Annotated in this window: 116 protein-coding genes and 2 pseudogenes (1 of these 118 running past the window's edge); 58 read left to right on the top strand and 60 right to left on the bottom strand. The window is 59.0% G+C overall.

What is annotated here, in order from left to right; translation table 11 throughout:
- The 3 genes and pseudogenes from AC3WVQ_RS34325 to AC3WVQ_RS34315 form a co-directional block, all read right to left on the bottom strand.
- A pseudogene (locus AC3WVQ_RS34325) lies at nucleotides 1–140 on the bottom strand (quinone oxidoreductase family protein); it reaches 837 nt to the left of the window's first position.
- 55 nt (nucleotides 141–195) lie between these two features.
- A complete protein-coding gene (locus AC3WVQ_RS34320; RefSeq protein ID WP_192358713.1) occupies nucleotides 196–762 on the bottom strand; it encodes a TetR/AcrR family transcriptional regulator in 567 nt (188 codons plus the stop codon).
- Nucleotides 763–1,561: 799 nt separating this feature from the next.
- Nucleotides 1,562–2,050: a GNAT family N-acetyltransferase gene (locus AC3WVQ_RS34315; RefSeq protein ID WP_034800331.1), complete on the bottom strand. Its 489-nt coding sequence runs from the start codon at nucleotides 2,048–2,050 to the stop codon at nucleotides 1,562–1,564.
- 686 nt (nucleotides 2,051–2,736) lie between these two features.
- On the opposite strand from AC3WVQ_RS34315, the gene AC3WVQ_RS34310 reads away from it, so the two are divergent.
- The 3 genes from AC3WVQ_RS34310 (at nucleotide 2,737) to AC3WVQ_RS34300 (ending at nucleotide 4,539) form a co-directional block, all read left to right on the top strand.
- Nucleotides 2,737–3,051 (top strand): hypothetical protein, encoded by a 315-nt coding sequence (locus AC3WVQ_RS34310; RefSeq protein WP_492383533.1) that lies wholly within the window; start codon nucleotides 2,737–2,739, stop codon nucleotides 3,049–3,051.
- An 8-nt stretch (nucleotides 3,052–3,059) separates the two neighbouring features.
- Complete coding sequence (locus AC3WVQ_RS34305; RefSeq protein ID WP_192358684.1) at nucleotides 3,060–3,470, top strand: PAS domain-containing protein; 411 nt, start codon at nucleotides 3,060–3,062, stop codon at nucleotides 3,468–3,470.
- 178 nt (nucleotides 3,471–3,648) lie between these two features.
- On the top strand, nucleotides 3,649–4,539 hold the full coding sequence (locus AC3WVQ_RS34300) for a hypothetical protein (RefSeq protein ID WP_192358687.1): 891 nt from the start codon (nucleotides 3,649–3,651) through the stop codon (nucleotides 4,537–4,539).
- On the opposite strand, the gene AC3WVQ_RS34295 is transcribed toward AC3WVQ_RS34300, so the two are convergent.
- The 4 genes from AC3WVQ_RS34295 to AC3WVQ_RS34280 form a co-directional block, all read right to left on the bottom strand.
- On the bottom strand, nucleotides 4,485–4,769 hold the full coding sequence (locus AC3WVQ_RS34295) for a hypothetical protein (RefSeq protein ID WP_192358690.1): 285 nt from the start codon (nucleotides 4,767–4,769) through the stop codon (nucleotides 4,485–4,487). The genes AC3WVQ_RS34300 and AC3WVQ_RS34295 overlap by 55 nt on opposite strands.
- 48 nt (nucleotides 4,770–4,817) lie before the next feature.
- Nucleotides 4,818–5,252, bottom strand: a complete 435-nt coding sequence (locus tag AC3WVQ_RS34290; protein ID WP_192358715.1) for a hypothetical protein — start codon at nucleotides 5,250–5,252, stop codon at nucleotides 4,818–4,820.
- A gap of 144 nt (nucleotides 5,253–5,396) precedes the next feature.
- Nucleotides 5,397–5,630 (bottom strand): DUF982 domain-containing protein, encoded by a 234-nt coding sequence (locus tag AC3WVQ_RS34285; RefSeq protein ID WP_034800350.1) that lies wholly within the window; start codon nucleotides 5,628–5,630, stop codon nucleotides 5,397–5,399.
- A 253-nt stretch (nucleotides 5,631–5,883) separates the two neighbouring features.
- Nucleotides 5,884–6,132, bottom strand: coding sequence for a DUF982 domain-containing protein (locus AC3WVQ_RS34280; protein ID WP_034800356.1), 249 nt, complete (start codon nucleotides 6,130–6,132; stop codon nucleotides 5,884–5,886).
- A gap of 436 nt (nucleotides 6,133–6,568) precedes the next feature.
- Here AC3WVQ_RS34280 and AC3WVQ_RS34275 point away from each other — a divergent pair, with 436 nt between their 5' ends.
- Nucleotides 6,569–6,853 carry a hypothetical protein gene (locus AC3WVQ_RS34275; RefSeq protein ID WP_192358699.1) on the top strand — a complete coding sequence of 95 codons (285 nt, stop codon included), beginning with the start codon at nucleotides 6,569–6,571 and terminating at the stop codon, nucleotides 6,851–6,853.
- Nucleotides 6,854–7,456: 603 nt separating this feature from the next.
- Here the strand turns inward: AC3WVQ_RS34275 and AC3WVQ_RS34270 are convergent.
- The 10 genes from AC3WVQ_RS34270 to AC3WVQ_RS34225 all read right to left on the bottom strand — a co-directional run bounded on the left by AC3WVQ_RS34270 (nucleotide 7,457) and on the right by AC3WVQ_RS34225 (nucleotide 13,245).
- A complete protein-coding gene (locus AC3WVQ_RS34270; RefSeq protein ID WP_090300806.1) occupies nucleotides 7,457–7,717 on the bottom strand; it encodes an acyl carrier protein in 261 nt (86 codons plus the stop codon).
- 35 nt (nucleotides 7,718–7,752) lie between these two features.
- Nucleotides 7,753–7,938, bottom strand: a complete 186-nt coding sequence (locus AC3WVQ_RS34265) for a DUF3606 domain-containing protein (protein WP_192358703.1) — start codon at nucleotides 7,936–7,938, stop codon at nucleotides 7,753–7,755.
- Between the two features lie 398 nt (nucleotides 7,939–8,336).
- Nucleotides 8,337–8,462 carry a hypothetical protein gene (locus AC3WVQ_RS34260; protein ID WP_255381443.1) on the bottom strand — a complete coding sequence of 42 codons (126 nt, stop codon included), beginning with the start codon at nucleotides 8,460–8,462 and terminating at the stop codon, nucleotides 8,337–8,339.
- A gap of 514 nt (nucleotides 8,463–8,976) precedes the next feature.
- Complete coding sequence (locus AC3WVQ_RS34255) at nucleotides 8,977–9,108, bottom strand: hypothetical protein (RefSeq protein ID WP_255381441.1); 132 nt, start codon at nucleotides 9,106–9,108, stop codon at nucleotides 8,977–8,979.
- Between the two features lie 67 nt (nucleotides 9,109–9,175).
- Nucleotides 9,176–9,361 (bottom strand): hypothetical protein, encoded by a 186-nt coding sequence (locus tag AC3WVQ_RS34250; protein ID WP_090300846.1) that lies wholly within the window; start codon nucleotides 9,359–9,361, stop codon nucleotides 9,176–9,178.
- Nucleotides 9,362–9,745: 384 nt separating this feature from the next.
- Nucleotides 9,746–9,871: a hypothetical protein gene (locus AC3WVQ_RS34245; RefSeq protein WP_256386711.1), complete on the bottom strand. Its 126-nt coding sequence runs from the start codon at nucleotides 9,869–9,871 to the stop codon at nucleotides 9,746–9,748.
- A 197-nt stretch (nucleotides 9,872–10,068) separates the two neighbouring features.
- Complete coding sequence (locus AC3WVQ_RS34240; RefSeq protein ID WP_256386710.1) at nucleotides 10,069–10,191, bottom strand: hypothetical protein; 123 nt, start codon at nucleotides 10,189–10,191, stop codon at nucleotides 10,069–10,071.
- Between the two features lie 289 nt (nucleotides 10,192–10,480).
- Nucleotides 10,481–10,858 (bottom strand): hypothetical protein, encoded by a 378-nt coding sequence (locus AC3WVQ_RS34235; RefSeq protein ID WP_060634941.1) that lies wholly within the window; start codon nucleotides 10,856–10,858, stop codon nucleotides 10,481–10,483.
- Nucleotides 10,859–11,373: 515 nt separating this feature from the next.
- Nucleotides 11,374–11,607 carry a hypothetical protein gene (locus AC3WVQ_RS34230; protein WP_034800367.1) on the bottom strand — a complete coding sequence of 78 codons (234 nt, stop codon included), beginning with the start codon at nucleotides 11,605–11,607 and terminating at the stop codon, nucleotides 11,374–11,376.
- Nucleotides 11,608–12,963: 1,356 nt separating this feature from the next.
- Nucleotides 12,964–13,245 (bottom strand): Y4lK-related protein, encoded by a 282-nt coding sequence (locus tag AC3WVQ_RS34225; protein ID WP_112977347.1) that lies wholly within the window; start codon nucleotides 13,243–13,245, stop codon nucleotides 12,964–12,966.
- A 1,381-nt stretch (nucleotides 13,246–14,626) separates the two neighbouring features.
- Here AC3WVQ_RS34225 and AC3WVQ_RS34220 point away from each other — a divergent pair.
- The 3 genes from AC3WVQ_RS34220 to ligD are packed head-to-tail and all read left to right on the top strand — an operon-like array spanning nucleotide 14,627 to nucleotide 16,146.
- Nucleotides 14,627–14,956, top strand: coding sequence for a hypothetical protein (locus AC3WVQ_RS34220; RefSeq protein ID WP_113553319.1), 330 nt, complete (start codon nucleotides 14,627–14,629; stop codon nucleotides 14,954–14,956).
- Nucleotides 14,953–15,171, top strand: coding sequence for a hypothetical protein (locus AC3WVQ_RS34215; protein ID WP_051659543.1), 219 nt, complete (start codon nucleotides 14,953–14,955; stop codon nucleotides 15,169–15,171). The genes AC3WVQ_RS34220 and AC3WVQ_RS34215 overlap by 4 nt, the downstream gene beginning before the upstream one ends.
- Nucleotides 15,172–16,146 carry a non-homologous end-joining DNA ligase gene (gene ligD, locus AC3WVQ_RS34210; RefSeq protein WP_192445720.1) on the top strand — a complete coding sequence of 325 codons (975 nt, stop codon included), beginning with the start codon at nucleotides 15,172–15,174 and terminating at the stop codon, nucleotides 16,144–16,146.
- Here the strand turns inward: ligD and AC3WVQ_RS34205 are convergent.
- Complete coding sequence (locus AC3WVQ_RS34205; protein WP_034800375.1) at nucleotides 16,143–16,472, bottom strand: hypothetical protein; 330 nt, start codon at nucleotides 16,470–16,472, stop codon at nucleotides 16,143–16,145. The genes ligD and AC3WVQ_RS34205 overlap by 4 nt on opposite strands.
- Before the next feature lie 891 nt (nucleotides 16,473–17,363).
- Here AC3WVQ_RS34205 and panD point away from each other — a divergent pair.
- Nucleotides 17,364–17,816, top strand: coding sequence for an aspartate 1-decarboxylase (gene panD / locus AC3WVQ_RS34200; protein ID WP_060606845.1), 453 nt, complete (start codon nucleotides 17,364–17,366; stop codon nucleotides 17,814–17,816).
- A gap of 414 nt (nucleotides 17,817–18,230) precedes the next feature.
- Here the strand turns inward: panD and AC3WVQ_RS34195 are convergent, their stop codons facing one another.
- The 5 genes from AC3WVQ_RS34195 to AC3WVQ_RS34175 all read right to left on the bottom strand — a co-directional run bounded on the left by AC3WVQ_RS34195 (nucleotide 18,231) and on the right by AC3WVQ_RS34175 (nucleotide 21,150).
- A complete protein-coding gene (locus AC3WVQ_RS34195; protein WP_034800379.1) occupies nucleotides 18,231–18,422 on the bottom strand; it encodes a hypothetical protein in 192 nt (63 codons plus the stop codon).
- A 30-nt stretch (nucleotides 18,423–18,452) separates the two neighbouring features.
- Nucleotides 18,453–18,731 (bottom strand): hypothetical protein, encoded by a 279-nt coding sequence (locus tag AC3WVQ_RS34190; protein ID WP_192445719.1) that lies wholly within the window; start codon nucleotides 18,729–18,731, stop codon nucleotides 18,453–18,455.
- 91 nt (nucleotides 18,732–18,822) lie between these two features.
- Complete coding sequence (locus tag AC3WVQ_RS34185; RefSeq protein WP_256385321.1) at nucleotides 18,823–18,945, bottom strand: hypothetical protein; 123 nt, start codon at nucleotides 18,943–18,945, stop codon at nucleotides 18,823–18,825.
- A gap of 424 nt (nucleotides 18,946–19,369) precedes the next feature.
- Entirely contained in the window at nucleotides 19,370–20,452 is a 1,083-nt protein-coding gene (gene dinB / locus AC3WVQ_RS34180; protein ID WP_192359094.1) for a DNA polymerase IV, read from the bottom strand.
- Nucleotides 20,453–20,478: 26 nt separating this feature from the next.
- A complete protein-coding gene (locus tag AC3WVQ_RS34175) occupies nucleotides 20,479–21,150 on the bottom strand; it encodes an SOS response-associated peptidase (protein ID WP_060520190.1) in 672 nt (223 codons plus the stop codon).
- Nucleotides 21,151–21,383: 233 nt separating this feature from the next.
- On the opposite strand from AC3WVQ_RS34175, the gene AC3WVQ_RS34170 reads away from it, so the two are divergent.
- Genes AC3WVQ_RS34170 through AC3WVQ_RS34160 form a run of 3 tightly spaced genes read left to right on the top strand, consistent with a single transcriptional unit; the run spans nucleotide 21,384 to nucleotide 26,846 of the window.
- On the top strand, nucleotides 21,384–22,145 hold the full coding sequence (locus tag AC3WVQ_RS34170) for an ImuA family protein (RefSeq protein ID WP_060581441.1): 762 nt from the start codon (nucleotides 21,384–21,386) through the stop codon (nucleotides 22,143–22,145).
- Complete coding sequence (locus AC3WVQ_RS34165; protein WP_192445718.1) at nucleotides 22,060–23,583, top strand: Y-family DNA polymerase; 1,524 nt, start codon at nucleotides 22,060–22,062, stop codon at nucleotides 23,581–23,583. Before AC3WVQ_RS34170 ends, AC3WVQ_RS34165 begins: the two co-directional genes overlap by 86 nt.
- Nucleotides 23,580–26,846: an error-prone DNA polymerase gene (locus tag AC3WVQ_RS34160; protein ID WP_192445717.1), complete on the top strand. Its 3,267-nt coding sequence runs from the start codon at nucleotides 23,580–23,582 to the stop codon at nucleotides 26,844–26,846. The genes AC3WVQ_RS34165 and AC3WVQ_RS34160 overlap by 4 nt, the downstream gene beginning before the upstream one ends.
- Nucleotides 26,847–26,894: 48 nt before the next feature.
- Here the strand turns inward: AC3WVQ_RS34160 and AC3WVQ_RS34155 are convergent, their stop codons facing one another.
- Nucleotides 26,895–27,839, bottom strand: a complete 945-nt coding sequence (locus AC3WVQ_RS34155; RefSeq protein ID WP_192445716.1) for a hypothetical protein — start codon at nucleotides 27,837–27,839, stop codon at nucleotides 26,895–26,897.
- Complete coding sequence (locus AC3WVQ_RS34150) at nucleotides 27,811–28,149, bottom strand: AlbA family DNA-binding domain-containing protein (protein WP_492383577.1); 339 nt, start codon at nucleotides 28,147–28,149, stop codon at nucleotides 27,811–27,813. The genes AC3WVQ_RS34155 and AC3WVQ_RS34150 overlap by 29 nt, the downstream gene beginning before the upstream one ends.
- 112 nt (nucleotides 28,150–28,261) lie before the next feature.
- Here AC3WVQ_RS34150 and AC3WVQ_RS34145 point away from each other — a divergent pair, with 112 nt between their 5' ends.
- Nucleotides 28,262–28,702, top strand: a complete 441-nt coding sequence (locus AC3WVQ_RS34145; RefSeq protein WP_192445714.1) for a universal stress protein — start codon at nucleotides 28,262–28,264, stop codon at nucleotides 28,700–28,702.
- A 264-nt stretch (nucleotides 28,703–28,966) separates the two neighbouring features.
- Complete coding sequence (locus AC3WVQ_RS34140; protein WP_192445713.1) at nucleotides 28,967–29,296, top strand: c-type cytochrome; 330 nt, start codon at nucleotides 28,967–28,969, stop codon at nucleotides 29,294–29,296.
- A gap of 646 nt (nucleotides 29,297–29,942) precedes the next feature.
- Here AC3WVQ_RS34140 and AC3WVQ_RS34135 read toward each other — a convergent pair.
- Both AC3WVQ_RS34135 and AC3WVQ_RS34130 read right to left on the bottom strand, forming a co-directional pair.
- Entirely contained in the window at nucleotides 29,943–30,284 is a 342-nt protein-coding gene (locus AC3WVQ_RS34135; RefSeq protein WP_281436412.1) for a GNAT family N-acetyltransferase, read from the bottom strand.
- A 243-nt stretch (nucleotides 30,285–30,527) separates the two neighbouring features.
- Nucleotides 30,528–31,559, bottom strand: a pseudogene (locus tag AC3WVQ_RS34130) (zinc-dependent alcohol dehydrogenase family protein); the annotation flags it as partial.
- A gap of 346 nt (nucleotides 31,560–31,905) precedes the next feature.
- Here AC3WVQ_RS34130 and AC3WVQ_RS34125 point away from each other — a divergent pair.
- The 4 genes from AC3WVQ_RS34125 (at nucleotide 31,906) to AC3WVQ_RS34110 (ending at nucleotide 36,191) form a co-directional block, all read left to right on the top strand.
- Entirely contained in the window at nucleotides 31,906–33,846 is a 1,941-nt protein-coding gene (locus AC3WVQ_RS34125; RefSeq protein ID WP_192445711.1) for a DUF3604 domain-containing protein, read from the top strand.
- A gap of 80 nt (nucleotides 33,847–33,926) precedes the next feature.
- Entirely contained in the window at nucleotides 33,927–34,778 is an 852-nt protein-coding gene (locus AC3WVQ_RS34120; RefSeq protein WP_246810486.1) for a peptidyl-prolyl cis-trans isomerase, read from the top strand.
- Nucleotides 34,775–35,770, top strand: a complete 996-nt coding sequence (locus AC3WVQ_RS34115; RefSeq protein WP_192445710.1) for a HupE/UreJ family protein — start codon at nucleotides 34,775–34,777, stop codon at nucleotides 35,768–35,770. The genes AC3WVQ_RS34120 and AC3WVQ_RS34115 overlap by 4 nt, the downstream gene beginning before the upstream one ends.
- Before the next feature lie 97 nt (nucleotides 35,771–35,867).
- Nucleotides 35,868–36,191, top strand: a complete 324-nt coding sequence (locus AC3WVQ_RS34110) for a hypothetical protein (RefSeq protein WP_192445709.1) — start codon at nucleotides 35,868–35,870, stop codon at nucleotides 36,189–36,191.
- Between the two features lie 145 nt (nucleotides 36,192–36,336).
- On the opposite strand, the gene AC3WVQ_RS34105 is transcribed toward AC3WVQ_RS34110, so the two are convergent.
- The 3 genes from AC3WVQ_RS34105 to AC3WVQ_RS34095 all read right to left on the bottom strand — a co-directional run bounded on the left by AC3WVQ_RS34105 (nucleotide 36,337) and on the right by AC3WVQ_RS34095 (nucleotide 40,389).
- On the bottom strand, nucleotides 36,337–37,371 hold the full coding sequence (locus AC3WVQ_RS34105; RefSeq protein ID WP_192445708.1) for an ABC transporter transmembrane domain-containing protein: 1,035 nt from the start codon (nucleotides 37,369–37,371) through the stop codon (nucleotides 36,337–36,339).
- A gap of 111 nt (nucleotides 37,372–37,482) precedes the next feature.
- Nucleotides 37,483–39,723 (bottom strand): heavy metal translocating P-type ATPase, encoded by a 2,241-nt coding sequence (locus tag AC3WVQ_RS34100; RefSeq protein WP_192445732.1) that lies wholly within the window; start codon nucleotides 39,721–39,723, stop codon nucleotides 37,483–37,485.
- A gap of 165 nt (nucleotides 39,724–39,888) precedes the next feature.
- On the bottom strand, nucleotides 39,889–40,389 hold the full coding sequence (locus AC3WVQ_RS34095) for a universal stress protein (RefSeq protein ID WP_192445707.1): 501 nt from the start codon (nucleotides 40,387–40,389) through the stop codon (nucleotides 39,889–39,891).
- 136 nt (nucleotides 40,390–40,525) lie between these two features.
- On the opposite strand from AC3WVQ_RS34095, the gene AC3WVQ_RS34090 reads away from it, so the two are divergent.
- Nucleotides 40,526–41,776: an MgtC/SapB family protein gene (locus AC3WVQ_RS34090; RefSeq protein ID WP_404526962.1), complete on the top strand. Its 1,251-nt coding sequence runs from the start codon at nucleotides 40,526–40,528 to the stop codon at nucleotides 41,774–41,776.
- On the opposite strand, the gene AC3WVQ_RS34085 is transcribed toward AC3WVQ_RS34090, so the two are convergent.
- Together AC3WVQ_RS34085 and AC3WVQ_RS34080 are read right to left on the bottom strand one after the other, a co-directional pair.
- Nucleotides 41,766–44,441, bottom strand: a complete 2,676-nt coding sequence (locus AC3WVQ_RS34085; protein ID WP_404526995.1) for a cation-translocating P-type ATPase — start codon at nucleotides 44,439–44,441, stop codon at nucleotides 41,766–41,768. The genes AC3WVQ_RS34090 and AC3WVQ_RS34085 overlap by 11 nt on opposite strands.
- Before the next feature lie 34 nt (nucleotides 44,442–44,475).
- On the bottom strand, nucleotides 44,476–45,132 hold the full coding sequence (locus tag AC3WVQ_RS34080; protein WP_192445704.1) for a BON domain-containing protein: 657 nt from the start codon (nucleotides 45,130–45,132) through the stop codon (nucleotides 44,476–44,478).
- Between the two features lie 139 nt (nucleotides 45,133–45,271).
- Here AC3WVQ_RS34080 and AC3WVQ_RS34075 point away from each other — a divergent pair, with 139 nt between their 5' ends.
- Nucleotides 45,272–45,724 (top strand): pyridoxamine 5'-phosphate oxidase family protein, encoded by a 453-nt coding sequence (locus AC3WVQ_RS34075; RefSeq protein ID WP_192445703.1) that lies wholly within the window; start codon nucleotides 45,272–45,274, stop codon nucleotides 45,722–45,724.
- A gap of 56 nt (nucleotides 45,725–45,780) precedes the next feature.
- Here the strand turns inward: AC3WVQ_RS34075 and AC3WVQ_RS34070 are convergent, their stop codons facing one another.
- From AC3WVQ_RS34070 to AC3WVQ_RS34060, 3 genes are all read right to left on the bottom strand, one after another.
- Entirely contained in the window at nucleotides 45,781–46,614 is an 834-nt protein-coding gene (locus AC3WVQ_RS34070) for a universal stress protein (protein WP_192445702.1), read from the bottom strand.
- Between the two features lie 225 nt (nucleotides 46,615–46,839).
- Complete coding sequence (locus AC3WVQ_RS34065; protein WP_246810485.1) at nucleotides 46,840–48,729, bottom strand: hybrid sensor histidine kinase/response regulator; 1,890 nt, start codon at nucleotides 48,727–48,729, stop codon at nucleotides 46,840–46,842.
- Between the two features lie 17 nt (nucleotides 48,730–48,746).
- Entirely contained in the window at nucleotides 48,747–49,487 is a 741-nt protein-coding gene (locus AC3WVQ_RS34060) for a helix-turn-helix domain-containing protein (protein WP_192445700.1), read from the bottom strand.
- Nucleotides 49,488–49,627: 140 nt separating this feature from the next.
- Between AC3WVQ_RS34060 and AC3WVQ_RS34055 the strand changes: the two genes are divergently transcribed.
- Nucleotides 49,628–50,368, top strand: a complete 741-nt coding sequence (locus tag AC3WVQ_RS34055) for a response regulator (RefSeq protein WP_192445699.1) — start codon at nucleotides 49,628–49,630, stop codon at nucleotides 50,366–50,368.
- Between the two features lie 32 nt (nucleotides 50,369–50,400).
- Here the strand turns inward: AC3WVQ_RS34055 and AC3WVQ_RS34050 are convergent, their stop codons facing one another.
- The gene (locus AC3WVQ_RS34050) at nucleotides 50,401–50,832 is read right to left on the bottom strand and encodes a hypothetical protein (protein ID WP_192445698.1); all 432 of its coding nucleotides are present in this window, start codon (nucleotides 50,830–50,832) and stop codon (nucleotides 50,401–50,403) included.
- Between the two features lie 216 nt (nucleotides 50,833–51,048).
- On the opposite strand from AC3WVQ_RS34050, the gene AC3WVQ_RS34045 reads away from it, so the two are divergent.
- From AC3WVQ_RS34045 to AC3WVQ_RS34025, 5 genes are all read left to right on the top strand, one after another.
- Nucleotides 51,049–52,071 (top strand): Rossmann-fold NAD(P)-binding domain-containing protein, encoded by a 1,023-nt coding sequence (locus AC3WVQ_RS34045; protein ID WP_192445697.1) that lies wholly within the window; start codon nucleotides 51,049–51,051, stop codon nucleotides 52,069–52,071.
- A 73-nt stretch (nucleotides 52,072–52,144) separates the two neighbouring features.
- On the top strand, nucleotides 52,145–53,740 hold the full coding sequence (locus AC3WVQ_RS34040; RefSeq protein ID WP_192445696.1) for an MBL fold metallo-hydrolase: 1,596 nt from the start codon (nucleotides 52,145–52,147) through the stop codon (nucleotides 53,738–53,740).
- 49 nt (nucleotides 53,741–53,789) lie between these two features.
- Nucleotides 53,790–54,341 (top strand): hypothetical protein, encoded by a 552-nt coding sequence (locus tag AC3WVQ_RS34035; RefSeq protein WP_210339543.1) that lies wholly within the window; start codon nucleotides 53,790–53,792, stop codon nucleotides 54,339–54,341.
- A gap of 79 nt (nucleotides 54,342–54,420) precedes the next feature.
- The gene (locus tag AC3WVQ_RS34030; protein ID WP_192445695.1) at nucleotides 54,421–55,746 is read left to right on the top strand and encodes a trypsin-like peptidase domain-containing protein; all 1,326 of its coding nucleotides are present in this window, start codon (nucleotides 54,421–54,423) and stop codon (nucleotides 55,744–55,746) included.
- A gap of 53 nt (nucleotides 55,747–55,799) precedes the next feature.
- Nucleotides 55,800–56,912 carry a site-2 protease family protein gene (locus tag AC3WVQ_RS34025; RefSeq protein WP_492383532.1) on the top strand — a complete coding sequence of 371 codons (1,113 nt, stop codon included), beginning with the start codon at nucleotides 55,800–55,802 and terminating at the stop codon, nucleotides 56,910–56,912.
- A gap of 16 nt (nucleotides 56,913–56,928) precedes the next feature.
- Here AC3WVQ_RS34025 and AC3WVQ_RS34020 read toward each other — a convergent pair whose 3' ends face one another.
- From AC3WVQ_RS34020 to AC3WVQ_RS33985, 8 genes are all read right to left on the bottom strand, one after another.
- Nucleotides 56,929–58,128: an efflux RND transporter periplasmic adaptor subunit gene (locus AC3WVQ_RS34020; protein WP_192445693.1), complete on the bottom strand. Its 1,200-nt coding sequence runs from the start codon at nucleotides 58,126–58,128 to the stop codon at nucleotides 56,929–56,931.
- Nucleotides 58,129–58,131: 3 nt separating this feature from the next.
- Nucleotides 58,132–60,495: an ABC transporter permease gene (locus tag AC3WVQ_RS34015; protein ID WP_192445692.1), complete on the bottom strand. Its 2,364-nt coding sequence runs from the start codon at nucleotides 60,493–60,495 to the stop codon at nucleotides 58,132–58,134.
- Nucleotides 60,496–60,504: 9 nt separating this feature from the next.
- Nucleotides 60,505–61,164 (bottom strand): ABC transporter ATP-binding protein, encoded by a 660-nt coding sequence (locus tag AC3WVQ_RS34010; protein ID WP_210339545.1) that lies wholly within the window; start codon nucleotides 61,162–61,164, stop codon nucleotides 60,505–60,507.
- Nucleotides 61,165–61,272: 108 nt separating this feature from the next.
- Complete coding sequence (locus tag AC3WVQ_RS34005; RefSeq protein ID WP_192445690.1) at nucleotides 61,273–61,716, bottom strand: baeRF12 domain-containing protein; 444 nt, start codon at nucleotides 61,714–61,716, stop codon at nucleotides 61,273–61,275.
- 36 nt (nucleotides 61,717–61,752) lie between these two features.
- The gene (locus AC3WVQ_RS34000; protein ID WP_192445689.1) at nucleotides 61,753–62,583 is read right to left on the bottom strand and encodes a universal stress protein; all 831 of its coding nucleotides are present in this window, start codon (nucleotides 62,581–62,583) and stop codon (nucleotides 61,753–61,755) included.
- A gap of 70 nt (nucleotides 62,584–62,653) precedes the next feature.
- The gene (locus AC3WVQ_RS33995) at nucleotides 62,654–63,178 is read right to left on the bottom strand and encodes an Hsp20/alpha crystallin family protein (RefSeq protein ID WP_192445688.1); all 525 of its coding nucleotides are present in this window, start codon (nucleotides 63,176–63,178) and stop codon (nucleotides 62,654–62,656) included.
- Between the two features lie 152 nt (nucleotides 63,179–63,330).
- Complete coding sequence (locus tag AC3WVQ_RS33990) at nucleotides 63,331–63,582, bottom strand: hypothetical protein (RefSeq protein WP_192445687.1); 252 nt, start codon at nucleotides 63,580–63,582, stop codon at nucleotides 63,331–63,333.
- Between the two features lie 91 nt (nucleotides 63,583–63,673).
- Nucleotides 63,674–64,624, bottom strand: a complete 951-nt coding sequence (locus tag AC3WVQ_RS33985) for a glucokinase (protein WP_192445686.1) — start codon at nucleotides 64,622–64,624, stop codon at nucleotides 63,674–63,676.
- Between the two features lie 134 nt (nucleotides 64,625–64,758).
- On the opposite strand from AC3WVQ_RS33985, the gene ppsA reads away from it, so the two are divergent.
- Nucleotides 64,759–67,137 (top strand): phosphoenolpyruvate synthase, encoded by a 2,379-nt coding sequence (gene ppsA / locus AC3WVQ_RS33980; protein ID WP_492383531.1) that lies wholly within the window; start codon nucleotides 64,759–64,761, stop codon nucleotides 67,135–67,137.
- Between the two features lie 29 nt (nucleotides 67,138–67,166).
- On the opposite strand, the gene AC3WVQ_RS33975 is transcribed toward ppsA, so the two are convergent.
- Together AC3WVQ_RS33975 and groL are read right to left on the bottom strand one after the other, a co-directional pair.
- A complete protein-coding gene (locus AC3WVQ_RS33975) occupies nucleotides 67,167–67,484 on the bottom strand; it encodes an ATPase inhibitor subunit zeta (protein WP_404526970.1) in 318 nt (105 codons plus the stop codon).
- Nucleotides 67,485–67,509: 25 nt separating this feature from the next.
- The gene (groL, locus tag AC3WVQ_RS33970; RefSeq protein ID WP_492383530.1) at nucleotides 67,510–69,132 is read right to left on the bottom strand and encodes a chaperonin GroEL; all 1,623 of its coding nucleotides are present in this window, start codon (nucleotides 69,130–69,132) and stop codon (nucleotides 67,510–67,512) included.
- Between the two features lie 328 nt (nucleotides 69,133–69,460).
- On the opposite strand from groL, the gene AC3WVQ_RS33965 reads away from it, so the two are divergent.
- Both AC3WVQ_RS33965 and AC3WVQ_RS33960 read left to right on the top strand, forming a co-directional pair.
- Entirely contained in the window at nucleotides 69,461–70,090 is a 630-nt protein-coding gene (locus AC3WVQ_RS33965) for a universal stress protein (RefSeq protein WP_492383529.1), read from the top strand.
- Nucleotides 70,091–70,149: 59 nt separating this feature from the next.
- Nucleotides 70,150–71,151: a hypothetical protein gene (locus AC3WVQ_RS33960; RefSeq protein ID WP_492383528.1), complete on the top strand. Its 1,002-nt coding sequence runs from the start codon at nucleotides 70,150–70,152 to the stop codon at nucleotides 71,149–71,151.
- On the opposite strand, the gene AC3WVQ_RS33955 is transcribed toward AC3WVQ_RS33960, so the two are convergent.
- The 3 genes from AC3WVQ_RS33955 to AC3WVQ_RS33945 form a co-directional block, all read right to left on the bottom strand.
- The gene (locus AC3WVQ_RS33955; protein ID WP_492383527.1) at nucleotides 71,134–72,123 is read right to left on the bottom strand and encodes a ribose-phosphate diphosphokinase; all 990 of its coding nucleotides are present in this window, start codon (nucleotides 72,121–72,123) and stop codon (nucleotides 71,134–71,136) included. The two genes, AC3WVQ_RS33960 and AC3WVQ_RS33955, sit on opposite strands and share 18 nt — an antisense overlap.
- 71 nt (nucleotides 72,124–72,194) lie before the next feature.
- Nucleotides 72,195–72,713 (bottom strand): hypothetical protein, encoded by a 519-nt coding sequence (locus AC3WVQ_RS33950; RefSeq protein WP_492383526.1) that lies wholly within the window; start codon nucleotides 72,711–72,713, stop codon nucleotides 72,195–72,197.
- A gap of 120 nt (nucleotides 72,714–72,833) precedes the next feature.
- Nucleotides 72,834–73,253 carry a DUF3775 domain-containing protein gene (locus AC3WVQ_RS33945; RefSeq protein ID WP_492383525.1) on the bottom strand — a complete coding sequence of 140 codons (420 nt, stop codon included), beginning with the start codon at nucleotides 73,251–73,253 and terminating at the stop codon, nucleotides 72,834–72,836.
- Between the two features lie 297 nt (nucleotides 73,254–73,550).
- On the opposite strand from AC3WVQ_RS33945, the gene AC3WVQ_RS33940 reads away from it, so the two are divergent.
- The 4 genes from AC3WVQ_RS33940 to AC3WVQ_RS33925 all read left to right on the top strand — a co-directional run bounded on the left by AC3WVQ_RS33940 (nucleotide 73,551) and on the right by AC3WVQ_RS33925 (nucleotide 79,458).
- On the top strand, nucleotides 73,551–75,068 hold the full coding sequence (locus tag AC3WVQ_RS33940) for a bifunctional aminoglycoside phosphotransferase/ATP-binding protein (protein WP_492383576.1): 1,518 nt from the start codon (nucleotides 73,551–73,553) through the stop codon (nucleotides 75,066–75,068).
- A 72-nt stretch (nucleotides 75,069–75,140) separates the two neighbouring features.
- Nucleotides 75,141–77,765, top strand: coding sequence for a magnesium-translocating P-type ATPase (gene mgtA, locus AC3WVQ_RS33935; protein WP_492383524.1), 2,625 nt, complete (start codon nucleotides 75,141–75,143; stop codon nucleotides 77,763–77,765).
- A 61-nt stretch (nucleotides 77,766–77,826) separates the two neighbouring features.
- Entirely contained in the window at nucleotides 77,827–78,588 is a 762-nt protein-coding gene (locus AC3WVQ_RS33930; protein ID WP_492383523.1) for a diacylglycerol kinase catalytic domain-containing protein, read from the top strand.
- Between the two features lie 216 nt (nucleotides 78,589–78,804).
- Nucleotides 78,805–79,458 (top strand): BON domain-containing protein, encoded by a 654-nt coding sequence (locus AC3WVQ_RS33925; RefSeq protein WP_492383522.1) that lies wholly within the window; start codon nucleotides 78,805–78,807, stop codon nucleotides 79,456–79,458.
- 64 nt (nucleotides 79,459–79,522) lie between these two features.
- On the opposite strand, the gene AC3WVQ_RS33920 is transcribed toward AC3WVQ_RS33925, so the two are convergent.
- Nucleotides 79,523–79,858 (bottom strand): c-type cytochrome, encoded by a 336-nt coding sequence (locus AC3WVQ_RS33920; protein WP_492383521.1) that lies wholly within the window; start codon nucleotides 79,856–79,858, stop codon nucleotides 79,523–79,525.
- Complete coding sequence (locus AC3WVQ_RS33915) at nucleotides 79,859–80,257, bottom strand: hypothetical protein (protein ID WP_492383520.1); 399 nt, start codon at nucleotides 80,255–80,257, stop codon at nucleotides 79,859–79,861.
- 235 nt (nucleotides 80,258–80,492) lie between these two features.
- On the opposite strand from AC3WVQ_RS33915, the gene AC3WVQ_RS33910 reads away from it, so the two are divergent.
- From AC3WVQ_RS33910 to AC3WVQ_RS33885, 6 genes are all read left to right on the top strand, one after another.
- Nucleotides 80,493–81,182 (top strand): CBS domain-containing protein, encoded by a 690-nt coding sequence (locus tag AC3WVQ_RS33910; RefSeq protein WP_492383519.1) that lies wholly within the window; start codon nucleotides 80,493–80,495, stop codon nucleotides 81,180–81,182.
- Nucleotides 81,127–82,122, top strand: coding sequence for a 1-phosphofructokinase family hexose kinase (locus tag AC3WVQ_RS33905; protein ID WP_492383518.1), 996 nt, complete (start codon nucleotides 81,127–81,129; stop codon nucleotides 82,120–82,122). The genes AC3WVQ_RS33910 and AC3WVQ_RS33905 overlap by 56 nt, the downstream gene beginning before the upstream one ends.
- Nucleotides 82,123–82,283: 161 nt before the next feature.
- Complete coding sequence (locus AC3WVQ_RS33900) at nucleotides 82,284–82,520, top strand: ChaB family protein (protein ID WP_492383517.1); 237 nt, start codon at nucleotides 82,284–82,286, stop codon at nucleotides 82,518–82,520.
- Nucleotides 82,521–82,525: 5 nt separating this feature from the next.
- Nucleotides 82,526–82,867: a DUF5335 family protein gene (locus tag AC3WVQ_RS33895; protein ID WP_492383516.1), complete on the top strand. Its 342-nt coding sequence runs from the start codon at nucleotides 82,526–82,528 to the stop codon at nucleotides 82,865–82,867.
- Between the two features lie 73 nt (nucleotides 82,868–82,940).
- The gene (locus AC3WVQ_RS33890; protein ID WP_492383515.1) at nucleotides 82,941–83,924 is read left to right on the top strand and encodes a zinc-dependent alcohol dehydrogenase family protein; all 984 of its coding nucleotides are present in this window, start codon (nucleotides 82,941–82,943) and stop codon (nucleotides 83,922–83,924) included.
- A gap of 30 nt (nucleotides 83,925–83,954) precedes the next feature.
- Nucleotides 83,955–84,599: a phosphoribosyltransferase gene (locus AC3WVQ_RS33885; RefSeq protein ID WP_492383514.1), complete on the top strand. Its 645-nt coding sequence runs from the start codon at nucleotides 83,955–83,957 to the stop codon at nucleotides 84,597–84,599.
- On the opposite strand, the gene AC3WVQ_RS33880 is transcribed toward AC3WVQ_RS33885, so the two are convergent.
- The gene (locus AC3WVQ_RS33880) at nucleotides 84,568–85,224 is read right to left on the bottom strand and encodes a PAS domain-containing protein (protein ID WP_492383513.1); all 657 of its coding nucleotides are present in this window, start codon (nucleotides 85,222–85,224) and stop codon (nucleotides 84,568–84,570) included. The two genes, AC3WVQ_RS33885 and AC3WVQ_RS33880, sit on opposite strands and share 32 nt — an antisense overlap.
- Nucleotides 85,225–85,744: 520 nt before the next feature.
- On the opposite strand from AC3WVQ_RS33880, the gene AC3WVQ_RS33875 reads away from it, so the two are divergent.
- The 3 genes from AC3WVQ_RS33875 to AC3WVQ_RS33865 are packed head-to-tail and all read left to right on the top strand — an operon-like array spanning nucleotide 85,745 to nucleotide 88,280.
- On the top strand, nucleotides 85,745–86,695 hold the full coding sequence (locus AC3WVQ_RS33875) for an ABC transporter substrate-binding protein (protein WP_492383512.1): 951 nt from the start codon (nucleotides 85,745–85,747) through the stop codon (nucleotides 86,693–86,695).
- A complete protein-coding gene (locus AC3WVQ_RS33870; protein WP_492383511.1) occupies nucleotides 86,692–87,516 on the top strand; it encodes an ABC transporter ATP-binding protein in 825 nt (274 codons plus the stop codon). The genes AC3WVQ_RS33875 and AC3WVQ_RS33870 overlap by 4 nt, the downstream gene beginning before the upstream one ends.
- 8 nt (nucleotides 87,517–87,524) lie before the next feature.
- A complete protein-coding gene (locus tag AC3WVQ_RS33865) occupies nucleotides 87,525–88,280 on the top strand; it encodes an ABC transporter permease (protein WP_492383510.1) in 756 nt (251 codons plus the stop codon).
- A gap of 53 nt (nucleotides 88,281–88,333) precedes the next feature.
- On the opposite strand, the gene AC3WVQ_RS33860 is transcribed toward AC3WVQ_RS33865, so the two are convergent.
- The 5 genes from AC3WVQ_RS33860 to AC3WVQ_RS33840 all read right to left on the bottom strand — a co-directional run bounded on the left by AC3WVQ_RS33860 (nucleotide 88,334) and on the right by AC3WVQ_RS33840 (nucleotide 92,933).
- Nucleotides 88,334–90,058, bottom strand: a complete 1,725-nt coding sequence (locus AC3WVQ_RS33860) for a chloride channel protein (protein WP_492383575.1) — start codon at nucleotides 90,056–90,058, stop codon at nucleotides 88,334–88,336.
- A gap of 196 nt (nucleotides 90,059–90,254) precedes the next feature.
- Complete coding sequence (locus tag AC3WVQ_RS33855; RefSeq protein WP_492383509.1) at nucleotides 90,255–91,046, bottom strand: sulfite exporter TauE/SafE family protein; 792 nt, start codon at nucleotides 91,044–91,046, stop codon at nucleotides 90,255–90,257.
- 80 nt (nucleotides 91,047–91,126) lie between these two features.
- Entirely contained in the window at nucleotides 91,127–91,561 is a 435-nt protein-coding gene (locus AC3WVQ_RS33850) for a DUF6691 family protein (RefSeq protein ID WP_492383508.1), read from the bottom strand.
- Entirely contained in the window at nucleotides 91,561–91,989 is a 429-nt protein-coding gene (locus AC3WVQ_RS33845) for a YeeE/YedE family protein (RefSeq protein WP_492383507.1), read from the bottom strand. Before AC3WVQ_RS33845 ends, AC3WVQ_RS33850 begins: the two co-directional genes overlap by 1 nt.
- A 5-nt stretch (nucleotides 91,990–91,994) precedes the next feature.
- Complete coding sequence (locus AC3WVQ_RS33840) at nucleotides 91,995–92,933, bottom strand: MBL fold metallo-hydrolase (protein WP_492383506.1); 939 nt, start codon at nucleotides 92,931–92,933, stop codon at nucleotides 91,995–91,997.
- A 113-nt stretch (nucleotides 92,934–93,046) separates the two neighbouring features.
- On the opposite strand from AC3WVQ_RS33840, the gene AC3WVQ_RS33835 reads away from it, so the two are divergent.
- From AC3WVQ_RS33835 to AC3WVQ_RS33805, 7 genes are all read left to right on the top strand, one after another.
- Nucleotides 93,047–93,685, top strand: a complete 639-nt coding sequence (locus AC3WVQ_RS33835; RefSeq protein WP_492383505.1) for a peroxiredoxin — start codon at nucleotides 93,047–93,049, stop codon at nucleotides 93,683–93,685.
- A complete protein-coding gene (locus tag AC3WVQ_RS33830) occupies nucleotides 93,682–94,110 on the top strand; it encodes an ArsR/SmtB family transcription factor (RefSeq protein ID WP_492383504.1) in 429 nt (142 codons plus the stop codon). Before AC3WVQ_RS33835 ends, AC3WVQ_RS33830 begins: the two co-directional genes overlap by 4 nt.
- A 130-nt stretch (nucleotides 94,111–94,240) precedes the next feature.
- Nucleotides 94,241–95,248, top strand: coding sequence for an LOG family protein (locus AC3WVQ_RS33825; RefSeq protein ID WP_492383503.1), 1,008 nt, complete (start codon nucleotides 94,241–94,243; stop codon nucleotides 95,246–95,248).
- Between the two features lie 603 nt (nucleotides 95,249–95,851).
- A complete protein-coding gene (locus AC3WVQ_RS33820) occupies nucleotides 95,852–96,214 on the top strand; it encodes an EF-hand domain-containing protein (RefSeq protein WP_492383502.1) in 363 nt (120 codons plus the stop codon).
- A 487-nt stretch (nucleotides 96,215–96,701) separates the two neighbouring features.
- Nucleotides 96,702–96,962 (top strand): PepSY domain-containing protein, encoded by a 261-nt coding sequence (locus AC3WVQ_RS33815; RefSeq protein WP_192445672.1) that lies wholly within the window; start codon nucleotides 96,702–96,704, stop codon nucleotides 96,960–96,962.
- A gap of 2 nt (nucleotides 96,963–96,964) precedes the next feature.
- Nucleotides 96,965–97,615: a cytochrome b/b6 domain-containing protein gene (locus AC3WVQ_RS33810; RefSeq protein WP_492383501.1), complete on the top strand. Its 651-nt coding sequence runs from the start codon at nucleotides 96,965–96,967 to the stop codon at nucleotides 97,613–97,615.
- A gap of 56 nt (nucleotides 97,616–97,671) precedes the next feature.
- On the top strand, nucleotides 97,672–98,136 hold the full coding sequence (locus AC3WVQ_RS33805; protein WP_492383500.1) for a helix-turn-helix transcriptional regulator: 465 nt from the start codon (nucleotides 97,672–97,674) through the stop codon (nucleotides 98,134–98,136).
- A gap of 245 nt (nucleotides 98,137–98,381) precedes the next feature.
- Here AC3WVQ_RS33805 and AC3WVQ_RS33800 read toward each other — a convergent pair whose 3' ends face one another.
- On the bottom strand, nucleotides 98,382–98,684 hold the full coding sequence (locus AC3WVQ_RS33800; RefSeq protein WP_492383499.1) for a DUF982 domain-containing protein: 303 nt from the start codon (nucleotides 98,682–98,684) through the stop codon (nucleotides 98,382–98,384).
- Between the two features lie 18 nt (nucleotides 98,685–98,702).
- Here AC3WVQ_RS33800 and AC3WVQ_RS33795 point away from each other — a divergent pair, with 18 nt between their 5' ends.
- Entirely contained in the window at nucleotides 98,703–99,341 is a 639-nt protein-coding gene (locus AC3WVQ_RS33795) for an NAD(P)H-binding protein (protein WP_492383574.1), read from the top strand.
- Nucleotides 99,342–99,768: 427 nt separating this feature from the next.
- Here the strand turns inward: AC3WVQ_RS33795 and AC3WVQ_RS33790 are convergent, their stop codons facing one another.
- Both AC3WVQ_RS33790 and AC3WVQ_RS33785 read right to left on the bottom strand, forming a co-directional pair.
- Nucleotides 99,769–101,085, bottom strand: a complete 1,317-nt coding sequence (locus AC3WVQ_RS33790) for an aspartate aminotransferase family protein (protein ID WP_492383498.1) — start codon at nucleotides 101,083–101,085, stop codon at nucleotides 99,769–99,771.
- A gap of 2 nt (nucleotides 101,086–101,087) precedes the next feature.
- Nucleotides 101,088–102,137, bottom strand: coding sequence for a phosphotransferase (locus tag AC3WVQ_RS33785; protein ID WP_492383497.1), 1,050 nt, complete (start codon nucleotides 102,135–102,137; stop codon nucleotides 101,088–101,090).
- 181 nt (nucleotides 102,138–102,318) lie between these two features.
- Between AC3WVQ_RS33785 and AC3WVQ_RS33780 the strand changes: the two genes are divergently transcribed.
- From AC3WVQ_RS33780 to AC3WVQ_RS33740, 9 genes are all read left to right on the top strand, one after another.
- Nucleotides 102,319–102,999, top strand: a complete 681-nt coding sequence (locus tag AC3WVQ_RS33780) for a GntR family transcriptional regulator (RefSeq protein WP_492383496.1) — start codon at nucleotides 102,319–102,321, stop codon at nucleotides 102,997–102,999.
- Nucleotides 103,000–103,075: 76 nt separating this feature from the next.
- Nucleotides 103,076–103,816 carry an SDR family NAD(P)-dependent oxidoreductase gene (locus tag AC3WVQ_RS33775; protein WP_492383495.1) on the top strand — a complete coding sequence of 247 codons (741 nt, stop codon included), beginning with the start codon at nucleotides 103,076–103,078 and terminating at the stop codon, nucleotides 103,814–103,816.
- A 197-nt stretch (nucleotides 103,817–104,013) separates the two neighbouring features.
- Nucleotides 104,014–105,066, top strand: coding sequence for an ABC transporter substrate-binding protein (locus AC3WVQ_RS33770; RefSeq protein WP_082566398.1), 1,053 nt, complete (start codon nucleotides 104,014–104,016; stop codon nucleotides 105,064–105,066).
- Nucleotides 105,067–105,156: 90 nt separating this feature from the next.
- Entirely contained in the window at nucleotides 105,157–106,236 is a 1,080-nt protein-coding gene (locus AC3WVQ_RS33765) for an ABC transporter ATP-binding protein (protein ID WP_112772929.1), read from the top strand.
- Complete coding sequence (locus tag AC3WVQ_RS33760; protein WP_113080429.1) at nucleotides 106,233–107,411, top strand: ABC transporter permease; 1,179 nt, start codon at nucleotides 106,233–106,235, stop codon at nucleotides 107,409–107,411. The genes AC3WVQ_RS33765 and AC3WVQ_RS33760 overlap by 4 nt, the downstream gene beginning before the upstream one ends.
- Nucleotides 107,412–107,413: 2 nt before the next feature.
- Nucleotides 107,414–108,196, top strand: a complete 783-nt coding sequence (locus AC3WVQ_RS33755; RefSeq protein WP_492383494.1) for an ABC transporter permease — start codon at nucleotides 107,414–107,416, stop codon at nucleotides 108,194–108,196.
- A gap of 41 nt (nucleotides 108,197–108,237) precedes the next feature.
- On the top strand, nucleotides 108,238–108,468 hold the full coding sequence (locus tag AC3WVQ_RS33750; protein WP_442780596.1) for a helix-turn-helix domain-containing protein: 231 nt from the start codon (nucleotides 108,238–108,240) through the stop codon (nucleotides 108,466–108,468).
- Nucleotides 108,469–108,794: 326 nt separating this feature from the next.
- On the top strand, nucleotides 108,795–109,115 hold the full coding sequence (locus tag AC3WVQ_RS33745) for an SIS domain-containing protein (RefSeq protein WP_268091000.1): 321 nt from the start codon (nucleotides 108,795–108,797) through the stop codon (nucleotides 109,113–109,115).
- Between the two features lie 22 nt (nucleotides 109,116–109,137).
- Nucleotides 109,138–109,671 (top strand): tyrosine phosphatase family protein, encoded by a 534-nt coding sequence (locus tag AC3WVQ_RS33740; protein WP_492383493.1) that lies wholly within the window; start codon nucleotides 109,138–109,140, stop codon nucleotides 109,669–109,671.
- Nucleotides 109,672–110,378 lie beyond the last annotated feature (707 nt).

The following is a 110,378-nucleotide window of genomic DNA, read 5'->3' as shown; positions in this document are numbered from 1 at the left end:
CGAACGCCGATATCCATGAAATTCACACCTGCCACGCGGACCTCAACGATAACGTGTCCGGGCGTTGCCACAGGCTCTGGGCGCTCAACGAATTCCATAACGTCGCTATCGCCCACGCCGTTCATGACCACAGCTTTCATAGTCAGTTCCTTTCTTGACTGATTGTTCCAGAATTGTGCAAATTTTTTTGGGGTGCTACCGGATTGCACGGATTGCCAGTTCTCCGAGGGATTCCAATTCCGAGCGAGGGCTACCTCCACGGGCCGCGATACGAATGCCAGCGATGCTGGTAATGAGGAAAGAGGCAACAGCCTCTGCCGACAGCGATTTTTCGACATCGTTTTCGGTTTGGGCTTGCTTGATGCATTCCACTGCCGCTTTCCTCAAGCGATTGTCGGCAGCATGATGGAGCGCGTTAAGTTCCGACCGGCTCTGGCCAAATTCACAAATCGAATTGACGCCGAGGCAGGCGCAATGGGCGCGCTCCACCACTCGTTCTATCATTGCCGCGATCCCGTCGACGGCCCGTCGCTGGCTGCGCAACATCGTCACGTGGGCTTCAGTTTCTTCGAATGCATAACGTTCCACTGCTAATCGGTAGAGCGCCCATTTGTCTCCAAAGGTGTCGTAGAGGCTTTGTCGTCCGATCTTCATCGCGCGCACCAGCATCTCAGTCGATGTGCCCTCGAAGCCGTGTTCGCGAAACACGTCGATTGCGGCACCCACCGCCTTGTCTTTGTCGAATTCCTTTTTTCGCGCCATCGCCGTGAAATAGCTATTCTGGAACGATCTGTCAAGAAATGACATTGTGATCTGTAGTCTATGCGGCAACGCACAGGCGATCTTGATTTCGAGGAGTCGAGCGCGTCGCGGGACAACGTCATCGATATCGCTCGACGGCGAGGCCCCTAGTAGGTGAGGGGCGGGCCTTTCTCGTTGGCGATCGGCGGAATGCCACGGCCAAGATACCTCGCCTTTGCCCCGCCTTTGGCTATGATCCTTTGGCTTGGGGGGCAAATTTTCTGAGCGAGGTCTAGGTCACCTCTTATCGCCGTCGCATCGACCAGATCTTGCGTGAAGGGCAGCCTGCCGCCTGGCAGCGCCAGCCCTCACGGACATGCGCCAGAAGATCGACCGTTATGGTCCCCTCGCGCGGCTCGGCGCCGAATTCGTTCATCAACCCGATTGCCGAAAACCAGAGAGCGTTGACTGCCGCGCGCCATCTTTGGCGTAGTGCCCGCCGGCGACGCTTCAGCCAGAGAGACTTCAAAATCCTTGGTTGCTGCTGATGGTGATACCGGTCGCGGTCGGCCAGATGTCGACCGAAAGGCTGCCGACGAGCGGACCCAGCTCCAATCAGCCGGCAACGTCTTCTGGCGACTAAAGTTCAATCCTTCACGGTCACCGACGGCGACAGGGTTCGCATCAGCATGGTACGAGCGTTCGGCTTGTCGGCTTCAACACTCCGGAAAAGTTCGAGCCCAGATGTTCGCGCATCGCCGACATGTCCGGTCGCTGGTGGCTGGCCAGGTGAGGTGTCGGCGCCCTGGATGCCGAGAAATTAAGCTTTCACGTCGAGTGTCATCTCGACCATCGTCGGGCGAAAGCCCGCTGCGGCAAAGAGTCGTTGAGCAGCTTCGTTTCTGTGCGCCGTGGAAAGCACGATAAGGTTTGCTCCTCGCTCTTTAAGCGCTGCAACAGCTGCCTCGAGCAGCATCCGGCCGATGCCTTGGCTGCGCTTTTCGGGCTCGACGAAAAGATCGTGAATGACGCCCGCCGGTCCTCGGAGCGCCATGTAGTCATGGCCCTCAACAGATGCATAGGCGTAACCGACGATCATTTCATCTTGCTCAGCGGCGAGGACCACGACCTCGGACTTTTCAAGCTGACTTCCCAACCATCTGGCATAAGATGCCTCCGTGCCGGTTCCCGTCGGGATGAAGCGCTCGGGGTCCCATTGATGATGAAGCGCCATCAGGTCAGCCCCGTACTTTCCGAGTACAGGCACATCTTCATCGCGGGCGGCTTTAATCGTGATGGTTGATAGCATTTTACGGCATGATCCGTCGTTGGTGTTATCCGGCCATCACCTTCGATATGCCCGGCCGAAGAACCTTGCATCGTAAATGAACTTCGTCGTGGCTCAACGGCTCGGAGGCAAACAAAAGGCGCTCTATCTTTGCCGCCAGGCTCTGTTCGCCAAATTTAACGGCGCGGTCGCAGACACGCCGCGCCGCTTGCCTTCGGACTTCGGGAATTGGGCGGTTTAGCGTAGAGAGTTTGCGGGGACAGCGTCCGGTCAATCCGCAATAGCAGCAATGTTTCCAAGTTATTCTATTGCCGCTTTCCGCGACCGCTCGCTGCTTTCGTCGAGATCGATAGCGTCGCCGAGCGGGGTAGCCGCGATTGATTTGATTTGTTGCGCGAGAGCCGAAAGCTTGCTCGCTATATCCTGCAGCTCCGACGCTGAGTTTGAGCCCGGGCGGAAGCCGTTACCTTGACGCACAACCGGCCATTTGGATCTGAGTGCCGGTCCAAGCGGGGCCTCACCTGGAGTTGGATTGCGAAACAATGCTGCTTATCGGCCACGCTCGCGCGCCGTTCGTTACAAGAAATGCTGCGCGCGCGAAAGAATCTGACGTGGCGGGTAGCGGTGCGGGTAGTCGTGTCTGTTAGTGCGTGCTAATGAGAATTCAACGATCTGACACGAACACCGCTACGAGCGTCGCAGACCTCGTGATCCAACTTAAAACGGCCCAGTGCCAACTGGATGAGACGGTTTACGGGTATGATATTGAGCGCTTCCGCTCACTCGAAGAGACGATTAAGCAGTTGTTTCAATCGATCGAACGACGCGTGCCGCGCGACGCAGCCGAATTCGGTACGATCGCGACATTCTATCTCGATCTGCTCGAGGACTGTGATGGCGGCTTCAACAAACGGCTTCATGATGGCTTGCGCCAGCTGTTCGATCGGCACACCCCGCGTGGGCACCCGAAGGGAATTGGGTTTGCGACGAGTGGCCAACGGCAATTGATGGCAGGGGGTTAGGCGGAGCAATGAAGGAGGACGGAGAGCGCACGATTATTGTCGAACTCACAGATGCGGATGCGACGGACTCCGGGATCTTCACCTGGGATATCGTTCGCGACCTTGTCTATGGAGATTCGGCCCTGGCTGCGCTCTTCGGTCTCGCCGCGAGCGAGACGAGACAGGGACTGCCGCTGAAACTTTATCTCGACCGGGTCCATCCGGAGGATCGACCAGGGTTGGCAAAGACAATTACGGAAAAGATCGTGAGCGGACGAGCTCAGCAGTCGTTCTACCGCGTCAGGACGCGGGCTGGCTTGTATGTCTCGGTCGTTGCTTTTGGTCGGTGTTTCCAGGATCGCGATGGAACACCGGTCCTCTATTCCGGCATCGTTGTCCTGGAAAGCGCAACATCGACCAACGACAACCGGCGGCATTAGCGCCGGAGCGGGATTTTCCCGGCGATGTTGGTGGGCCTGGCCGGACCTTCGCCGGATCGTTGCCGGTTGACCGGTGGACCTCGAGCTCCGATCTAAGGCTCCTGACGCTGTACAACCTGGCGCAACAACTGGTCGGCGGAATTCCTGCTCTAAGCGGAAGAAACGAGAGAGCCAAACAGTGAGACTGATCATCCGCCCGAACGACCGGTATCCGCATCTCGGATTGGACCGTCGTCCTTTGGCGATTGCGTGCGGCGAAGGTTGGCTGGGCATCCTGCACGCATTCTTCACCGAGGCCGACAAAGTGATGGCTGTAGGAGGCTCGTTCACGGTGCTCGAGGTGATGGAGAAGAAGGGCGTTCTGCACATGCATCATGCCATCGCACAGATCGCACCTGATGCTCGCCGCGCGATCGACGATGCCTGCCGCCTAGCCGCCGCGCGATCCTTTCACATCTGCGAGGTCTGCGGACGCCGTGGGCGTCTGCACACCTTCGGCGACCTCCGTAAGGTCGTCTGCAGCGAGCACGCTGACGGCGAACTCGGCAAGGGCGTACCATTCGAAGACCCTCTCAATGCTCCCGATCCCTATTTCCCTGACGTGGATCCGTTCATAGCAGCTCGGCCGACCGTTACGGAGTTCGATTCTGCTCCGATCATTGAAGGGTGGCTTATCGAGGAGGACAGCGAAGGCGGCCGGCGCCCGTGGCTATACGGCTGGTTCTTCAGCGATCCTGTGACCCGCGACGGGGAGCATGGGCACACGTCTCCCATCGTCCAAATGGACGATATGGTGCCCCCACGATGGGTTCGAACAGACACTCGGCTTTACCGCCTCGGCATGTGTTACCCGCCGGCCGAGCGCGAGATCCGTTACTGGGCGCAGAAGCTGTCTCGACGCCCTGTGCCCTACGGCGAGCGTCCCGGTGGCAGCGATGACATGGAGGCGATGCTGGCCTTCCTCCGTTCCAGCGGCCGCCTGCGATCAACGAAGATTGACCGCCTGGAACAAGCCTACCGCGAAGAGCAGGGACACGGAAACGAAGTCGGAAAAGTTCGCACGACGTAAGGCTGTGCTGATCGTGGTGCATCGGCTCCAACGCCGGAGTTCCGCTGACTTGGAGCCCGGCTTTCCTGCTCGTCGGTGTGTTGCGGTTTTCGTGCGCAGCGAGTCATTCCAAGTATGGGCGCCGGTGCGCTGACGCGCGCGGTTGCCCCATTGTACCTTGTGTAACCGTTGTCCATCAGCGCTTCGGCGTAGCAGCCGTCGCATGCCGGACTGACCTTGGTGCAGCTCATCCATGGGTTCCAAGTGTGGGTAATACGGGAGATCGGAATTCTCGGCCATCATTCGGCGCTACCTGCGTTTCGGTGCGCGTTGCCGCGCTCAACCCCGATCAGGTCGTCGAAGAAGTCGAGCATCGCCACCTTGCTCTGTTGGAATTCCCGCTTGTCCATCTCGCCACGTACCGGGTGACGGTCGCCTCTTGTCGGGCGAAATGAAAAACTGATCCCCTGGAGGTGCGGACGAATTCTTGGACTGCTTATGCTGCAATTCCTCAGTTCGCTTGACACCTCTTTGAAATCGACGATGGAAAAGCCGTCGATCGGCCGGATGCAGGCCGCCAAGGGCGAACCCAGAAGCAATGGACGGAATGCCCTCTCAAAGCTTGGTGGAACAACGAAACCGACGTCGTTCGCTACTCGGAGATGAAGGAAGCCAACGCGGCTGAGAAAGCCGCGACCTCCGCGAAGAGATCTCGAAGCCCAGATCTTCCGCATCAAAAATCCATCAACAGCGCCGACAACGGCGTGCGAGACTATAAACTCGCAGTGATCACCCGTCTTCGTGATGGTGCCATCGGTCTCTCGCTGCCCTTGAAGAGCGCGCGGCGGCAGCCTACCTCGGGCCGGGCGACACCAACGTTATCGGAGAATGCCGGCTTCTTTCGCAGCAGCTTCAAAGGCGGCCCTGGCTTCCGCGCCAGGAATCGTTCCCTCGGCAGCATCCAGGCAAGCTTTCCGGGCCGCTGCGTAACTCGCGCTCTTCGTCTCTGGCCAGGACTTCATAAGGAATGCGACCGCCTCTCGGGCATTCCTGATGACGTGAAAATGATTATCAAACGTCACTTCAACGTTCGCATCCCAGATGTTTATCATCGCGGCCTCCGTAGGGTTGGCCTTTCCGAAACGTCTGGCGCCTCTTCCGGGACGTCGTCCGGTCCGGGCTCCTCAATGGGGCGATCCGGATTGTCTGGCATGGGATCGGGTGTCTCGCCGGGCGGGACCTCCACGGGCTTTCTCGGCTCTTTGGGGTCGTCGGTCATATCGGTCTCCCTTCTTGCAGGCCTAATGGAGCCGCATAAATTTTGTTCCGCGAACCGGGAGGTGCGGCAGCATAAGACGAATGGATTCAGCGCAGCCTTGTGACCTTTGCCTCGGCGATCGCTTCAATGAACGCGGCGCGAGCTTGCTCCCATGGATACGTGCCCATCGCCGCGTCGGTGCATTTGTAAAGCGCGTCCGAGTACGCGACGCCAAAGTCTATGGGCCAGTTCTCGCTCAGGAGCTTAGCCGCTCGACCCGGGGTCCATACGATTTGCACCCCGTCGAGCTCCGGAAGCTGGATGATCACGCATTTGCTCCAACTCTGGATTTCCACCGGCCTCTCCTTATCTTGCGGTCGCGCCTACATTTTCGGAGGAATAATTGCGCCGGGCACAGGGCTAATAGGAGGTACGTCGGGACCGACGTCGGGCTCCGGCTCCTCGATCGGGGGCTCCGGCAGATCTGGTGGAGCATCCGGCGGCAGGTCCGGCGGAAATTCGGGATCTGGAATGGTCGGGATTGGGGACTTGGGCATGGAGGCCTCCTCTTTAGTGGTGCAACCGCGACCGAGCGGTGTTTGTTCCAAGAGCTCGGGCCGGGGCGCCCCGGCGAGGTGGCGGCATGACCGAGCACGTGTCCGCGAAACAGTACCAGGCCGCCATCGCCATGCCGAAGCGTGGGAACAAGTACCAGGCGCAGCGCACCGCCTCTCGACGGCATTTGGCGTCGACGAGGTCGGCAAATGCATCGCCTCACTGATGGACGCCGGCATGATGATCCCCGCATCGATCCAGTCCCAAGATCCGACCGAGGAATATCGGATCGCTCTCACGGGCATGCTGATCCACGGTCGGCGCACCGTGTTCGTCGGCCTGAAGCGTGGCGAATACAAACTGCAGAACAGGTCCTTCCTGCCGATCTCATCAGAAATGGCGGCTATGGCCGCCCTCGAATGCCGAAGCCTCCGCGAAGAGCGGATGCGCCTCGGAGATGATCAAGGCTGGCCGCCAAAACGCTGCGCTCGGTGGCCCGCGCAGGTCCCGCTACGGGCTTAAGGACCTGCGCATCACGCAGGAGAAGAGGCGAGTTCGCCGCCCAGGGCTTCGTCGTCGTCGCCGAATGCCAATCGCACGACGAGTTCGCCAACGGCTGCAAGGAGCGCCGGTGGCGTCTCGGCGCAAAGCATCTTTGGGCAATCAATCAGGTATAGGCTCCTGGCGCCGCAAAGCAGGTCCTACCGGAGGCGCAAGCCTCTGCTGCATAAGCATCGGCTCGGCCCAGACACCAACCGATCACGTCATCGCCGTCCGCGTCCACCAGCTGCGCACGCTCGCCTAGCTGACGCCCACCGACTATGTCCGGCTTCGGAGCCTCGAACTGCGGATTCTGTCAAAGGTCATGCTCGGCCCGTCGCACTTCATATTGCTCGCGAAGGCTGTCCTCTATCTCTTAACGGACCCCCGGCGAGAGGAGGACATTGCGACAGTTCGAAGACGTTCTCGCGGCTCTCGAATTCGCCTCGTAGGTCACCCAAGAACGCGGACCGTGTTTCGTCCCTGCCGCCCCAATGTCAGGTGGAAGTGCCAACTATAAGTAAATTTATAGTTGGCAGTGGCCGTCGAGGCGAATGTATAATGTCGGTTTTTTACTCGGCTTTTTTATTGGCCATACAAGCGTTTGGATCCCCAAACGAAATCGATAACATCCCCAACTGTCACGAGTTGCTCCATCGACTCCTCGGCGATGAAAATCCCAAACTCCTCTTCGATCAACATCGATAACTGGGATATTTTCAGCGGGTCAGTTCCAAGATCGTCCACGATTGCAGCGGTGTCGGCAAGGTCCGCGGCTTTGACGCCGAGTATTTCGATGAAAATCATCTTAACGCGGGCGGAGATACCGGCTCGTGTGGTAGCCATACGTCGCTCCCGTTTTTGTGTTCGCGACGCCGACTTTAGCCCTTATTTCGTTTCTCGGCTAATGCGTTCGCCTTCTCTCGCGAGTTGCCTGCTTCTTTGATGATCTTGCGGGCCTGGTCATCGGTGAGGCCGTGCTTCCGCTTGAAGTAATTGAGTTCGTAAGCCTGTCCGGCGGCAACTCGTCCGCGATCGCGACCAACGTTCTTCTTGTCGTCTGCCATAGGGTTCCTCCCGGGTTGTGACTGTTCACAACCGTGGAAGCCGCAGGAATGTTCCGCGACAAACTGAAATCCCATAATCTAGTGGGGGTTAGTTGTTCCGCTTTGCCACATAAGTTGTTCCCGGATCGTTCTGGTGCGTATTAGTGGCCGAACCAAGCAAATGTTCTACGTGAAAGATATCAACCACCGAGCTACCAACAGGCCGACGCGGTGGTGGCAGCTGAGGGATCCGGCAACAAATCGATGGAGGCTGGCTAGCGGCGAAAACCGAATTGGATTCGCGTTACTGTCGCTCGTCTTTATCGCCGCGTCAGTTCTACTTTTTTGGCCTTGACGACGAACCAGTGCGTAAGGCGCAGTGTCCGCTAACGCAGCCCGCTCGAATGTCGGCGTTGGCGTTACTTCTTATTGGTGTCCTTCACCTGAGATCCGAACGTCGGCGCAGCGGGTTTCGCGGCAGCCTTGTCCTTGTCCTTTTTGGGCTTTCTGGCTTCCTTGTTGCTTCGTACTTGACCCTTGGCCATTGGCGCGTCTCCTGTTGACGAAAAAAGCTAGCCGCTAACGGCGGGAGATAGCAACCGAATTCGGTCATCTTGAATGCATTCCCACTCTCCAAGGTTGGATCAATACCAGTCCTGAAAAGCGCGCGATACGAGAGGTTCGCGCAGGCACTCGCCAAAGGCAAGACAGCAGATGACGCATATGCGGCTCGATCAGAGGGAACACTCGCTGGATCTTAGCGAGGACTTCACCGCCTCACGCCTGCGTCTATCACTGCTAATATTTCAGAAATCCGGCCGCCGCTGGTAACCGATTGGGCAACGTGGCGCGGCGCCTGTTAGTCTTCAGCTAGTTGCTCCGCAGTCGCGACGACCTCGGAGTGCCGAACGTCCCGTCGACATACTTGAAAAAAGTATGCTCATGATCCAGGCGACGATTGCGATGACGACTATCTTCATGAGGCACTTCCGGTTCGTCACGATCTACAGCAACACCCCGGACGCCCCATTATTCCGTCGCAGAGCAATCGGGGGGTCCCTAATTGGTGGGGACCATCGCCGGCGGCTCCGGTGGTGCCGTCTCGACCCCCGGTTCGAACATTAGGATGCTCAATACCAGGGCAACGAGAATGCAGATGAGCACCAGGAAGGCGACGCCGGCTTTATCCATGCCCCACTTCAGCCCTCGAATGTGGGCATAAGGAGGCAGACAAGCGCGACGACCCAAGGACCGCGGTTTATGCGGTAGGGGCGGCAAGCAAGAGAACAATCGCGATAGCGATCAGCAGCGGCCCCATCCATCGAAAGTGCCTCGTGAGTTGAGCGAGCCATGGTACCTGAGTGTTGGTCTGAACGTAGCCAAACCCTGCTGCCGTCATCCAGAGGCCGGCGCAAAGCATGATGATCTGATCAACATAGGCCAACACTTCCAATTCCTTTGCCTACAGCCGGAGAGGTGGATGACGCGGGTAGCCAAATCGGGATACGGGGGAAATCGCAGCGGCCTTCAGTTTACCGAATGATGAACCATTCCATGGGATCGGCGCCTCGCTTGTAGCTCAGCCCCGCTTTCTCCAAGCTCTGCTTTAGGTCAACCGGACACAAGCAGAGGTCCATTCGGCGCCAGTCCTCGCCGGGAGGCCATTTGGAAAACGGGTTGTGATCCTGCCACACAAAGTTTCGGCGCCGCTGAAGTCAACGAGTTCGCCAGGAGGTTGGATCATCGCCTACGGCCCGATTTGAGCACGGATCCTGGAATCGCGGCGTCATTGATGTCCACATTAATGCAGCCCGCGCGACCGTCGGCGTTACTTCTTATTGGTGTCCTTCACCTGAGATCCTAACGTCGGCGCAGCGGGTTTCGCGGCAGCCTTGTCCTTGTCCTTCTTGGGCTTTCTGGCTTCCTTATTGCTTCGTACCTGACCTTTGGCCATTTGCGCGTCTCCTGTTGACGAAAGAGCTAGCCGCCAACGGCGAGGGAATAGCAAGCGAATTCGGTCATCTTGAATGCCATCCCCACTCTCCGAGGTGGGATCGATGCCAGTCCTAAAAAACGCCCGCCATGAGAAGTTCGCGCAGGCACTCGCCGACAAAGGCAAGACAGCCGATGTTTTAGGGAGGACGGCGCCTGTTAGTCTTCAGATAGTTGCTCCGCAGTCGCGACCACCTCGGAAGTCCCGAACGTCCCGTCGACATACTTGAAAACAAGTATGCTCATGATCGAGGCGACAATTGCGATGACGACTATCTTCATGAGGCGCTCCCGGTTCGTTGCGATCTACAGCAACACCCCGGACGCCCCGTTGTTCCGTCGCAGACCAAGCGGAGGGCCCTAATTGGCGAGGACCATCGCCGGCAGATCTGGTTGTGCCGTCTCGACCCCGGGTCGAACATTAGGATCCTTAATACCAGGGCAAGGAGAATGCAGATGAGCCGAGGAAGGCGACGCCGGCTTTGTCCACAACCAACTTCAGGCTTCGAATGTGGGCAGAAGTAGGCGGGCGAGCACGCGAAGAACGCCGGTGGTCGCTTCCAGCACTATGTTAACCGCCGCAATAGAGTTTCAGTGAGGCTGCGCGCTTGCCAATCTCAACAGATCTCGCAACGGCGGAAGGGCTTTGCGTTGGGAGCTTGCCGCCGCTTGATTGCATCATGACTTCGAGGGCTTGCTCGAATTCTGTCAGATCAACGGTCTTCTTCTGCGCAAGAAACCAATCTGACGTTTTTTGCCGTATCATATTGCGAAATCCTGCCTCTACGGCGCCCTTGTACTTAAGTGGGGCAACCACGCGCATACGCGCCGGTTTCCCGTCGGACGTGCAACCGTAGACGAAAATGCCGTTCTTCGCGGCGATCGCGTTCTCGCTACAAAACGAGAGCACCCCGGCTATTAGCAATGTAGCAGTCAGCGTTGGTTTCACAATTGCCCCTCGAAATTTCCCCAAGCATAACGTTCACTCAACGGCGCAACAAATGCAAGTTGTGCCCCTGGAATGCGCGACCTTGCAATGACCGCCGCCTATGCGGGAGGGTGGCCGCCTTCTTTCGCGGTCTATTGGCCGTTCGATTTGCCTCAACGAGGTACGGCGTCTATGCGGTCGGTTTTGGCTGCGCTAGGCGGTGTTTCATAACCAGTGAAGATCGTCGGCGCGGGTCTGAAGGCCCAAACCATAAGGAGGCCCACGGAAGCGATGAGTAGCGAGAAAACGAGACGACTTGACATGGTGCTTTCCTCCTAGTTGGAGCGCTGTGAATGCTGATGCATTCGTCGCCATTGTCAGCTCGTCATTTCTGGCAAAGAGACGCGCAAGCTTGAGCCTCGCGGTCCGTGCGGTTAGGGAGGGGTCCGCTTGTGTCCGGTCGCCGCATGGCAACCCCAGAAGAATAGCACACTTCTCGCCGTGTGGTCGCAATTAGATAAGCGCCGAAGTCTTCGTCAAATTACCAACTGCACGATATGAGCAAAGGGCGTCATTGCCCACTTGCCGCTGTTATCCTTCGCAGTTTTGTAGATGATGAAGTCGCGCCCAATAGTAAAGGGTCCGTGCATCGTAATCTCATTGCCGGTTGAGAGTATTGCCCGAAATTCGTTTGTGTGGCGCTGCTCAATTTGGCCCCTGATCAAATCGGATAGGTCCTGGTCCAAAATACTGGACTGCGTGTCTATCATTGGATTCCCCCGAATTGTTGCCGCCTAGATTTTGATGGCGCCACAAATCACGACCGTAGGCAAGGGGCAGCCGTCAGTGTCTCCGAGCGGTGGAGCGGCCGGCACGAGTTCGCAAAGAGTGAGCACCGGCAACGATGAGATAACCAGCGTTCGAGCACCAGTCGGTCTGGTCGTGTGGGCATGGCAGGAGCGACTGGCGGCGAACCAGGACGGGCAGTTGAGAAAACACGCTCAACAATCTCAGTTACGATATCCGGCTTGTGCGGGAGATCCTCCAGTGCCTGGAAGAGAACGGTCGTGGTTCAAAGATCCGCTCGCCCAAAGCGTGAGGAAAAGAGCGTCAAATGGCGCGCTCGCCTGTTGTGGACTGTTGCTCAAACTTGCAAGCATTGTTCGGGCCCGATGCCTGCAAATGCAATCGTTGATAGCGAGCATATACACACTTATCCCGGTTTTTAGGCAGGTCGCTGAAGCGGCGGCCTCGATGCGCGCCGTGGAGGCAGGCCGACCAGGCCACCGACGCCCCCGGCAACTGCACCAATCAGACCGACAAGTTCGGTGCCAAAGGATTGCCTCGAAGGGCGCCTGACGGGGCCATAAGTTTCGAGGTCATCGACGGGTCCGGAGGGGATTGCCAATCCAGACCCGGTACGTAACAGATAGGATAGGGGCTCTGGACCGCTTGATTGTCAGCCGTGTCCGATCACATTGAGTGCATGACCGAGCCACCACTACTCGGTGTGCAGCAATAGATGGCTTAGCGCTTGCGGAAGAACTGTCCGGACCCTCCACGTTGGAATATAACTCGAATGTAGTACGCAGGACGCCCGTTTGGGTGAATTGCCTTGCATTTCTCAGATTGGCAAACTGCGCCTGCATTTACACAAACCGCTACCGATTTCGACGCTATCCACCTGCGTTCGCGGTTTATATTGGCGTGTAGATGCTTGATATAACATATATAATTATGCGCGCATGAGCCTCCGCTCGGTGTCCCAGCGGAGGCTCACCCTCTCAGGCGCGCCGTAGGTAAGCTCGGATTTGAAAACAAGAAACGGCGTCGCGGGCGAGGGGTTCTAATTGGGACTCATCGGTTTAGGGATCCGACTAAGAGAAATGGCCCGATGGCGTGGTGGGGGGGGAAGCCTTGGGTCGTCGCCGAACTCGACGCTGTCGCGGCGATGGCCCCCGGCGTGAGCTTCTGGGCTATCAGACGGATCGTGTCCGTGATCAGTTGCGATCTGGGTAAACAAAAAGGCCTCGTCGTTCGGGCGCGACGAGGCCAGTTGGCTTCATAATCATGAAGCACGGGCGCGCTTTCAATCCCCGGAGGGCGGGGAGCGATATGCGCGTTATCTAATATAGGGCGCAGACGTTCCAGTGCGAGGGCTCCGGCGAGAAGAAATCGCCCGGCAATACAGCGCTGATGATTGGCGTCAATGTGAGCGCTAGTGCCGCGTCGTCTCGGCCGATCGACCAGAGGTAGGCGACGATCTCCAGCCTAAGAGGATCTCGGTCCCGGTATTTCTCCGTTATCCGACGTACCTCTTCGGTTGCAGAATCCTTCACCTCGCCGATCACGTACATCTCATGTCCAATGGCCGTGATATCGCACCCAGCCGCGATCAACTCATTCACGATCCCGCAAAGGTCCTAATCCGTTGTCAGACCCAAGATCCTCCGCCTTTACTGGTTGAGTAGTAAACTGCATGCAACGATCTCAGATGATGGCCCCAAAAGTGCAACCAACGGGGCCAAGAGGTTCAGTGTCCAATGAGCCCTCGCAGGGGAAGTGGATAGCTTGGGCTCGTTGTCGAAACCGCAATCCAGGGGGCTTGTTCCGCGCCACCATGTCGAATCCTACAAATTGCGCACTGGGGAAGCCTGATCTGATACAGGCATGGTCACGAAACTCACAATAGGTGGCGCTGGGTTTTCAGAAAAGAGGCCGGGGCGCACCTTCATAGGTGCCCCACATGCACGTGCGGGCTGCGCAGAACAGAAAGAATTGGCCCCCTGGAGCTATCGGGGGCCAATTCCTCTCTCCGCAGGGCAATGCGAAAACCTGGGAGCAGACTACAAACTGCTGTCTTTGGAAACGGTTCCGTCGTGACGAGACATCTAGGACGAACTCTTCAGGTGTCTGCCGACACCGTTGGGGTGCCCATCACGTTTAAAGGACTTGGAACTTAATTGATCTACGATCCGCTGCGTGAGCACGGAGTCTTCCCGCTTGACGGGCAAGGTACGCAAAGTTGTCCATCGTCTTGTCGCTTTTGCGCTTCTTAGGCTTTTCGAAGCCGATCAGTGTTGACGGTCTTTGGATCCGGGCTTTCTGTGGGGGAAATCAGGGTGAGCGTACAAAGTGCGTTGGCAAAGCCATGATCTTAACCGAAACAAACGCGCAATTGCATCATTCGACCGAATTTGGGTGAGCTATCTGTTTGGGGCCGTTGGACAATACGTCCCCGAACTGAGGAGATGCCAACTCGAGCCAGGGTTTTTCCTGTCCTTACCGACTGAACCTATTGCAGCGACGATTGTTCATAAGGCGGCACATGCCCGGTTTATCAACGTCGGCATTCCTTACAAAAAGCTTGCATCCGACAAGCGTTCCCCCACCCACGTCGAACCAGGGTTTACTGCGACACCGCCCGCGAGCGCACTTGGAAAACAGGCGAGATCGCTAGTGTCGCCATTCGGCAAGCAAAATGGCCCCGTCATTCTCGACGGGACCTAGAGCGCGCGTGCTATACCAACCGTGCTACACAAAAGGGGTCTCCATTCTTAAAAATTTCGATGAAGGCCCGCCTTGATCCGTTGGGCAGTGGATCATCAGCAATGCAAACAACGGCCGCGGATGCGGAATGTTCCTCTGCGCTGACCGATTGCGAATGAGATCGCTTGGTACGCCAATCGAATCGAATCAATTGTGGCGTTTAACTGTCTGTCGATAGTAAAGTGAACCTATCCACGAGTATTGCGTTAGGGCCAAGCGGTGCGTTGAGGAGGCGGTGCTGTGAACACGAAGCTCCATATCGACGGGTCATTTCAGGCCATGCGTCAGGCGATTGACGATGCGCGCCAGGCGTTCGCGAGCGGAGGCGCCGATCATCATCGCGACGCCCTACAATACCTCGGTCGCGTGGTAATGAACTCATTGGCCGAGATCATTGAAACTGACGGCGGCACAGATGGTTACCTCTACGACGCCGACGGCATCGCGCAGGATATCGAGGATTGCTACCAAAAGCTGGTAGAGGAGGAAGAGGCCGCGGAACCGGACAACGAAGCGCGGCAACCTACTCATGGAACTATGAACCTTCCACAGCAGGGAGTGGGGCGATGATCACTGGCTCGGATCTGCTGCAGATTTCCTTGGCACGCATCAACATGGAGCGCTCTGAACTCGAAGAGGCCGGGGTAATCGACAAGGGGATTGACGGCGATAGAGCGTGGTCCAACTTCGGACGGGACATCGATACTTTCATTATAAAGCTGCCCCAAAGTCGGCTCGCTGCGTTAGCCGCGATGATCCAGAGACGAGCAAATCGTCAACGTTGAATGGCTAGAACCCTTAGAAAGAAACCAACCTCCACGCCGCTGCCCGAACCGATGCCGCGGCGCGTCGAGCCATGCGTCGCTACCCTCGTCGATCAGCCGCCGAAAGGTCCGGAGTGGACCTTTGAGGTGAAGTGGGACGGGTATCGGCTGGCGATCCATGTCGAGCCAGGCGAGGTGAGGGCGATCACTCGCGGCGGATATGACTGGGCTAAGAAGTTCGGTTCCGTCGTCGCCGATGCGCGCGAGCTCGGCCATGCGACCATGATCATAGACGGCGAGGCGGTTGTGCTCGACGACCGGGGCCGCTCGGACTTCGGGTTGCTGCAGCGCGCGGTCGGGAGAAGGCCGAGCCTGCGCGATGCCGGAGAGATCATCTTCTTTGCCTTCGATCTCCTCTATCTAGACGGCCAGGACCTTCGGATGATGCCCTTGGGTGAGCGCCGGCAACTGCTCGAGCCGATCGTCGCCGGTAGAGCTGGCACGATACGTTTCTCCGAGGAAGTCCAGGCTGACGGCGCCGATTTCTTCCGCGCAGCTTGCGAACTCGGCCTTGAGGGGATCATCGCGAAGCGGCGGGACGCACCCTATCGATCCGGGCGCCGGCCGGAATGGCTCAAGGTTAAATGTGCTTGGCGCGATTGGTTCGTGATCGTCGGATATGAGCCTTCGACGATGCCAGGCGCGATCGGCCGCCTGCTTCTGGCGGCGAGGAAGGGGGACGAGCTCGTCTACGTCGGCGGGTGCGGAACGGGATGGAGCAACAACGAGTCGGTGCAGCTTCGCGAACTGCTCGACGCGATCCCGGCTAAGCGGCCACCGGTGGCACTCAAGCGCAGGGGCGCGATCTTCTCCGAACCGCTGCTAGTCGCCGAGGTCGAGTATCGGGCGTGGACGCAGGACGCGAAACTGCGCCATCCCTCATTTAAGAGGGTCGGCGAGCGGGCGGAGAAGGTCGAAGTTTACCATCTCGATTAAACGTCTGATCTTTTGGTCGCCGTGCTTGGTGAGGCAGTCAGTGCTCGTGCCCATGCCGACAAGTCCGGCAACAAATCTCCGACGGTTCCACCTCCACCGGCCGCCATCCCATAGTCGATCGGGTCGCAGAATTCCTTTAAGCGCGCTTCGAGGTCCAACTCATTACGCGTGCCGGTCATGTAAAGTTCCAGCGCATATCGGGCCAAGCGTTCAGCCTCCTCGCTCTCGCGGCTTATTGCTCGCGCAATTGCGACCTTATCAAAGACCGATGAGACGACCGTAAAATCTTGAGGAAGAATGTATCCAGATTGGCGTGGAGAAAGCATAGCGCAATCCCTCCCTTAGGGCGAAAGCGCGTATGATCTCCCAGCCGCCGGAGCCCTTCTTAAAGTCCAGCGATAGTCTCATAATGCGCCGTTGGAGGCGCATTGGAAATTAACTTTGACATGTGGAGCGGAATTCTCGTTCTTCCGCTCTTGGCTGTCAAATTTTCGGAAAATTGCGGCGCGCAACATCAACTCTTTAGCATTGATGCGGATGCAAACTCGCGTCGCGGAATCCCGGAATAGTTCCCGAAGTCGGTGTGTCGACACGGCGCAAACACTCTACGCTACAGGGGCGCGGGCCGGATAGCCCCACGCTCCTAGGGACCTCGACACGTCATGATTGCTCGCTCATAGCTGCGGGCCGCATCGGCCATTCATGTTCGAGAAAATCCGGCGCGTCGTAAAACGATGCGAAAATGCGGTTCGTTCCTGGCTGCTGGCGGACCGATAGCGGAACCGTCGAAGGTATCTCACGAAGCGCTAAATATCCTCCTTCGGCAAGCTAACTGGCTGAAAAATAAACTGAATTAGTCGTGTCGGGGGGCGGGCTAGTACATACGCCGTACGGATTGCGACAACGCGGGAGGGGAAAAGCTGGTGCCGACACGATTAGGATCGTCATTTGAGCCGGTTGATATATTAGCAAAGCCGTACCGGAATTGTCGAAAGCGACCTTCCTTGCGGGCGGCTTTGTTCGTATCTGAGCGCATCGGCTTGGCCGATGGAGTTTTTCTTCCCCGCGTTCAGAGAGTCATCTGGGTGCGAACCTTGCCCCGCCTTCCCCGGCGGGGCCTTCTCTCTGCTTGGCGATTGTCCGTGCGCGAAGATTTCTGCCTCGTCGGCAGCGCCAGGGCGCGACGAAACCTGATCAACCGCGAGGTGTGAAAAAGCATGAGAAAGCTGGTCGCAGGGAAGCTCCATGGCATTTATGTCACCGAGGCGAACCTCAACTATCATGGGTCGATCACTCTTGACCCGGACCACTGTGAGGAGGCCGGCATCTTGCCGATGGAGTTCGTCGAGATCTGGAACAAGAATTCCGGGGCGCGCATCTCCACCTACGTCATCCTCGGTGAACGCGGTTCTAGGTGCTGCATCCTCAATGGTGCGGCCGCACGCACATGCCAGCCGGGCGACCAGATCATTATATGCAACTCGGTTTACCTCGACGAAAGCCGGCTTACTTCCTTGAAGCCGAAGGTACTGACCTTCGACGAGAACAACCGCGTGCAGGATCGCCTCAGCTACTCGGTTGAGGTCGATGCATCTGGCAAATTCACTTTCGAAATCCTCGACGAGGCCGAGACGGCATTGCCGATACCGCTTATGGTGTCCGGCAGCTGATTGGATTTGGCCAAGAGGCAAACCTGACGGCTGTGTCGTCGCCAACGAGGCGGCGTCCGCACTCTTCAAGGTCAAGCCGGGGATGGCTGAGGCTTTTCTCGGCGCTCACCGGGACATAGCTCAAAGCTGGTCGGGTCTGCGTCATGCCAACATCATCGAGGCTGGCGAGGGACGATACTGCATTATCGCGGAATGGGGAGCATGGAAGCATTGGCGGCGAGCCGGCCGCAGATGGTCGCCACGCTTGACAGCTTTCGTGAGACGCTCGAGGACCTCGGAGGAGGGCTCGGCGTAACCGACCCAATTGCAGGCCTGGTCGTCCTATCAGTGAAATAAACCGGAAGCGGGTTTGCCGTGGCGATGCGTCGTTGGGCTCAACATTAGCCGGCGATGCCACAAGACCTGTCTCGTCGTTTAATTGCGCTTTGCCGTTCGGGCACGTTCGCGCAGCATTTTCAGGTGCCTCCGCCGGATGTCATCGATGGAAATGTCACCCGCAATCCAGAGTCTGAGCAGAGCCTGGAACTCGGCGGTGTGGTCAATTGCAATGCCCCTTGCTTGCCACTTGGCAATCACACGATCGGCGATTTCTTTGCGGGTGGCCACGTCCTTTCCCCTTCCTGGTCTGTCCATTCATTATGGCGCGGGGCGCCCCTGCGACGTCAGTAGCAAGGATTGGTCTGGGCGCTCGCGCGCCGTCGAGGACTGCCGATAAGTGTTCGTCAGCCTTTCCGCAATTTGCATTGCTTGCTGCGCGGTCAATCTGAACTGCAGCGCCGACACGTTTTCGAGATCCGGATCGGCGCTGAATTCGATCCTCAGGAAAAGCTCGCCCGTCTCGTCGATTGCAGTGTTCCAGCCGACGACCGTTGATGCCCTTATGTTGCCGTGACCGTCCGTATTCCAGTCGATCATATTCGAACCTTTCCTCTTCGGGAAACAAGGACGCGGAGTTGGTCATCGTATCGATGAGCCGAACTCATCCGTTCACGGCAATTGCGTCGCTCTAGAGCGCACTTCCCATGACCTGGACTACAACGGCAACGACGGTGGCCGCCACAGTGAGCGCGGCGCCAAGACGTGCAACCTTCATCCGGCGATGCCGCGCGCCGCTCCAGTCATAACTCATCGCTTAACCTTGCGCTTGTGGTTGAGAGGTGCCTGGCTTTATGGGCAAAACCGTAACCCGTGGGCGGGGTTACGGTTCTGAGTTGCCGCTGTACGCTGGAATGTGATTGGCGACTGAACACAGTTTGCAAGCTTATGGTTAATTAAGAGTTTACTGAATAAGGTCGCCGGCTCCCCGCGAAGGCCGCCCGTTCGGTGATCACGATTTCCATGATTTGTTCGAGTGAACGGAGCGAGCCTCGGTGGGTGCGGCTCGCGCTGCTGCATTCTCAATGGGCTGCACGGACGTGCCGTCATTTGCAACGCGGTCTGTCACGGCGAGGGGAAGCTGGCCGCATGACCCATCCCACTATTGGTAGCCGGCGCATAGTTGATCGCCAACCCTCATTCGGTCGTTCGGTGTCCTGGCGGACGAGCAAGGTGTTTTAGAGCGCGAAGGCAAGCTGTGGCTTGCTTTCGATCGTTGCTTCATCGAGTGACGACAGTGTCACGCCCAGCAACCGAATGCCTTTTGGGGCAGGGAAGAGTGGAGACAACAGCATCGTCATGACCGCGGCAAGCTCTGTAGCACTTGCGATCGGTGCCGCTGTTGTCTTGCTCCTAGTGATCTGCGTGAAATCCGCCCATTTCACCTTGAGCGTCGCGGTCTTGGCGCGAATACCGTTCCCTTCGCAGTAGCGCCAGACCTTTTCGATCAGCGGTTCGAGGCCAGCCCTGGCGGTCTCGAAATCATGGACGTCTATGGAGAACGTGTCTTCCGCGCCGATGGACTTGCGCACCCGGTCGGCCTTCACTTGACGTTCGTCGACGCCGCGGGCGATCCAGTAGAAGTAAGGTCCCGATTTTCCGAAGTGTTGCTGCAAGAAGGCGATATCGTGAGCCTTCAGATCGGCGCCCGTTTCAATCCCGAGCTTGTGCATGCGCTCGGCGGTTGCCGGACCGACGCCATGGAATTTCTTGACGGGCAGCGCCTCGACGAAGGCCGGACCGTTCTTTGGCGTGATGACGAAGAGGCCATCCGGTTTTCTCTGGTCGGACGCCATCTTGGCGAGGAACTTGTTATAGGAAACGCCGGCCGAAGCGGTCAGGCCTGTCCTTGCCTTGATCTTGGCGCGGATCTCCTCGGCGATCTCCGTCGCAAGTTCCATTCCCTTGAGGTTCTCGGTGACATCAAGATAGGCCTCGTCGAGCGAGAGCGGTTCGATGAGCGGCGTGTATTCGGCAAAGATCGCGTGGATCTGCTGTGAGACTGCGCGGTAAGCATCGAAGCGCGGCGTCACAAAAATCAGCTCCGGGCATTTCCGCTTGGCGGTGACCGACGGCATGGCCGAATGGACGCCGTATTTGCGCGCCTCGTAGCTTGCGGCAGCCACGACGCCGCGCGCCTCGCCAAAGCCAACGGCAATCGGAAGCCCGCGAAGTACGGGATTGTCCCGCTGCTCCACCGAGGCGTAGAAGGCATCCATGTCGACATGGATGATCTTTCGCGTGCGCTCAGAGCGTTCCATCACCGATCACGCGACCCAACGACTGATCATAGCAGCAGGTCTTCTTCGGGCAGGGCGGCAGGAGGCTCGACGACAACAAGCATGTTGCCCGGAAGCGGCCGCTGCAGGTGCTTCACCTCGTCCCAGGATCCGGTGAGCCACAGATCGACCTCGTCAGGTGTGGTCAGGATCACCGGCATGGCCTTTTGATGGATTGGCGAGACGATCTCGTTCGGGGATGTGGTGAGGAAGCCGAAGAGCTCGTATTCGCGCTCACCATCGCGCACGCGCCTGACACCCTTCCATGGCGTCCAGAAGCCGGCGAAGAACATCAGCGGCCGCTCCTTAGTTCCGGCAAACCAGGCATTGGGGATTTTACCGCCGGGAACCTTGGCCGCCGGATCCGGCTCGGCGAAGGAGTTGAAGGGGACGACGCAGCGACTGGTCGCCCCGAGCCAGCGTCTCCAGTGCGGAGAGGCGACGTTTCGGATGTTGGTGACGCCGGGATCGTAGTTCTTCACGAAAGCGGGCGGCGAGGGCATGCCCCAGGTGACACGCGCGATCTCTCGCTCTCCGTCTTCGCCGACGCGGACTACGGGCGCCTGATAGCCGGGATAGACGTCATAGGATGGCTGGTTCCAGCCTGCCTTGTCGCGGAATGCCTTGGTGAATGCGATCACGGCATCACGTGTCGTCGTGATGTTGTAGAGATTGCACAAAGTTCAGTCTCCCTTTCTCACCTAGCTTCATATCAACGACTGCTCGCTTCTGTCCCCGTTCCCCGGCATTCGATCTGTTCATTGCACCAAGCAGCGTGTCCGTGCTGGCGTCTCGATCGCAATCAACAGTCTCTTTTCTGAACTTCGTTGACTCGCAACTCAAATATGAACAAATAGAGAACATATCAACAGGAAGCGCTAATGCATAGCCCTAAGGAGTTGTTCCTTCCAAAATGCCCCGTCCAGTCGACAATACCGTCGTCTCAGAACTTCGCGAGCGCATCCAGCGCCTTGAAGGCGCAAGCGGCCGTGGACGACAGGTGCTGCCGTTTGGTGTCACCGAGATTGATCGGCGATTGCCGGGTGGGGGGCTTGTACTCGGCTCGTTGCATGAGGTCGCCGGCGGCGGCAACGGTGCGATCGACGGCGCGGCGGCGGCTCTCTTTTGCGCGGGCATTGCCGCCCGCTCGAAAGGCAAGGTGCTCTGGTGTGTGACGCGGCCCGATCTCTTCGCGCCGGCGCTGGCTCAAGTCGGTCTTTCGCCGAGCCGCGTCATCTATGTGGAGGCCGGCGACGAAAAGGCGCTTCTTTCCTGCATGGAAGAGGGGCTTCGCCACGGCGGCCTCGGTGCCGTCGTCGGCGAGCTCGCGCGCCTTTCGATGACCGCCTCGCGCCGCTTGCAGCTTGCAGCCGAGAGTTCCGGCACGTTGGGCATTGCGATCCGCCGCTGGCGACGACAGGCCGAAGCCTCGGATTTCGGGCAGCCGACGGCATCGGTCACGCGTTGGCGCGTGTCCGTCATGCCGTCTGTCCCCTTGCCGGTTCCAGGCGTCGGCCGCGCGCGCTGGCTCGTCGAACTCATCCGCTGCCGTGCCGGCGAAAGTGCAGATTTCGAAGTGGAGGCCCCAGATGCCAAGGGTCGTATCGCTCTTCCTTCCGAGCTGGCCCACGGATCGCCTGAGGCGCAAGCTCGGCGACGCAGCGCCGCCGGCTGAAACGCCTCTCGTCCTCGTCGGTCGCGAACAGCGAAGGCGTGTGGTGCTCTCGGTAAATGCCGCGGCGATTGCCGCAGGCCTGAGACCCCGCATGGCCGCCACGAAAGCCCAGGCGCTCGTCGCAGGTCTTGTCGTCATGGACGCCGATCCGGCCGCCGATCAAGAAGCGCTCGAACGCCTGGCGCTCTGGGCGCTGCAGCGCTATGCACCGATCGTTGCTGCCGATCCGCCCGATGGCCTGGTGATCGATACGACCGGTGCCGATCACCTGCATGGCGGCGAGGACCTTATGCTGTCAGGCATGGTCAACCGGTTCTTCGGATCCGGCATCGAGGCGCGGGCTGCGATTGCCGATACTTGGGGGGCGGCCCATGCCGGCGCCCGGTTTCTCGCTCATCCGACGCTGGTCGTCGCTCCGAGGGCGCAGCAGGAAACCATCCGTGACCTGCCCGTCGCAGCGCTTCGCCTCGATCCTGCAATCCTCCATGGCCTTCGCGTGCTGGGCTTCAACACGATCGGTGAGGTGGCCGGCGTGCCGCGGGCGCCGCTTGCCCTTCGATTTGGACCCGAACTTGGCCGTCGCATCGACCAGGCCATGGGAGAGGTTGCCGAGCCGATCGATCCGGTCCGCACGCCTGAACTTATCGAAGTTCGCCGTTCCTTCGGTGAACCGATTGCGGCCGCCGAGACGATTGCGCGCTATGCCGCGAAGCTTGTGGGCGCGCTCTGTCTGGTACTGGAAGAAAGAGGCCTCGGCGCGCGGCGCGTCGACCTTCTCTTCCATCGCGTTGATAACACCTACCAGGCGATCCGCGCAGGCACCGCGACGCCCGTTCGCGACGCCAAGCGCCTGATCCGGCTCATCACTGATAGGATCGAAACGATCGATCCGGGCTTCGGGATCGAAATCATGTCGCTGACGGCAACCCACGCCGAGCCGCTGGTGGCAAGACAGGTCGTTTCCTCGCTGGTCGAGGAACCGGAGGCCGATGTTTCCGGCCTGATCGACATCCTGGGAAACCGCATCGGCGCACGCCGGCTCTATCGTTTTCAACCGGTCGCCAGCGACGTGCCCGAACGCTCCATCAACCGCATCGCGCCGATGGCGCCGGACGAAGGTCTCGCCTGGCCCGGCCATTGGCCAAGACCGGTGCGCTTGCTTCCCCATCCTGAAGCGATCGAGACGATGGCGCTTCTGCCCGATCATCCGCCGGTCAGTTTCACATGGCGTGGTGTGCGCCGACGGGTGAAACGTGCCGACGGCCCCGAACGCGTCTTCGGCGAATGGTGGAAGCGCGATGCCGAGCTCGTCGCCATACGCGACTATTTCCAGGTCGAGGATGAGGCCGGCGAGCGCTACTGGATTTATCGCGCCGGCGACGGCGAACACAGCGAGACCGGCAGCCACCAATGGTTCCTGCACGGGATTTTCGGATGACGACGCCGCTTTATGCCGAGCTGCAGGTGACCTCGCATTTCTCCTTCCTGCGCGGCGCATCCTCCTGCGAAGAGCTATTCCAACGTGCCGCCGAACTTAGGCTCGAGGCGCTGGCCATTGCCGATCGCAACAGCCTCGCCGGCATCGTGCGAGCGCACCAGGCGGCCAAGGATGTCGGCGTGCGGCTGGTCGTCGGCTGCCGCCTCGATCTTGAAGGCGATCTATCGGTCCTCGTCTTTCCGACCGACCGGCCGGCCTATGCGCGGCTTTGCCGGCTGCTGTCGCTCGGCAAGAAGCGCGGCGGCAAGGCGAAATGCCGGCTTGCCTGGTCCGATCTCGTTGCCTATGGCGAGGGACTGATCGCGGTTCTCCTTCCCGATGCCGCTGACGAGGACTGCGCGCGGGAGCTGCGCCGTCTGAGGCAAGAATTCGGCGACCGCGCCTACCTGTCGCTGACACTCCGCCGCCGGCCGAACGACCAGCTGCGCCTTCATCAGCTCTCCAACCTGGCAGCTTCAGTCGGCGTGCCAACGGTCGTCACCAACGACGTGCTGTTTCATGTGCCGGAGCGACGCATCCTGCAGGATGTCGTCACCTGCATTCGCCACAACATCACGATCGACGAGGCCGGTTTCCGCCGAGAGCGCCACGCCGATCGCTACCTGAAGCCGCCCGAGGAAATGGCGCGGCTCTTTGCGCGCTACCCTGAAGCGCTTGCCCGCACCATCGAGATCCTGAAGCGGTGCCGGTTTTCGCTCGACGAGCTCGCCTATCAATATCCGGAGGAGCGATCCAATCCTGCACTGACAGCCCAAGAGACACTGGCGCAACTGACCTGGGAAGGTGCAGCCTGGCGTTACCCAGAAGGGTTGCCGGAAAAAGTCCGCAAGAACCTCGAGCACGAACTGCGGCTGATCGAGAAGCTTCAATATGCGTCCTACTTCCTGACAGTGAATTCGATCGTGCGTTTTGCCCGTTCAAGGGACATTCTATGCCAGGGCAGAGGATCGGCCGCCAATTCGTCTGTCTGTTATGTGCTCGGCATCACCGCGATCGACCCTGAAATCAACGACCTTCTCTTCGAGCGCTTTGTCTCCGAGGAGCGGCGCGAGCCGCCGGATATCGACGTCGATTTCGAGCACGAGCGCCGCGAGATCGTCATGCAATGGGTCTTCGACACCTATGGCCGCGATCATGCAGCGCTCTGCTCGACCGTCATCCGGTATCGCTCGAAAGGCGCCATTCGCGATGTCGGCAAGGCGCTTGGGCTGCCCGAGGACATGACGAAGATGCTGTCGTCGCAGGTCTGGGGCTGGGGCGAGGACATCGGCGAAAAACATGCCGAGGAGCTCAATCTCAACCTTTCCGATCGGCGCCTCCGCCTCACGCTCGATCTGGCCCGGCAGCTGATGGGCGCGCCGCGTCACCTGTCGCAGCATCCGGGCGGCTTCGTCCTGACGAACGATCGCCTCGACGAGCTTGTCCCGATCGAGCCGGCGGCCATGGCCGACCGCCAAGTGATCGAATGGGACAAGGATGATATCGATATCCTGAAATTCATGAAGGTCGATTGCCTGGCGCTCGGCATGCTCTCGTGCATGAAGCGCGGCTTTGACCTGCTCGCCGAACACAAGGGCATCAATCTCGATCTCGCGAGCATCCCGGCCGAAGATCCCCGCACTTACGCCATGATCCGGCGGGCCGACACGCTCGGCACCTTCCAGATTGAGAGCCGCGCGCAGATGTCGATGCTGCCGAGGATCAAGCCGCGCACCTTCTATGACCTCGTCATCGAGGTGGCGATCGTGCGCCCCGGCCCGATCCAGGGCGACATGGTGCATCCCTATCTTCGCCGGCGCGAGGGCAAGGAGGCGGTGATTTACCCGAAGCCGGAACTGGAGCAGGTGCTTGGGAAGACGCTTGGCGTACCGCTCTTCCAGGAACAGGCGATGCGCGTCGCCATCGAGTGCGCCGGCTTCACGCCGGGCGAAGCCGATCAATTGCGCCGCGCCATGGCGACCTTCAAGCATACCGGCGGTGTTTCGAAGTTCGGTGAGAAGCTTGTCCGGGGCATGGTCGCAAACGGCTACGAGCCGGACTTTGCGATTAAGACCTTCAAGCAGCTCGAAGGCTTCGGCAGCTACGGCTTTCCTGAAAGCCATGCGGCGTCCTTCGCGCTGATCGCCTACGCCTCCTCGTGGCTCAAATGCTGGCACCCGGACGTCTTCTGCGCGGCGCTTCTGAACGCGCAGCCGATGGGTTTTTACGCCCCGGCCCAGATCGTGCGGGATGCGCGCGATCATCGGGTCGAGGTTCGGCCAGTTTGTGTGAACGCCAGCCGCTGGGATTGCACGCTCGAGGCAACGGGGGATGAAAGCCGCTTTGCCGTTCGCCTTGGTCTTCGCATGGTCAAGGCGCTGGCGAACGCTGACGCCGCGGCAATCGTTGCCTCGCGCGACGAAAGGCCTTTCGAGACCGTCGACGATCTCTGGCGTCGGGCAGAGGTTCCGGCAGCCTCGCTCGTCCAGCTTGCCGAGGCCGATGCCTTCCAGCCTTCACTGAGGCTTGCCCGGCGCGAGGCACTTTGGGCGATCAAGGCATTGCGCGACGAGCCGCTGCCGCTCTTTGCCGCGGCATCTGCCCGTGAAAGTCGGACCGTCCCCGAACTCGATGAGCCATCAGTGGCGCTAAGGCCGATGACTGCGGGCGGCGAAGTGGTGGAGGACTATGGGCATGTCGGGCTGACGCTGCGCGACCATCCGCTCTCGTTCCTGCGTGCGGATCTGACGAAGCGCCGCATCGTCACCTGCCGGGAGGCGATGCAGACGCGTGACGGCAGGTGGCTTGAGGCGGCCGGCCTGGTGCTTGTCCGCCAGCGGCCGGGCTCCGCCAAAGGCGTGATGTTCATCACGATCGAGGACGAGACGGGCATTGCCAATCTGGTTGTCTGGGCTAAGACCTTCGAAAGCTATCGCCGCGTGGTCCTCGGGGCCGGCATGCTCGGCGTCTATGGTCGTATTCAGCGAGAAGGCGAGGTCGTGCATCTGGTCGCCCATCGGCTGACCGATTTGTCAGGCGAACTTGCCAGCGTCGGCGAGCGGGAAGCCAGCTTTCCGCTTCCGCATGGGCGGGGGGATGAATTTCATCATGGGGCTCCGGCGCCCGATCCGCGCGGGCTGCCGAAGGGACCGCGGCCGCGCGACATCGTCGATCCCTATCTGCATCTCGATCAGATCAAGGTGAAGACGCGGGATTTCAGGTAAGCACGGTCCTACCGCTTCCCAATCGTAGCGCAACTAAGACGACAACCGCTATGCCTTCAGACGAGAACGATTCTTCTGGACCTCAAGCGCCCGAAGTCCAGCCCTTAGGAAATCGCCGATGTAATCACCCCAGTCGGAATGCTCATCCTCGGGAACGGGAATCCCTAGCGCGATTGCTATTGGAATGAATAGCCTAAGCGCTACGAGTACGCGCTGTCCTTCGTCATCGTTGTCGTCAGGGCGCGTAATCTCGATGAAGCTACTTTGCTCTCGACCTGAATGAATGGCGACTTTTTCGCCCAAGCCGAGTGCCATGCCATGCTTTTCGTATTCATCGAGAACTTTTGAAGTGTCGAAAAATGGAATTGTGCGCCAAATGCCTGAGATTTCCATCTTGAGATAGACAGGACCGTTCCAAGAAAACTCTTTGGCTAAAGCAACTTGAATGCGCGCGATTCCAAGCAAGACGTGCAGCAGGATATTGAGGTCGATGATTGTCGGGCTGAAATATCGTTGCTTATGGCAAAGTCGCAGAAAACGGTGGGTGTGTTCATAGCCGTCTAACCACGGAGCAAGGTCGCTCAGACTATTCTGCCGGAATTTTGCAAGCGGCACGATAATTTCGCTGTGAAAATTACTGCCGAGCTTCCATGTGAGGCCCATTAGCTCAGGATTGTTACCTGCCGTCTGACGGCAGACAAAGCCGCCAGAGGTTTGATATACGTTGTCAAAGGGGATGGAATAGTCGCCACTGGCATCCGCCACAATTTCACGTACTCGTCGGAGTGATATGGCCTTCCTCGGCCCATGGTCGCCCCAAAAATCTGCAATGAGGAAGAGCCTAACGAAAGCAGCGTCTTTTTCCGCTTCGGAGGTTTTGAGATCGCCCTCGACCCAGTCCGCGTACCTTTGCGTTACCTTCGAAGAGCGACCCCATAGCTGATCAAGAACGAACCTATCGTTTTCAGCTCGAGGCTCTGATCCGTCGCCCACACGACTCTGCAAGACCTAGACGCTCGGCCGGACCAAACAACGCCCGAGCTCTAAAATAGGGGGATGGCTGAGAGTGATTGGCAACAGCCTGACGAATCCGTTGTAGCACACCGTCAGCATCTTCTCTGGAAACTCCGGGGAAGGCGCCGGCGACAGCGTCGTCCTTAGATTTTTCGGCTACACCGTAAAAGAGCCATCCGCCGTAGGTGTTCGCTAGAGCCGTGATTGATTTCGCAATGGAGCTGGCGTTGGGTACTTCTTGCTTGTATTCGACGTACCACCCTTCGGCGACGGACGAGAGATCGGCCAAATCCTCTCTTGCCCACTGAGTAAATAAGCTAAGGCTAAATTCATTGATCTGGGTCAATGCGGGCGCAGGGCGACACGGCTACCTTGATTCCGGTTGCAATCGGGAGGCTCCCATGTTCCGCAACATCCTCGTACCCACCGACGGCTCACCGCTCGCGACGCTGGCCGTGGATGCCGCCATCACGTTCGCAAAGGAAGTGGGTGCGAAGATCACCATCCTTATCGTGACGGAGCCCTTTCACCTCGTTTCTCTGGATGCGGAGCAACTCAGCAACACCCGGGCGCAATATGAGGCGCTTTCCGAAGTGCACGCTGCCGAGACGCTTCGCACCGCTCGGACCAGGGCCGAGGCGGCCGGGGTTCGCTGTGTGACCGATCAAACCAGCGCTCATGAAGTTTACCTCGAGATCATCAGAAAAGCGCAGGATATCGGCGCCGATCTGATCATCATGGCTTCGCACGGCCGCAGCGGTGTCGGCGCGTTGATCATCGGCAGCGTCGCCGCCAAAGTTCTTACGCATTCGACCATCCCCGTCCTGATATATAGGAAATAGCACGAGGATTGAGACAAAATCGTCCGGAAAGGTGTGCATCGCCCGTCTCTGTAGGATTTACCAGTGCAAGGATGACAAGGCCAAACCACAAGGTGCGCTCAGGAGCATGCCATTTATTATTCCCCCTGATCGTGCAGCAGGCTCCCAACAGGTACTATGGCCTCTTGACGGGCAGATAGCATGCGATTGCATAAACCGTCCCATCGACGTGATCTCAGCCTTACAAAGCATCGTGCTACGCTTCATCTGGCTCAGGAGATCGCAATGCGGATAACGATCGTCTTAATGATTGCCGGCATCATTGCAACGGTTCCGACGGTCCACGCCCAGGACATGAAGCAGGGGCGCCAGCTCGCGCTTGAGGTTTGTGCTGCCTGTCACGCCGTCCTCGCAGATCAATCGCAATCGCCCATTGCTGAAGCACCGAGCTTCGAGACGGTTGCTGCGACACCGGGAATGACCGCAGCGGCGCTTAACGTTTGGCTCACGGCCCAGGACCATCCGACCATGCCGAACATAGTACTCTCGCAGACCGACGTTCAGGACATCTCGGCCTATATCCTCAGCTTGGGGGGACGGGAACTTGCACATTGATGACTGTGAAGGGGGACGTCGAAGGTGCTTGCGCCTCTCATTGAAGTTCCGGCGGTCGCCATGCTCGTGACCGGGGAGAAGGTGGCGTGCTCCGAGATTACCGGTGACATTACACTAACGGAGGCGGAGCTCGATGCGGCGCAGTCTTCCGCGGCGACGGGAACTCACCAGCTTGCCGAAGTGTACTCGGAACAGGAGTCTCAAACGGAACGTCCGGAGCGCGCGCGGTGATCGGCCTGGCATTCGAGCCCGGCCGCCGCCCCGAAACGCCGGACGCCGTCATCGACGTCGTGCGTCATATCCTGGCGTTGGCGCTCGAGGCCCAACAATCGAGAGGCAGACTATGATGGCCCGCAGCCATTGTTCTCGGTTCTGGATATCCTAAAGCCAGCCAAAACTTGGATTGTTTCAAGATGCATCGGAGCGCAGCTCACGGATCGAAGTGGGCAAAGCCGCCCTTATCAAACGAGGTCGCCGATCGGACCAGGCAACGTTTTAGTCATCGGCGATCGCAGCAGGATGTCAAACGTCTGTCCAGTGGCTTATCCTAGCCGATCCCTCGCGGTCGCTGTGTCCGTGACCTCCTTCTTTATCGGCTCATTGCGATCCGCGATGTCGATGGCCGCCGCCGACTGCCTGCTGTGCGCTAGCCTTGTCGCAGTTCCTTGCGAATGAGGACGAGGGTCGGATCATCCGTATAGGGAACTGCAACGAAACCCTGTTCCCGTTCCAGTTCGATTGCTTCATGGTTTGCGCGGCTTTCGAGCGATTCGAGGGATTTGGCGCCGGAGGCCTCTGCAAACCGGGCGGCATGGCGCAGCATTTCCCAGGCGACGCCCATGTGTTTGTGTTCGGTGCGAACGGAGATCGCGACTTCTGCTCTTTGGGTGGTCGTGTCGCAAGCGACCATGGCGCTGGCGATGATCGCCTCGCTATCATCGCTAAAGGCAAGGAAGTTCTCGGTCGAACTGTGATCGACCTGCGTCATGGACAAGAGACGCTCGTGGCTGACCTCCCTCACCCCGCCAAGAAAGCGGAAGCGCAGGTCTTGAGGCGTCAGATGAGCGAAGAATTCTGCCAGGCGCGCATCGTCTTCAGGACGCACCGGACGAACATGAAGGACAAGACCGCCGCGCGTCAAAAGATTGCAGCTCCAGACGTCGGCCGGGCATGAGCCTTTGGTTTCTAACTCAGTCGCGCTGCCCGTCTGAAGAGGTTGAGCGAAATCGGTCTCGACTATCACCTTGAGAGCTTTCGTGCGTGAAGCATTGCCAAAGGTCTCGTACGCATCGGCAATCTGACTGAGGTTGAAACGATGTGTGATCAGGTTTTTCGGGTCGATTCTTCCAGATTGCACCGTCTTTAGCAGTAACGGCGTTGTCGCCGCATCGACAAGCCGGGTGGTGATGGAGATGTTTTGCGACCAGAGAGTTTCCAGGTGCAAATCGGCCTTGACGCCGTGAACCCCGATGTTGGCAATTACACCCCCGGGTGCGACGATGTCCTGGCAAAGCTCGAACGTGGCGGGGATACCAACCGCTTCAATCGCCGTATCGACACCCTTGCCCTCCGTCAGCGTCATAACCTGTCGCGATGCATCTTCACCGCTCGCCTGTATTGTCTGTGTCGCACCGAGGCGACTTGCAACTGCGAGGCGGTTCTCGTCGAGGTCGATCATGATGACTTCGGCCGGCGAGTAGAGTTGCGCCGTCAGCAACGCCGCCAGGCCGATCGGCCCGCAGCCGACTATGGCGACCGTCCCGCCCGGCTGCACCTTGCCATTCAGCACGCCACACTCGAAGCCGGTTGGAAGAATATCGCTGAGCATGACGAGGGCCTCTTCGTCAGCGCCTCGCGGGATCGGGTAGAGGCTGGTGTCGGCATGCGGAATGCGGACGTATTCGGCCTGGGTGCCGTCGATCGTGTTACCGAGAATCCATCCGCCAGCGGTGCAGTGGGAGTACATTCCGCGACGGCAATAGTCGCATTTGCCGCAAGACGAGATGCAGGAAATCAGGACGTGGTCGCCCTTCTTGAACTGGCTTACAGCAGTCCCTGTTGCTTCCACGATGCCCACACCTTCATGACCGAGAATGCGGCCGGCCGTGCAGCTCGGCACGTCGCCTTTGAGAATATGCAGATCCGTCCCGCAGATCGTCGTCCTCGTGATCTTCACGATGGCGTCGGTTGCAGCGGCGATCGTCGGTATCGGCCGCTCCATGAGCGACTTGCGTCCCGGACCTTCATAGACGAGAGCCTTCATCGATTTCTCCTTCACAAGCTTCGCTGGGGTCGCAAGCATTGACGATTGTGCACATGCTGCCGCGACCCGGCTTTGACGACGGTCAAAGTTCGAGCGAGGTGCGCGCATTACGTGGAAATGGGGGGGCGGCATGTGCGAACGGCCGGCCAATGAACCGAGCTCCTGCAGGGGTCGGTCGCGCATTCGAGTACCGAGGCGGCGGCCCGACCGCGCAGGTAGGCGTTGCCTGCGATCTGGCCATCGTGATTTTGATCGGTGTCAAAGTCGAACTTGCTCCTGTGTGCGATGGTTGAAGGCGGAAAGCCGGACTTTCGCGATACGACCGTGCCGGCGTGGAGGGGGAGCAATGAAAAACAGCTCTGCGAAATTCATCCTTGCAAGTATCTTGAGCCTCGGTCCGGCACTCTCGGTGGCCGCGCAGGAACATGGCGACGCCGGCACGCTGGACCCCGCCAAGGCCGAAAAGGCCTTTGCGGCCAAGCCGCCCTACTCTCCCTATGTCGGCCGCAATTTTCCGACCCGCCCGCTGTTCGGCGACACGCATCTTCACACCGGAGCCTCATTCGACGCCGGGGCCTTCGGCGCGCGGCTGACCCCGCGCGACGCCTATCGGTTTGCCCGCGGCGAAGAGGTCATGGCGTCGAGCGGCCAGCCGGCCCGGCTGTCGCGCCCGCTCGACTTCCTCGTGGTCGCCGACCATTCCGACAATATGGGCATGTTCCCGGACCTGTTTGCCGGCAAGCCGGACGTCATCGCCGACCCGCAGGCCAGGACCTGGTACGAGATGATCAAGTCCGGCCAGGGTGGAAAGGCCGCCCTTGAGATCATCTTCAGCTTCAGCAAGGGTACCTTGCCGACCTCGATGATCTACGGACCCGATACCCGCCCCTACAAGAATGCCTGGCAGGATACGATCAAGGCGGCCGAGGAATACAACGAGCCCGGCCGCTTCACCGCCTTCATCGGCTATGAATGGACCTCGAACACGGCGGGCAACAACCTGCACCGCAACGTCATCTTCCGTGACAACGCTGACAAGGCGAGCGAGGTCGTGCCCTACACGACCCTGAAGCCGCTCGGCAGCGACAATCCGCGCGATCTGTGGAAGTGGATGCAGGCCTACGAGGACAAGACCGGCGGCAATGTGCTGGCGATCGCCCACAACGGCAACCTCTCCAATGGACGCATGTTCCCCATGATCGAATCCTTCACCGGCAAGCCAGTGGACAAGGACTATGTCGAGCAGCGCGCCCGGTGGGAACGACTCTACGAAACGACGCAGACGAAGGGAACCGGCGAGGCGCACCCGGCGCTTTCGCCCAATGACGAGTTCGCGAACTTCGAGATCTGGGATTTCGGCAACCTCGATGCCAGCGAGCGCAAAACGCCGGAGATGTTGGAGTTCGAATATGCACGCTCGGCCTTCATGAATGGTCTCAGGCTCGAGGCTCAACTCGGCACCAATCCTTACAAGTTTGGCCTCGTCGGCAGCTCTGACTCGCATACGGGCCTGGCGGCGATGGAGGAAGAGAACTTCTTTGGCAAAACGACCCCGCAGGAGCCGAGCCCGGAACGGCTAACGGCGACCTTTGTGAAGGACGCCAAGACCAACATCACCGTGATGGACTGGGAAGTCGGCGCTTCGGGTTACGCGGCGGTGTGGGCTGAAGAAAACACCCGCGAATCCATCTGGGACGCCATGCAGCGCAAGGAGACCTATGCGACGACCGGGCCGCGCATGCTCGTGCGTTTCTTCGGCGGCTGGGACTTCGGGCCGGCGGACGCCGAAAACCGCAACCCCGGCGCCATCGGCTATACCAAGGGCGTGCCGATGGGAGGTGACCTGACGGCCGCGCCCGAGGGCAAAGCCCCGACATTTCTCGTTGCCGCGCTGCGCGATCCGATCGGCGCCAATCTCGACCGTTACCAGATCGTCAAGGGCTGGCTCGACGACAACGGCGAGACGCACGAACAGGTCTATGATGTCGCCTGGGGTGGCGATCGCAAGCCGGGCGCAGACGGCAAGGTGCCATCGGTCGGCGATACAGTCGATGTCGCCAACGCCACATGGACCAACACCATCGGCGCGCCGGAACTGATCGCGGTCTGGAAGGATCCGCAGTTCGATCCGAAACAAAAGGCATTCTACTATGGTCGCGTCCTTGAAATCCCGACGCCGCGCTGGACGGCCTACGATGCCAAGCGTTTCGGAACGAAGCCGCTGGAAGGCACGCGCATGACCGTGACCGAGCGCGCTTACACCTCGCCGATCTGGTACACGCCATGATCCGGAAAAGGGACGGCGACCCGTGGGCGGGCGCACGGCGCGTGCGCCGATCGCCATCCGTCAAGCGAACGGAGAAGGGTATGTTGAAACGTATCCTGGCAGAGCCGCTGGTCCACTTCCTCGCGTTGACGCTTGTGATTTTCGCCGTCCATAATCTTCTGCGCGGCGGCGCTGATGCGCCTGAAGAAATCGTCGTAGGTGCCTCGAAAATCGAGCAGATGGTCACGGTCTTTTCCAAGACCTGGCAGCGCCCGCCGACGACGGACGAGCTGAAAGGCATGATCGACGACTATGTGAAGGAAGAGATTCTGGTGCGCCAGGCGCTCGAGCTCGGGCTCGACCGGGACGACACGGTCGTGCGCCGCCGTCTGCGCCAGAAGATGGAGTTCCTGAACGCCGCCGAAGCCGCCCCGGTGACAGTCACCGATCCGGAATTGGAAGCCTATCTCGTGGCCCATCCGGCGGCCTTTGCCACCGATGCGCAGTTGGCATTCGAACAGGTCTTCTTAAATCCGGCACGGCACGCCGATACCATCGCCAAAGACGCCGATATCCTACTTGCGGAACTCCGCAGCAACGACATGGCCGATCCGGCGCAGCTTGGAGATACATCGCTGCTTCCCGCGACCGTCGAACTCACGAGCAGGGCGGCGATTGATCAGATGTTCGGCGGTGCGCTGGCCGACGGGCTCGAAAAGGCACCGCTCGGTGAGTGGATGGGGCCAATCACGAGCAGCTTCGGCCTCCATCTGGTGCGGGTGACGGAACGCACGCCGGGTCAAGTGCCGCAGCTCGCCGACATCCGCGACGAGGTCGCACGAGAGTGGGAGAATGCGAGACGCACAGAACTCGAGCAGCAACGCTTCGGCGCATTGCTGGCCCGCTACGAGGTGAGCGTCGAAGCCCCCGCGCCTGTGGGAGGCAACCATTGAGAAAGCTTGGCGCCCTTCTCGTCCTGCCACTCCTCCTGCTCTTCGGCACCCCAGCCGTGGCCCATGAGGTTCGTCCCGCATTTCTCGACATCCGCGAAACGGCGCCCGACGCCTTCACCGTCCTCTGGAAGGTGCCGGCGCAAGGCCGGATGCGGCTGGCGCTTGACGCGCATCTGCCGAAACAATGCGCCGAAAGGGTCGCGCCGATACGGTCCTTCGAGGGCAGCGCCTATCTGGAGCGCCGGGTCGTCGATTGCGCGGGGGGATTGCGCAATGGCGAGATTGCCGTCAATGGGCTCAAAGCGACGCTGACCGAAGCGCTGGTGCGCATCGAGTATCAGAACGGCGGCACAGAGGTGGCGCGCCTGATGCCCGATGCACCCTCCTTCACGGCGGCCGGTGCACAGACGAGCCTCGAAGTCGCCCGGACCTATTTCCTGCTCGGTGTAGAACACATCCTGCTCGGTTTCGATCACCTGATCTTCGTCCTTGCACTGATGCTGCTGATCCATGATCGCTTTATGCTGTTCAAGACGATCACAGCCTTCACCGTCGCCCACAGCATTACGCTCGCCGGCGCAGCGCTCGGCTATTTCAGCCTTCCCCAGAAACCGGTCGAAGCGACGATCGCCCTCAGCATCGCCTTCGTTGCGAGCGAACTGCTGAAGGCGAGACCGAACGAGGTGCGTCTCTCCGAAGCTCATCCCTGGGTAGTCGCGTTCGCCTTCGGCCTGCTGCACGGCTTCGGCTTTTCCGGCGCCCTGAAGGAGATCGGCCTGCCGCAATCGGATGTGTCGCTGAGCCTAATGACCTTCAACCTGGGCGTCGAGGCCGGACAGATCCTCTTCGTTGCCACGGCGCTGGCGATTGCCTGGGCGGAGCGCGCCGCCATCGGTTTCCACCCCGCCTTTGCCCGCCGGGCCATGGCCTACGCCATCGGCACCAGCGCGATGCTCTGGTTCATTCCCAGGATCACTACCTTGGCGATTTGAGTGCCGTGGTACCGGGTCGAAAGCATGGAGCGTGCCAGGCTGGCTCCCCATTGAAATAGTTTAAGTCACATTTAGCGGATCATTCGGAGATGCAAGCATGAGCGAATTTCAGAACAAGGCCGTTCGGCTGACTGTGGCGTGCAGTGGCGCCGCATCGGTGACTAACCTTGGCGAATGTCAAAAGAGGTTCCTGACGGCCGCCCTTGAGCTCAACCGCGCACTTGATCACGAAATTGATCATGAGGTTGACCGGTCGTCGGAGGGAGCGGGGGCCACGAGGCGCATCGACCTCTTTATTGGTGATCTCATGAAAGAATTGGCGGTCGTCGGTCACCTGTTCGACATTGATATCATGCAAGCTGGACATAATACCCTCGATCGACGGATGGGCGAGATCAAGAGTGCTCTTATCCGGCCCTGACAAGTTTGAAAGGTGATAACGCGGGCAAATCCCTTAGAGGGTGTTGGAAAGGGGGGCGGTCCGGCCAACATGTGATGTTTACGGTGTGGTTTCGATGGAGGGCGTGGGCTGCGTCCAGCCACTGAAACAAGCTTTTAGGACTCTATCATGCCTGAGGGCCGCTCGGTCCGGCTACCCATTCCACGATCATCCGATACTGGACCTTGGCTTGCGAGTAGGTTCGATAGAAATCGAGAAGATCTCCCGTCGGGTCAGACAGGCGCTGGAAGCCGGAAACGAAGGCCATCACCGTACCGATCGTTGTCTGCCCTGTGATCACGAGATAGCCGCCAGCGAGCAGCACCATCAGCGAGCCGAGCGAGTTGGCGATGTTAAGCAGGGTCTTCAATCCAAATTTCAGCAGATAAAGTTCAATCCTGTTCTGAAAGATCGTCCGAATTGTTCGATGCGTGGCATGGAGTACAGCCGACTTTCTCGACGAACGGTCAACAGCCTGATCGCCAAGCCTTCGCACCAGGCCGATTTGCCGCTCGACTCGCGTGTTGAGGCTCCGCTGCAGGTACTTGGCGAGGAAGAACTGAGGGATCACGGCACCAACGCTGAATAGGGCGATCACCGGCTCCATGTAGATCATGTAGGCGAACACAGACATCATCATGCTGGTGTTGACGACAAACTCCGAAATGCTCGTCCCGACGAACCCGCCCACGGTGTCGACCTCGTTGCCAAGAACATTCGCAGTCTGTCCGCTTGCTTCGGTCGGCTGTCTCGCGCGCTTGCACGCGACTGGCGCCAGTTGGTCGCGCGCGGTTTTTATTGCGCTTTCGGCAATCCAGCCCTGATAGATAAAAAGCACATACTTCAGACAGGAATAGGCGCCCAGGACCGCGAGGTAGACAAATCCCAGTATAGCAAGTCGCCTGATATCCTTTGTGGCAACCGCCTCGTCGATAACTCGGCGTTGCAACTCGATCGGAATGAAGTTGAAGAGCGTGACGCCGATGGCGACTGCGCCGACGTAAAACTGGTGAAGACCGGTGACATTCCAGATGAATTTCCCAAAGGTCTCGTTCAGTTGAACGGGCGCAGATGGGCGGAGCGGCCTGATGCGGCGTGCTATCGCCCTCGAAAGGTTCCATCGCGGACGCGTCATTGACGGATTTTCTGTTTCTGTTGCCATGTCAGACCCCGATCACGTCGAATTTGAACACTGCCATTGCCCGGCCGGCTTATGTTTGACTGATAAGTCGGGTGGGCCCGAACAATTCCTCAGGGGACGGTCTTTCTCTCGTCAATCGCCCTCAAGGGCACGGTAGATTTCCTGTTCCTGGGCAAAGTGCAGTCTCACGACCGCTTCCAGCCCATGGAGCAGCCGTTGGATCTCGTAGAGTTGCTGCGGTTTCAGACCGGAAAAATCGATCGCCTGGCGCAGGGAGGTGAGAAGATGGACCTGGCGCTGAATTTCCATGTGGGTGCGGCTCATGCCGGCGAGGGCATGCGACGCGCCGAGCCGTCGGCGAAGCAACGGATACAAAACGCAGTCGTCTTGGCGTTCATGGGGAAGCAGTCTCTCACGCAACAGCGCATCCAAATCGGCCAAGCGTTGTCGCGTTTCCGGTTCGGGCAGATGCTGTATCCGTTCGGTCGTGTGCCGGATCTCGTCGACGACGGACATGAGGTTACGGTGTTCTGCTTCCAGTTCCAGGAGCTCTTGCTGTGACAGTTGATTGGCTCGACCCCATCGGCGAACCGGGTGTGCAAGCGCACGCAGGCCGTTCAGAATGGCGACGACGTCAATTGCCTCCTGAACAAGGGCGCCCTCGACCGGCGCGAGATAACCGAGCGCGGCAGCAATCATCCCTGTAATTGACAGCCCCATCCCGACGTAGACGCTCTGAAGTGCAATCCGCCGGGATCGTTTTGCTATGTGGACGGCACTGACAAGACGATCCAACCGGTCAACGAGAATGACGACGTCGGCCGCTTCCGTCGACGCTGCGGCCCCCCGGGCACCCATCGCGACCCCGACGTCGGCTGCGGCCAGGGCGGGCGCGTCGTTGACGCCGTCGCCCACCATCATGACCGGCCCGGCTCTCCTCTCCGTCTCAACCAATCGCGTCTTATCGTCCGGCTTCATTTCTGCGACGATGTTGTCGATGCCCAGAAACGCGGCCAGGCTTTTGGCGATATCAGACCGGTCGCCGGTAGCAAGCACAATTCGTCCAATGCCGGCTTCGCGCAACTGCCTGAGAACCGTGCCGGCTTCCGGCCTGACCTCATCGGCCAGAAGAAACGCTCCTACAAGGACGCCTTCCTCCGCCACTGCGACCGCGACCGTGCCCTCCCTCTTGATCCAGATCTCGATCTCGCGCGAGAAATCGGTGTCATCGATGATGGGACGGATGAAGTCCCATCCGCCGACGGCTATCTGCCGCTCCTTGATCCGGCCGGTGATGCCCGAGCCAGAAGATTCCCTCAGTTGGGATGGCGATAAAAGGGCGAGCCCGCGCTCGTGGGCGGCGGCGACAAGGGCGCAGGCGACGACGTGACGGGACGCCTGGTCGATCGAAGCTGCCAGCCGTAGAACCTCTTGCGGGGCAAGGTCGCTGCGAACCTTAGTCTCCAATAGCCGGGCCCGGCCGTCCGTTATCGTCCCCGTCTTGTCGAGCAAAACGGTCCTCGCGCGCGCAAGCATTTCGAGGGCACCGCCGCCCTTCACGAGGATGCCTTTGCGCGCGCAGCGAGACACGCCTGAGATGAGGGCGACCGGAACTGCGAGAATGAGCGGGCAGGGGGTGGCAACCACCAGAACCGCCAATGCCCTTGTCGCCTGTCCTGAAAGTACCCACGCGATCGTTGCCAGAAGAAGCGTCACCGCGAGAAAGCCGAGCGCGTAACGGTCCGCGAGACGAGACATTGGCGCCTTGGCGCTTTTCGCAGCCTCGACCAACCTTGCAATACCCGCATAGGTGCTCTCCTTCGCAACGCGCGAGGCGACCATTTCGAAGGGATCTCCCGGATTGACGGAGCCGCTCATCAAGTACTCTCCGGATCGATGAAGGACCGGCAGGGCCTCGCCTGTCAGAGCGGACTCGTCGAGCATTGCTGAGCTGCCTGTCAAGCGACCGTCAACTGCCAGGACCTCGCCGCTGCGCACTAAAATCCGGTCACCAGGCTCTATGTCGTCGATCGCGACTTCTTCGAATTGCTTGCCTGTGAAGCGTGCCGCGGTGCGCGGTACCCGGTCTAGCAGTGCCGTCAGTTCATGGCGTGCTCGCCGTTGGGCAAAATCCTCAAGCGCTTCCCCACCTGCAAACATCATTGCGATGATGATCCCGGCGAAATACTCGCCCAGCAAAAGCGCGCCGCTCATGGCGAGGGCTGCGATCAAATCCAGGCCGAATTCTGCTTTTGCCAGGCTTGTTCCGATCTCCGTGACCAGGCTCGCAAGGATGATTGCCGTTCCCACTCCCCATATCCATGCGCTGTGGTCGGGACGGTTGGCGAACCATGTAAGCGCGCCCCCTGCCAGGGAGACAGCGCTCACAGCAAGAAGCGCACGTTTCGGCGTTACTTCTTCTGGCCACCGAAGAGCAATTGTGTGCTGCGCGCTCAAGAGCCTGGTTCCTCAATTCAAAAACGCGGTCAGTCTCGCAGGCACCTTTGCACCAGGCCGACCGTTTCTTCTTCGCAAGCTTCAGCGGACGACAAGGACCGAGCAGTGCGCATCCTGGGCTATCTTCTTCGACACGCTCCCGAGGACCATCCTCTTGACGCGCCCAAGACCCCGGCTTCCTACGACAATCAAGCTTGCTTTGATCTCTGTTGCAGTGTCGAGAACGGTTTGGGCGCAATCCCCCACTTCCAGCCGCGCAGTGACATTCTCGACGCCGAGCCCGCGTGCCTCGTTTATTGCTTGCTCCACAATTGTCTTGCCGAGCGCCAGGGCGCTGTCATCGATGCCATCGCCGGACGTGCATGAAAGTTCTGCCGGCCTCGGCATGCCCGGGATCATGTTGCCGATGGGGAAGACCCGCCCGGAGCGAGAAGGGCCGTCTGTTGCGCTTGCAAAATTTGGTGAGGCAATGTGGAGAACGGTCAGGGGCGCGCCAATCGCCTTCGCAAGCCTTATAGCCATTGCGACGGCGTCGCGCGCGTTGTCTGATCCATCTGTTGCAACAAGGATATGGTCATCCATGGAAAACTCCTCTCAGAGCAGCGTCATGCATTGTCAATCCGCAAGCATTGATCGTCGTCAAAGACAGGATCGAAGTTAGCTGGCCACAAATGGGATGGGTTGATACCAGCGCGTGTGCCGCCCTTGGAGAGTGCAAATGGAACCGCTTATCCTTCGTTTGGGGCTCGCACTTGCAATTGGCCTTCTCGTCGGTTTGGAGCGGGGGTGGCGCGAGAGGGCTGCGGCGGAAGGCAGCCGGACTGCCGGCATTCGAACTTTCGGGATTTCCGGACTTCTTGGCGGTATCGTTGCGGCCCTGTCGGAGGCTCAAAACAGCCCGTTCCTGTTTGCTGCTGGTCTGCTGGTGTTTTCGATGAGCCTTACATGGTTCAAGTTGCGTGAGGCTCGGCGCGATGAAGATTTCAGTGTTACCGGTGTCGTCGCCGGATTGTGCGTCTTTTCGCTCGGCGGGCTGGCGGTTGCGGGCGACTACAAGGCGGCCGCTGCAGGCGGCGCGGCTCTTGCAGCAGTTCTTGCCAGCAGAGAACTTCTTCACAATCTCCTCAGGCGGCTAACCTGGCCGGAACTACGTTCCGCTCTCGTTCTTGCGGTGATGACCGCTATCGTATTGCCGCTTCTGCCGAACCGGACGATCGACCCTTGGGGCGGCTGCAATCCCCGCGAGGTGTGGTTTCTCACCGTGCTGAGTGCGACCATCTCATTTGCCGGATATGTGGCGACACGCCTGCTGGGCTCAACGCGCGGGCTTCTTGTCAGCGGTCTTACGGGCGCAATCGTCTCGTCCACTGCAGTCACGGCAAGCTTTGGACAAAAGGTGCGTGCCGGGGAGCCCGCTCGGCCGCTGGCAGGGGCAGCAAGTGTCGCGGCGGCTATTTCACTGCTGCGGGTACTCGTCATCGTCCTTGCACTGTCCCCCCGGCTGCTTCCGATCGTTGTGGCGCCACTGCTGACGGCAGCCGTCGTATTCGTCGCGTGCGGAAGTCTCTTGATGGCCAAGAGGGTGTCCGGTGCAGCCCAAGACGTCGAAGCACGAAATCCCTTTGAACTGATGCCGCTCCTTGTCTTTGCCAGTCTGTTTGCCGCCACCGCGACACTTGGCGCTGCGGTGGTTGCGAGGATTGGCAACAACAGCTTGATTGGCATATCGGCCGCATCTGGCATCTTCGACGTCGACGTTGCCGTACTGACCGCGTTACGCTCCGTCGGCGGAGCGATGCCCTTGCCGACTGTCGGCGCCGCGGTGCTGGCAGCCGCGCTCGTCAATACGGGGGGGCGAATATTCGTGGCGATCCTGTCCGGAACAGCAGGATACTGGGTGCCACTCGGCGTCGTCTCGCTCGTCGCTGCCGCAACTGGCGTAAGTACCCACGTCATAACTATGCAGTAGATTTTCCACGCAGCCGCCGCTTGTCGAATTCCATAATGAAAAGGATCGAAGAGGCAGCAAGCAAGAGCATCGCCCACTCGGCCGGTTTCATCGCTGAAACCTGAAGGGTATCGCTGAGGAGCGGAACGTGCATTGCGGTGATGTGGAGGCCCAAGGCTGCGGCAATGCAAAAGAGCAGGAGCGGATTGCCAAACATGCCGAGCGCGACAATGGACTTCCGCTCCGAGCGACTTGCAAAAGTCTGGAAATTTTCGAAGAGAACAAGCAACAGCAAAAGCATGTTGCGGGCATCGCTTTCACTGTAGCCCCGTTCTAGAGCGAGATAGAACGTCGCGATACCTCCGCCTCCCATAACGAGCGTCGTTTGACAGAGGCGGCGGATCATCACCCGATCGAAGATCGGTTCATTCGGCCTGCGCGGCGCACGGGAGAGTTCATCGCCCTCAGGCCCCTCGCTTGCAAGAGCGACATCCTGGATGCCGTTGGTGACAAGATTGAGCCACAGGAGTTGCACTGGTAGAAGCGGCATTGGCAGTGCAAGAGTGGCAGCAAAAAGAAACAACACGAGTTCCGCTGATCCCGTGGAGACGAGCATGAAGATGACCTTACGAATGTTGGCGTAGGCGACGCGACCTTCCTTGATGGCACTGACGATTGACGCGAAATTGTCGTCTGTAATGATAATATCGGCGCTCTCTTTGGCGACGTCCGTTCCCTTTCGGCCCATCGCCACTCCGATGTGCGCGTGTTTCAGGGCAGGCGCATCGTTGACCCCGTCACCCGTGACGGCAACGAAGTGTCCGTTGCGCGAAAGCGCGAGAGCGAGCGCCAGTTTTTGCGATGGGGCGATGCGTGCATAGATGCGCCCCCGGCGGGCGAGCGCGTCGAGGCTTGCTTGCCCCTGCGCCTCGGCCCGGCTCACCTCTTCGCCAGTGACGACCTGGTCGATGGTGAAGGCGAGGCCCGCATCAGCCGCGATCGCCGCGGCGGTCTTTGGATCGTCTCCGGTAAGCATGACGACCTGGACGCCCGCGTTGTGGCAGTTGCGGATCGCGTCGGGTACTTCCGGTCTGATCGGATCCTGCATGCCGGCCAGCCCGAGAAAAACCAGATCGGCGAGAAGGTGCCGACCACATCCGCCATCGTCCTCGACCGTCGTTTCGCCTTCTGCAAACGCCAATACGCGCAAACCTTGGGCCGCCATCTCTTCCTTGTGGCGCAGAAGCCTCTCGCGGTCGATCGTTACCGCGCGGCCATTCATCTCCATTCGATCCGACATTGCGATGAGGGTTTCGGCCGCTCCCTTCACGAAGATACGCACCACATCGCCATCTCGATGAAACGATGCGGCATATTTAATCTCCGGCTCATAGGGGATTCGGCCTATCAAAGGATAATCATCCTCAATCGACTGTCTCGGTAGGCCCGCCTTGTGGGCGGCGGCCAGGAGCGCGACATCGACCGTGTCGCCAACGCTGGTCCACCCATCTTCACCCCTTAAGAGCGATCCTTCATTAGGTAGAGAGGCGGCCCGTAGAAGGGCGGTCGCACGCTCACGTGCCTGGTCGGGGGACGTATCCTTCCCGCGGATGTGGCAGGACTCGATATCGGCATGCGTGTCGCAGAAAAGGTCGGTTCCGTCAGGCAGGCGAATGTCGGTGACCGTCAACTCATTCAACGTCAACGTCCCGGTCTTGTCGGTTGCGATTATCGTGCATGACCCGAGGGCTTCGACAGCGGGCATCCGGCGAACGATGACGTGTTTCCTGGCCATTCGACGCATGCTGATTGCCAAGGCGACCGAGATCGCAATCGGGAGGCCCTCGGGGATTGCGCTCACGGCCAACCCAACCGCCATCATAAAAAGCTCGCTCGCCGGCATGCCGCGAGCGATCCCGACAACTATCAGCAAGACCACGACGGTTGCGACGACGACGGCAATGAGTCTTGAAAATCCCTCCAGGCGGATCAGCAATGGCGATCTGGCAAGGGGTGCCTTGCTGATGTCGATTGCGGTCTTGCCAATTTCCGTGTTCTTGCCAGTCGCTGAGACGACCCCACGGGCGCGACCGCGTGTGACGAGCGCCGCGGCGTATGCCGTGTAGCTTCGTTGTTCATCGCCTGTGACGGAAGCCGGGGTTGGTGACTTTGCAACCGGCGCGGATTCGCCCGTTAGCAAGGACTCATCGCAAAAGAGCCCGTCAACTGCGGTTAGCCGCATGTCTGCCGGCACGCGTCCGCCGGATTCCAGAGCCACCAGGTCGCCGGGCACGATCAGCCGCGCGTCGAGCTCGACCAAACGTCCGTCTCGCACAACATTGGCTTTTGGCTGCTCGAGTTTGCGCAACGCCGATGCCGCTTGGCCGGCACTGTGTTCCTGAGTGGTTCCGACGATGGCATTTGCAACAAGAACGACCCCAATGAAGACGGCGTCCCTCACATCGCCGAGCAGGAATGACACCAGCACTGCGGCCAGAAGAATGTAAATCAGTGGACTGCGGAACTGGCGCACGAATGTTTCGGCCACCGACCCTGCCCTTGGTTCGGGCAGGGCGTTTGGACCGCACATGGCCAATCGCCTACGGGCCTCCTCGCTCGTGAGCCCCATATAGCCGCTGTCTTCCTTTTGACGCCGGGCGAGGCTGAGCGGCATCGGTTCGGCCATCATGAGCCCCATAAAGTAAAGCTACGAAAAGTGCCTATTTGTCGGACACCGTTAGGTAGTCGGTTACCCCGCTCACCCCTTTTGCGGACCAGGCAGCCTGCTCGGCGGTAATACGCTCTCGCGAGCTTTGCACTTTCCCGCGCAAGGTCACATGGCTGCCAGAAACTTCGACCTCGATGTCCTCGGCCTCGATTTCGGCATTCCGCCTCAAGGCTTGCTTGATGCCGTGGCGGATGTCTACGACATCCATCCGTGGCCGGATCCTCAACTGGTTGTCGATGCCCGTTACACCGGAGAGTTGGCGAACCGAATGTTCGGCCGCCGAGCGTTGAAAATAGAAATCGACAGTGCCGGCGAGTGTAACGAACCCGTTCTCCACCTTCACCTGGATATCGCTCGGATCGGAAATCGCCGCACCCCAGTCGAGAATCTTCAAGACACGGCTTGCGATTTCGTCATCGGCGGTCTTCTTGTGTGCTGGCAACCGCACGGCGATTTCCTCCGCGATGGCTCGAACACCCTTGATCCGTCGAGCAACTTGTTCGGCGGCGTGCTTTTCGGCAAAGCTGTGAACATGACCTGTCAGGGTCACGATCCCGCTCTCGACCGTGACGCCGATGTTTGCGGCGTCGATGCTGGGCTCGTACTCGAGTTCGTCGAGAATATCTTGTCGTAAACTGATGTCGCTCATGGCTATCACCTCCAAAAGTCTCCTCGTCCAGTTTATCCCAACAGTATGCTTGATCGTCGCCTGTCGGTCTTTGAGGGGCGTCAAAGCGCCCGCGCGCACAAGGAATTAATCTTGAACTATCTTTTCACGGAGGTGGATCATGATCGTCAAGGAAATGTCCCGCCACGAATGCAGCAGCGTCGTTGAGGAGGGCCATGTGGCTCACCTTGCCTGTTGCGTCGACGATAGGCCCTATGTCGTGCCAATCACATATGCCTACGCCGGAAATTGCCTCTACGCATTTTCCATGCCCGGTCGAAAGATTGACTGGATGCGCAGGAATCCCAATGTCTGCCTGCAGATCGACGCAGTGTCCGGGAGCGAGTGGAAAAGCGTCGTGATCTACGGGCGCTATCAGGAACTTGCCCCGACCGGGCAATGGCACCGCGAGTACCTGCACGCCTGGTCGCTCCTCGAAAAGAGAGCAAACTGGTGGGAACCGGGCGGGTTGAAGCCAGCTCCGCAAGAGATAGCCGGCCATTACCCGCACCTGTTCTTCAGTGTCGACATACTCGAAATGACCGGGCGGGCGTCCTGTGAAAATGAGACCTGAAGCAAAGAGCTGCGCCGCTCGACGGCGGCGCAGCCCTTGTCTTATGTTCCGGTGGCTCAATGAACCATCAACACCGGCACTGCCGGTGTTTCGATCATGGCCTTGGTCACCCCCCCGAACATGCGCTCTCGTACCCGCGAATGGCCGTAGGCGCCCATGACGATCAGGTCGGACGCGGTGTCGATGGCATGCTGCAAAAGCACCTCGCTGACCTGACGCCCAGCGCTTGGCAGCCTGTCAACAGTGACCTCGATGCCATGCCTTGCGAGGTAGGTCGCGACATCCGCCCCCGGTTCTTCCCCGTTCCTTGCCGGCGCAGCCTTGGGATCGACAAGCACAACGTTGACGCTGTCGGCGTTCTTCATCATCTCAAGCGCTTCGCGTGCGGCTCGTGTCGCTTCGATCGTTGAGTTCCATGCAAGCAGGACCTTTTTCGGTGTCAGCGTCACGGATTGGCGATTGCCAGATAGAAGGACGGGGTGCGCCGAACGAAAGAGCGCGCCCTCAATGGCGTGCGAGCGGAGCCGCGAACTCGCCTTGAGGCTTGCCCCGATCAAGGTCACGTCGGCGTAACGTGCCCGTTCTCCGATCTCGTCCTCAACCCATGCTTCTTCGGGGTAGCAGCCGTTGACATCAAACGAGATGCCAAGTGCTTCCAGGGTTGCGCGGGAATTCATGACGGCGTCGCCGAGTTTTTCCGTATCGCCGGCGCGCACGTCAAGCCACGCGACCGACATCGCCGCGTAGTCGCCGAGTGGCACAGGGGCGGCAAGCTTCACAAGAAGAACGGACAGGTGCGCGTTCCCGGCCACGCAAAGATCCGCCGCGGTTCTCAGATCGATATCGTAGTTGTCCGCATCGGCGACCAATAGCACAGTCTTGTATGTCATCGCTCCATCTCCCGAATTGACGTTTGGGCTACCGTTTAATCTACGCACAGCGTGGCAAACGGCATTGACGGCAATCAAAGATCATCCTCAGGTGCCGGCTGGAGTGATCGTCGATGGATAAGCCGAACCCCACAGTTTCGCCGCCTTGGTGTTTTCACGGATGGAACCGCACCGAACTCGGATCCGCTCGATCCACCGCAAAGGTCCTCGAAGCAACTGAGCGCATCAATCGAGCAATTCTCGCAGACGCTTTGAGAGTTTTCTCGCCGTATAGGGTTTGAGCAGCCAGGAGGCACCTTCCGGCAGCCTTTCTTTCGCAAGGTTCGGAGCCGCGTAGCCCGAGGTTACGAGTATCTTCATCTCGGGGCGGAATCTGCGAACGTGGTGCGCGAGCTCGTTTCCTGTCATCCCCCCGGGCATCACCATGTCGGTAAAGACAAGAGAAATCTCCGGGTGATCGGCGAGGCGCTGAAGGGCCTCGGCCCCCGTCTCGGCCTCAACGACACCGTAGCCAGCGTCCAAAAGTCGCGCGACCACAATGCGGCGGACACGGGCGTCATCCTCGACAACGAGGATGGTCTCGTGTCCTTGCGCTACCGGCTCCGGTCGCAGATCGTTTGGCTCGCCTGTCTCGTCGGCCTGGGTTCTTTCCTTCGCTGCCGGCAAGAAAAGCCGCACGCTCGTGCCGCGGCCGGGTTCGCTGTAAAGCTGGACATGGCCTCCCGACTGCTTGACGAAACCGTAGACCATGCTGAGACCGAGGCCGGTACCCGCTCCGGTGACCTTGGTGGTAAAAAAAGGTTCAAATGCGCGGCGCCTGACATCGTCCGACATGCCGACGCCGGTATCGCTGACGCTGACCAGCACATAGCGTCCCATCCTGGAATCCGGATACATGAGGACGTAATCCTGGTCCAGATTCGCCTTCGAGACCTCGATGGAGAGCCGTCCTCCCCCTCGCATTGCATCGCGCGCATTCAATGCGAGGTTCAATAGCGCATTCTGAAATTGTGCTACATCGACCAGAACAACATTGTCGGCGCCGCGAACCAAGGTTGACAGCTCCACTGTCTCGCCGAGTGTGCGCCCAAGAAGATTTGCGAAGGTCCCGATCAGACCGCCCACGTCGACAAGCTTTGGGGTAAGCGGCTGACGCCGGCCGAAGGCAAGCAGTTGAGCGGTGAGCTTTGCACCATCGTCCGCCGCTGCCTGCGCCTCTTGCAAAAGCTCCTTGATGCTCTGATCGTCAAGGCGACTTTCGATCATCTCAAGGTTGCCGGCAATGACAGTCAAAAGATTGTTGAAGTCGTGCGCGAGACCGCCGGTGAGTTGACCGATCGCTTCCATCTTTTGTGCCTGACGCAGTTCCTCATCGATGCGATGACGGCTGGTCAGGTCCCGAATGAAGCCTGTGAAGATCCGCCCTCCGGCGGACCTGGCTTCGCCGACGGACAATTCCATGGGAAATGTCGTGCCGTCCTTGCGCCTGCCGGTCACAACGCGACCTATCCCGATGATCCGCCGCTCGCCTGTGCTTAGATAATTGTTGAGGTAGCGATCATGTGCCTCGCGATCGGGAGACGGCATCAGCATCTTAACATTCGAGCCGCGGACCTCGTTCTCCTTAAAGCCGAAAAGTCGTTCCGCCGCCGCGCTGAAAGAGGTGATCAGCCCCGTCTCGTCAATCACCACCATCGCTTCGGGTACGGTGTCGAGGATCGATCTTAGATGGGCTTCCCGCGCGACAAGGTCGGCCTGGGCGTGTTTCAAGTTGGTGATATCGCTGTCAAACCGCATGATATGATCGCTTTGACCATTTGGCAGACCGATCCAGAGGCTGGCAACGAAGACCTTGCTTTCATCCTTGCGCTTTTGCGCCAGTTCTCCGGACCATGACCCGTGTCGTTGAACCTTCGCGTGGATGTCTTCAATGGGCTCGGAGAATGTGGTGGCAAGCAGGTGATGGATCACTTCACCTTGCGCTTCAGCCTCGGGCCAACCGTAAAGTCGCTCGCAGCCTCTACTCCAGTGGCTGATCCTTCCGCCGGTCTCATGCACGATCAGGTTCGCGTCCTTGAGGAGACCAACGATTTTCCCGACTGCAGTTTGCGCCATCATCAACCGCCACGTTCTCAGGCGTAACCACTTCGCCTGATCCTATTCGACACCGCGACTGGATGAAGATCGCAACCGTCGCCATCCGCGATCGATTGAAGCATATGTCTTTTTAAGATGATGATCGAGCGCCTGTCGGGCGCAGCGATGATGCCGTTGCTTGCGAATTTCGTTACGGTGCGAGATACAGTTTCGATGGTCATGTTCAAGTAGTCGGCAATATCAAGCCGGGTCATCGGCAGATCGACCAAGTCCGTCTGCTCGCCGTCCCGGTCTCTCGCCATAAAAAGCAGGAAGTTGGCAACCTTCTCGTCGGCGCTGCGTCGCGACAGCAACACCGCCTGATCCTGGGCCGCTGTCATTTCGTCGCACAGCTTGGAAAAGAGCTGGTTTCGCAGGTGCGGCTGGCGCGCCACGTCGTCTTCGAAGCGACGGCGGGGATATCGCCGCAATCTCACCTCGGTTATCGCTTCGACCGTATAGAGATAGCGGTCCTTGACAGAGACGCCCAGGAGATCACCGGGATGCAGGAACCCGACGATGACCCGGCGGCCGTCAGCAAGCAGGCGCAATGCGCGCAGCATGCCGTCCTCGACCTGAAAAACATAACCGGCATCGTCCCTTTCCCAGAACACCGCCTGACCCGGCGCAGCTTCGATGATCGGCTGAAGACTGAAGACCGACGATAGATCCGGGGCAGCAAGAGAGCACTCCAGCGCTCCAAGACCGCCGCCGATTGCAACTGATTGAAGGGTCATCGCGCATCCTCCATCTGACGCTGAGTAGGGAGGATTTCAACATGCGTGCGTGAACCGGCATCGACGCGCCTGCAACAATTGGTGCTATAGTGTGACCGAATGTAACAGGATGTCGGGGCAGACCAACTTCGGGGAAGGTTATGGCAAACGCTCGAAACGAGCCGGAGCTTGTGCTCGTTGTGGATGACGATCCACGCATAAGGCAGATGTTGTCACGCTATTTCGAAGGGGAAGGCTATCGGGTCAGTCTTGCCGGCGATGGTCGCGAAATGCGCAACAGGCTGGCGAAGGCTCATGTGGATATCATTTTGCTCGATCTGGGGCTCCCGGGAGAAGATGGGCTGTCGCTCGCCCGTGAGCTTCGCGCCCATTCCGATATTCCCATCATCATGCTGACCGGCCGGGACGATGTGGTTGATCGTGTGGTGGGCTTGGAAATCGGGGCCGATGATTATGTTACGAAGCCCTTCCACCTTCGCGAGGTTCTTGCGCGCGTAAGGGGCGCGCTTCGACGTCGGCGTCCTCCGGCTGCATTGGTCCCGGACGTTCAAACAAGCCAGACCTTCTGTTTCGAAGACTTGCGCCTCGACGTTTCCCGTCGTCGGTTGACATCTGACGACGGGCGCGAGATCGCCTTGACGACGGCCGAGTTCGACATGCTGTGCACGCTTGTGAGGCATGCCGGCCGCGTCCTCAATAGGGATGTGTTGATGGAGTTGACGCGCGGCAGATCGCAAGAGGCATTCGACCGCGTAATCGACGCTCAAATAGCGCGGCTGCGCCGGAAGATCGAAAGAGATCCACGCCGCCCCGAGCTGATCAAGTCCGTCCGCGGAGTGGGCTATGTGTTCAGTGCGCGCACTGTGAAGCAGGACGCTTAAGGCTGGCCGTCTCGAATACGCTTACTGAGATTTCAACGCAGCGGTATGATTATTCCGTCGACCCCACCGTCGGCAACCGGCCAACTGTCCGGTGCAAGACTTGCGACCTGAATGGCGCCGCAATGCCGATCGAATGCCGCTGCGCTCAAGTATTCGAGCAGGGCGTCGCAGACGCCGCGCGCATCGCCGGCGGTGGCTACGACAAAGACCGGCACCGAGAGGTAGCGGCCCAGTTTTTCATGATGCCTCACGCGCGATATGGCGATACCCCTGATGTAGCCGAGCGGATCTTCGACAGCCGCAATCTCTTCGACAAAGGGGGAGGGGTGTTTGCGCATGAGAGCCGCTGCACAGACCTGCCGCCATGCATCAGGGCCGATGTCGTAGCCCACCGCGACGATCAGGCAATAGGCCCGTTCTACCTGTGCTGCTTTGATTGGGGCGACGACATAGGCGCAAGCCATGATATCCTTCCCGATGAGTGGATCGGATTTGATGAACCCGCCGGGTCCCGAGCTTTGTGCCGTGCGACTGCAGGCTCTCCGCCGGTACGGGGCACGGCGCACTATGAAGCGAGTTTTCCCGGGAGCCGACGAGCCGTCATTGACGAGCATCAATGCCGGCTTCGGATATCTGCCTTTTATTTGTCTGAAGGAGCGCCCCAATAAGGAGAATGCGCCATGTCGATCGATCTTCGTGGTCGCAGCGTGCTTTCCCTTGACGACCTGACGGCCGAGGAAATCCACTATCTGCTTCGGCTCGTCGTTGACCTCAAGGAAGAAAAGCGGAGTGGAACCGGGCTCAAGCAGCTGAGCATGAGGAACGTGGCGCTGTGGTGCGAACGAGATTCGATCCATGCGCGCGCCGCCTTTGAAGTCGCAGCCTACGACCAAGGTGCGAATGTGACATTGATTGGACCGTCGACCGGCCACATGCGCTATCGGGAATCGGTCAAGGACACGGCCCGTTTTCTCGGTCGGCTGTATGATATAATTGGATATATCGGGCATTCCCAATCCGCCGTCGAAGAGATCGCCAGATGGGCGCGGGTGCCCGTCTTGAATGGCATGACTGACACGTCACACCCCACGCAGACCTTGGCCGACCTCGTGACGATGCAGCAATGCTGCGACAAGCCTCTTAATGACATGATCGTGGCCTTCCTTGGGGATGGATGCAGCAATGTCGCTCGATCCCTGGCAGTAGCGTCCTCGAAACTCGGCATTGACCTTCGCATCATTTCACCGTTGAGTTTCTGGCCGGAGGCGTCCTTTATTGAAAAGGTGACGTCGGCCGCAAGGGATAGCGGCGGCCGGATAGCGGTGCTTGAGCAGGTCGGCACCGGAATTCTCGGGGCCGACTTTATCTGCACGGCGCCGTGGTTTGGGGAGGGAGACGTGCGTTGGGCCGAGCGGGTGAGAAAGCTCGCGCCCTTTGCCGTCAGGGAGAATGTGATGGAGGCCACCGACAACCCGCAAACGAAGCTGATGCACAGTCTCCCCGCCTGGCATTGGCGGGAAGATGAGGCGGGCGCCCGTATCGCCAAACGCTTCGGCGTCGAGTGCATGGAGGTGTGCGATGGCGTCTTTGAATCCAGATCCTCGGTCGTCTTCGATCAGGCTGAAAATCGCATGCCTGCAATCAAGGCGCTCCTTGTGGCTACGCTTGCAGACCGAACGGGCCGATCGGAGCCGCCGGTTTGATCTACAAACTTGCAATTGAACGGAAGACATTTCCAGGGGACATGGCCCCGCAACCACGACAAGGCTTACGCTGATGACGACCCAACCGATCCTTCATTTTCACGGAGCCGCAGGCACCGTCACCGGTTCATGCCAACTGATCGAGTTCGGCGAGACGAACGTTCTGATCGATTGCGGGCTGTTCCAAGGGTCGAAGACAGAGAAGGAACTCAACTATCGTCCGTTCCCCTTCGACGTTGACAGCATTGACGCCGTGATCCTGACGCATGCGCATATCGACCACTCCGGCCTCCTGCCGAAGCTCGCCAAACTTGGGTACGACGGCCCGATTTTCGCAACGCCGGGCACAGCCGATCTGTGCTCCGTCATGCTGCCGGACTCTGCCCATATTCAAGAAAGCGAAGTCGATCAACTCAATCGCCGGAACCTTCGTCGTGGGCGCCAACCGGTTACCCCTATCTACGACGCCGGCGACGCAGCTATCGCGGTCACGCTTTTCAGGCAGGTGCGGCTCGGCAAATGGGAGACGGCGGCCGAAGGGCTTCGGTTTCGGTTCTGGAACGCGGGCCACCTGCTCGGTTCGGCGTCAGTCGAAGTTGAAGTGGACACCTCCCCGATGCCCCTCAGATTGCTCTTTTCCGGGGACATAGGCCCACGACACAAGCTTCTTCAATATGACGCAGCCGCGCCGACGGGCTGGGATTATGTCATTTGTGAAAGCACCTACGGCGACGTTGAGAGAGAAGATGCAACCGACGAAACCAGGCGGCGCATCTTGAGAGCGGAAGTTTTGGAGGCGACCCGGCCGAACGGCGCCTTGATCGTGCCATCCTTCGCGGTGGAACGAACCCAGGAGCTCCTCACCGATCTCGTTTACCTGATGGACACCGGCAAGATCGAGAGATGTCCGATCATCATCGACTCGCCTCTGGCGACACGTGCGAGCGAGATCTTTCGGCGGCATGCGCGGGAGCTTGAGAACGGAGAGCTGCTAGCCAAGGCACTGCAAGCAAAGAACGTACGTTTCACGGAGACCCCCGAGCAGTCCAAAGCAATCGATTTCATGAAAGGCTTTCACATTGTAATTGCCGCCAGCGGAATGTGCGAGGCCGGTCGGATCAGGCATCGCCTGAAGAACTGGCTTTGGCGGGACGAGGGGACGGTGCTCCTTGTCGGCTATCAGGCCGCCGGTACCTTGGGACGCATTCTTGAGGACGGGGCCTCGGTGGTGCGCATCCAAGGTGATGACATTCGCGTGCGCGCGCGCATCAGGAAGCTGGATATCTATAGCGGGCATGCCGATGGCAAGGAGCTCGCGGAATGGGTGCGGGCGCGCGAGCCGATCGGCGCCGGCGTCTTTCTGGTCCACGGGGAGGATGCGGCTCTTCAGGGAATGAGACAGCGGCTCCAGACATTCCTTTCTGAGGAAAAGGTGGTTCGTCCCCGATTGGATGCGTCGTTCCGACTGGAAGCGAAGGGAGCCGTCGAGATCGTTGAAGGCGTCGCCCCGCCACGCATCGACCCATTTCGCGCGGGTCGGACGGACTGGAACAACGATTTGCAATCGCTGGTACTCGACTTGCAGGCGGAGTTGGCAAAGGCAGCCGACGACAAAGCCCGGGGCGTGGTCATTCGCCGCATACGGCGGGCACTGAACGAGGACGCCTGAGCCTTCGTTCATGCCAGCGACTACGTGAAATCGACCAGGAGCAGGCGCGTTGGACGCGATATCATCAACCGGCGGGCGTCATACGATCCCGATCCGTATCGACCAACTGGCTCGGCTCTTCAATTCGCTGGACCCCACACCCTTTCATGAGCGCGATCTGGACGAGGATGCCGAGCGTTTCATTGTCGATTGGGCTGAGGAGGCCCCCGATGATGGACCGCTTGCGATTGTCGTGCAGTTGCCTTCCGGAGAAGCCGACACGGCTGTGACGCGTGTTGTCCAGGACGCAATGCGCTATAATTTTGAAAGCCGCGCCAGGCAAGCTAGTCGCGAGTTGCGGCAGCTCTTAAGGGAGGGGCGGCGCGCCTTGCTCATCGGCGCGCCGATCCTCGCTTTCAGCTTGATCGCAAGTCAGCTCCTGACCAATCTTTCGGGTGAGGGCGCGTTCTCGCGTGTTGCCAGCGAAAGCCTGGTCATCTTCGGTTGGGTGGCAAACTGGAGGGCGCTAGAGATTTTTCTCTACGACTGGTGGCCCATCAGGCGACGCGGTCGGCTCTATCGTCGTCTGGCGGCAGCTGACGTCCAGGTCCTCGCCTACTGACATTTGACAATCCTTGACGCGCGTCAATGCGCGCGCACCAAGAGATGAGATCCTGACTTCTTAGTCAGGAGTGCAGATTATGCAGAATCTACCATGTTTCCTGCTTGCCACTGCGGTATATGCATTCACCGTTTCGCCAGCGGTCCCTGCAAGTGGTGGCGCAGGGTTCTCTGATGCGCTGGCTCGGGTCCGGCCCGCGGTCGTTGGCATCAGCAGTACCGCCAACCGTGTACTGACGAACGACTTGCTGGACGATGCGAACGTTCGAAAGATCCTGGGCCTGCCCGAACATGTCCTCATCCTTGAGAGCGGTGCTACTGTTACGGGATCCGGCGTCATCATCGACGCCGAAGAGGGCTATATCGTTACAAACAGCCACGTGATCGCCGATGCCGATGACATCGCCGTGACGCTCAACGACGGCCGCGTTCTGCCGGCCGAAGTTGTCGGCAGCGATCCGCCAACCGACCTTGCCGTCATCAAGATTGGGGCACGGGGCCTCGTTTCCCTTGACTGGGGACGATCGTCCGTTCTGACGGTTGGCGATTTCGTGGTCGCGGTGGGTAGTCCCCTTGGCTTGGAGCAGACAGCAAGCTTCGGGATGGTAAGCGGGCTCGGCAGATCTGGTCTTGGGATCGACGACTATGAGGACTATATCCAGACTGATGCCGCACTCAACCCGGGAAACTCCGGCGGCGCGCTTGTCAATGCGGCAGGCGAGCTTCTGGGAGTGGTACGCGGGGCACCGCCGCCGAACGAAGGCGCCCAGGGCGTCGGTTTTGTCATACCTTCCGACTTCGCATCCAAGATCGTTCGCGGTCTCATAAAGGACGGCGTCATAAAGCGCGGATGGCTCGGCGTGTCCGTCACCCTTTCGCCGGTAGGTGACGACGCGACCAGGGACCTGGTCGTCGACCGGCTCTCCTGCAACTCGGCTGCCGAACGCCAGGGGGTAAGGCTCGGCGATGCCGTGACCGCGCTTGACGGCCATGCGGTCTCGACCGAGGCTGCCTTCAAGAATGCAGTCAGTCTGCTTGCGCCCGATGCCCAGGTTACTCTCGATATCCGCAGGGAGGGCAGGCCACAACGGCTGGAGCTGAAACTTCTAGATCCCGTAGACGTGCAGGGCGTCTCGGTCAATAGCGCCCTGGACTCCGTGACCTTTGCCTTGCCGGATTCATCGGCTTCGCGCGCATGTACGCCCAACGGGCCGGTACTAATGGAAGTACCATCCGATAGCGAAGCATACGCGGCTGGCCTCAGAATGGGTGACTATCTGACGTCGATCAACGGTGAGCCCCCCGTCTCGGCAACTCGGATTCAGGAGTTGTTGGATACCGCAGATGGCAGCGTTTCGTTCGATATCCTGCGCGCAGGCACAGCATATCGATTTGTGGTTCCGTAGACGCAATTCTTCGACGTTCGGCTTTGGGAAAAGAGTATCGGAGCGACAACATCATGAAATGGTTCTTGAAACTGGGCACCGTCGGGGGGACCGAAGTCCGCGTGCACGTAACTTTCGCCCTTCTTCTCATTTGGATCTGGGTGATGCATTACCGGATCGGCGGTCCGCCTGCCGCCTTTGAGGGCGTTGCCTTCATCATCGGTGTCTTCCTCTGTGTGGTGCTTCATGAATTCGGGCACATCGCGGCCGCTCACCACTTCGGCATCAAGACACTGGATATCACACTTTTGCCAATCGGCGGTCTCGCGCGATTGGAGCGCAACCCCACCAAGGCGCTTGAGGAGTTGGTGATCGCCATCGCAGGCCCGCTCGTAAACGTCATGATTGCTGGCCTCATCGTCATGGTCGTTGGAGGCGCCCTGGGCTGGGAACAGCTGTTGGCGCCTCAAGATCCTCGCGTAGATTTCCTGGCGCGGCTCGCGGGGGTCAACATTTTCCTCGTCGTGTTCAACATGATCCCCGCCTTCCCGATGGATGGCGGGCGGGTCCTTCGGGCAGTTCTTGCCTGGCGTCTGCCCTGGACGCGGGCCACTGCGCTGGCGGCTCGGATCGGACAATCCATCGCGCTAGCCATGGGTGTCTTTGGTATCGTCTTCAACCCCTTGTTGATTTTCATCGCCATCTTCGTCTATTTCGCCGCGGAGACTGAAGCGCAAGACAGCGACCTTAAGGCCATTTCCGACGACACAAGCATCCGTGATGTGATGATCACCGAGTTCACGACACTAGGGCTTCAGGCTCGTGTTGGTGAGGCGGTAGAGCTCCTTCTTGCCACCAGCCAAAGCGAGTTTCCTGTTGTTGACCAAGCTGGTCGGTTCGAAGGATTGATGACGCGAGAAGGCATTGTCCGTGCGATGAAGGAAAGGGGCGCGGGGGCGTCCGTAAGCGACGTTATGCGTCGCGACATTCCCGCACTGGATGAGAAGTCCCCGATCGACTTTAGTTTGAAGCTCATGCAGGAAGCGCAAGCATCTGCTATTCCCATTGTGGATAGCAGCGAGCGCGTTGTCGGCCTGATGAATTATGAAACCATTGGAGAATTGATGATGCTCCGCTACGCCGATGAAAGCTTTAAGCCTAGCGGCCGCCATCACCGTGCGCGCTGATCCAACAAGTCACGCTCTATCGCTCGACCACCGATACACCGTCGGCGATGCGATCACTTGGATAAAGAATGACCTTCTCTCCAGCCACCAGCCCCCCGCGAACTTCCACTTCGAGGTTGTTACGGTGCCCTATCTGAATTGTCTTTGAACGCGCTCGGCCTTCTTTAACGGTAAAAACCGCCCAATTGTCGCTTTGACGGAACAGAGCCCCTAGTGGGAGTTTCACGACCTGGCCATCGAAGAGGATAATCCGAACATCGGCGCGATAGCCGTGTCCAAGCGGCCGCCATCTGAACGGTGGATCCGTAAGATCGAGGACAACGTCAACACGCTGTTCTTCGATGCCGAGGGCGGAGACTTTTGTCTGGCCGAATGGCTCTATCCGACGCACGACTGCGTTGAGATCTTCCCCACCCCAATTGGTCACAATTGCCTTTTGCCCGGGTTTGAGCTTGACGGCGTCCTCGGAGAGAAGATTGACGGTGATCTCCATGTCATTGGGATCGCCGATCTCCAAAAGCGGAGTGCCCGCATCGACCACGCCCTCGCTGCGGCGCATGATCCTTAGCACCACGCCATTCACAGGCGCCGTCAATGCAACGCACTCGCAGGGTCCGCTACGGTTCCTGATTTCCTGACGCGACAGCAGGCGTGAGCGCGCTTGGCTGAGTTCATGGCGCCTGACGTTGAGAGCTGCCTCGGCCGTCGCGAGGTTGGCTTCGGCCACATTGTAGACACGCTCGGCATCGTCAAGAGCTCGCTTAGAAATTGTGTTGCGCTCCATTAAAAGCCGCGCGCGACCCCGCTCCGCCTCCGCAAAGGCGAGGTCCGCCTTTGCCTTGTTGAGCTCGGCCGCAGCAAGGTTATAGGCGGCGCCTGCGGCGTCCGCCGCCGCCCGTTGCTCCGCCTCCGATCTTACGTCCAGGAAAGCTGGCGCTGCCGGTTCAATCTGGCCGAGCAAGGTTTCTCCAGCCTTAACGGGATCGCCCGGCTCAGCAGTGATGCGCTGTAGCTGACCGCGAAGGGGCGCATGAAGTGTGTAGACTTCACGTACGCGAGCCTCCCCTTCCTCGTCGACCGTTACGCGTAGGGGGCCGATCTGCACCGTCGCCAGGTCCACCGGAATTGGCTGGGGACGGAGTGCATAGGCGAGGCCGATCGCCAGAACGGCCGCAAGGCTTCCCCAGATCGCCAGTCGCTTTGGCGCCGCACGCAACTGCTACTCCCTTGTTTTCAGTGCTGCGATCAGATCCAGCTTGTCGAGCCTACGGCGCGCGACTGCGGCACACCCCAGTACCGAGGCAAGCATGATGATCGTCGCTTTGCCATAGGTTGCATTCTGAAGCACGAGTGGAACACGGTAGAGTTCGGTCTCAAATGCGCTCGTCATCCACCATGCAAGCACAAGGCCGATCGTGGCGCCGAGAGGAACGGCGAGCCATGTCAGCAAACCGACCTCCCCCAAGAGAATGTAGGAGATCTCCCAACGGGTGAAGCCCAGTATCCGCAATGTTGCAAGTTCTTGGGATCGCTCGGAGATGGCGATGCGGATCGAATTGTAGGTCACTCCCACCGAAAGTGTCATGGCAAACGCAAGGAAGAACCCGATGAAGATGAAGATCGTTTCGCCCATTGTTTTGTAGAATGTATCAATGGCAGCTTGTCGAAACTGGATGGAAGCTATGCCAGGGATGTCCTTCAATCTTGCAAGGAGGCCGGCTCGGCCGGCCGGGTCTACACGGATGTGCAGACCACTCACGACGCGATCGTCACCTGAAAGGCGGTCGAGCGCTCCCATCTCCATATAAGCGGGCTTGCCAATATAGGTCTCGAACACTCGTACCACGGGAACGTTGATCGAGTCTTGGTGCCCTTCCAGAAAGTGGACGAGAACAGTATCACCAATCTCAAGATGCAGAAGCTCTGCGAGTTTGCGAGAAACAACCAGGCCCGCAGGCGGGATTTCGAGGCGTCCGCGCGAAGCGTCGAATACGGGGCTCAGGTTTGCGCTAGCGGGCAAGCCGATTATACCCTGGCGTTCGCCAAGATGCCCCCGGCTTATTCGAGCCGGTGCGTAGCGATAGGGTTCGACCATCAGTACACCGTCGAGATTTTCGAAGTCGGTAACGGTTTTGAGCGGGCGAAGTTCGTTGAACGCGACAGTGGCGTCCTGGTGTTGTCCGCGTTCGAAAACCGTTTCGGCAAGAGAGTTGATTGCATCTACCCATTGGAGCGCCATGATCATGACAGCTGTAGACAATGCCAGCCCAAAACTAGTGAGCAATGCCCGTCCAGGCCATCTCGTGATCCGACGCATGATCATGCGGGTCGGCTCATCAAGCGTTCCAGCATACGCTGAACGCGTTGTAAACAGGCGCCGATAGACCGGCGGGGATGGCGGTTTCATAGCCTCCGCCGGCGGCAATCGAACGGCGCGATAACTTGCCGCCAGGCTGCCGGCGAACGCGGCAGTCAGACTGACTGTCGCGGATACCAGGAATGCGTCAGGACCAGGTCGGTAGAGCAGAAAGGGAAAGCGGTAGAATTTTGCGTAGAGTTCGGTGTTCCAGTGCCCAAGCCATGCGCCGACAATTGAACCAAGCCCAATGCCCACAGCTGCTATTGCTAGGACGAGCTTGAAATAGTGCCAACCGATCGTCCGATTGGGATAGCCAAGAGCTTTGAGCAGACCGATTTCCCGGCGTTCGGTATTGACGAGACGCGCCATCACCAGGTTTGTCAGGAAGGCCGCCACGGCGAGGAATATCGTCGGCATCACGCGGGACAGATTTTTCTGTTGGGCAATTTCGCTTTCGAGGAACCAGTTTGATGTCTGGTCGCTGCGACTGTAGGCCCCTATGCCACCGTATGGCTCAAGTATGCCATCGAGCCGACGAATAACATCGTTGACGTCAGCACCTGGCAACAGACTGAGTGCAACGCTGTTAAAGGACGCCTTGAGGTCGAAAGCCGCGGCTAAGGCATTCTTTCCCATCCAAAGGATGCCGAAACGCTCGTCGTCCGGCATCAGTCCCCCTGGAGCAATGGCGTATACGAATTCCGGGCTAAGGGCGGTTCCCACGATCTGCAATTTGCGCTTGCGACCTTGCAATATGGCTTCAAAACTGTCTCCGGGCGTCAACCCATGCGCCTCGGCAAAGGGCTCGCTGACGACGACCTCATCGGGTCGGGTGGGGTCAACCAAACGTCCCAGACGGATCACGAGCGCATTCAAGAGTTGCGGGCCACGGTCGGGCAGGGAAATTATCTGCGCAACGACTGGCTCGACATAGCCGTCGACGTTGACGATAGCGCGCTCATCGATCCGTGTTTCGATCAGCCTGACGCCCGGGATCTCCGCTATGTCGCTGCTGCGATGGTCTAGCACACGTTTGGCGTGAGCGAATACATCGGCAAAGCGGGTCCGCTCATAATAGGCGGCTGTCGTTTCCTCAAGCGCCTCGATCGTCGTCAGTGACATGATCAGCAGTGCCGTGCCAGAAGCGATGACCAATGCGATCGCCAGAAGCTGAGCCTTCATTTTCCAGAGCTGCCGTAGGAGCTTTCGGTTGAGGCTTGTCATCGCGGCCAGTCACCAAATCAACTCACTGGGCGAGCGCTGCGTTGCGTTGCACCGTGTTTCAACGATGCGACCGTCCGCGAAATACAGGACACGATTGGCAATCTCGGCAATGACAGCATTGTGGGTAATTAGCGCAGTCGTGGTGCCTAGCTCCCGATTGATCTTGAGAACGGCCTCGAGCACGAGGATTCCGGTCTTGCTGTCGAGAGCGCCTGTCGGCTCGTCACAAAGCAACAAATCGGGCCGCTTTGCGATCGCCCGGGCGATCGCAACGCGCTGTTGTTCGCCGCCTGAAAGCTGTGCTGGAAAATGGTCAAGGCGATCGCCAAGTCCGACAAGTGTCAGCGCTTCGGTGGGCGACATCGGATCTTTGGCGATCTCGGTTACGAGAGCGACGTTTTCTCGTGCAGTCAGGCTTGGTATTAAATTGTAAAATTGAAAGACAAAGCCGACATGATTTCGTCTGTATAGATTGAGCGCACATTCGCTGTCGAGCGCAAGCGGCTTATTGCCAAAGCGTATTTGACCCGATGAGGGCTTGTCGAGACCACCGAGAATGTTGAGCAAGGTGGATTTACCGCTTCCAGAAGGCCCGAGCAGCACCACAAGTTCCGATTTGTAGAGTTCGACATCGACGCCACGAAGGGCAAAAACCTCAATGGCGCCCATCCGATAGATCTTCGTGAGGTTATGCGCCCCCAAGGCGATCGCTGCTCTTGCGGATTCCACTGGCCTACACCTTTGCTCGACCCGGACGCCAGACGTTCCGTGCACGCCTTATTGCGCAAAATAGCCTTCAATATCCGCGACATCGAATTTGACCAAGTCCTTTGCCAGTTCTGCGCTGACCACAGACCGAGTGTGGGTATCGAGCTGCCGACGCAGTTGGCCAAGGACGCGTGGGGGTGCAACGAGGACGAGGATCGTCATTTTCTTTTCGTGTGCCAGGGATGACATTCTGCGGGCAAGGCTGGAGACGAATCGATCCTCGGCCTGTTGATGCAAATCAGTCTGTTCAACCTTGCTGCGAGCGCCGCCCACCGATTGGTAGACCCTTCCTTCGCGATCGCTCCCCAGCATCCGCGTCGGCGCCTCCAAGTTTACGAAGGAGTCCATCACAACAAGGTTGAGACGTTCAACATCTCCATTATTGCGCATGAGAAGTGCACGGCCCCCGTCGCACGCCAAAATCCAGCAATCGTGTGGAATTTTCGGTTTCATCGGTGCGTCCTTTCCATTCACGGTTCTGACATTGTTTCAATGGGACATCAGAATGGGCAAATTGGCCTGCTTGAGCATGGATTTCGTGACGCCCCCGAGGATGAGCTCCAGAAGCTTGGAATGCCCGTAGGCACCCATGACAATCATGTCGGCGTTGATGTCCATTGCATGCCTTTGCAGCGTCTCGGTCACAAAGTGACCTGCGCTCGGCAGGGTCTCCACAGAGACATTGATGCCGTGGCGGGCGAGATACGTTGCGACATCGGCGCCCGGTTCGCCACCGCTCACCCTCAATGCGGCAACGGGGTCGACCATGGTGACGTGAACCGATTGCGCCATCTTCATCATTTCGAGCGCATCTCTTGCGGCATGGGCCGCGCTCGGGCGCGAATCCCAGGCGAGCAGTATCGTCCTCGGCTGCAGCGTCGCAATCGCACCGGGCGGAACGAACAGGACCGGGCGGCCCGCTTGGAAAAGCCCGCCGCTGACAATCTGAGACTTCAACTCATCGCGCGCAAATACGCCGGGGCCGGCGAGGATCAGATCCGCGTAGAGGGCTCTTTCACCGATATCGTAAGCGGGGCCTGCGACCTCTGCATACACACTGTCGACATCAAACGACAATCCGGCTGTTGCGAGGCGCTCGCGGATCCTGACTATGTGATCTGACAGCCGCTGCAGGTTGCGCTCGCGCACTTCCAGCCAGCTCGGCGATAGCGTCTGATAGCGTCCGGTGGGTACGGGGGCCATAGTGACGACCAGGGTGCTGAGATGTGCGCTCACCTCGCCGCCCAGGTTCATCGCGATGTCTAGATCCTCGGCGGCTCCATCGTCTGCGACCACGTTCAAAATCGTCTTGAATGACATGATATCCTCCCTTTGGCGGCCAGCGCTCCGCAAGGCGCTTGAACCCTTGCGGAGCGGAGCGCCGAGCCCGTTAGGCGGCCTTCACCTGGATCTTGCGATCGTTCTGTTGAGCCTCCTTGGTTTTTGGCAACGTGACCGTCAGCACGCCCTTCGAAAACGTCGCCGCAATATCTTCGGCTTTCACGCCCTGGGGCATCTTGAAGGTGCGCTGGAATGAGCCATAGCGCCGCTCGGACAGCACGTATTCCCTGTCCTTTTCTTCCTTGGCCTCCAGCTTTTCGCCGCGGATCGTCAGGTTTCCGTTCGACACCTTAACCTCGATGTCCTTTTCCTCGATCCCTGGCAACTCGGCGGTGATCTCGTAGCTCGCCTCCTTCTCGACGAGATCAATCGCCGGCGCGAGTGCCCAGGTCGGCAGAACGGTTGAGCTGTGAACATGCACGGGGTCAAACGACCGGCGCCAGAAGCTCGGAGTGAAGTCGTCGAACAGGCGGTCGATTTCGGCCCGCAAACCTTCAAAGGGCATCCACGATTGCGGGCGGGAGCGAGGGGCTTCGTCTTGCTTGATGGGGAGTTTCGTCGCTGTCTCAGTCATGACTGGTTTCTCCTTTGAGTAAACGTGGGGCCCGGTCGGCGACCGACAAAGGACATGGGAAAGAGGCGTATCGACCCTCTAGCCGCCTTTGGCCGTCGACCAGTAGACGAAGCGATTAGACCGCGATCTGCAAGCTGGTGCATTGACGCCCGTCAAAGCTGGCTCCGTCGCTGCTTTGACGCAGAGCAATGCAAGGCATGGCCGTTCGTGTTGTTGTTCACCAAGGCGCGACGTTCAGGGATTTCCAGATGACCCGGCGTGACATACGGCACATGATACAGGCGGTCCTGTTGAATTGGATTTTGCTGATCCTGATCGTTCTCATGATCGCTTCGGTCTTCAGTGTGCTCCTGATAAAGGGGGTTCTTCTCAAGGAAAGACAGGTCAGCACCGAGCCGTCTCAAGGTTTGGTCGCCTCCTGTTCCACCGTTCAGGCTTCCTGATAGCGCAGACTGCGTTCGCCGCCGAACCCATTGCTCGCAATTGGGCAAGCGCTCAATCCAGGCGCCCGGCGAGTGCCAAAGCCGCGCCCTTCAAAATCGCGTCGTCGCTGCGGATGATGAATATTGGTATCTGCGCAAGCCAGGCGGACCGTCGGCCCTTCGCTTCGAAAGCCGCTCGAAAAAGATCGGCCTTCAACCGTCGTTCCATTCTTCGCGGAATGGGCCCCCACAGATAAATGCCACCCCTGGCATCATAGAGAAGAGCGATGTCACCAGCGAACCTCGCCAGCCAGGTGGCGAAATTGTCCACGGCCTTTGCCGCCACCGCGTCGCTCCCGCTTAATGCCGCATCGATGATGCTGGAGGCCGGTGAGCCGCGCACGGCCTGACCCGCACTTTCGAGCAGCAACTCATAAAGATGGCAAAGACCGGCCTCCGACAGGAGGTTCTCGACCGAGACGTAGTCAGTCGCGCAACGGATGCGCTCGAAAATGTCAAATTCCCCACGCGTCTGGGGGGCAAAGGAGATGCTTCCCGCATGGGTTCGGTGCGCGGTCCACGCGCCATCGTCCGGGGTCAGCGACGTTACGCCGAGCGCCTGTCCGACGCTGATGATCGCCTTCGGCGCACCAGGCTCGACCGTTTGTCCGCTGATCAGTTTTGTGTCGTGTAAAGTCAGATGGGGTAAAACCAATGCCAGCGCGTCGAGCGCCTCGACCTTGAAAACTCGGGAGGGTGTAGTGCCCCAATCGAGTTGTTCTGCCAGATCATGATGAAGGCGATCTTCGTCGGTAGCCGGGCCGCCGTTTATGACCGCGATGCCGATTGCAGAGGTCGCGACGGGCGTTGACCTGATGTAGGCGGCCAGCGCGTCGGTCACACACGAAAAGGCGTTGTTGTCGAACTGTACGTAGTGGTCGATCGATAGCCGGTCGTAGTCCGTAACCGCAAGGCGTGTGTGTGTTTCGCCGATCTCCGCAACGATTGCCTGACGTGCCAACATGCCCACCGCAGATCCCTCCCATCTCGTTTACGAGATTGTGACGCAAGTCCACCGAACGTGCTTTGACGGCCGTCAAGGTCAGACCCCACGTCGGCGTTTATGATTTGCCGGTTTCTGAATGCTGGAGGCTTGGTATGAGATCCGTGATTTGGCTGGAGGACGTCAGACGAGGAGACATCGGTGACGTTGGCGGCAAAAATGCCTCGCTCGGCGAACTGATCAACGGGCTTTCCGGAAGCGGGATCAAGATTCCAGGCGGATTTGCCACGACGGCGCAAGCCTATTGGCGCTTCATCGATTTCAACGGCCTGCGCGAGCCAATAGGAGCACTTTTGGACGCATGGGAATCCGGCCGCGACACCCTTTCTCAAACCGGGACGGCTATCCGCGCCCTGATCCTGCAGGGTGTTTGGCCTCCCGAAATCGAGGAAGACCTGGTATCAGCCTATCGCAATTTGTCGAAAAGGCTCGGTGTCAAAACCGCGTCCGTCGCGGTGCGCTCGAGCGCCACCGCTGAGGATCTGCCAGCGGCGAGCTTTGCGGGGCAGCAGGAAAGCTACCTCAACATCGCTGGCGAACGAGCACTCATGGATGCCTGCCGCCGCTGCTACGCTTCCCTCTTTACGGATCGTGCCATAGCATATCGCCAGGCAAACGGCTTCGAGCAGATGAAGGTGGCGCTCTCGATCGGCATCCAGCAGATGGTGCGCTCCGACCTTGGCGCAGCCGGTGTCATGTTTTCAATCGAAACGGAGACCGGGTTCAATAAGGTTGCCGTCATCAATGCGAGCTGGGGGCTTGGCGAATATGTCGTCAAGGGCACCGTCGATCCGGATGAATATCGCGTCTTCAAACCGTTGCTCGGCATTCCTGACGTTGTGCCGATAATAGAAAAGCGGCGTGGCTCCAAGCAAAGAAAGCTCGTCTACGGCGATCGGTCAACCCCGACGCAAGGCGTCTTGACGAGCGTCGAGGAGAGGGCGGGGCTCGTCTTGAGCGACGAGGAGATTGTCAAGCTGGCCCGGTGGGCTGTCGCAATTGAGACGCACTATGAGTGCGCCATGGACATCGAATGGGCGAAAGACGGTCAAAACCACGAGATCTGGCTTGTCCAGGCACGCCCGGAGACCGTGCAGTCACGGGCGGCGACCAACCTGCTGTCGACCTACCGCATCAGTTCCAAGGGACGACCGCTCGCTCGGGGACTGGCGATCGGCAACGCCATAGCGGCCGCGCCCGTTTGCCTTGTCGAACAAGCGGGCAACCCTGATTGCTTTGTCGACGGCGCTGTTCTGGTTGCAGCGACGACCGATCCAGACTGGGTTCCGCTGATGAAACGTGCCTCAGCTATCGTCACCGACCATGGCGGCCGGACGTCGCACGCCGCGATCGTCAGCAGGGAGCTCGGTCTTCCCGCGATCGTCGGCGTTGGGAACGCAACGCGGTTGCTCCACTCGGGGCAAGTGGTCACGGTATGCTGTGCGGAAGGTGATGAGGGCACGATCTACGACGGACGGGCGGACTTCGTCGCCGAGGAAACAAACCTCTCCGACATACCTGAAACGCGAACAAAGGTGATGCTGAACCTTGCCGATCCGCAGGCTGCATCCAGGTGGTGGCGGTTGCCGGCCGACGGCATCGGGCTTGCGCGCATGGAGTTCGTGATATCGAATACAATCCAGATCCATCCGATGGCGCTTGTCCACTTCGACGGCTTGCGGGATCAAGCCGCCAGGGAAATGATCGACACCCTGACGAGACAATACAACGACAAGACCGAATACTTTGTGGACAAGCTCTCAGCCGGGCTGGCGCGACTTGCCGCTGTCGCGTTTCCCAAACCGATCATCGTTCGCATGAGCGACTTCAAGACCAACGAATATGCCGGTCTTTGCGGCGGAAGGCAGTTCGAACCGCGAGAGGAAAACCCGATGATCGGCTTTCGTGGAGCCTCTCGCTATCATTCACCCCGCTACAGGGATGGGTTCGTGCTGGAGTGCCGTGCCATAAGGCGTCTTCGAGAGAGGATGGGTTTTGTGAATGTCGCGCTCATGATCCCCTTCTGCCGCTCTCCCAAGGAGGCGGAAAAGGTGTTGGATACGATGGCCGAGAATGGATTGAAGCGGGGCAACGGGCTTGAGATCTACATCATGTGCGAAATCCCTTCCAATGTCGTTCTGGCAGCGGAATTCGCGCGGCACTTTGACGGCTTCTCGATCGGGTCCAACGATCTGACCCAATTGACGCTTGGCATCGACCGTGACTGCGAGGACCTCGCCGCCGTCTTTGATGAACGGGATCCTGCGGTAAAGTGGATGATACGCAAGGTCATCGTTGACGCAAAGTCGGCTGGTGCCAAGATCGGGCTTTGCGGACAGGCACCGAGCGATCATCCCGAATTCGCCGCCTTCCTTGTCGACTGCGGAATTGATTCAATTTCCGTTACGCCCGACAGTTTCGTCGCTGTCAAGCGAATGGTCGCGACTGCGGAAGCAAAACAGGAGAAGGGGTAGGGGATCAAGGCGAACGGAGCCGTGAAACGTCATTCCTCGGCTTCGAGCTGCTCGGCTGCCACATAAAGGAGCGCGCGCATTTTTTCCTGCAGCATGGCCTTGTCGGCTGCCACGTTGGCAGCGCGCAGGTCACCGAGAACCTTCAGCAAGACATCATCGTCTCCTGGATCGGTTTGACCAGCCGTGATCACCTCTTCCACATAACCCGATACGTCCGAGCGACCGATAACCTGCGCCGCCCACCTCGCCAGAATGCGATTGCGTCGATCGCGAACCCGGATTGCTCTTTCGAAGTCCAGGAAATACTTCTCTTCCAGAGCCTTTTGGCGTTCGTTCAATGCGGTCATCGCGATGCTCCGACATCTTTTGGGGCTAGGCTTGCATTCCGGCTTCGACAAGGCCGTCCTTTGCCGGCTCCGGTATTTCCGTCATGGTGGCTTCGGTGAGCAATAGGACGCTTGCGACCGACACCGCATTTTCAAGCGCTACGCGAACGACTTTTGTGGGATCGATGATGCCGGCAGACACGAGATCGACATACTCCTTCCGCCCGGCGTCAAAACCGTAGTTGCCTTGCGCCTCCATCATCTTCGCCACGACGACGCCGCCATCGGTGGACGAGTTCTCCGCGATCTGGCGCGCCGGAAGTTCGAGCGCGCGCTTCAGGATCTGCACGCCCGTGCGCTCGTCGCCTTCACATGCCCTTTCCTCATCGGTAATGGCATCTATGCATCGCAAGAGGGCGAGGCCGCCTCCAGGAAGAATACCTTCGGCTACCGCCGCTTTGGTTGCGCTGATGGCGTCGTCGAGGGCTTCCTTCTTTGATTTGAGTTCTGCTTCCGTGGCAGCTCCCACCTTTATGACGGCAACCCCGCCTGAAAGTTTTGCCAGTCGCTCCTCGAGTTTGTCTCGATCGTAGTCACTCGTCGTCGTGGAGATTTCCCGCCTTATCTGGTCGGCGCGGCCAGCAATTGCCTTCTTGTCTCCCGCGCCGCCGATGATCGTCGTCGTATCCTTCGTGATGACCACCCGTTCGGCGCGGCCCAGTTGTTCGGCTGTCACCGTATCCAGTTTGATGCCCAATTCTTCTGAAATCAGCTGGCCCCCGGTGAGTATGGCTATGTCCTGAAGCAGTGCCTTTCGCCGGTCGCCGAAACCGGGTGTCTTCACGGCACAGTTTCGAAGTGTTCCCCGCATCTGGTTGACGATCAGCGTGGCCAGCGCTTCCGTTTCAACGTCTTCGGCGATGATCAGCAACGGGGTTCCGGATTTGGCGACGGCCTCAAGCAGGCCGACGCAGTCTTTCAGCGACGTGATCTTCCGGTCAAGAAGCAGAATGACAGGATTTTCAAGCGACACTTCCATCCGCTCCGTGTCAGTGACGAAGTAGGGCGAAAGATAGCCGCGATCGAACTGCATGCCTTCGAGGACGTCAAGGACGGTCTCCGTAGATTTCGACTCTTCGACACTGATGACCCCTTCGTCGCCGACGCGCTCCATTGCTTCCCCGATGAGGGTGCCGATATGCGTGTCGTTGTGCGCCGAGATGGTTGCGACCTGCTCTTTTTCGCGTTTTGAGGAAACGGGGCGCGAATTTCGTTTGAGTTCGGCAACCGCGCGCTTGAGCGCTCGGTCCAGACCTCGCTTGATATCGATCGCGCTTGCGCCGGCCACAACATTGCGCAGGCCGTCGGCGAAGATCGCGTGGGCAAGAATGGTCGATGTTGTTGTTCCGTCGCCGACGATTTCGCCGGTCTTTTCTGCCGCCTGCCGCAGCATCCGAGCACCGAGATTTTCCTCCGGGTCCTTGAGATCGAACTCCTTGGCGATCGTCACCCCGTCATTGCAAACGATCGGCGACCCCCACTTTCTCTCAATCAGCACGGATTTAGATCGCGGTCCGAGTGTAACCCGAACGGCGTCGGCGAGCTGAGCTGTTCCCTTCAGAATCTTTTCGCGCGCGGCTGAGTGGAAAAGAACTTGCTTGTGCGCCATGGTTCCGACCCTCCGTCAGTTACCATCTAGCACGGGAGGAGGGATGCGGCCTTGATGGGCGTCAAAGACTTCTTCATTCACCCGCCGGACCTTTGACGGCGGTCAAGGCGAGACTGACCGATTGGTGCTTTGATGAAGTCATCGAAGTCCCAAAGTGGGGTCGCAGCGATGATTTACAATACGATAATGGTAAGCTTGAGCCTGCACGAGAGTGTTGCACGGCAGCTAAGATTTGCGCGTGACGTGGCGTCGCGCTTCGAGGCAACGCTTATCGGTTTTGCCGCCGGCGATATTCGCATCATCACGGCGGCGCCCCCCCGGCGTGGTCATGGACGATGAATTCATGCGCCTCGAAGCGATTGATATCGAACGCCGTCTGGAGATGCTCAGGCGAGAGTTCGAGGCTGAAGGCGGAGCCGTGGACCTGCTGCGCACAAGCGTTGGTGATCCGACGAAGGATCTCGCGACGGCTGCTCGATTGGCCGACCTCGTTATCGCAGGCATATCGCAAGTGGGGAGCGAGCAGGTTGACATCGGTGAATTGATCCATTCGGCGGGCCGCCCCGTCCTTATTCCCAGAGCCGATCTCGAGCCGCTTGCAGCCCACAAGGTCGTTGTTGCCTGGAAAGATACGCGCGAGGCTCGGCGCGCAGTGGTCGATGCGATGCCCTTCCTCGTTCATGCCCGTGAGGTCCTTGTCGCATCAGTTGAAGATCAAGGAAAACACCGCGGCGTGGAAACACTGAATGATGTTGTCCGCCACCTGATCCATCACGGTGCAAGAGCCAGCGATGCTCCCTCAGATGGCGAGACCCTGATCAATATTACCAAGCAGTTTGGTGCGGATCTGATCGTTTCGGGAGCATACGGCCACAGTCGCCTGCGCGAGTGGCTGGTGGGAGGCGTTACCCGATCGCTGCTCCGCGAAACCTCTCTCCATCGCTTGATGTCGTCGTGAGCCACCCGCCAAGCTGATCGCGCGAACTGTGTCGAAAAGGCGCAAGAACAGTGTGTTCAATGTCCGCTCTGGATGAGAAGATCCGCTTTCTCAGCGACCCGGCATCCTATCCTGATCGGCCATCGAGGATCGAAGCCCGGGAGACCCATATGTCGTGGGTCTTCCTGGCGGATGATTGGGTGCTGAAGCTGAAGAAACCGGTCAAGACGTCTTTTCTTGACTTCAGCACGATGGATAGCCGTCACTTCTTTTGTTGCGAAGAAATTCGCCTCAATCGCCGATTGGCTGAGGAAACCTATAGAGGCGTCAAACCTCTCTATGCAGACTCTTCCGGCAACCTCACATTTGAGAAAGCTGGGAGAGCTGCCGATTGGCTCGTGGAGATGCGGCGGCTCCCGGAAGCCGACATGCTGGATCAGCGCATAAAGGCGGGTGACCTCGCACCGACGGAGCTTATTGGCGTGGCTGAGAAACTTGTGCGCTTCTACGCCGGCTGTCGGCCGGAGAGCGTCGATGGGCATGTGCGCCACCTCATGGATGAACTCGACATCACGCGAAAGATCTTGCTGCGGCCGGAGTTCGATCTGGAGGCCGAAGGCGTTGCTGCACTGCTGGAAGGCATCGGTCACGGATTGCAGGTGATGCGGTCAAAAATCGAGGAGCGGATAAGGAAGGGGTGCCTGGTGGAAGGACATGGCGACTTGCGGCCAGAACACATCTGCCTCGTGAGGCCTCCCCAGATCATCGATTGCCTGGAATTCAACCGGTCCATGCGCCTCGTCGACCCATATGATGAGATCGGTTACCTTGCTCTCGAATGTGAGGTCTTGGGCTCGGGCTGGATCGGTCAATTCTTCCTCACGGCTCTGGAGCGCACGGTTGGAAATCGCCCTTGTGATCGCTTGATGGGTGTCTTTGGCGGTTTCCGTGCCTTGTTGCGGGCCCGGCTCTGTCTTGCTCATCTTCTTGAAACACCAGCGCGCCGCCCCGAGAAGTGGCGACCGCTCGCGCTCACCTACCTCAAGATGGCAAGGGTTCGCTTGTCACTCGTCGTCTCCTGAAAGTGCTGCAAGCGGAACGCCGGTATGCAGGCGGCGAATGGTTTCGGCAAAAAGCGGTACGCTGCTTAAGACCGTCACACAATCGCGCAGGAGGTCTTCGGGTATATGGAATGGAGAAGCTGAGTCCGTTACGATCGTCCTGTCGATCGCAGGGTGGGCCAGAACCCCCTCGCAGCCCCGGTCAAAGAGCGCATGGGCGGCAAGGGCATAAACTGAATTCGCACCCCGCTGCCGGCAGGCTTCGGCTGCCCTGAGCATTGTTTTTCCCGTCCCGATCATATCGTCCACGATAAAAACGCTCGCGCCTTCGACGTCACCTGCAAACAGGTCACCCGAGACGATCCCACCGCTGCGACGCTTTTCCATGATCGCAAGTTGAGCCTCCTTGCCTGACAGACGCTCGTAATGTTCCCGCAGGAGTTGCGCGCGTTTTATGCCGCCGGCGTCGGGCGATAATACCATCGTCCGCTCGGGGCCGGAGAGACTTGCAATGGTCCTGCTAAAAAGTTTGCGGGTGTCGAGGTGAACCGTTGCACAGCGGAAGGCGTTCTGAAATGCCGAAAGGTTGTGGACGTCCAAAGTCACGACTGTATCGATGCCCACCGCCTCGAAGAGTTGTGCCAGGTATCGTGTCGTCACCGGGTCGCGTAACTTGGTCTGTCTGTCTTTGCGAGAGTAAGCAAGATAGGGCGCGACGGCGGTTACGCGCGCTGCGCCGTGTTCGCGGCATGCGGCTGCGAAAAAGAGCAATTTACACAGCTTGTCATTCGCCGAACCTTCCGGCGAACCATTCAAGGTATGTATGATGAAAACGTCCCTGCCGCGCACGCTGACAAGCGGACGCGCCTTGTGCTCCCCGCCTTCAAAGTCACGCTCTTCGTGCTCGGCAAGGGCGACTTGGAGTTCGTCAGCAATGGCTCTTCCAAGAGCCATCGTTCCGTTGAGTGCGAAAATCTTCATGAAAGCCAGCATGATCCATGGCGTCCCGGCGTTCATTGACGTCGGTCAAGGACCAAAAAACTCCTTTTCGGAAAAGCTCGCGGTCATGCTGACGTGACCGGTTTGGCGTCGCGTTGCAACCGATCGTGTCTAACCACGCGTTTCCTCGCTGTCGGCCCATGCATGCTGGTCGTCACGATGCTCCAGCCCTCGGGCTCGCCGTCCCGTTGATGGTAAATGACCACCCAGTCTTTCGTCTTTCCCAGTTCGTGGGCACGCCTGGTGTTGGAAAACAGAACGGTGAAATGCCAATCGCCCACTTGGGAATGCATGACAGGAAGCCAGGCTTCATGTGTCGGGTTGAACCGACGGGGGGCTATCAGGCGTAGCGCGCCCGAAGCAGCCTTGTCACGATAGGCACGGTCGACTTCGAGCAAAAGCGCATCGGGCGGTTGGCTCGATCTTTTCCAAAGGTAAGGCCTTGATCGAGGCGCGAGGCGCTCAGCCAATGCGGAAGCGATCATTTGCTTTCGCCTGGGTCCGATGCCTTTCAGTGCGAAGTTGCCGCTGTGGATGGCGTTCTCCAGGTCATCCAGGGTCTCGAGCGTGCCGTCTTCCGCCAAGAGACTTGCCAATCGTGGCCCAATTCCGGGAATAGTGCGAAAGAGCACCTCCGGCGCAAGTTCACCTCGCAGCCTTTCCAGTTGCCCCCAGCCACGCCATCCTCCTACTCGCATCGAGCGCTACAGACGTCCCTTCTCGTACTCCTGGCAAGATTCTCCAAACGCGGCCATTGCCTCTTCCAGGTAATCCGCAAGAAGCGGTGTTCCGATCAAATAGGCGGCCGTATGTTCATTGTGGGCGTCTGAGGCCTCCGCGCGAATTCGCTCCCAGTCGTCCACCGTGTCGTCTCCGCGGCCGAGCCAGCAAAGGGCGACGAGGTCGATCTTTTCGTCCTCGTTCAACTCGGAGATCGTTGTTTCCAGCTCGGATTCGACGGGATCATCCGGTCGGTCTTCGAGCACGGAGATCATATTGTCGTCCGTGGCATTGGAGGCAGGGTCAACGTCGGAAACAACATCCTTGGCGTCGAACTCGCGCGCCTTGATGATGAGATAGCAAACTGTATCGGGCGAGATCGACAAGTCCCAGGTTCTGCTCATCTGAATTCTCCACGCTTGCAGGTTTGCCCCGCTCTCGTCTTGTCACAATAAAGGGCGTTCAACTCGACGGGCGAACACTCCTACCTTGTTGTCATAATCGCAGGCTTGGACCAGAGCGCTTTGATGACCGTCAAAATAGCCGAGACGCTGGGCGGAATATCCCTGTTAGCCCTGAAGTTTTCTCAGGAGAGATTGATCAGCGTCAACGCAACAACGGTGGATGGCGCGCATGATCGCAATGCTCTGACGGTGCGCTTCATCGCCGGCCGCCGCCGTTCGCCATCGAAGCGAGGCAACATGCTCGTTCAGGATCAGACAAGCGCGATATCATTTTTAAGCGACCGGCATGCGCACGGAAGCGATGAGATCAAGCACATCGTAACTCATATTTCGCATATTTTTCTCACCCGCGATCGCGCTTTCAAAATGAAGCGCGCCGTCAAACTTCCGTACGTTGATTTTTCTACGCCGGAGTTGCGGCTGGAAGCCTGCCAACGCGAGGTTCGCCTGAATTCGGTTACGGCACCCGGTCTATACCTTGGCATCCGGACGATTTCGCGCGACTTGGCGGGAAAGCTTCAATTTGGCGACGGTGAGCTTGTCGAGCCGGTTGTCGAGATGGTTCGCTTTGAGCAAGATGCACTCTTCGATCGGATGGCCACGCAGGGACGGTTGAACGCGAAGCTGCTGACCCAAGCGGCGCGTATGATTGCCCGTTACCACTACAGCGCACCTGTCGTTCATAGTAGTTCAGGATCTGCAAACATTGGCGCCGTGCTCGCCATAAATAGAGCTGGCTTTGCCACCAGCCGCGTCTTCGAGGAAGCCGAAGTTGCCACGATCACTCAGCGCTTCGAAGAAATGCTGAAAGAGAATGCGGCGCTTCTCGATGGCAGAGAGACAGCCGGAAAAGTCAGACTTTGCCATGGGGATCTGCACCTGCGCAACATATGTCTCATTGAGGGAGAACCTTGCTTATTCGATTGCATCGAGTTCAACGATCAGATTGCGACGATCGACACGCTCTACGATCTGGCGTTCCTTTTGATGGACCTGTGGCACAGAGGATTTCCGCAATTTGCCAACCTGGTCATGAATCGCTACCTCGATGAAACGAATGATGACGACGGTTTTGTGCTTTTGCCATTCTTCATGGCCATAAGAGCGGCAGTCAGGGCCCACGTGATCGCCACTCAGGTTGCCGAGGGCGGAAACGCGGCTGATCTTACCTCTGAGGCACGTTCCTACTTTGAGTTGGCACGCACGCTCCTTTCAAAAGTTCAACCGCGTCTCATCGTGATCGGCGGTTTCAGCGGCTCGGGTAAAACGACCGTAGCCGATGCGCTTGCCGCACGTCTTGGTGCCCCTCCCGGCGCTCGCATTATCGAGAGTGACCGCATTCGCAAGGGGTTGCACGGCGTTGCAGCCGAGGTACATCTCGATGCGGATGCCTATCGGCCGGATGTCTCTGACAAGGTCTATTCCGAGATAGTTCGCCGCAGTCTGGCGATAACAAAGGCCGGCGGCTCTGTTGTCGCCGATGCCGTGTTTGACCGTCTGGATTACCGCAGGCTGATCGAGTTTGCATCTAAGGCCGCAGGTACCCGGTGCGAGGCTGTCTGGCTGCAAGCTGACGCGCAGGTCTTGCAGCAGCGTGTTTCGAGCAGGGGCGAGGGGCCATCCGATGCGGATCTGCGCGTTCTGGCCCGGCAACTATCGAGCGGGCAAAGGGCACCGGACTGGCGCTTGATCAATGCACAAAGGCCGGTTGGCGAGATGGTTGCCGAGATCCTTGAGCCCGGGAACATGGCGTAATATCGCAGGCGAGATCGGGATTGGCCGGTGGAACCCGGTGGATAAACGCAGTGATGGGGGCGAGCTGAAACAATGGCGCTGCTTCACAACGACGCTGGTTCGACGCCACTTGTCTCAGCGCACCGGGATATAGCCGGCGATTTCCGATCCGGATTTTGGACCAAGCGGGCGCCGGAGGTGATGAGGCTGTTTGCCACGCCGCCGGATGGCCTATCGTCGGTAGAGGTTCTCGCCCGGCAAGAGCGCTATGGACCGAACACGTTGGAGGCTCCTCCCACCGCAAGAGCGCTGCGAACGTTCATTTCCCAGTTTCGCAGTCCGCTCGTGCTGGTCCTGATTGTTGCCGCCGCTATTGCTCTTTTCGTTGGCGACACACAGGACGCGGTCGTCATCTGGTTGATTGTTGTTCTCACCTGCACGGTTTCGTTCGTACAGGAGTACAGGGCGTCAGGAGCGATGGAACGCCTGAAACGAACCATCGCCCGTACAGGAACCGTCGTGAGAGAGGGAGCGCAAGCCACCGTTCCCGTCAATGAACTCGTTCCAGGCGACATTATCCGCCTTGAGGCGGGTAGTCTTGTCCCGGCAGACAGCATTGTGATCGAAACGGTCGGGCTGGAAGTCGATGAGGCAATTCTGACGGGCGAAGCCTTTCCCGCCGCCAAGATAGCGGGCGTCTCGGACCTAGACGCCCCGTTGGTCGACCGGACGAATGTTTTATTCGCAGGGACATCGGCCAGGAGCGGATCTGCAAAAGCTTTAGTCGTCTACACTGGCAAGGATACTGAATTCGCCAGGATAGCTGCCGCGATCGAACGGCAGGAGTCGGAAACAGATTTTGCACGGGGTATCCGCCGCTTTGGCTACCTTATGCTGCAAATCATGCTTGCGATCGTTGTCGTCGTGTTGGCGGCAAATGTCCTGCTTGAACGACCGGTCATAGATTCGCTGCTGTTCTCATTGGCTCTGGCGGTTGGCTTAACACCTGAATTGTTGCCGGCAATCATCGCGGTGACGCTGGCGCGCGGCGCGCTTCGGATGGAGCGAAAAGGAGTGATCGTTCGACGACTGGCTTCAATCGAGAATCTTGGAAGCATGGACCTTCTGTGCACGGACAAGACAGGGACATTGACCGAAGGGGTAATCCGTCTGGCAGCTGCGGTCGATGCGTCGGGATCGCCTTCTCAACGCGTCCTCAAGTTGGCTGGCCTGAACGCGTCGATGGAAACGGGCCTCTCCAATCCACTTGACGAGGCGATCAGGGCATCAGTGGCTCGTCTTGATTTGTCTGGTTTCTTGAAGCTTGGCGAAATTCCCTACGACTTTGCCCGCAAGCGACTGTCCGTTATCTGCCGCGATGAGAGCGAGGACACTGACTTCTTGGTCTGCAAAGGCGCTCTGACCAGCATTCTCGATGTATCGTCGACAATATGGAGTGATGAAGAAGTCAGGGCTGTCACTCGCGACGACCGCTCGTCGATCGATAACCTCCATCGTGGTTGGAGTGACGAGGGATATCGCGTGCTTGGCGTGGCCAAAAAAGCTCTTCGCCGAGGACGAAACTATGGCCGGGAGGATGAAGCGGACCTAACCCTTGTAGGCTTTCTGCTGTTTCAAGACGCGCCGAAGCGCGGAGCGAAAGAGGTGCTTCAAAAGTTTGCGCTCAAAGGCGTGCGAACCAAGCTCATCTCCGGGGACAATCGCTATGCCGTGCGTCACCTCGCCGATGAAATCGGGTTGCCCCACCGTCACGTCTTGACGGGAAAAGATCTATTGAACTTGTCCGATGATGCTCTGTTTGCGCGCGCCTTTAGGACCGACATCTTCTGTGAAGTCGATCCAGATCAAAAGGAAAGAATTGTCAGAGCGCTTCGGCGGCGTGGCCACGTTGTGGGTTACATGGGGGACGGTATCAACGACGCTCCGGCTCTCAAGATGGCCGATGTGGGCATCTCTGTCGAAGGTGCCGTCGATGTGGCCCGCGAAGCCGCCGATATCGTGTTGCTGCAGAAAGACCTTGCCGTTCTGCTGAGCGGTGTTGAAGAGGGGCGGCGCACCTTCGCAAACACCATGAAATACATATGCATCACAACAAGCGCGAACTTCGGGAACATGATCAGCATGGCCTGCGCCTCGTTGTTCCTGCCGTTTCTCCCGTTGCTGGCCAAACAGATCCTGCTGAACAATTTTTTGTCAGACATACCCGCCTTGGCCATAGCGACCGATAGTGTCGATCACGAGCTTACAGATCGTCCTTCGCAATGGGATATCGCATATATCAGACGTTTCACGATCGCGTTTGGATTGATGAGCTCATTATTCGATTTCGCGACTTTCGGTTTCCTGCTTTGGGGTATCCACGCGACACCGGCGATCTTTCAGACAGCTTGGTTCCAGGTCTCACTCCTGACGGAACTTGGAATCATACTTGTGATACGCACTCGAAGGCCGGCCTGGAAAAGCGCTCCAAGCGGGCCACTCCTCGTCTTGATGGCGATCGTTGCCGGTCTGGCCCTACTGCTTCCCTATCTCTCCATCATACCCGCATTTGGCTTTGTGCCCCTGTCAGCGTCTGTCTTGGAGGGTATCTTTATCATCACGGTTCTCTATGTGCTTGCGTCGGAGGCGCTGAAGCACGTCTTTATCAAGTCTCGAAGATCCACGGTTAGTGCTCAAACGATGCTCGTCGGCAAGTGAGGGAGGGCGGCGACTGTATCCGGCCTTGCCTCTGGATGAGAACCCTGTCGGAGATTTGTACATGAAGATTGCTTTTGATGCGTCTCCGAGACCCGCGGCACAGAGGGCACTTGAGAAACTGATCGGCAGATATGGCCAATGCACCGTTGCGGAAGCCGACTGCGTCATATCCCTAGGCGGTGACGGCACGGTGCTTAAGGTGCTGCATTCATTGCTGGGCGCGACCACGAAACCCGTTTTCCCAATGCGCACGCAGGGTTCCACCGGTTTTGTTTGCAATCCACTGCGTATGTCCGGTCTCGTCGATCGACTGGCAAAGGCCGTGCGCCTTGACGTGCCGGTGCTTCAAGCCGATGTCGAACAGGTGGGCGGTCAGCACAAGACGTTGCTTGCCATCAACGAAATTGTTCTCTTTCGACAGCGGCTTCAACAAGGTCGGTTCAAGCTGACCGCGGGCGAAGGAAGAGCGGAGGCAACTATTGCCGGAGATGGTTTGGCGTTGGTGACGCCGATCGGAAGCACCGGGTACAATCTGTCACTTGGAGGCTCACGTCTTCCTGTCGGGGCCAAGTTCCTGGCCCTGACCGGCATCGCGATTGCAAGCGGGCTTCCTTGGTGCCGCGCAATCTTGAGTGACCAGGTCATCCTGGATGTGGACATTGTCGAGGCGGAGCATCATCCCGTTCGCATTGAGACCGTGCTCGAGACCATACTCGACGTCCGACATGCCCGCCTGTTTTGCAACGGCAACCTCAAGTCCACTCTGCTTCTGGATCGGGATGTCCTGAGAGAGCTGACGGAAATTTCCAGTCAGGCTCGATAAGAACCCTGCGTTCCAGGTATGGAACCGTCGAAAGTTGGTATATCCGAGCTTCATGCAAGAGGTTCGTGGGACAGCGCGCAAGCACGACCCGGCCGGCTGCTGGTGGCGAAACACCTTGCTTGCCAATGCGTAATTTTGATCACCATCAATGCCCTTTTGTCATGGCCGATGAAAGATTGGTTTTCAGAGAGGGACTATGATCGATCGAGGTGTATCATGGTAAGCGACCTTGCATTGAGGCAGGATGTCATCGACGAGCTCGAATTCGAACCGAGCATCGATGCGGCCAATATTGGCGTTGCTGTTGAAGACGGCGTCGTGACGCTCACCGGACATGTGGCGACCCTTAGTCAGAAGGTTTCGCTCGAAGACGTCGTTCGGCGGATCAAAGGTGTCAGAGGCATCGCGCAGGATGTCGAGGTTCGGCCCTTCGGCGTCAACATCACTGCCGATGATGATATCGCCAAACGTGCCGTTAACACGATCGCCTGGAACATTTCCGTTCCACCGGACAGCGTGCAGATAAAAGTTCAAAGTGGCTGGCTGACCCTGTCTGGAAAAGTAGATTGGCAGTATCAAAGGGCCGCTGCCGAGAATTCCGCTCGCGCGCTTGCTGGCGTCGTAGGTGTTACGAACCTGATCGAAATCAATCCGCGCGCTTTCACGGCCGACGTCAAGAAGCGCATCGAGGATGCTCTGAAGCGAAATGCGGAAATCGAGGCACATGCCATCAAGGTGGATATACTTGATGGTGGCAGGGTCGTGCTGGCAGGGCGGGTCAATTCCTGGTCCGAGCGAGAAGCTGCGGAACGCGCGGCATGGTCCGCCGCTGGTGTGAGATCGGTCGACGACCGACTGACTGTCGACTAGCCCCCCTCGGCCACCGGTTTGCGTCAGAGTGGCGTGCGCAGAACATACGCTTGGCTTTCCGCCCCTACCGTCCCTGCGACTTGATGTAGGCGGCCAGGTCAGCAATTTCGGCGCGCGTTAGCGAGAGATCGGGCATCCGTGAATGCTGCGGCGCCGACAGGAATGCCGACAAACGGGCAGCATCGAATTTCTCTGATTTGTTGATTTCGGAAAATGTCGGAACGTTGTCTGATCCGCGTTGCTGTCCGGGGCCGGTCACGTGACATTCACTGCACCATCGATTGGCGATAACGCGACCGCGCGCGAGATCGGCCGCGCCGCTTTGATCGCTGTGCAGCAACAAGAAGACGGAGGCAACCTGCAGAGCCTTGGTTCGCGTCCATGGTAAGGCGGCCGGCATTTACAGTACCACCTCTGCAGCCATGCTTTCGACGAGACGTTTCTCGTCGTCGTGAAGTCGCCTGGCGGCCTTGCGTATGGAGGTCGAGCCGATCTCTGCAAAGCGCGCGCCTGCGCTGACGTAGTCCAACAACGCGTCTTGCCAGTAGGCGCACCATATGTCGAACAGATCGTTTTGGTGATCGGGTGATTGACAATCTTCCAACAAGCGCAAGTCGCCGTTGAGACGGTTTTGCAGGAACTTCAACGTCTCAATCTGAGAACGAAGCGTGGTCTCGATGGCCGCCGCCGGCATATGCGCGAGCGACCACAAGGAGCCGGTCATTTCAACCGAGGGAAATGCATGGGAAGGAGCGAACCAAAACGGCACGCTCGATTGATGCGGATTTGCTCGTTGCATGGGCATCGCTCCAGTTGCTGACCCAGTCCCGGTGGCTGAAGAGGACGCCAAAACGGCCGGGAAACTGCATCTCGACCCTATCGAAGCCCGCCATCCTCGTCCTTGATGCCGATCAAAGCTAGCTGCCTCGTTTGGTGAAGATCGCCGGGGCAAGTCGTTCCTTGATCGGCGTCAATCTCCGATGCCAGCCGTTGAGATATATTGCGCAAGTCCTGATCTTCTTACGAGGTCGCAGATGCATGCTTCGGACATCATGACTAGAAGGGTCTTAACCGTCAGCCCCGAACACAGTGTGCGACACGCCGCACGGCTGATGATCGACAATCGGATCAGCGGCTTGCCAGTCTGCAATGACGAGGGAAGCCTCGTCGGCATCCTGTCCGACGGGGATTTGCTGCGCCGCTCGGAGTTGGGATCGCAAGCGCTCAAAGAGACAGGCAGCCGTCCTCAACAGGGTCTCGATACGTACATCAAGGCGCACAGCTGGCGCGTCGGAGACGTGATGACCAAAGACCCGGTAACGGTAGAAGCAGACGCATCGGTGGACCAGATCGCAGCGCTGATGGCGACCCACGCCATCAAGCGCGTGCCCGTTGTCCAACGGGGTCGCCTGCTTGGGGTCGTTAGCCGTCGCGATATTCTCCAGGTTGTCCTCTCTTCCAGGCCCGAGCGGTTCGCCAGCGGTGACGAAGCCATCAGGCGGGCAGTAATGGCGCGCCTCCTATCCGATCTCAATCTTGATGCACGCGCTATCGACGTGAGAGTGGAGGGCGGTGTCGTCGCACTGTGCGGCAATGTCGAAAGCGGCGTCAAACGCCTGGCTGCTCGTGTTGCAGCAGAAGCAGTGTGCGGGACCGGGGGGGTGAGAAATGAACTGCGCGTCATCAACGACGCCGATTGTAAAACTTCCGGCCATCACCGGTGAAACGATGCCCGTTCTTGCGATCGCACTCAACCCCACCATCGATGTTTCGAGCCATGCGACGCGCATTCGTCCGACTGTCAAGGTGCGCACACACAATGTGCGACAGCGTCCGGGCGGCGGTGGAGTTAATGCCGCGGCCGTCATCGCAACGCTCGGCGGCAGTGCAGAGCTGGTGATCCTGGCAGGCGGCGCGACGGGTGCGATCCTAAAGGATGCTCTCGCTGCAACGGCCATCCGCATCCATCCTGTAACGATAGCGGGATCCACCCGCATCGCCTTTATGGTGCATGAAGAAGAAACCGGGCTGGAGTATCGCTTCGTTCCGGAAGGTCCCGAAATTGTCGCAGGCGACGTTTGTGCAGTCTTGCAAGTCGTTGAAGAGTTCCAGGGAAACTATCTGGTCGCGAGCGGCAGTCTTCCGCGCAACGCGCCTGCCGATGTTTACGCCGAAATTGGCAGATGTGCAGGCAAAAAGGGGACCAAGGTCATCCTTGATTGCCCCGGAACGACGCTGCGCGACACCTTGGGCAAAGCTCCGATCTTCCTCATCAAGCCGAGCCTTGAGGAGCTTGAGGTTCTTGCGGGCTGCCGACTGGACGAGGATGGCGTCGCAAGGACGGCATCAGCATTGGTAAGAAACGGTGCCTCGGAATACGTCGCGGTCACCCTCGGCCGTGAGGGCGCCTTGCTCGCAGGCGATTTCGGCACCCTGCGTGTGCCATCAAAGCATGTCGTCGCTAGATCCACGGTGGGGGCCGGAGACAGCTTCATTGGCGGACTTGTCTGGCTCCTTGAGGCAGGTGGGGCAATGGAAGATGCGTTTCGGTTCGGTGTTGCAGCCGGTGCGGCAGCGGTGATGGCGCCGGCAGGGGAGCTCTGCCGGCGCGAGGATGTGTTTGCGAACTACGGTGAAGGCTGGTTGCCGGGCGGACCGGTTTAGGTCAGGCGATTTGATCGCCGACAAAGCCGAGGTCCCTGAGATGGGTTAGGTTTGTACCAGATCCTTTGCACGCCGAGCAATTGTCGATCCGAGCGTGTGAGTTTGAGGAACAGTCTGAGAAACGCGAACCGGCATATTTGCTGCAAACCGCTGGTAGAGTGATGCTAATGCCCTATACTTCCAATCTCGACCTGCCGGCATCCCTTAGGCGCGTCCTGCCGGGCCATGCACAGGACATTTATCGCCAGGCATTCAATCACGCATTTATCTCTCACCAAGACGATCCGCGCCAGGAACAGATTTCGCATCGAATAGCTTGGAGCGCCGTGAAACGGCGATATCTGAAGGTCGGGGGTGGCTGGCTTGAGCGCACCCCGGCCATTGACCAAAGGGAGTGAGGAACATGACCAGTCGCATCTTGGATCGGTCCGAGTGGCATATTTTCTTTGACAACATGGCAAAGGCCCTTCGAGGCAAGCGGGCGCAGGTCGAGATTACCGGCCTTCGACTGGGTGACCAGATACAGGCGAAATCTGTCCCGTTGGTCGGCATCACCTTCGATCCCAAGGGCGATCTTCTGGAGATTGCTATGGAGGGATTGGATCATCTCATTCACAGGCCATCAAGCATCGCCATCCGCGAAGAGGCCGATGGGCTCAGTGGTCTTGAAATCGTGGATTCAGAAGAGCACCGCCAGATTGTCACCCTGACGAGCCCGCTTATGCTTTCCGCGCCACGGGAATGAGCAGGAAGATACGACCTTCCCCGGAATGTGGCCAGGAAGGCTTGGCCTGACTTGATTTGAGTTGAGGTGCGTGATGAAGGCGATGGTACTTGAAAAGCCTGGGACACCCCTGGTTCTCAAGACCCTTGCCGACCCGCGCCCGGGCCCTGGCGAAATCCGAATACGCGTGGAGGCTTGCGCCGTCTGTCGCACCGACCTCCACGTCGTTGACGGAGAGCTCGATTACCCGAAACTCCCCCTGATACCTGGCCACGAAATCGTCGGGGTGGTCGAAACCGTCGGCGAGAATGTTGATCGGACACTTGTTGGAAGCCGAGTTGGCGTGCCGTGGCTGGGCTTTACTTGCGGGCATTGCTCCTATTGCCGTGCCGGCCAGGAGAACCTGTGCGACAAGCCGCTGTTCACGGGGTTTACCCGCGATGGCGGATTTGCCACCCACGTTGTCGTCGACCAGCGATTTTCCTTCAAGTTGGAGTTCGCGCACGATCCGGTGGCCGTCGCTCCGCTTCTCTGCGCCGGGCTTATCGGCTGGAGGTCGCTCAAAAAGACAGGAAACGCAAAGCACATCGGCCTTTTTGGCTTTGGCGCCGCTGCCCATATCATTACCCAGATCGCTATATGGCAAGGGCGCGAAATCTATGCCTTCACACGACCCGGCGACGTTTCGGCCCAGCAGTTCGCAATCAGTCTCGGCGCAAGCTGGGCCGGTGGTTCGGACGAGACACTTGAAGAGGCGCTTGACGCCGCCATCATCTTTGCGCCTGCGGGCGATCTCGTGCCAACGGCGCTGCGCACAGTGCGCAAGGGCGGGCGCGTCGTGTGCGGCGGCATACATATGAGCGATATTCCTCAAATGTCCTATTCCATTCTCTGGGGCGAACGGGAAATCGCTTCGGTCGCAAACCTGACGCGGGCAGATGCCTTCGAGTTCTTTCCCGTCGCTGAAAGAGCCCAGGTAAAGACCCACACTGTCGTCTATCCCCTCGAAAGAGCGAACCAAGCCCTCGATGATCTGCGCCACGGCAGACTGAACGGGGCAGCCGTCATCGTGCCGTAAAGTGCGCCGCTTGCTGCCGTTGGAGTGTAAATGATGCGCTTTTCTGATCGATTCGAGGCAGGCAGGCAGCTCGCTCGAGCTCTTGAGCACTATCGCGGCCACGATATCGTGGTGCTTGGCCTCGTTCGCGGGGGCTTGCCGGTCGCCGCTGAAGTTGCATCCCATCTTCAAGCGCCTCTCGAGGTCATGCTGGTCCGCAAGATTGGCGTTCCATGGTACCTGGAACTCGCGATGGGGGCAGTCGTTGACGGCAACAAGCCAATTGTTGTGCGGGAGGAAGAGGTTATCGCCCTGGCGCGCGTGACGGAAGCGCAGTTCAACGCCGCCTGCGAGCGGGAAATCGCCGAAATTGAGCGTCGCAAAGAAGTATACCTTGCCGGTCGCGCTCCCATCAATATTGCAAACCGCATCGCGATCGTCGTTGATGACGGGATAGCCACCGGAGCGTCGATCCGGGCAGCGATCGAAGGCATCAGGAAACGCCGGCCTGCAAGAAGAGTTGTCGCGGTCCCGGTCGCTTCCCCGGAATCGGTTGCGTCGCTTCGACCAAAAGTGGATGAAGTCTGTTGCCTGGTTTCCCCGCAGCAGATGGGCTCCGTTGGTTCCTTCTACCAAGAATTTCCCCAGCTGAGCGACGACGACGTCATGCGGGTGCTTGCCGCCCACAGCGACTAGGTTCTTGTCGGTTGTCGCCTTGTCCTGGCCATATCGGGCCGCATCTCGTTTGAACCGTGACATCCTCCAAGCAGTGCAGAAAGTAGATCAATCGCCCATCCTGGCCAAGGATTGGCCTGTTCGAGATCTTCCAGAACTTCGTGACAAAGCCGCCTTCGGGGCGCCGCATGTCATAACGCTGGGAAGACATCACGTCATCGGTTCGTCGTTTAAAGACGCGCTCTAGCGAGGCATAGAGGTTGGCGATGCCATCTGCGTCTGGATCCGTCGGATCGTCTGGCAGAGCCTCAAAGATCGGCTTACCGATGATCCTGGCGGGGTCGGCCATGGTGGCCGCCGCATATGCATCGTTGATGTCGACGATGTTTAGCCCTTTGCAGGGATCCAGAAGGAGGCAGGCCTCGGAGCTGGAGGTAAATCTGTCGCGAAACTCCCGGTGCTGCAAGGCGGCCTGCAGCGGGTCAATCTCGACCTCGAAACCCTCACGGGAAGAAAGGAGAATGGCCTGCTCGCGCAGTGCGGCCGCCAGCAATACCGTGAGCGTCCTGCGCTCGGCCTGACGGTTTTCGGTTTTAAGAAGGTCTTGAAACCGCTCGATGTTCTGGCGCAAAATGAAGGCCTGCATCACAACCTCCATAATACCGATTTTTGGATTTGCTAACATTAAAACTGGGCGACAAAGAGTCAATTCCGGCAAGTGTCATCGGCGCACTCCAGAACGGAGCCGACCCACCCCGGTATTTGGATATCGCAAGAGGTGCCCGGTGCTGTCGGATATGCTGCGATCTGAAAAATGAGCAATCTGACCCAGTTTCCAACCGTGCCGGCAACGCTTCATCGCTTGAAGGCAAGTTGTTCGAACAAATATAGATCGAGCGGCCTTGCCTTCGCCGTATTGGGTTTTGGACGCAGCGTTAGGTGCGGTGCCGACCGAGGAATGTGTAGGTAAAGTATCAAGTTGCGCAGCATCAATGCCGAACCGTGCAAAGTCGGCAATATGATACGGACGGCGCTTCGCACGTCCGGTTGTGCGACGGGAGGTTGTTCAATTTTAGACGAGGGAAGAGGCTCGACAGGATAGTCCTTTCTGAAGGCAGGATCATCAGATGGTTATGGGGCGGCTGACACGAAGGCATGTTCTTGCAATGGCAATCGCAGCAGGCCTATGGGTGGCTGAAGCCCCAGTGGGCCACGCCACGAATGTAACCATCCGCGTCGGCCATTTCCCAAACATTACTCATGTTCAGGCGCTGGTGGCCAGGAGCTTTGAACATCGCGAGCAAAGCTGGTTCGCCGACAGGTTAGGACCAGGCGTCGTTATCGAATGGTATGCCTACAACGCCGGCCCGAGCGCCATGGAAGCAATTTTTGCCGGCAGTCTGGATCTTGCCTACGTCGGGCCGAACCCGGCAATCAATGCCTATGCACGTTCCGCTGGAGCCGAGGTCAGGATTGTGGCCGGCGCCGTGAACGGCGGCTCTGCTCTTGTGGTGCAGCCAGGAGAAAAGCTTGCCACACCAATGGATTTCCGCGGGAAACGGATCGGGACACCTCAGTTCGGAAATACTCAGGACGTCGCAGCCCGAGCTTGGCTGCGAGAAGGCGGCTTGCGAATTACGCAGGCCGGCGGGGACGCCTCTGTGGTGCCGACCGCAAACCCCGAGCAGTTGTCTCTCTTCAAAACCCGACAGCTGGATGCTGTGTGGACTGTCGAGCCGTGGGTTTCTCGTCTTGAGCTGGAAGCGAGCGGCAAGGTGTTGATCGAGGAAAGGCAGGCGGTGACGACGGTGCTCGTATCAAGGGTTGGGTTTCTTGAGCAACACCGCGATCTCGTGCATCGATTTGTCCAGGCTCACCGCGAACTCGGAGACTGGATCAGCGCGCACCCCCAGGAAGCTCAGGCTATGGTCCGCGAAGAACTGAAAGCGGATTTTCGGGTGACGATGTCCGCGGATCTTGCATCTCGGGCATGGCCGCGCATGTCGGTGACCAGCGATATCGCGCTATCCGCCTTGCAGGAGTATGTAGCAAAAGCACAACGTGTCGGCTTCCTGGATGCGGTCCCCGATCTGTCTCAGCTGGTCATACTGCCATGACCAACCGCGCGCCTTTTGTTGGAGCAACCACGCCGCATTGCAGCCTCACGACGAGCAAGCTCGACGTTCAATCGGTCTCGAAATGGTTTCGAACGTCTCGTGCCAACGTGCACGCTCTGGCCGACGTATCGATGCAGGTTGCCGCCGGTCAGATCGTTTGCGTCGTTGGCCCGAGCGGCTGCGGCAAGTCGACGCTCCTCGACATCATCGCCGGGCTGACGCAACCAGATGCCGGTCAGGTGTTTGCGGACGGCCAGGAGGTCGCAGGTCCTGGCCGAGAGCGGTTGGTCGTGTTTCAGGAACCTTCGCTTTTTCCGTGGTTGAACGTGTTTGGCAACGTGATGTTCGGTCTGAGGCTTTGCCCGGAGCTTCGTGGCGACGAGCGCCGGGACATCGCGCATCACTACATTTCGCTTGTAGGACTGGAAAAGTTTGAAAAGGCGCACGTCCACGAATTGTCGGGCGGCATGAAGCAGCGCGTCGCGCTTGCGCGTGCGCTGGCGCCTGATCCGCAAGTGCTCTTGATGGACGAACCATTTGGCGCGCTCGACGCAATGACGCGGGAGCACCTCTACGACGACGTGCAGAAGATCTGGGCTGACAGTCGTAAGACGGTGGTCTTCGTGACGCACAACATGCGCGAAGCAGCATGCCTGGGCGATCGCATCTTGCTGATGTCGCGTGCTCCAGGAACTATCGCGCGAAGTTTTGACATCCCGCTGTCGCGCCCTCGCAGCATATACAATGCCGAGTTGGTGGCTCACGCGGCAGCGGTTGCCGATGCGCTCCGCGGCACCATGGGAGGCGGCGAGCCGGAATGAGGCGGGCAGTGGTCGTTGCGGCATTCTTTGCTGGGCTGCTCATCATCTGGGAGCTGGCCGCCGATACCGGCTGGTGGTCGCCAGTCCTTTTCCCTTCGGCAGTGAGCGTTGCCCGGTACCTCTGGGGCGCAATGAACGACGGTACGCTTCTCGAAGCAATTCGCGTTACGCTCCAACGGCTGCTGCTTGGATACGTGATCGGGGCGGCAATTGGTCTCCCGCTCGGCGTTCTGACAAGGTCGTCGAAGATCATGGAGGACACGCTTGGTTCACTGGCACTTGGCCTGCAGACCCTGCCGAGTGTGTGCTGGGTGCCCTTCGCCGTGCTATGGTTCGGGCAAACCGAGAGTGCGATGCTGTTTGTCGTCGTAATGGGTACGGTCTGGTCGGTGATAATTGCTACCAATCACGGAGCTCGAACCATCCCGCCGATTTATGCAAAGGCCGCACGGACCATGGGATCCAGGGGATTGCACTTGTGGATGATGGTCATGTTGCCTGCCTCCTTGCCGTTCCTCGTCAGCGGCATGAAGCAGGGGTGGGCGTTTGCATGGCGCTCTTTGATGGCTGCCGAGATCTTCGTGACGATCCTGACCGGTTTCGGTCTCGGTCAGTTGCTTCACTATGGGCGTGAATTGAATGCAATGGATCAGGTGATCGGCGCGATGATGGTGATCGTCTTGATCGGCCTGCTTGCGGATCGAATTCTGTTTGCGCCCTGGGAACGTTTCCTGCATCGCAGGTGGGGCATGGATGGCGGATGAAGTTGTTCTATCCTTGCGACCTGACGTTTTTTGATCGTGCGTGAGCCCCACTTTTAGAGCTCGCCTGACATTTCCCTTCTATTTCGGTCAAGTTCCTCACTGTAGCGCCTCAAGGTATGGCTCTCCGTCAGCATACCGAGCACGCGTTGCTCAACCAGGTCGTTGACAACCGCAAGCGCTTCACTTTCGCTTTGGTCGAAGATCGCGACCGCCTGCCTGGCATTCATGGTGGGAAGCAGAACGTCTTTCTTGAATTGCGCGAACGTTCGGATCTGTGCGGCCTCGTTTTCTCCTTCGATAAGATTGGAATGGACATCCGCGACGAGCGCGAGCCCGGCATACTTTCCGTTCTGGTCGACCAGGACGACCCGCTGGGTCGAACCGATCGGAAACGTGTTCCTGAAATCACGCACGAGCATTTCCGCGTTTGCAGTTCGGACATCCGCTCGCATGAGCTTGTCGACCGTAAGATTGCGGATCCACCCGACGTCGTGTGGGCTACGGATCGTTTCACCCCGCAGGTGGAAGCGCCAAGTGGCGAACGAATAGCCGAACAGCGTTCTGACGATGAAGGATGATGTGATGACCGAGGCAAGCACCAGGACGGTCATGGGAAAATCGCCTGTAACCTCAAGCGCAAGGAATGTCATTGTCAACGGTCCGCCGATGACGGCGACTGCAAGAGAACTCATGCCAACCACCGCGTAGCTTACCGGAGCCAGCGTCGCTGCGCTCAATGAGGGTGCCACGAACGCAAAGAGCTTTCCAAGCAACGCCCCCATGAACAGAGAAAAGAAGAGCCCACCGCGAAAACCCGAGCCGAGCGAAACGGCCGATGCAATCGCCTTAAGCAAGAAAAGCACCAAAAGGCTGGAGATCGCCGCGTCGGCTTCGAGGTTGAGATGCAGTGCACCGTGGCCCCCTGAGAGAACCTGCGGACTGGCCAAAGCTAAAAGACCTACGATCATTCCGCCGACGGTCGGCCTTGCGAAACTCGGGATCGCACTCTTGCGCGCTGCTTCTTCCACGAACGCAACGCCCTGCATAAGCAGGATTCCAACGCCGCCGCAGATGGCGCCGAGCAGAAGGGCCGGTACGTAATCGGCCGGGACGACAGTGCCGACGCTGCCCACGTCGATGCCAGCGTCGCTTGGCGTCACCAGGCGGGCAACGAGGTTTGCGCTTAGCGCCGATGCCACCACTGGCGTCAAGGACATGATTGTATAGGCGCCGATGATCAGCTCGAATGCGTAAAAGGCGCCGGTCAACGGCGCATTGAATGCGGCGGCGATCGCTCCGGCAGCTCCGCAGCCCACGAGAATGCGCATGTCCGAGCGGCGCAGCTTCAGACTGACGCCAAGTTTAGATGCTATTGCTGAGGCAACCTGGCTGTAACCCGCTTCAAGGCCAACTGAAGCGCCAAAACCGTTCGAGACAAGGTTCTGAACAGCGACGATGAGGCTGTCCGTCAAAGAAAGTCGGCCGCCATGAAGAGCGTTGGCTTCGATCGGATCCACAAGAGGTCGCTTCCGCCATCTCGCGAGCAATAGCAGGATTGCTCCAAGGAGCATGCCGCCGGCAATCGGGGCGACGAGAACGAGGATCTTCTCGTCGACGGCTGCTCCACTCAGCCGTTCTCCCGCTTCCAAATTGAAGATCAGGGAGTGCATCGTCCTGGCGATGATCGTCATGATCACGACGCACAGCCCAGCTGCGACCCCCGCCAGCGTTCCCGAAAGTACAAGACCCAGCTCCGTTCGGCGCGGCAGCCTGCGCATCAATTCCACACTCAGGTACCGGTAAAGCACCGATGGTCGAAGCTTTCGCAAGCGCTTGATGGGACTAGGAATTCGGGCCGGGTCCTGTGCCATTGTTCTTTCGGTACATCGGCTGACGTTCTCGGGCACACGTTAGCGCGCCCAACAAGGTAAGGGATTTAACCGGCTGCATCAGCTTGTCAAACTCATTCGAGTGTCAGGCCGCGGCAATCTGGGTGACCCCTCTGTAGATCATGTATCCGGCCACAACGAAGATCATGATGGCGAACATCGTGTTCAAGGCGCCCTTGCGTGCCGCAAGTCTGCTGGCCAAGGCCGCTCCAATCATGCCGCCAACAACACCGCCGGCGATGAAGGCTCCAGCAAGGGGCCAATCGACGAGGCCGGACACGGCGTAGTTCGCGGCCGTCGTCAGGCCGAAGGCGGTGACCGCCACGAGCGAGGAGCCAACCGCGAAAAGAATCGGCATACCCGTGGAAGCCATCAATCCGGGCACGATCAGGAACCCACCACCGATGCCGAAAAAACCGGAGAAGATGCCAGTAAGCCCGCCAAACGCAATGACCTTCGGCGCGTTTTCACGCGAGCAATGCGCACCTGGATCACCTTGGACTGCACGGCCCTTGAGCATTAGCACGCCGACCAAAACCATGACAAAGGCAAATGCCAACAGCAGATGTTGTCCGTCCACGAGCTTTCCCATGGTCGAGCCAAGATAAGCCCCGGCAATTCCGGAGAGGCTGTAGATGCTGGCGCAGCGCCATTTGACATGACCGAGGCGTGCATGACCCATCAGATTGGCAAGGGCGTTGGCGGCGACCGCAAAGGCGCTTGTGCCGATCGCCAGGTGCGGATTCGGAACTCCAACCACATAGGCCATCAACGGGACCGCAAGAATGGAGCCGCCGCCCCCGAACAGGCCAAGGGCCAGTCCGACAAGCCCTCCGGAGAAAGCGCCGAGCGCGTACTGTATTGGTTCGAGCGTCATCTTGTGAACTCTGGTGGAATTCGCCGTGGTCAAGCGGGCTTTTTTCAGCTTCGTTGCTGGGACTCCACTGACCGTTGCGACTATCGCGACGCCAGTGCCGTACGTGCGAACGCAAAGCGATATACGATCATCCCCGTGAGCATGGCGCCCACAAAAAGACCCGCTTGCCATCGGCCCGTTGTCAAAGCGGCGATTGCAGGACCGGGGCAGAGCCCGACCATTCCCCAGCCGACCCCGAAAAGCACGGCGCCGGCAACAAGGCGGGCATCAGGTCCTGTCTTCGGGGGCACATGGAACTGGTCGTCGAAGAGCGGGGTCTGCCATCGATTGCGGACAACGTAGGCAAGCGTTGAAGGTATGAGTGCGCCACCCATGACGAAGGCAAGCGATGGGTCCCAGTTGCCAAAAACATCGAGAAAAGCGCGCACGCGCGCGGGATTGATCATGTCGGAGACGACAAGCCCGGCTCCAAAGAGCAGGCCACAGACAATGGCCGAAGCTATTCTTGCGAACATCAGAGGGCTCCCGCGATGAGACGCATTGCGAGCACGGTGAGCGCTGCAACCGTCATGAAGGTCAATGTTGCAACGATCGAGCGTGGTGACAGTCGCGCCAGGCCGCAGACGCCATGGCCGCTGGTGCAGCCTGAGCCGAGACGGGTTCCAAAACCGACGAGGAGGCCGCCGATGAGAAGGAGAGGCAAGGATGACGTTACGTCTATATCTGGTTGACGGAGAAAGGTGGACGCGGCAAAGGCGCCGCCGAGGATTCCTGCGAGAAATCCCAGGGCGAGCTTGCTGACACCAGTTCCAGTCAGACCTGCGGCTGCCGCGACGAGCCCGGAAATCCCGGCAATTCGACCAGTCGTCAGGAGATAAAGTCCGGCCGAAAGACCGATGAGAAGGCCGCCTGACAGCGGCCACAAGAAGTTGATTTCGCTCATTTCTCTCACAAAACGTTCAATGGGATCTTGAGGTATCGAACGCCGTTTTCTTCGGGCGGCGGAAATTGACCTGCGCGCATATTGACCTGCACCGAGGGCAAAATGAGCTTGGGCATTGGGAGCGTCGCGTCGCGCTCGGTGCGCATACTGTAAAATTCATCCTCGCTAACACCGTCATGCACATGGATGTTGTCAGACCGTTGGGCACCAACGGTCGTCTCCCATGCGTAGTGATCGCGATCAGGCGCCTTGTAGTCGTGGCAAAGATACATGCGAGCCTCGTTCGGGAGCGCCATGAGGCGCCTTATCGACCGGTAAAGCAGCCGTGCGTCGCCGCCGGGGAAATCGCAGCGCGCCGTCCCGTAGTCGGGCATGAACAAGGTGTCTCCCGGGAAGACTGCGTCGCCGATGACATAAGCGAGGCAGGCCGGCGTGTGACCGGGCACATGCAGCACAGTTGCATCCAATGTGCCAACTTTGAAGCGATCGCCATCGTTGAAGAGCCGGTCGAACTGGCTGCCATCCCGCTGAAATTCAGTACCGGCATTGAAGATCTTGCCAAAAACGTCTTGGACGCGAACGATCTCGTGTCCGATGGCAAGTTTCCCACCGACTTCTGCTTGGAGCAGGGGAGCCGCCGAAAGATGGTCGGCGTGGGCATGCGTTTCCAGCAACCAGCAAACGTCAAGACTTTCAGATTTTACGTAATCAATGACAGGCCCAGTCGACTTGCCTGATGTGCGCCCTGAGGCCGCATCGTAGTCAAGCACGCTATCGATGATCGCGCAGGCATTCGATTGCGGGTCGCGCACAACATGGCTCACCGTGAACGTTTGCGGGTCGAAGAATGACTTTACAATCGGGCGTTTGGCTGGGTCCTGAAGTGCGTGCTCGATGAGTGCGCGGGCGTATTGCAAGGGGTGGTCGATAGCGGAGCCGATCATGTCGCCTGGTCCTCTGTGGGTTGTTTAATATATGTAGATTTACTTTAATTATGCAAGTATGTATCTACTGGAATCGAAACACGCTCGGCTGACGCCGTAAACAGGACCTCCGCATGACCGAGAATACGCTCCAAACCATTGCCTGTGCGCGTCTCAACGCCTCGGCTCCCGATTTTCAGGCGCGCTCAACGAGCGGGCCAATCACGCTATCGTCCTATCGCGGTCGCTGGGTAATCTTTTTTGCCCATCCTGCAAACTTCACGCCGGTCTGCACCAGCGAGTTCATAGCGCTTGCGCGGGCATCGCCGGATTTCGAGAGACTTGACTGCGCGCTATTGGGGCTCTCGGTAGACAGTCTCTACTCTCATATTGCCTGGATCCGGGATATCCGCGAACGTCTTGGAGTAAATGTCGCGTTTCCGCTGGTCGAAGATCCTTCAATGGCGATCGCGAAGGCCTATGGAATGATCGATGACGCTTCCGAGAGCAGCGCAACGGTCAGGGCAACATACGTCATTGATCCGAAGGGTATCATTCGCGCCATTGTCTGGTATCCGATGAATGTGGGGCGTTCAGTGGACGAACTGTTACGTCTGGTAGCTGCACTGCAGAGTGCCGACCGAGAAAATGCCGTTTCGCCGGAAGGGTGGCGTCCGGGTACGCCTCTCCTTGAGCACGCTCCCACGAGCGAAGGAGACGGGATTGCGCTGCACCCGGGCGAGAGCTGGTATTTTCGGGAGCGGCAACCATGAGCGTCGAGACAGGGATTCCCCTGGAAACACTTGCCGCAAAAGCGCCGGAAGCTGCCGAGTTCATGCGGCACTTCGGTAACGCGAACCGACTGATGTTGCTGTGTTACATCGCTCAGCGGGAAGCCGCCGTCAGTGACATTCAGGAGGAGTTGGGCATCAAGCAGCCCGCCCTTTCGCAGCAGCTCGCCGAATTACGCCAGGCAGGTCTCGTCAAGACACGACGTGAGTCGCGTCAGATCTTCTATTCGATTGCCGATGGTCGCGCGGAGGCTGTGATGAAAATGCTCTTCAGGTTGTTTTGCGATCCGGAGGCTCAGTTCAAAGATCAATTTCAGGGCGTAGAGGAAACCGGCCTACTCACCGACCCAATCCAAACGCCGCTCGCCGGCGCTGCTCATTTCGCCCGTATTGTGCCAACGGCATAGTCATTTCCGAGATTGGTCGGACGCTGCGGGCAGGCTCTTCGTGTCGGCCCTCCGGTTGCCGTGGGTCTCCGATCGTAGCTTTCCCACCGAGCGGATCGAATCCTGTTAATCTTTGGGGTATCTTCCTTGGATGAAGGCAAGACGTCGGCAAAATGGGACGAAATCAGGTGCATCAGGGTCGGGTGCGATATCCCAGCCGCCGCGGCCTTTGGGTGGCACCCAAACTTTGCATCGGCAGAACGAAAAATCGGCTGCCACTGACGTTGAATTGTCCAAGCGGATTGACGCCATAGTCAGGAGTGAAAGCTATCGTTTGGCGATGGAAGACCCGGCGTTCCTGGATCGTGAGGACGTCCGTGGACCGAGGCTCGAAGTTGACTATCTCAAACCGGAACTGCTTTTGAGGCAGCACGGGATCGAGGGGACAGTTGTCGTTTTCGGGAGCACGCGAATTTGTGATCCAGATGCGGCGCGGCGCAATCTCGATGCTTTGCGTGATGCGGTAAACGGGCACACCGACCTCAGTTCCATTCTGCGGCTTCGGGCCGCCGAGCGGATCGTCGAGAACGCGCGATTCTACGAAATTGCCCGGGATTTTGGCCGCGAAGTCGGTCGGTCCAATCGCGCACATCGTCAGCAGTCCCTCGTTATTATGACTGGCTCGGGGCCTGGAATTATGGAAGCCGCCAATCGTGGCGCGTTTGATGTGGGAGCGCCGTCAGTCGGTCTCAACATCAGCCTGCCACACGAGCAGGATCCCAACCCTTACGTAACTCCCGAACTCTGCTTTCGGGTGCACTATTTTGGAATCCGCAAGTTGCACTTCCTCTTGCGAGCCAAAGCCCTCGTCGTCTTCCCGGGCGGTTTCGGCACGCTTGATGAGCTGTTTGAAACGCTCACGCTGGTTCAGACCCGCAAGATCGAGCCGCTTCCAATCGTTCTTGTCGGCGAGGAATTCTGGCGCCGAGCAATCGATTTCGATTTCCTGATCAATGAAGGCTTAGTGGACCCCGAGGATAGCAAACTCTTCTGGTTCGCCGAAACGGGCAGGCAAATTTGGGAGGGCATTCTGAACTGGCACCGTGAAGCCGGAGCGCCCCTCTTTCCGCCGTCCCCACCCAAAGATCGCCACATATGAAGGTCTGACGTCGTCACTGCGATCGTCGAACGCTGTAACCAACGTTTCGATCCGGTAGCGATCTTCTAGCGGCCCATTGATTGGGTCGATAAATCCGTTGCTGGTCGCGCCCTGCCGCAGGGCTGAAATGAGGACTTTGTGGTCGTTTCAACAGCACCGGTCGTGCCTCACGACCTGCCGTGAGAAGTAGAGGACAGTATCTCGTGAAGAGAACTCTTTCCTCCGCCTGCTCCGTCTCTATACAGGCCAGGTCAGACCGCTGAAATGATCGTATTCTCCACATTCAAGCCTTCCGCGAACTCTCTCCTGTTGCGTGTGTCACGGATGTTTGCCGCCTTGACGGCCCGCAGATCAGGCGGCTGTTTACCATTCAAGCCAGGCCAAGAACTCTAGCCTCGACGCCCGTGTGAACATCGTGAAGCTGTTTCCCACGGACATTATGTGCCCCGCCCAAGGCCGGACAAGGCTTAATTGATTTGGCGCAAGGAACGGGTTCGAATTTAGCGGTAATCTGGTCGTGTCTTAATTTTCGCGGGCGAGCCAGAGAATGGAGGCATATCAAGGTCTTTGGTCGCTATTCTGCGCTTGAAACGGAGAACGCACATGAACACGACGATGTCCGCATATGTGGCGATTTTCGGCGCGTTTCTATCCTGTAGCCCAACGCCGTCCTTTGCCCAAGATTCCCCGGCCCTGAAACAAGATGAGCATCCTGGTTACTCCGAGATGATGCCGGGGGCGATGATGGAGGGAAGACAACACGGCATGATGGTGGGGCGGATGCGGCAAGGCATGATGCAAGGCCACACGTTGAAAATCATGTTTGCCGTTGCCGATAACGACGGTGATGGTGCCCTTTCGTTCGAGGAAGTCACCGCAATTCACAAGAGGATCTTCGACAAGGTCGATGCAAACAAGGACGGAAAAGTAACGCCCGAGGAAGTTCAGGGCTTCATGCGCGATTAGCAGCAGCGCCATTCTTCGAGACCTGTGCGCTTTCCGGCGAAATCGCCTCTTGCTACGACGATGCCTTCCTGCTCGTGTCGGCCGGTCCAGCATCCGCATTGCCCCGCAATGGAGGAAGGATCTCCCAACCGCGACCTCGAGCTCTGGCCGGCGAGGGCCCTTCGGCGTTGCTTGGCAAGCTCGACGCGAACCTGTTCGGTCCTTCTGTTGAACTCGTAGGGATGCTTGTCGAAATGGGCCCGCGACACCGGCAGCTCCATCCTCAGCTAGGTGTAGCCCGCCGGTTTCGTCATCTCTGGCGGCGCGCGCCGGTGGAATGTGAATTTTCCAAGAATGTCTATGAGCCTTCCCGTAAGGAAAAGGGAGCGTAAGCACTTGCTTATCCGGACCGAAATCAGCAGATTGCCAATCGACGTAAATCATACTGATCGGACCTTCTGGTTTCGCCTCGGCGCTTGGCCCTGGTGATCCATGAAAGGAAGTCATGATGATTAAACCGATCGCACTCGCTCTTACGATTTCGACATTGCCCTACACTGTGTTCGCGACGCCGGCCGTGGGCGATCGCGTGGGGACCAATCCCACCGACGCCACGGCCGCGCTGGAGAAATCCGGATGCAAGGTCTCGGACTTCGAGCCCGAAGGCGGCCAGATCGAAGCGAAATGCTCGGATGCAGGCGGGAAAGCTTGGGAAGTCTATATCGACCCCAAGTCCGGAAAAGTCAGTCAGATAAAGGACGGTGACTGACCATGGGCGCCTACGACGAGAAGGCAACTGAGGGGGCGGTCCAGCCCCCCAATCCTTGGGATCCACTCGTGCGCATCAGCCATTGGGCGATTGCGGCTGCTGTACTCGCAAACGGGTTCATCACCAAACCCGGCGGCATAGCGCATGTTTGGGTTGGATGGGCGGTGATCGGCGTGTTCGCGAGCCGGTTGATTTGGGCTGTCGTGGGGCCACAGGAGGCGCGCTTTAGTGCCTTTCCCCCATCGCCATCTGCGGCGTTGCACCATATCGGTAATCTATTGCGGGGCAGGGCGCGTGAATATCCTTCGCACAATCCCGCGGCTGCGATCATGGTCTACACTCTATGGGCTTGCCTCATGCTGGTCACGGCGACAGGCCTCCTCATGACCGATGGCAAGAGCCCGACTGCCATTGCCGAAGAACGCGCTGCGATCGCCGCGGGCAACTGGTCGGTTCTTGTCAAGTCAGGTTCCGAAGGCGATGATAACAAGGGCGAGTTCTCCATGCGCGTCGCCGGGGAGGTTCATGAGTTGGCCGCAAATCTCTTGCTGGTCCTTGCTGCTGTTCATGTCGGAGGTGTGCTCATCGAAAGTCGAGTGCTTGGCCGAAATCTCGTCCGGCCGATGATCGTCGGCAAGCGCCGGCGGAGCTAGCAGAGATGCTGAGATCCTCAAAGGGGCGGCGCCAATCCGCCGCCCTCGCAGTTCTTGTGCTGATCCAGACGATCGCTGCGGCCTTCTTCGTCGGCGATGCCTTTACGGACCTGCTCGAATTTCCCGGGACCGCCCATGCCCTGGTCGAGGCAATGGTAGCCGTGGCACTCGTCCTTGGCATCCTGATCGGAGGGTGGCAGCTTCGCTTGACGCTGGATTCTCTGCGCGAGCAGGAGCGCTCGCTGGAAACAGCGCGCGGCGAGCTTGCGCGAATTGTCGACGTGCAGTTTGCGGCTTGGGGACTAACCTCCGCCGAAAGCGATGTTGCGCGGCTTGCCCTGAAAGGGCTCGACGCGCCCGCGATCGCTCGCATACGAAACGCCGCGCCCGGTACGGTTCGCGCTCAACTCACACGCGTCTATGCCAAAGCGGGTGTATCGGGCCGAGAGCAGTTCATGGCATGGTTCTTTGAAGACCTGATGCACGAAAGGCTGCTTCCACCGGAGAGAGAGGTGTGTTGATTGACCAGAAAAGTGATCTCAAGAAGCCTGCCCCAACTCTCCAGTGCCAACCTGTTCACAAGGCTATTCCCACATGCTCTCGTAAAGTCGCTCCGGATTTTGATCTTTTAGGCTTCAAAGGTAGCGAGACTCGGAGGAGGGGTTGTCAGATCTTCGTTGCCTGCCTGCGAAACACATCACCTTGAAGATATCGCAACGGCGCGAGCCGAGAGGCCACAATCGCGGCCTCTCGCGGGAAGGTCAGATCACGGTGAGATCCGACCTCCACCGGACCTTGCCTTGATCATCCAGGGGAGCACCGCTGGAGCCTTCACCAGTATGCCCTTCTTTTTCGCGAAGGCGTGAAGCGCGTCTCGCGCAACCGCGACTGGCTTGTGACCGTCATGTGCCAGATAGCACGTCTTCAGGGTTGCGTCGTGAATGATGTCGCGATCTCCTTTAGACCACTCCTCAAGGAAATCGATAGCATCGGTCAGGTTCGTGATTTCGAGGACCAGATCCTTCCTTTCACGCAGGTAAACTGGCCGGTCAAACATCTTCGGGTGCATTTCTACCTCACTGAATAGCTGCGGCACCAACACCAGCCTGGGAGCGAGATAGCCTGCCAGCCGGCGGGGCCGTTCGGTGGAGTCCGTCAGGCCCGTCCTTGGGAGAACGGGCCTGAACAATCCCGTTCAACGAAGCTAGGTGGCGATATTGCTGCCAATGCCCGTGTCATCGAGGGGGACGTTCTCGATGCCGCCAAGCTGAAGGAAGCCATTTCCGGTCAGGACGTGGTTTATGCCAACCTGGCCGGTAATGTCGACGCACAGGCACTAGCCATCATCGCCGCCATGCATGACACTGGCGTCCGCAAGCTGATCTTCTGCACCACGCTCGGCATCTACGACGAAGTGCCGGGCAGGTTCGGTGAATGGAACAACCGGGAGATCGGTGCGTATTTCCCGCCCTACCGCAAGGCGGCGGATCTCATCGAAGCATCGCACTTGGATTATGCCGTGCTGCGTCCAGCCTGGCTGACCGACGCGGATGAAGTCGATTACGAAACGACCGAGCGTAACGAGCCCTTTAAGGGCACCGAAGTCGCGCGCAAGAGCGTCGCAGCCCTTGTCGTGAAGCTGGCCGAAGCGCCGGGTGCGCTCGGCAATCGCAACATCGGCATCAACAAACCCAACACCGATGGCGACAAGCCCGCGTTCATGTGAATGGGCTGGCCACCGGCCCGTAACAACGACCCGATCCTGAAACCAAGGAGATCGCATCATGGAAACCGTGAAAATTCGCAATTACGAATTGTATTGGGATATCACCGCCGACATCCACTTCCCGCCGAACTTCGACAAGTCGAAGAAATATCCGGCGATCATCAGCGCGCGTCCGATCGGAAGCTGCAAAGACCAGACCTCGGGCAACGTCTATGGGGTTGCTCTGGCGAACGAAGGTTTTCTCGTCATTGCCTTCGATGCGAGTTTTCAAGGCGCCAGCGGTGGCGAGCCGCGTTTCATTGAAGACCCGACGCTGTGCGTCGAAGACTTCCGCCATGTCGCCGACTATCTGGTCACGCTTCCCTACGTCGCAGCCCCGGCTCGCGACGCTGCGCAAATGTATCGACTGCGGCGCGAAGCCTCCTCTTCAAAGAGACCGCAACACGTCGCCAAATGCATCCAACAGCATGTCCGCATTCTCGCGAGAAAAGACGAGAGGTGGCCGGATTTTCAGAACATTGGCATTCGGACCGGAGGCGCTGATGAGGATGCGGCGATCTCGCAGACCATTTACGATCCGAGTCGTTAGCGCGGCATCAGGGCTCTTGGCGGCAGGGTCGGCAACGATCTCGACGCCGATGAAGAGACCGGAACCGCGCACGTCCCCGAGAGCGTGGTATCGATCCGAAAGGCTCTTGAGGCCACCCAACAGGTAGGAGCCGACCTCCAGCGCATTTTGCTGCAGCCCCTCAATGCGGATCGTGTCGAGCACTGCCTTGCCGGCCGCGGCGGCGACCGGATTGCCGCCGAACGTGTTGAAATAGCGCGCCTTTGGGCCGAACTCAGCGATAACTTCGGGGCGCAGCACTATACCCGCCATCGGATAGCCGTTACCCATTGGTTTGCCGATCGTCACCATGTCGGGTGCAACGCCGTGGCGTTCGAAACCCCACATCGTTTCGCCCGTTCGACCGAAGCCGGGCTGCACCTCGTCGGCGATGAAGAGGCCGCCAGCCTCGTGGATCGCGTCCACCGCAGGCTTGAGAAAACCTCTCGGCCCTTCGAAGATGCCGTCGCTGGAAAAGATCGTATCCGTGATCAGCATCGCCGGCTTGATGCCGTGACGTTTGAGATCGGCGATTGCGGCGCGCACGTCGTGGCCGAATTTTACCGCAATCTGTTCGGGCGAGTGACGGTAGCTGTCCGGCGCGGGCACCGTGCGCACATGCGGGCCGAGCGTCACGGATTCGCCGAGCGAGGGCGAGAATTCGGCAACCGCGCTCGTCAGGCCGTGATAGGCGAGGTCCGTCGCGATGATGCCGGTGCCCCCAGTGACGAAGCGGGCGATGCGAACGGCGAGATCGTTCGCTTCACTGCCGGTGCAGGTGAACATGGCCTGGCTGAGCGCCTCGGGGAAGGTGGCCGTCAGTGCCTCGGCATAGGCGACGATCCCTTCGTGCAGGTAGCGTGTGTGAGTGTTGAGCACGGCCGTCTGCTTCGTGATTGCCTCCACGACGCGCGGATGGCAATGGCCGAGCGAGGCGACGTTGTTGTAAGCGTCGAGATACCGCTCGCCGGCCGTGTCGTACAGAAAGACGCCTTCGCCGCGGACAAGATGTAGCGGTTTTTCGTAAAACAGGCGGTAGGCGGGACCGAGCACTTTTTCTCGGCGCGCGATAAGCGCCCTCTCGCTCTCGTCTAGTCGGTCGAAGTCTGCACGCGAAAAAGCATTCACCATCGACATGATCAAGCCTCGGAAAGGTTGGGCGCGAGCCGTTTCAGCCCGGCCGGAGTGAGATCGACTATGTTCTGCAGGCCGCGGCATGCGGTAGCGTGATTGCGCATGATATAGGCCCGGTTCTCAGGAAAACGTGCGGAACGCCACTCCGCGATGATGATGGACATGGCGAGGCGGGAACGGGCGAGAAGCGGTAGTAGCTCGATTTCGGCCGGCTCCAGCGCGCGCGCCGACAGGAATCCTTCGAGGAAGGCGCCGGTGCGGGCGGCCCAGTTGTCGGTCGCAAGGTGATAGGAGAGGGCGACGGCAAGGTCATTGATCAAGGGCGCATGCACCATGTCGCCGAAGTCGATGATACCAACAACTTTGGTCGGCTCTGCCGGATCAAGCAGGATGTTGTGCGGATTGAAATCGTTATGGATGATCTGCCGGCGCTTGATCGCGGCGATCGCCGGCATCGAGCGTTCGAACTCGGCGAGTATGGCCTCCACCTGCGCTCGGCGCTCGATGCCGACATGGTCGAGCAGGGCGACAAGGTCGAGTGTATGAGAAATGTCCCACATCAACTTTCCGGCGGGCGGGCGCCCTTTGTAGTCTTCGAGACCCAGCCCAAGTTGTGCGAGCGCTCGGCCGACGTTGCGGCTCTGCGTCTCTGAGGCCGAGGTGCGGTACTGCAGTTCGCCGCCGAGGAAGGTCAACAGGCGCATGACGCGGGGGCCATCGGAGGTGGAAAGCGTATGGCTCGGCGCTCCGGTTTTCGTGAGCATGAGCCTTGGCACCGGGACATTGGGGGCCGCAGCCTCCAGATGCATTAGCGCACCATCCTGGAACTCAAGCGAGGCCGGGTCTTCGGCGGGATTGGCAATCTTGAGGATGAAGTCCTCTCCGTCCGAGCGGGTAAAAAGAAAGGTCTCGTCCCTTTCGCTTGAGAGCCGCCTGATCGAGCCGCTCGCGCCATAGACCTTCTTCACCGCCGCCTCCGCATCGGAAAGCGATGTCGCGCTCCATGTTGCCGACATGGAATCGGCGTTCTTGGCGGTGGGCGATGGCTCCGTCATGCTTGCTCCGTTGGCGCGGTCGCCCGCATTTCCGTCAATCTCTGCCCGTCAGCTGACCACGACAACGACGACATTGTCGCGCCGAGCCTTTCGGTGAATGATGTCTGCGACACGCCATACTTGAAACATAGCGAAAAAGATGCATCAAGTATCTTGTTATTCCATTTTTTGGACGAATTCTATGCCTCAATTCACGTCACTGGATCATGAGAACCTCAACAGCGTCGTTTATGGTGCGTTGTGCGATGCGCTTATCCAGGGCCGGTTCCAACCCGGCGATCGGCTGAAGATCCGGGCTCTGGCAGAGCAATTCGGCACAAGCGTTACGCCGATCCGCGACGCGATCCTTCGGCTTGCCAATGACGAGGCGATTATCTTCCGCTCGCCGCGTGACATCCGCATCCCGGGCTTGAGCGAAAACCGCTACCGCGAGATCCGCGCAATACGGGTGCGCCTGGAGGGACTGGCCGCGGAGACTGCGGCTCAGGTGGCGACGAGCGCGGATATCGAAGCGTTGGAGCGAATCTTGCGCGAAAACGAACAAGCAATCGAGGCCGGCGACCGACTGAAGGGTACGCAACTCAACCAAGCCTTCCACTTCCTGCTGCCGCAGATCGCCGGGCTGCCGGTGCTGAACAGCATCCTGCGGCGGCTCTGGCTGCGGATGGGACCACATATTTCCGATGCTTACATAGAGGGCGGACGGGCGATGATTGACCACCACTACCCGGTTGTCGAAGCCCTGAAGCGGCACGATCCCGCCGCCGCTTCGATGGCAATCGTCGACGACATCCTGCTCGGCGGCAAGCCGATCCTCGAGCGTATCGAACGGGGCAGCGAGCCGGAGGCGCGCCGGGCTTAACGTCGCTTGGAATAGGAGACTTGCAATTCATGGGCAGCCTATTACGATGCATCAAACATCAAAAGGAAGCGCTCCGATGACCGATGATTGCCGGTACATGTTGCTGACGGGGGCGAGCCGCGGGATCGGGCACGCAACTGTCAAGCTCTTTCAGTCGAAGGGCTGGCGCATTCTCACCGTTTCTCGCCAGTCCTTTTCCGAGGAATGTGCCTGGCCGTCCGCACGCGAGAGCCATATCCAGGCCGACCTTGCCGATCTCACGCAGATTGACCGCCTGGCTGCGACCGTGCGCGAGCGCCTACCGAACGGGCGCCTGCATGCCCTCGTGAACAATGCGGGCATTTCGCCGAAGGGACCGGGCAAGAGTCGCCTCGGTGTGCTGGATACCGATGCCGATGTCTGGACGCAGGTACTCAACGTAAATCTTGTGTCGACCGCTTTGATCGCCCGCGCGCTCATGCCGGAACTGGAATCGGCGAAGGGCTCGATTGTCAATGTTACGTCCATCGCAGGCTCTCGCGTCCACCCTTTTGCAGGCGTTGCCTATGCGGCGTCCAAAGCGGCGCTGGCCTCACTGACCCGCGAAATGGCGCACGAATTCGGCCAACGCGGCGTCAGGGCGAACGCCATCGCGCCGGGCGAGATCGAAACGTCTATCCTGTCGCCCGGAACCGATGAACTGGTGGCGGCGGAAGTGCCGATGCGAAGACTGGGCGAACCGCGCGAAGTCGCGGAGACCATCTACTTCCTTTGCACCGAGCCATCGTCCTACATCAACGGCGCGGAAATCCACATCAACGGAGGGCAGCACGTCTGACAACGGTCAAATCGGGAAAAACCCGTTGGCCTGCAATGACTAGAATGCATCCATCGGTTGAAACGTCCAAGGGAGAATGGGCGCAAAGACCGGTGAGGCCGCAGCCACCGCCGCAAACTGGACGGGGACAACGGTCTGCATGGGATCGTCATCGGAGCCGCAGCGGCTCTTTCACCAACGAAGAAAAGGGGAATGCCATGAAGACAATCTTTCAATCGGGTGTCCTGGCGGCGGCTGCCGTCGTTCTGTCGGCGGGCCTTGCTGTGCCGGTTTTCGCGCGAGATCTAACAGTCGTTTCATGGGGTGGAAACTATCAGGATGCCCAGCGCAACATCTACTTCAAACCGTTCTCCGAAAAGTCCGGCAAGCCAGTGCTCGACGAAGCCTGGGACGGCGGCATCGGCGTCATCCAGTCGAAGGTCAAGGCCGGCGCACCGAACTGGGATGCGGTGCAGGTGGAAGCCGAAGAACTGGCGCTCGGTTGTGCCGACGGTCTTTATGAAAAGATCGACTGGGACAAGATGGGCGGTAAGGACAAATTCCTCGAATCTGCTGTCAATGACTGTGGTGTCGGCGCCATCGTCTGGTCGACGGCCATCGCCTATGACGGCGACAAGCTGAAGGAAGGCCCGACTTCCTGGGCGGACTTCTGGAACGTCGAAAAGTTCCCCGGCAAGCGCTCGCTGCGCAAGGGCCCAAAATACACGTTGGAATTCGCGCTGCTCGCCGATGGTGTCTCCAAGGATCAGATCTATGACGTTCTCGGTACAGAGGAGGGGGTCGCCCGCGCCTTCAAGAAACTCGACGAATTGAAGCCTAACATCGTCTGGTGGGAATCGGGCGCACAGCCGTTGCAGTTCCTCGCATCGGGCGAAGTCGCTATGACTTCGGCATACAACGGCCGCATCACCGGCATCAATCGGTCGGAAGGCAAGAACTTCAAGGTCGTCTTTCCCGGCAGCATTTATGCCGTCGATAGCTGGGTCGTGTTGAAGGATGCGGAGAACAAGGAGGCTGCGCAGGACTTCATCGCTTTTGCGAGCCTGCCGGAAAACCAGGCGAAACTGCCGGAATTCGTGGCATACGGTCTGCCGAACAAGGAGGCCGCGTCCAAAGTACCGGCGGAATTCTCCAAGGACCTGCCAACCGATCCTGCCAACATGACAGATGCCATCTCGCTCAATGTCGATTTCTGGATCGACAATGCCGAGACGCTGACGCAGCGCTTCAACGCCTGGCTCGCCCAGTAAGAACATCCGTGGTGAAGGGCGCTCCACCGGGAGCGCCCTTTCCTGGATGGCTGGGTGCGTTTCTTGAGGACGCATCCTTCGCCTTTAGCGATGGAGTCTGCCGTGGCCGAATACATTCGATTTGACCGCATTACGAAATTCTACGGCCCGCTTTGCGTGGTTGAACATCTCGATCTCGGCATCGGGAAGGGGGAGTTCGTCAGCCTGCTCGGCCCGTCCGGCTCGGGCAAAACAACGCTTCTTATGATGCTCGCTGGCTTCGAGCAGCCGACCGCGGGCGAGATCCTTCTCGACGGAACTGCCATCAATAAGGTGCCCACCTACAAGCGGGACATGGGTGTTGTCTTCCAGAGCTACGCGCTCTTCCCGCACATGTCAGTCGGCGAAAACATCGCTTTTCCGCTCCAGATGCGGGGTATTGGCAAGGCGGGGATCGATGAGCGCGTCAAACGTGCACTCGACATGGTGCAGCTTTCAACCCTTTCCGACCGACGGCCCTCGCAGCTCTCGGGTGGCCAGCAGCAGCGCGTGGCGCTGGCCCGGGCGCTTGTCTTCGAACCGCGTGTCGTGCTGATGGACGAGCCACTCGGCGCGCTTGACAAGCAGTTGCGCGAGCAGATGCAACTCGACATCCGCGATCTGCACCGCCGCCTCGGCCTAACAATCGTTTTCGTTACGCATGACCAGTCCGAAGCGCTTACGATGTCGGATCGCGTCGCCGTCTTCAACAAGGGCAAGATCGAGCAGATCGGGACACCCCGCCAGGTCTACGACGAGCCGGCGACGCGCTTCGTCGCCGAATTCATCGGCGAGACCAATCTCGTCGAAGGTGTCGTGGAAACCGTGCAAGGCGCGGAAGCGACTGTGCGTCTTCGTTCGGGGGCACAAATTGTGTCGGCGGTTTCCGGCAGCGTCGCTTCCGGCCAATCCGTCTTTCTCTCCATCCGTCCGGAACGGGTAGATCTCAGCGAGACGCGCAGTGAGGGTCGAAACGTCTTGGAAACGGAAGTTACGGATTCCGTTTATCAGGGCGATCATTTGCGCGTGCAGTTGCAGAACGCCACTCACCCGCTGATCGCCAAACTCGGCAGAAGGTCGCGCGAGTTTCCGCCAGGCACCAAAGTCTTTGCGGCGTTTTCGGCCGGCGATTGTCGGGTCATTGCGCCATGAGTGGAGTCTCCTCCCGCACTGGACGATCGCTGCTTCTTCTGGCGCCGCTGCTCTTTTTCCTCATCGGCTTCTTCGTTTGGCCGCTCTTCAGCATGATGGCGCAGTCCGTGTCGGATCCGGCCGTGTTGCGGCTGCTGCCACGCAGCGCGGAAGTTCTGGCCGATTGGGACCGTAAGTCTCCACCCACCACACCCATGCAGATGGCGCTGATGGAGGACCTGAAGTCCGTCGACGACGATCAGGCGCTTGGTGACATGGTGCGGCGTCTCAACAGCGCCCGCTCCGGGTTTCGCACGCTGATGGGCAAGACGACGAGTGCACTGAAAGATACGGCGAACCCACCCGCCGACCTCGTTTCCATCGACAAACGCTGGGAGAAGCCGGAGTTCTGGCTGGCGATCGCAGATGCGCTCTCGCCCTATACCGACCGCAACCTGCTTGCCGCCGTCGATCTTGGTCGCAATGCGGCTGGTGATATCGAGCATCTGCCACCAGACCAGTCCGTCAACGCCGTGATCCTCATGCGCACCTTCTGGATAGCCGCGCTCGTCACCTTCGCATGCGCCTGTATCGGCTTTCCGTACGCAATCATCGCCGCTTCGCTCGAGGGTTGGAAGCGTGATCTGATGCTTGGCGCGGTGTTGTTGCCGCTGTGGACGTCGCTTCTGGTGCGCACCGCGGCCTGGTTCATCCTGTTGCAGGAGCAGGGTCTCATCAATGATCTCCTGCGCGCCATCGGCCTCATAGATGCGCCGCTGACGCTGATCTTCAACCGCACCGGCGTCATCATCGCCATGACCCATGTGTTGTTGCCGTTCATGGTGCTGCCGATCTATTCCGTGCTCATCACCATCCCGAAGAACTTGATGCCGGCCGCCGCCTCGCTCGGCGCGCGCCCGCTGCGCGCTTTCCTGCGAGTGCTGCTGCCGCTAAGCCTCAGGGGTGTGGCGTCCGGCGCTCTGCTAGTGTTCATCTCTGCGATTGGCTATTACATAACGCCGGCGCTGATTGGCGGACCGGGCGACCAGATGATCTCCTCGATCATCGCCTTTTACGCCACGGGATCGGCGAATTGGGGCATGGCCGGTGCGCTCGGGGTCGTACTCCTGGTCGCAACTCTACTGCTCTACAGCGTCTACTCACGGCTCTCCAGCGACGAAGTTGGGGGGCGGTGACCATGCCGATAAAAATCGCCAAGGCCACCTTCGCCACGCTGACGATCCTCTTCCTCGTCGCGCCACTCATTGCCATCCTGCCGCTCGCCTTCACCTCGAGCGTGATCCTCACCTATCCGATCCCGTCGTGGTCCCTACGCTGGTTTGAGGAACTCTTCTTCGCGGACGCCTGGCGGCGGGCAATCGTCAACAGCCTGATCATCGGCACGGGCACGACCTTGCTCGCAACCGCGCTTGGTACGGCCGCGTCGCTCGGCCTGCGCAACCGCCTTCTTCTCTTTCGCGGTTCGATGCGCACACTTTTCCTGCTGCCCATGGTGGTGCCGGCCGTCGTGCTGGGGGTCGGCATGCAAATGCTGCTGGCGGGTTTTGGCCTTACCAACAGTTACATGGGCGTGATCATCGCCCACACGGTCGTTGCGGTGCCCTTTGTGGTCGTGAGCGTCACCGGCGCGCTTGCCGGCATCGACCAGCGCGTCGAGCTTGCGGCCCAGAGCCTCGGTGCTTCGCCAACCACGGTGTTCCGCCGGGTCACCCTGCCGCTCGCCATGCCGGGCGTACTCTCTGGCGCGGTGCTCGCCTTTGCGACGTCGTTGGACGAAGTCGTCCTCACGCTCTTCGTCGCAGGCCCGAACCAGCGGACGTTGGCGCGGCAGATGTTTTCCAGCATCCGTGAAAACATCAGCCCTGCGATCGCTGCGGCGGCCTTCCTCTTCATCGCGGGGACGGTTTTGATCGGGCTCGTTGTGGTTGTGTCGCGGTCCTTGATTGCGAAGCGGCGCTAGGAGACGGGAAGCACAGCGCTCCCAGCATCTCACCGCAGACGGTGTCGAACTCTGCAGGATTGCGGTGCGGCGGCTTGCATTTCCCGGACGCAGTACGTGACCTCCGCAGAGGCATAGGTCTCAGCCAGCAGGAGTTTGCCGAGATCGTCGGCCTCACTCGTCGGCAGATCGCGGAAATAGAAGTTGGCGGTGCGAACCCAAGGTTGGAGACACTGGAGAAAGTCGGCCGGGGGGCTTGGTCGTTGGCTTCGTGGCGAAGCCAGAGACCCTAGTCTGCTAGCCTCGGAATACACGGTTTGAATTCCGTCCGATTAAAAGTGAAATCTCGTCTAAATCAAAGTGGGGCTCACCCACGTTCACAACCTTCACATTCGCCGGATTAAATTGATGCTCAAGCGGAACGCTAAGTACGGGGCATCCGATCCCATCCCCTTTCGGATGTTGAAGGTCCTGCCACGGCCCTTTTTCCGCGCTTCCCGTGACGCGAATTCCTACTTTCCCCCACAGCGCGGCGCTATGCTGAAAGCTCTGATACGCTTCATCCCCGGCTCGTTTGCAATGCTGTCACAGCTTCGCCGTCCTACCCATCTTCACTGACATGAATTCCGATCCAACCTTGCAGATGGTTTCCGCACCGCGCCTGACGGGAGAAGACGTGCTTTTCGTGCTCTCCTTCTCGGGCCGAACGAGCTATCTTATTTCGAACATCGAGATTGCCAAGAAGGCCGGCGCACGTATAGTTTCCATCTCTCCGGGCGGCTCCATCGTCGCCTCCCTCGCCGATGGAAGCATCAATCTCAACGCCTACCGCGCCTCGACCCATCCGCTCATCGTGCCGACCGGCCGCGCCCCGATGTATGTGATGCTCGACGTGCTTTTTGCCCTGCTCGCGCGCAAGTGCGAGGCAGACACGCTATGAACCGGATGCAAGGACAATCGACATGGAAACGACCTTTTCGCCAGTGCTGACCGTTTGCGGGATCGACGAACTACCGGGCCAGAGCGACAGGAAGGTGACCCACGTCCTGTCGATCGTCGATCCGGAGCTGCCGGAACTTGAGGCGTTTGGCGGTTACGGCGCCCATCACCGCACGACCTTGCGCTTCCACGACATCATTGCAGCCGTACCTAACCGGGTGATGCCGCGCCCCGACCATGTCGAGGCGATCCTTCGCTTCGGCAACGACTTCCTGGAGCGCGCAGATAAGCAGGCGTCGAGCCACGTTCTGGTGCATTGCCATATGGGCGTGTCGCGATCGACCGCCGCGATGCTGGCCCTGATGGCGCAGGCAAACCCGGACGAGCCGGGCGAGAGCCTGTTTGCCCGTCTTGTCGCCATCCGTCCGCAGGCCTGGCCGAACTCGCAGATGATCGGCTTTGCCGATGAACAGCTCGGCCGCGGAAGCGACCTCACCACGGCGCTGCGCCGCCATTACGGTCGCGAGGCGGAGTTGAAGATGGCCATGCTCGGCTGACGTCGACCGCTGGCTCGTAGACCTTTTGAAGGATCTTTCGTGGCCGTTCGATGATCATGCGATCCGCGAGCTTGAAGGCGGCCCCGCCCTCTGCGGCCGCGACCTCAGCTGCGTCGCGCACCGAGCGGGCCTAGGCGTCTCGCTGACGCCGCCACATACCCAGGCATCGACTAGTCGCATGTTCTCGATCAGATCAGGCGAGCAATCGACGCTGACGAGAGGGCGCGTTTAGAAAGGGAAGGGGCTCTTTTCGGGAGCCACCATTGGGTGGGGGAGCACGGCTCCCACATCGTCAGCGCCGCCCACACTTTCGCCCGCGTGTATATAACGTCATGGTGACGCGGGCGGCTTGCGGTTGGGATGCTCGCATCGTTTGATGCAGTTTATCGTCTCTGACGCGGTGACCGCTTCTTTTGCGCGACTCCTTAGCGAAATCGACCTTCTTCGGAACGTCGGTCGCCGTGCCATCAGCCCTTCGAGGCGAGATCGAGCAACTTCGCTCGCAGAAGATCATCACCTTCTCATGCCAGAACCTCGGCCTGTAGCGAGCCCATTTTCTCAGAGATGTTCGAGACCCATGCTGTCGGCAACATCCACATCGGCCGCCTGTTGGAGAGGCAGGCAAATGGGAGGCGGCTCATCACCAGGATCAGTACCCCGTATTTGAGCGGAGCTGCTTGCCGGGGGCGTGGGCCCGGTTGCTGAAT

The sequence above is a fragment of the Ensifer sp. EB106-05-01-XG146 genome, assembly GCF_058791875.1.
This window is presented reverse-complemented; position numbering and strand designations above follow the sequence as displayed.

Coding starts and splice junctions, on each gene's coding strand:
- AC3WVQ_RS34320 (WP_192358713.1), bottom strand. CDS start 762: ATGGCGCGAAAAAAGGAATTCGACAAAGACAAGGCGGTGGGTGCCGCA.
- AC3WVQ_RS34315 (WP_034800331.1), bottom strand. CDS start 2,050: ATGCTATCAACCATCACGATTAAAGCCGCCCGCGATGAAGATGTGCCT.
- AC3WVQ_RS34305 (WP_192358684.1), top strand. CDS start 3,060: ATGAAGGAGGACGGAGAGCGCACGATTATTGTCGAACTCACAGATGCG.
- AC3WVQ_RS34295 (WP_192358690.1), bottom strand. CDS start 4,769: ATGAGCTGCACCAAGGTCAGTCCGGCATGCGACGGCTGCTACGCCGAA.
- AC3WVQ_RS34290 (WP_192358715.1), bottom strand. CDS start 5,252: ATGCGGAAGATCTGGGCTTCGAGATCTCTTCGCGGAGGTCGCGGCTTT.
- AC3WVQ_RS34285 (WP_034800350.1), bottom strand. CDS start 5,630: ATGATAAACATCTGGGATGCGAACGTTGAAGTGACGTTTGATAATCAT.
- AC3WVQ_RS34275 (WP_192358699.1), top strand. CDS start 6,569: ATGATGATCCCCGCATCGATCCAGTCCCAAGATCCGACCGAGGAATAT.
- AC3WVQ_RS34270 (WP_090300806.1), bottom strand. CDS start 7,717: ATGGCTACCACACGAGCCGGTATCTCCGCCCGCGTTAAGATGATTTTC.
- AC3WVQ_RS34265 (WP_192358703.1), bottom strand. CDS start 7,938: ATGGCAGACGACAAGAAGAACGTTGGTCGCGATCGCGGACGAGTTGCC.
- AC3WVQ_RS34260 (WP_255381443.1), bottom strand. CDS start 8,462: ATGGCCAAGGGTCAAGTACGAAGCAACAAGGAAGCCAGAAAGCCCAAA.
- AC3WVQ_RS34255 (WP_255381441.1), bottom strand. CDS start 9,108: ATGGATAAAGCCGGCGTCGCCTTCCTGGTGCTCATCTGCATTCTCGTT.
- AC3WVQ_RS34245 (WP_256386711.1), bottom strand. CDS start 9,871: ATGGCCAAAGGTCAGGTACGAAGCAATAAGGAAGCCAGAAAGCCCAAG.
- AC3WVQ_RS34240 (WP_256386710.1), bottom strand. CDS start 10,191: ATGAAGATAGTCGTCATCGCAATTGTCGCCTCGATCATGAGCATACTT.
- AC3WVQ_RS34230 (WP_034800367.1), bottom strand. CDS start 11,607: ATGATAGACACGCAGTCCAGTATTTTGGACCAGGACCTATCCGATTTG.
- AC3WVQ_RS34215 (WP_051659543.1), top strand. CDS start 14,953: ATGATCACTGGCTCGGATCTGCTGCAGATTTCCTTGGCACGCATCAAC.
- ligD (WP_192445720.1), top strand. CDS start 15,172: ATGGCTAGAACCCTTAGAAAGAAACCAACCTCCACGCCGCTGCCCGAA.
- AC3WVQ_RS34205 (WP_034800375.1), bottom strand. CDS start 16,472: ATGCTTTCTCCACGCCAATCTGGATACATTCTTCCTCAAGATTTTACG.
- panD (WP_060606845.1), top strand. CDS start 17,364: ATGAGAAAGCTGGTCGCAGGGAAGCTCCATGGCATTTATGTCACCGAG.
- AC3WVQ_RS34190 (WP_192445719.1), bottom strand. CDS start 18,731: ATGATCGACTGGAATACGGACGGTCACGGCAACATAAGGGCATCAACG.
- AC3WVQ_RS34185 (WP_256385321.1), bottom strand. CDS start 18,945: ATGAGTTATGACTGGAGCGGCGCGCGGCATCGCCGGATGAAGGTTGCA.
- dinB (WP_192359094.1), bottom strand. CDS start 20,452: ATGGAACGCTCTGAGCGCACGCGAAAGATCATCCATGTCGACATGGAT.
- AC3WVQ_RS34170 (WP_060581441.1), top strand. CDS start 21,384: ATGCCCCGTCCAGTCGACAATACCGTCGTCTCAGAACTTCGCGAGCGC.
- AC3WVQ_RS34165 (WP_192445718.1), top strand. CDS start 22,060: ATGCCAAGGGTCGTATCGCTCTTCCTTCCGAGCTGGCCCACGGATCGC.
- AC3WVQ_RS34160 (WP_192445717.1), top strand. CDS start 23,580: ATGACGACGCCGCTTTATGCCGAGCTGCAGGTGACCTCGCATTTCTCC.
- AC3WVQ_RS34145 (WP_192445714.1), top strand. CDS start 28,262: ATGTTCCGCAACATCCTCGTACCCACCGACGGCTCACCGCTCGCGACG.
- AC3WVQ_RS34140 (WP_192445713.1), top strand. CDS start 28,967: ATGCGGATAACGATCGTCTTAATGATTGCCGGCATCATTGCAACGGTT.
- AC3WVQ_RS34135 (WP_281436412.1), bottom strand. CDS start 30,284: ATGACGCAGGTCGATCACAGTTCGACCGAGAACTTCCTTGCCTTTAGC.
- AC3WVQ_RS34125 (WP_192445711.1), top strand. CDS start 31,906: ATGAAAAACAGCTCTGCGAAATTCATCCTTGCAAGTATCTTGAGCCTC.
- AC3WVQ_RS34120 (WP_246810486.1), top strand. CDS start 33,927: ATGTTGAAACGTATCCTGGCAGAGCCGCTGGTCCACTTCCTCGCGTTG.
- AC3WVQ_RS34110 (WP_192445709.1), top strand. CDS start 35,868: ATGAGCGAATTTCAGAACAAGGCCGTTCGGCTGACTGTGGCGTGCAGT.
- AC3WVQ_RS34105 (WP_192445708.1), bottom strand. CDS start 37,371: ATGGCAACAGAAACAGAAAATCCGTCAATGACGCGTCCGCGATGGAAC.
- AC3WVQ_RS34095 (WP_192445707.1), bottom strand. CDS start 40,389: ATGGATGACCATATCCTTGTTGCAACAGATGGATCAGACAACGCGCGC.
- AC3WVQ_RS34090 (WP_404526962.1), top strand. CDS start 40,526: ATGGAACCGCTTATCCTTCGTTTGGGGCTCGCACTTGCAATTGGCCTT.
- AC3WVQ_RS34085 (WP_404526995.1), bottom strand. CDS start 44,441: ATGGCCGAACCGATGCCGCTCAGCCTCGCCCGGCGTCAAAAGGAAGAC.
- AC3WVQ_RS34080 (WP_192445704.1), bottom strand. CDS start 45,132: ATGAGCGACATCAGTTTACGACAAGATATTCTCGACGAACTCGAGTAC.
- AC3WVQ_RS34075 (WP_192445703.1), top strand. CDS start 45,272: ATGATCGTCAAGGAAATGTCCCGCCACGAATGCAGCAGCGTCGTTGAG.
- AC3WVQ_RS34070 (WP_192445702.1), bottom strand. CDS start 46,614: ATGACATACAAGACTGTGCTATTGGTCGCCGATGCGGACAACTACGAT.
- AC3WVQ_RS34065 (WP_246810485.1), bottom strand. CDS start 48,729: ATGGCGCAAACTGCAGTCGGGAAAATCGTTGGTCTCCTCAAGGACGCG.
- AC3WVQ_RS34060 (WP_192445700.1), bottom strand. CDS start 49,487: ATGACCCTTCAATCAGTTGCAATCGGCGGCGGTCTTGGAGCGCTGGAG.
- AC3WVQ_RS34055 (WP_192445699.1), top strand. CDS start 49,628: ATGGCAAACGCTCGAAACGAGCCGGAGCTTGTGCTCGTTGTGGATGAC.
- AC3WVQ_RS34050 (WP_192445698.1), bottom strand. CDS start 50,832: ATGGCTTGCGCCTATGTCGTCGCCCCAATCAAAGCAGCACAGGTAGAA.
- AC3WVQ_RS34045 (WP_192445697.1), top strand. CDS start 51,049: ATGTCGATCGATCTTCGTGGTCGCAGCGTGCTTTCCCTTGACGACCTG.
- AC3WVQ_RS34040 (WP_192445696.1), top strand. CDS start 52,145: ATGACGACCCAACCGATCCTTCATTTTCACGGAGCCGCAGGCACCGTC.
- AC3WVQ_RS34030 (WP_192445695.1), top strand. CDS start 54,421: ATGCAGAATCTACCATGTTTCCTGCTTGCCACTGCGGTATATGCATTC.
- AC3WVQ_RS34025 (WP_492383532.1), top strand. CDS start 55,800: ATGAAATGGTTCTTGAAACTGGGCACCGTCGGGGGGACCGAAGTCCGC.
- AC3WVQ_RS34015 (WP_192445692.1), bottom strand. CDS start 60,495: ATGACAAGCCTCAACCGAAAGCTCCTACGGCAGCTCTGGAAAATGAAG.
- AC3WVQ_RS34010 (WP_210339545.1), bottom strand. CDS start 61,164: ATGGGCGCCATTGAGGTTTTTGCCCTTCGTGGCGTCGATGTCGAACTC.
- AC3WVQ_RS34005 (WP_192445690.1), bottom strand. CDS start 61,716: ATGAAACCGAAAATTCCACACGATTGCTGGATTTTGGCGTGCGACGGG.
- AC3WVQ_RS34000 (WP_192445689.1), bottom strand. CDS start 62,583: ATGTCATTCAAGACGATTTTGAACGTGGTCGCAGACGATGGAGCCGCC.
- AC3WVQ_RS33995 (WP_192445688.1), bottom strand. CDS start 63,178: ATGACTGAGACAGCGACGAAACTCCCCATCAAGCAAGACGAAGCCCCT.
- AC3WVQ_RS33985 (WP_192445686.1), bottom strand. CDS start 64,624: ATGTTGGCACGTCAGGCAATCGTTGCGGAGATCGGCGAAACACACACA.
- ppsA (WP_492383531.1), top strand. CDS start 64,759: ATGAGATCCGTGATTTGGCTGGAGGACGTCAGACGAGGAGACATCGGT.
- AC3WVQ_RS33975 (WP_404526970.1), bottom strand. CDS start 67,484: ATGACCGCATTGAACGAACGCCAAAAGGCTCTGGAAGAGAAGTATTTC.
- groL (WP_492383530.1), bottom strand. CDS start 69,132: ATGGCGCACAAGCAAGTTCTTTTCCACTCAGCCGCGCGCGAAAAGATT.
- AC3WVQ_RS33965 (WP_492383529.1), top strand. CDS start 69,461: ATGGACGATGAATTCATGCGCCTCGAAGCGATTGATATCGAACGCCGT.
- AC3WVQ_RS33960 (WP_492383528.1), top strand. CDS start 70,150: ATGTCCGCTCTGGATGAGAAGATCCGCTTTCTCAGCGACCCGGCATCC.
- AC3WVQ_RS33955 (WP_492383527.1), bottom strand. CDS start 72,123: ATGCTGGCTTTCATGAAGATTTTCGCACTCAACGGAACGATGGCTCTT.
- AC3WVQ_RS33945 (WP_492383525.1), bottom strand. CDS start 73,253: ATGAGCAGAACCTGGGACTTGTCGATCTCGCCCGATACAGTTTGCTAT.
- AC3WVQ_RS33940 (WP_492383576.1), top strand. CDS start 73,551: ATGCTCGTTCAGGATCAGACAAGCGCGATATCATTTTTAAGCGACCGG.
- mgtA (WP_492383524.1), top strand. CDS start 75,141: ATGGCGCTGCTTCACAACGACGCTGGTTCGACGCCACTTGTCTCAGCG.
- AC3WVQ_RS33930 (WP_492383523.1), top strand. CDS start 77,827: ATGAAGATTGCTTTTGATGCGTCTCCGAGACCCGCGGCACAGAGGGCA.
- AC3WVQ_RS33925 (WP_492383522.1), top strand. CDS start 78,805: ATGGTAAGCGACCTTGCATTGAGGCAGGATGTCATCGACGAGCTCGAA.
- AC3WVQ_RS33920 (WP_492383521.1), bottom strand. CDS start 79,858: ATGCCGGCCGCCTTACCATGGACGCGAACCAAGGCTCTGCAGGTTGCC.
- AC3WVQ_RS33915 (WP_492383520.1), bottom strand. CDS start 80,257: ATGCAACGAGCAAATCCGCATCAATCGAGCGTGCCGTTTTGGTTCGCT.
- AC3WVQ_RS33910 (WP_492383519.1), top strand. CDS start 80,493: ATGCATGCTTCGGACATCATGACTAGAAGGGTCTTAACCGTCAGCCCC.
- AC3WVQ_RS33905 (WP_492383518.1), top strand. CDS start 81,127: ATGAACTGCGCGTCATCAACGACGCCGATTGTAAAACTTCCGGCCATC.
- AC3WVQ_RS33900 (WP_492383517.1), top strand. CDS start 82,284: ATGCTAATGCCCTATACTTCCAATCTCGACCTGCCGGCATCCCTTAGG.
- AC3WVQ_RS33895 (WP_492383516.1), top strand. CDS start 82,526: ATGACCAGTCGCATCTTGGATCGGTCCGAGTGGCATATTTTCTTTGAC.
- AC3WVQ_RS33890 (WP_492383515.1), top strand. CDS start 82,941: ATGAAGGCGATGGTACTTGAAAAGCCTGGGACACCCCTGGTTCTCAAG.
- AC3WVQ_RS33885 (WP_492383514.1), top strand. CDS start 83,955: ATGATGCGCTTTTCTGATCGATTCGAGGCAGGCAGGCAGCTCGCTCGA.
- AC3WVQ_RS33880 (WP_492383513.1), bottom strand. CDS start 85,224: ATGCAGGCCTTCATTTTGCGCCAGAACATCGAGCGGTTTCAAGACCTT.
- AC3WVQ_RS33875 (WP_492383512.1), top strand. CDS start 85,745: ATGGCAATCGCAGCAGGCCTATGGGTGGCTGAAGCCCCAGTGGGCCAC.
- AC3WVQ_RS33870 (WP_492383511.1), top strand. CDS start 86,692: ATGACCAACCGCGCGCCTTTTGTTGGAGCAACCACGCCGCATTGCAGC.
- AC3WVQ_RS33860 (WP_492383575.1), bottom strand. CDS start 90,058: ATGCGCAGGCTGCCGCGCCGAACGGAGCTGGGTCTTGTACTTTCGGGA.
- AC3WVQ_RS33855 (WP_492383509.1), bottom strand. CDS start 91,046: ATGACGCTCGAACCAATACAGTACGCGCTCGGCGCTTTCTCCGGAGGG.
- AC3WVQ_RS33850 (WP_492383508.1), bottom strand. CDS start 91,561: ATGTTCGCAAGAATAGCTTCGGCCATTGTCTGTGGCCTGCTCTTTGGA.
- AC3WVQ_RS33845 (WP_492383507.1), bottom strand. CDS start 91,989: ATGAGCGAAATCAACTTCTTGTGGCCGCTGTCAGGCGGCCTTCTCATC.
- AC3WVQ_RS33840 (WP_492383506.1), bottom strand. CDS start 92,933: ATGATCGGCTCCGCTATCGACCACCCCTTGCAATACGCCCGCGCACTC.
- AC3WVQ_RS33835 (WP_492383505.1), top strand. CDS start 93,047: ATGACCGAGAATACGCTCCAAACCATTGCCTGTGCGCGTCTCAACGCC.
- AC3WVQ_RS33830 (WP_492383504.1), top strand. CDS start 93,682: ATGAGCGTCGAGACAGGGATTCCCCTGGAAACACTTGCCGCAAAAGCG.
- AC3WVQ_RS33825 (WP_492383503.1), top strand. CDS start 94,241: ATGAAGGCAAGACGTCGGCAAAATGGGACGAAATCAGGTGCATCAGGG.
- AC3WVQ_RS33820 (WP_492383502.1), top strand. CDS start 95,852: ATGAACACGACGATGTCCGCATATGTGGCGATTTTCGGCGCGTTTCTA.
- AC3WVQ_RS33815 (WP_192445672.1), top strand. CDS start 96,702: ATGATTAAACCGATCGCACTCGCTCTTACGATTTCGACATTGCCCTAC.
- AC3WVQ_RS33810 (WP_492383501.1), top strand. CDS start 96,965: ATGGGCGCCTACGACGAGAAGGCAACTGAGGGGGCGGTCCAGCCCCCC.
- AC3WVQ_RS33800 (WP_492383499.1), bottom strand. CDS start 98,684: ATGCACCCGAAGATGTTTGACCGGCCAGTTTACCTGCGTGAAAGGAAG.
- AC3WVQ_RS33790 (WP_492383498.1), bottom strand. CDS start 101,085: ATGTCGATGGTGAATGCTTTTTCGCGTGCAGACTTCGACCGACTAGAC.
- AC3WVQ_RS33785 (WP_492383497.1), bottom strand. CDS start 102,137: ATGACGGAGCCATCGCCCACCGCCAAGAACGCCGATTCCATGTCGGCA.
- AC3WVQ_RS33780 (WP_492383496.1), top strand. CDS start 102,319: ATGCCTCAATTCACGTCACTGGATCATGAGAACCTCAACAGCGTCGTT.
- AC3WVQ_RS33775 (WP_492383495.1), top strand. CDS start 103,076: ATGACCGATGATTGCCGGTACATGTTGCTGACGGGGGCGAGCCGCGGG.
- AC3WVQ_RS33770 (WP_082566398.1), top strand. CDS start 104,014: ATGAAGACAATCTTTCAATCGGGTGTCCTGGCGGCGGCTGCCGTCGTT.
- AC3WVQ_RS33765 (WP_112772929.1), top strand. CDS start 105,157: ATGGAGTCTGCCGTGGCCGAATACATTCGATTTGACCGCATTACGAAA.
- AC3WVQ_RS33760 (WP_113080429.1), top strand. CDS start 106,233: ATGAGTGGAGTCTCCTCCCGCACTGGACGATCGCTGCTTCTTCTGGCG.
- AC3WVQ_RS33755 (WP_492383494.1), top strand. CDS start 107,414: ATGCCGATAAAAATCGCCAAGGCCACCTTCGCCACGCTGACGATCCTC.
- AC3WVQ_RS33745 (WP_268091000.1), top strand. CDS start 108,795: ATGAATTCCGATCCAACCTTGCAGATGGTTTCCGCACCGCGCCTGACG.
- AC3WVQ_RS33740 (WP_492383493.1), top strand. CDS start 109,138: ATGGAAACGACCTTTTCGCCAGTGCTGACCGTTTGCGGGATCGACGAA.